This window comes from Streptomyces marokkonensis, assembly GCF_008312835.1.
GTDB lineage: Bacteria > Actinomycetota > Actinomycetes > Streptomycetales > Streptomycetaceae > Streptomyces > Streptomyces marokkonensis_A.
On sequence record NZ_VSKS01000012.1, the window covers coordinates 113,602 to 225,268 of the forward strand.

At 73.1% G+C, this 111,667-nt stretch carries 105 protein-coding genes and 2 pseudogenes (2 of these 107 running past the window's edge); 47 read left to right on the forward strand and 60 right to left on the reverse strand.

Annotated features, from left to right (window positions below; all coding sequences use genetic code 11):
• Positions 1–1,146: the 3' portion of a gluconate:H+ symporter gene (locus F1615_RS21555; protein WP_149550669.1), read on the forward strand. It extends 252 nt beyond the left edge of the window; 1,146 of the gene's 1,398 nt are visible here — the last part of the coding sequence; the start codon falls outside the window, past its left edge; it ends in the stop codon at positions 1,144–1,146.
• A gap of 70 nt (positions 1,147–1,216) precedes the next feature.
• On the opposite strand, the gene F1615_RS21560 is transcribed toward F1615_RS21555, so the two are convergent.
• From F1615_RS21560 to F1615_RS21575, 4 genes are all read right to left on the reverse strand, one after another.
• Entirely contained in the window at positions 1,217–1,840 is a 624-nt protein-coding gene (locus tag F1615_RS21560) for a cytochrome b/b6 domain-containing protein (RefSeq protein ID WP_149550670.1), read from the reverse strand.
• Positions 1,824–2,579 (reverse strand): molybdopterin-dependent oxidoreductase, encoded by a 756-nt coding sequence (locus F1615_RS21565; protein WP_149550671.1) that lies wholly within the window; start codon positions 2,577–2,579, stop codon positions 1,824–1,826. The genes F1615_RS21560 and F1615_RS21565 overlap by 17 nt, the downstream gene beginning before the upstream one ends.
• A 76-nt stretch (positions 2,580–2,655) precedes the next feature.
• Positions 2,656–4,197 (reverse strand): APC family permease, encoded by a 1,542-nt coding sequence (locus tag F1615_RS21570; protein WP_149550672.1) that lies wholly within the window; start codon positions 4,195–4,197, stop codon positions 2,656–2,658.
• A 54-nt stretch (positions 4,198–4,251) separates the two neighbouring features.
• Positions 4,252–5,202, reverse strand: coding sequence for a hypothetical protein (locus tag F1615_RS21575; RefSeq protein WP_149550673.1), 951 nt, complete (start codon positions 5,200–5,202; stop codon positions 4,252–4,254).
• A 254-nt stretch (positions 5,203–5,456) separates the two neighbouring features.
• Between F1615_RS21575 and F1615_RS21580 the strand changes: the two genes are divergently transcribed.
• From F1615_RS21580 to F1615_RS21590, 3 genes are read left to right on the forward strand one after another with little or no spacing between them, the layout of a single operon-like run.
• Positions 5,457–6,005, forward strand: coding sequence for an NUDIX domain-containing protein (locus F1615_RS21580; RefSeq protein WP_149550674.1), 549 nt, complete (start codon positions 5,457–5,459; stop codon positions 6,003–6,005).
• 10 nt (positions 6,006–6,015) lie between these two features.
• Positions 6,016–6,408, forward strand: coding sequence for a YidH family protein (locus tag F1615_RS21585; protein ID WP_149550675.1), 393 nt, complete (start codon positions 6,016–6,018; stop codon positions 6,406–6,408).
• Complete coding sequence (locus tag F1615_RS21590; protein ID WP_149550676.1) at positions 6,405–6,740, forward strand: DUF202 domain-containing protein; 336 nt, start codon at positions 6,405–6,407, stop codon at positions 6,738–6,740. The genes F1615_RS21585 and F1615_RS21590 overlap by 4 nt, the downstream gene beginning before the upstream one ends.
• A 158-nt stretch (positions 6,741–6,898) precedes the next feature.
• On the opposite strand, the gene F1615_RS21595 is transcribed toward F1615_RS21590, so the two are convergent.
• On the reverse strand, positions 6,899–7,828 hold the full coding sequence (locus tag F1615_RS21595; RefSeq protein WP_149550677.1) for an NADP-dependent oxidoreductase: 930 nt from the start codon (positions 7,826–7,828) through the stop codon (positions 6,899–6,901).
• Positions 7,829–8,025: 197 nt separating this feature from the next.
• Here F1615_RS21595 and F1615_RS21600 point away from each other — a divergent pair, with 197 nt between their 5' ends.
• The 3 genes from F1615_RS21600 (at position 8,026) to F1615_RS21610 (ending at position 11,218) form a co-directional block, all read left to right on the forward strand.
• Positions 8,026–9,048, forward strand: a complete 1,023-nt coding sequence (locus F1615_RS21600) for a phosphotransferase family protein (protein WP_149550678.1) — start codon at positions 8,026–8,028, stop codon at positions 9,046–9,048.
• A 6-nt stretch (positions 9,049–9,054) separates the two neighbouring features.
• On the forward strand, positions 9,055–10,269 hold the full coding sequence (locus F1615_RS21605; protein ID WP_149550679.1) for an acyl-CoA dehydrogenase family protein: 1,215 nt from the start codon (positions 9,055–9,057) through the stop codon (positions 10,267–10,269).
• 223 nt (positions 10,270–10,492) lie between these two features.
• Positions 10,493–11,218, forward strand: coding sequence for a LysR family transcriptional regulator (locus F1615_RS21610; RefSeq protein WP_244328810.1), 726 nt, complete (start codon positions 10,493–10,495; stop codon positions 11,216–11,218).
• Here F1615_RS21610 and F1615_RS21615 read toward each other — a convergent pair.
• Genes F1615_RS21615 through F1615_RS21625 form a run of 3 tightly spaced genes read right to left on the reverse strand, consistent with a single transcriptional unit; the run spans position 11,157 to position 12,713 of the window.
• Positions 11,157–11,750 (reverse strand): TetR/AcrR family transcriptional regulator, encoded by a 594-nt coding sequence (locus F1615_RS21615; protein WP_149550782.1) that lies wholly within the window; start codon positions 11,748–11,750, stop codon positions 11,157–11,159. The two genes, F1615_RS21610 and F1615_RS21615, sit on opposite strands and share 62 nt — an antisense overlap.
• Positions 11,751–11,778: 28 nt before the next feature.
• Positions 11,779–11,943, reverse strand: a complete 165-nt coding sequence (locus F1615_RS21620) for a long-chain fatty acid--CoA ligase (RefSeq protein ID WP_149550680.1) — start codon at positions 11,941–11,943, stop codon at positions 11,779–11,781.
• Positions 11,940–12,713 (reverse strand): SDR family oxidoreductase, encoded by a 774-nt coding sequence (locus tag F1615_RS21625; protein WP_149550681.1) that lies wholly within the window; start codon positions 12,711–12,713, stop codon positions 11,940–11,942. The genes F1615_RS21620 and F1615_RS21625 overlap by 4 nt, the downstream gene beginning before the upstream one ends.
• Before the next feature lie 169 nt (positions 12,714–12,882).
• Between F1615_RS21625 and F1615_RS21630 the strand changes: the two genes are divergently transcribed.
• The 3 genes from F1615_RS21630 (at position 12,883) to F1615_RS21640 (ending at position 16,420) form a co-directional block, all read left to right on the forward strand.
• Positions 12,883–14,139, forward strand: a complete 1,257-nt coding sequence (locus tag F1615_RS21630) for an exo-beta-N-acetylmuramidase NamZ family protein (protein WP_208818374.1) — start codon at positions 12,883–12,885, stop codon at positions 14,137–14,139.
• A 460-nt stretch (positions 14,140–14,599) separates the two neighbouring features.
• Complete coding sequence (locus F1615_RS21635; protein WP_149550683.1) at positions 14,600–15,202, forward strand: hypothetical protein; 603 nt, start codon at positions 14,600–14,602, stop codon at positions 15,200–15,202.
• Positions 15,203–15,352: 150 nt separating this feature from the next.
• Positions 15,353–16,420 carry an RNA ligase (ATP) gene (locus F1615_RS21640; RefSeq protein WP_149550684.1) on the forward strand — a complete coding sequence of 356 codons (1,068 nt, stop codon included), beginning with the start codon at positions 15,353–15,355 and terminating at the stop codon, positions 16,418–16,420.
• 119 nt (positions 16,421–16,539) lie between these two features.
• Here the strand turns inward: F1615_RS21640 and soxR are convergent, their stop codons facing one another.
• Positions 16,540–17,019, reverse strand: coding sequence for a redox-sensitive transcriptional activator SoxR (gene soxR, locus F1615_RS21645; RefSeq protein ID WP_149550685.1), 480 nt, complete (start codon positions 17,017–17,019; stop codon positions 16,540–16,542).
• A 131-nt stretch (positions 17,020–17,150) separates the two neighbouring features.
• On the opposite strand from soxR, the gene F1615_RS21650 reads away from it, so the two are divergent.
• A complete protein-coding gene (locus F1615_RS21650; RefSeq protein ID WP_149550686.1) occupies positions 17,151–17,612 on the forward strand; it encodes a MaoC family dehydratase in 462 nt (153 codons plus the stop codon).
• On the opposite strand, the gene F1615_RS21655 is transcribed toward F1615_RS21650, so the two are convergent.
• From F1615_RS21655 to F1615_RS21665, 3 genes are all read right to left on the reverse strand, one after another.
• A complete protein-coding gene (locus tag F1615_RS21655; protein WP_149550687.1) occupies positions 17,603–18,247 on the reverse strand; it encodes a TetR/AcrR family transcriptional regulator in 645 nt (214 codons plus the stop codon). The genes F1615_RS21650 and F1615_RS21655 overlap by 10 nt on opposite strands.
• 67 nt (positions 18,248–18,314) lie before the next feature.
• The gene (locus F1615_RS21660) at positions 18,315–18,602 is read right to left on the reverse strand and encodes a YiaA/YiaB family inner membrane protein (protein WP_149550688.1); all 288 of its coding nucleotides are present in this window, start codon (positions 18,600–18,602) and stop codon (positions 18,315–18,317) included.
• Positions 18,603–18,662: 60 nt separating this feature from the next.
• Positions 18,663–19,814, reverse strand: coding sequence for an acyl-CoA dehydrogenase family protein (locus F1615_RS21665; protein WP_149550689.1), 1,152 nt, complete (start codon positions 19,812–19,814; stop codon positions 18,663–18,665).
• Between the two features lie 88 nt (positions 19,815–19,902).
• Between F1615_RS21665 and F1615_RS21670 the strand changes: the two genes are divergently transcribed.
• The 3 genes from F1615_RS21670 to F1615_RS21680 all read left to right on the forward strand — a co-directional run bounded on the left by F1615_RS21670 (position 19,903) and on the right by F1615_RS21680 (position 22,358).
• Complete coding sequence (locus F1615_RS21670; protein ID WP_149550690.1) at positions 19,903–20,544, forward strand: TetR/AcrR family transcriptional regulator; 642 nt, start codon at positions 19,903–19,905, stop codon at positions 20,542–20,544.
• A gap of 58 nt (positions 20,545–20,602) precedes the next feature.
• Entirely contained in the window at positions 20,603–21,313 is a 711-nt protein-coding gene (locus tag F1615_RS21675) for an ArsR/SmtB family transcription factor (RefSeq protein ID WP_149550691.1), read from the forward strand.
• A gap of 64 nt (positions 21,314–21,377) precedes the next feature.
• Positions 21,378–22,358: a DMT family transporter gene (locus F1615_RS21680; protein WP_388238290.1), complete on the forward strand. Its 981-nt coding sequence runs from the start codon at positions 21,378–21,380 to the stop codon at positions 22,356–22,358.
• A gap of 210 nt (positions 22,359–22,568) precedes the next feature.
• On the opposite strand, the gene F1615_RS21685 is transcribed toward F1615_RS21680, so the two are convergent.
• The 9 genes from F1615_RS21685 to F1615_RS21725 all read right to left on the reverse strand — a co-directional run bounded on the left by F1615_RS21685 (position 22,569) and on the right by F1615_RS21725 (position 33,455).
• A complete protein-coding gene (locus F1615_RS21685; protein ID WP_149550692.1) occupies positions 22,569–23,654 on the reverse strand; it encodes a Zn-dependent alcohol dehydrogenase in 1,086 nt (361 codons plus the stop codon).
• 16 nt (positions 23,655–23,670) lie between these two features.
• Positions 23,671–25,059, reverse strand: a complete 1,389-nt coding sequence (locus F1615_RS21690; RefSeq protein ID WP_149550693.1) for an aldehyde dehydrogenase family protein — start codon at positions 25,057–25,059, stop codon at positions 23,671–23,673.
• Between the two features lie 105 nt (positions 25,060–25,164).
• The gene (locus F1615_RS21695) at positions 25,165–26,505 is read right to left on the reverse strand and encodes an ABC transporter ATP-binding protein (RefSeq protein ID WP_149550694.1); all 1,341 of its coding nucleotides are present in this window, start codon (positions 26,503–26,505) and stop codon (positions 25,165–25,167) included.
• 230 nt (positions 26,506–26,735) lie between these two features.
• A complete protein-coding gene (locus F1615_RS21700; RefSeq protein ID WP_149550695.1) occupies positions 26,736–26,927 on the reverse strand; it encodes a hypothetical protein in 192 nt (63 codons plus the stop codon).
• A gap of 102 nt (positions 26,928–27,029) precedes the next feature.
• Positions 27,030–28,259: an MFS transporter gene (locus tag F1615_RS21705; RefSeq protein ID WP_149550696.1), complete on the reverse strand. Its 1,230-nt coding sequence runs from the start codon at positions 28,257–28,259 to the stop codon at positions 27,030–27,032.
• A gap of 31 nt (positions 28,260–28,290) precedes the next feature.
• The gene (locus F1615_RS21710; RefSeq protein WP_149550697.1) at positions 28,291–29,724 is read right to left on the reverse strand and encodes a CitMHS family transporter; all 1,434 of its coding nucleotides are present in this window, start codon (positions 29,722–29,724) and stop codon (positions 28,291–28,293) included.
• 134 nt (positions 29,725–29,858) lie between these two features.
• Positions 29,859–32,123 (reverse strand): molybdopterin-dependent oxidoreductase, encoded by a 2,265-nt coding sequence (locus F1615_RS21715; protein ID WP_149550698.1) that lies wholly within the window; start codon positions 32,121–32,123, stop codon positions 29,859–29,861.
• Between the two features lie 91 nt (positions 32,124–32,214).
• The gene (locus F1615_RS21720; protein ID WP_149550783.1) at positions 32,215–32,832 is read right to left on the reverse strand and encodes a TetR/AcrR family transcriptional regulator; all 618 of its coding nucleotides are present in this window, start codon (positions 32,830–32,832) and stop codon (positions 32,215–32,217) included.
• On the reverse strand, positions 32,832–33,455 hold the full coding sequence (locus F1615_RS21725) for a hypothetical protein (RefSeq protein WP_149550699.1): 624 nt from the start codon (positions 33,453–33,455) through the stop codon (positions 32,832–32,834). The genes F1615_RS21720 and F1615_RS21725 overlap by 1 nt, the downstream gene beginning before the upstream one ends.
• A 168-nt stretch (positions 33,456–33,623) precedes the next feature.
• Between F1615_RS21725 and hmgA the strand changes: the two genes are divergently transcribed.
• The 3 genes from hmgA to F1615_RS21740 are packed head-to-tail and all read left to right on the forward strand — an operon-like array spanning position 33,624 to position 36,982.
• The gene (gene hmgA / locus F1615_RS21730; protein ID WP_149550700.1) at positions 33,624–34,976 is read left to right on the forward strand and encodes a homogentisate 1,2-dioxygenase; all 1,353 of its coding nucleotides are present in this window, start codon (positions 33,624–33,626) and stop codon (positions 34,974–34,976) included.
• Between the two features lie 27 nt (positions 34,977–35,003).
• On the forward strand, positions 35,004–35,753 hold the full coding sequence (locus tag F1615_RS21735; RefSeq protein ID WP_149550701.1) for a GntR family transcriptional regulator: 750 nt from the start codon (positions 35,004–35,006) through the stop codon (positions 35,751–35,753).
• Between the two features lie 26 nt (positions 35,754–35,779).
• Positions 35,780–36,982, forward strand: coding sequence for a type ISP restriction/modification enzyme (locus tag F1615_RS21740; protein ID WP_149550702.1), 1,203 nt, complete (start codon positions 35,780–35,782; stop codon positions 36,980–36,982).
• Between the two features lie 18 nt (positions 36,983–37,000).
• Here F1615_RS21740 and F1615_RS21745 read toward each other — a convergent pair whose 3' ends face one another.
• On the reverse strand, positions 37,001–37,714 hold the full coding sequence (locus F1615_RS21745) for a TetR/AcrR family transcriptional regulator (protein WP_149550703.1): 714 nt from the start codon (positions 37,712–37,714) through the stop codon (positions 37,001–37,003).
• Between the two features lie 62 nt (positions 37,715–37,776).
• Here F1615_RS21745 and F1615_RS21750 point away from each other — a divergent pair, with 62 nt between their 5' ends.
• Together F1615_RS21750 and F1615_RS21755 are read left to right on the forward strand one after the other, a co-directional pair.
• The gene (locus F1615_RS21750) at positions 37,777–38,754 is read left to right on the forward strand and encodes an ATP-binding cassette domain-containing protein (RefSeq protein ID WP_149550704.1); all 978 of its coding nucleotides are present in this window, start codon (positions 37,777–37,779) and stop codon (positions 38,752–38,754) included.
• Positions 38,751–39,533, forward strand: a complete 783-nt coding sequence (locus tag F1615_RS21755; protein WP_149550705.1) for an ABC transporter permease — start codon at positions 38,751–38,753, stop codon at positions 39,531–39,533. Before F1615_RS21750 ends, F1615_RS21755 begins: the two co-directional genes overlap by 4 nt.
• Before the next feature lie 169 nt (positions 39,534–39,702).
• Here the strand turns inward: F1615_RS21755 and F1615_RS21760 are convergent, their stop codons facing one another.
• From F1615_RS21760 to F1615_RS21770, 3 genes are all read right to left on the reverse strand, one after another.
• Entirely contained in the window at positions 39,703–39,978 is a 276-nt protein-coding gene (locus F1615_RS21760) for a hypothetical protein (protein ID WP_149550706.1), read from the reverse strand.
• 126 nt (positions 39,979–40,104) lie between these two features.
• Entirely contained in the window at positions 40,105–40,923 is an 819-nt protein-coding gene (locus tag F1615_RS21765; protein ID WP_149550707.1) for an anti-sigma factor, read from the reverse strand.
• Positions 40,920–41,462 carry a sigma-70 family RNA polymerase sigma factor gene (locus tag F1615_RS21770; RefSeq protein ID WP_149550708.1) on the reverse strand — a complete coding sequence of 181 codons (543 nt, stop codon included), beginning with the start codon at positions 41,460–41,462 and terminating at the stop codon, positions 40,920–40,922. The genes F1615_RS21765 and F1615_RS21770 overlap by 4 nt, the downstream gene beginning before the upstream one ends.
• A 207-nt stretch (positions 41,463–41,669) precedes the next feature.
• Here F1615_RS21770 and F1615_RS21775 point away from each other — a divergent pair, with 207 nt between their 5' ends.
• The 4 genes from F1615_RS21775 (at position 41,670) to F1615_RS21790 (ending at position 48,080) form a co-directional block, all read left to right on the forward strand.
• The gene (locus tag F1615_RS21775; protein WP_149550709.1) at positions 41,670–43,202 is read left to right on the forward strand and encodes a DUF4331 domain-containing protein; all 1,533 of its coding nucleotides are present in this window, start codon (positions 41,670–41,672) and stop codon (positions 43,200–43,202) included.
• A 115-nt stretch (positions 43,203–43,317) separates the two neighbouring features.
• The gene (locus F1615_RS21780; RefSeq protein ID WP_149550710.1) at positions 43,318–44,874 is read left to right on the forward strand and encodes a tetratricopeptide repeat protein; all 1,557 of its coding nucleotides are present in this window, start codon (positions 43,318–43,320) and stop codon (positions 44,872–44,874) included.
• Positions 44,871–46,373, forward strand: a complete 1,503-nt coding sequence (locus F1615_RS21785) for a nickel transporter (protein WP_149550711.1) — start codon at positions 44,871–44,873, stop codon at positions 46,371–46,373. The genes F1615_RS21780 and F1615_RS21785 overlap by 4 nt, the downstream gene beginning before the upstream one ends.
• A 78-nt stretch (positions 46,374–46,451) precedes the next feature.
• On the forward strand, positions 46,452–48,080 hold the full coding sequence (locus F1615_RS21790; protein WP_149550784.1) for a serine/threonine-protein kinase: 1,629 nt from the start codon (positions 46,452–46,454) through the stop codon (positions 48,078–48,080).
• Here the strand turns inward: F1615_RS21790 and F1615_RS21795 are convergent.
• The gene (locus F1615_RS21795) at positions 48,050–48,856 is read right to left on the reverse strand and encodes an SGNH/GDSL hydrolase family protein (protein ID WP_149550712.1); all 807 of its coding nucleotides are present in this window, start codon (positions 48,854–48,856) and stop codon (positions 48,050–48,052) included. The two genes, F1615_RS21790 and F1615_RS21795, sit on opposite strands and share 31 nt — an antisense overlap.
• 599 nt (positions 48,857–49,455) lie before the next feature.
• On the opposite strand from F1615_RS21795, the gene F1615_RS21800 reads away from it, so the two are divergent.
• The 5 genes from F1615_RS21800 to F1615_RS21820 all read left to right on the forward strand — a co-directional run bounded on the left by F1615_RS21800 (position 49,456) and on the right by F1615_RS21820 (position 54,041).
• Positions 49,456–50,277: a glycosyltransferase family 2 protein gene (locus F1615_RS21800; RefSeq protein ID WP_149550713.1), complete on the forward strand. Its 822-nt coding sequence runs from the start codon at positions 49,456–49,458 to the stop codon at positions 50,275–50,277.
• A complete protein-coding gene (locus F1615_RS21805; RefSeq protein ID WP_149550714.1) occupies positions 50,274–51,275 on the forward strand; it encodes a glycosyltransferase in 1,002 nt (333 codons plus the stop codon). The genes F1615_RS21800 and F1615_RS21805 overlap by 4 nt, the downstream gene beginning before the upstream one ends.
• Entirely contained in the window at positions 51,268–52,065 is a 798-nt protein-coding gene (locus tag F1615_RS21810; protein ID WP_208818375.1) for a polysaccharide deacetylase family protein, read from the forward strand. Before F1615_RS21805 ends, F1615_RS21810 begins: the two co-directional genes overlap by 8 nt.
• Before the next feature lie 85 nt (positions 52,066–52,150).
• Complete coding sequence (locus F1615_RS21815; RefSeq protein WP_149550715.1) at positions 52,151–53,245, forward strand: DUF5925 domain-containing protein; 1,095 nt, start codon at positions 52,151–52,153, stop codon at positions 53,243–53,245.
• A gap of 16 nt (positions 53,246–53,261) precedes the next feature.
• Positions 53,262–54,041 (forward strand): DUF72 domain-containing protein, encoded by a 780-nt coding sequence (locus F1615_RS21820; RefSeq protein ID WP_149550716.1) that lies wholly within the window; start codon positions 53,262–53,264, stop codon positions 54,039–54,041.
• A gap of 80 nt (positions 54,042–54,121) precedes the next feature.
• On the opposite strand, the gene F1615_RS21825 is transcribed toward F1615_RS21820, so the two are convergent.
• Positions 54,122–54,487, reverse strand: coding sequence for a GntR family transcriptional regulator (locus F1615_RS21825; RefSeq protein WP_167533815.1), 366 nt, complete (start codon positions 54,485–54,487; stop codon positions 54,122–54,124).
• 71 nt (positions 54,488–54,558) lie between these two features.
• Here F1615_RS21825 and F1615_RS21830 point away from each other — a divergent pair, with 71 nt between their 5' ends.
• Together F1615_RS21830 and F1615_RS21835 are read left to right on the forward strand one after the other, a co-directional pair.
• Positions 54,559–55,488 carry a GNAT family N-acetyltransferase gene (locus F1615_RS21830; protein ID WP_149550718.1) on the forward strand — a complete coding sequence of 310 codons (930 nt, stop codon included), beginning with the start codon at positions 54,559–54,561 and terminating at the stop codon, positions 55,486–55,488.
• Entirely contained in the window at positions 55,469–55,969 is a 501-nt protein-coding gene (locus F1615_RS21835; RefSeq protein WP_149550719.1) for a DUF402 domain-containing protein, read from the forward strand. The genes F1615_RS21830 and F1615_RS21835 overlap by 20 nt, the downstream gene beginning before the upstream one ends.
• 4 nt (positions 55,970–55,973) lie before the next feature.
• On the opposite strand, the gene F1615_RS21840 is transcribed toward F1615_RS21835, so the two are convergent.
• Positions 55,974–56,600 (reverse strand): class I SAM-dependent methyltransferase, encoded by a 627-nt coding sequence (locus tag F1615_RS21840; RefSeq protein WP_149550720.1) that lies wholly within the window; start codon positions 56,598–56,600, stop codon positions 55,974–55,976.
• Positions 56,601–56,737: 137 nt separating this feature from the next.
• On the opposite strand from F1615_RS21840, the gene F1615_RS36870 reads away from it, so the two are divergent.
• On the forward strand, positions 56,738–56,872 hold the full coding sequence (locus F1615_RS36870) for a hypothetical protein (RefSeq protein WP_149550721.1): 135 nt from the start codon (positions 56,738–56,740) through the stop codon (positions 56,870–56,872).
• Between the two features lie 20 nt (positions 56,873–56,892).
• Here F1615_RS36870 and F1615_RS21850 read toward each other — a convergent pair whose 3' ends face one another.
• Entirely contained in the window at positions 56,893–57,366 is a 474-nt protein-coding gene (locus tag F1615_RS21850) for a GNAT family N-acetyltransferase (protein WP_149550722.1), read from the reverse strand.
• Positions 57,367–57,547: 181 nt separating this feature from the next.
• On the opposite strand from F1615_RS21850, the gene F1615_RS21855 reads away from it, so the two are divergent.
• On the forward strand, positions 57,548–58,588 hold the full coding sequence (locus F1615_RS21855) for a lytic polysaccharide monooxygenase auxiliary activity family 9 protein (protein ID WP_149550723.1): 1,041 nt from the start codon (positions 57,548–57,550) through the stop codon (positions 58,586–58,588).
• 71 nt (positions 58,589–58,659) lie between these two features.
• On the opposite strand, the gene F1615_RS21860 is transcribed toward F1615_RS21855, so the two are convergent.
• Together F1615_RS21860 and F1615_RS21865 are read right to left on the reverse strand one after the other, a co-directional pair.
• Entirely contained in the window at positions 58,660–59,520 is an 861-nt protein-coding gene (locus tag F1615_RS21860) for an esterase/lipase family protein (RefSeq protein ID WP_149550724.1), read from the reverse strand.
• Between the two features lie 176 nt (positions 59,521–59,696).
• Positions 59,697–60,143 carry a MarR family winged helix-turn-helix transcriptional regulator gene (locus F1615_RS21865; protein WP_149550725.1) on the reverse strand — a complete coding sequence of 149 codons (447 nt, stop codon included), beginning with the start codon at positions 60,141–60,143 and terminating at the stop codon, positions 59,697–59,699.
• A gap of 82 nt (positions 60,144–60,225) precedes the next feature.
• On the opposite strand from F1615_RS21865, the gene F1615_RS21870 reads away from it, so the two are divergent.
• Complete coding sequence (locus tag F1615_RS21870; protein WP_149550726.1) at positions 60,226–60,600, forward strand: cupin domain-containing protein; 375 nt, start codon at positions 60,226–60,228, stop codon at positions 60,598–60,600.
• Positions 60,601–60,611: 11 nt separating this feature from the next.
• Here the strand turns inward: F1615_RS21870 and F1615_RS21875 are convergent.
• Together F1615_RS21875 and F1615_RS21880 are read right to left on the reverse strand one after the other, a co-directional pair.
• Positions 60,612–61,651, reverse strand: a pseudogene (locus tag F1615_RS21875) (DNA polymerase Y family protein).
• Positions 61,648–65,205 (reverse strand): DNA polymerase III subunit alpha, encoded by a 3,558-nt coding sequence (locus tag F1615_RS21880; RefSeq protein WP_149550727.1) that lies wholly within the window; start codon positions 65,203–65,205, stop codon positions 61,648–61,650. The pseudogene F1615_RS21875 and the gene F1615_RS21880 overlap by 4 nt, the downstream one beginning before the upstream one ends.
• 153 nt (positions 65,206–65,358) lie before the next feature.
• Between F1615_RS21880 and F1615_RS21885 the strand changes: the two genes are divergently transcribed.
• Positions 65,359–66,420, forward strand: a complete 1,062-nt coding sequence (locus F1615_RS21885) for a DUF3533 domain-containing protein (protein ID WP_149550728.1) — start codon at positions 65,359–65,361, stop codon at positions 66,418–66,420.
• Positions 66,421–66,478: 58 nt separating this feature from the next.
• Here F1615_RS21885 and F1615_RS21890 read toward each other — a convergent pair whose 3' ends face one another.
• The 3 genes from F1615_RS21890 to F1615_RS21900 form a co-directional block, all read right to left on the reverse strand.
• Positions 66,479–67,525 carry a S1 family peptidase gene (locus F1615_RS21890; RefSeq protein WP_167533816.1) on the reverse strand — a complete coding sequence of 349 codons (1,047 nt, stop codon included), beginning with the start codon at positions 67,523–67,525 and terminating at the stop codon, positions 66,479–66,481.
• A gap of 440 nt (positions 67,526–67,965) precedes the next feature.
• Positions 67,966–68,874: a S1 family peptidase gene (locus tag F1615_RS21895; protein WP_149550730.1), complete on the reverse strand. Its 909-nt coding sequence runs from the start codon at positions 68,872–68,874 to the stop codon at positions 67,966–67,968.
• 337 nt (positions 68,875–69,211) lie between these two features.
• The gene (locus F1615_RS21900; RefSeq protein WP_149550731.1) at positions 69,212–70,372 is read right to left on the reverse strand and encodes a DUF5685 family protein; all 1,161 of its coding nucleotides are present in this window, start codon (positions 70,370–70,372) and stop codon (positions 69,212–69,214) included.
• Positions 70,373–70,661: 289 nt separating this feature from the next.
• Here F1615_RS21900 and F1615_RS21905 point away from each other — a divergent pair, with 289 nt between their 5' ends.
• Positions 70,662–71,099: a cell division protein SepF gene (locus F1615_RS21905; protein WP_149550732.1), complete on the forward strand. Its 438-nt coding sequence runs from the start codon at positions 70,662–70,664 to the stop codon at positions 71,097–71,099.
• A 52-nt stretch (positions 71,100–71,151) separates the two neighbouring features.
• Here F1615_RS21905 and F1615_RS21910 read toward each other — a convergent pair whose 3' ends face one another.
• The gene (locus F1615_RS21910; RefSeq protein WP_149550733.1) at positions 71,152–72,342 is read right to left on the reverse strand and encodes an acyl-CoA dehydrogenase family protein; all 1,191 of its coding nucleotides are present in this window, start codon (positions 72,340–72,342) and stop codon (positions 71,152–71,154) included.
• 76 nt (positions 72,343–72,418) lie between these two features.
• Complete coding sequence (locus F1615_RS21915) at positions 72,419–74,074, reverse strand: MFS transporter (RefSeq protein ID WP_149550734.1); 1,656 nt, start codon at positions 74,072–74,074, stop codon at positions 72,419–72,421.
• A gap of 266 nt (positions 74,075–74,340) precedes the next feature.
• On the opposite strand from F1615_RS21915, the gene F1615_RS21920 reads away from it, so the two are divergent.
• Positions 74,341–75,636: a glycosyltransferase family 39 protein gene (locus F1615_RS21920; RefSeq protein WP_149550735.1), complete on the forward strand. Its 1,296-nt coding sequence runs from the start codon at positions 74,341–74,343 to the stop codon at positions 75,634–75,636.
• A 226-nt stretch (positions 75,637–75,862) separates the two neighbouring features.
• On the forward strand, positions 75,863–76,864 hold the full coding sequence (locus tag F1615_RS21925) for a phosphatase PAP2 family protein (RefSeq protein WP_149550736.1): 1,002 nt from the start codon (positions 75,863–75,865) through the stop codon (positions 76,862–76,864).
• 64 nt (positions 76,865–76,928) lie between these two features.
• Here F1615_RS21925 and F1615_RS21930 read toward each other — a convergent pair whose 3' ends face one another.
• On the reverse strand, positions 76,929–77,144 hold the full coding sequence (locus F1615_RS21930) for an I78 family peptidase inhibitor (protein ID WP_149550737.1): 216 nt from the start codon (positions 77,142–77,144) through the stop codon (positions 76,929–76,931).
• Between the two features lie 422 nt (positions 77,145–77,566).
• Here F1615_RS21930 and ctaD point away from each other — a divergent pair.
• Positions 77,567–79,252: pseudogene (gene ctaD, locus F1615_RS21935) on the forward strand (cytochrome c oxidase subunit I); the annotation flags it as partial.
• Here ctaD and F1615_RS21940 read toward each other — a convergent pair.
• Genes F1615_RS21940 through F1615_RS21950 form a run of 3 tightly spaced genes read right to left on the reverse strand, consistent with a single transcriptional unit; the run spans position 79,137 to position 82,068 of the window.
• Entirely contained in the window at positions 79,137–80,177 is a 1,041-nt protein-coding gene (locus tag F1615_RS21940; RefSeq protein ID WP_149550738.1) for a helix-turn-helix transcriptional regulator, read from the reverse strand. The pseudogene ctaD and the gene F1615_RS21940 sit on opposite strands and share 116 nt — an antisense overlap.
• A 48-nt stretch (positions 80,178–80,225) precedes the next feature.
• Positions 80,226–81,527, reverse strand: coding sequence for an ABC transporter substrate-binding protein (locus F1615_RS21945; protein ID WP_149550739.1), 1,302 nt, complete (start codon positions 81,525–81,527; stop codon positions 80,226–80,228).
• Positions 81,496–82,068: a hypothetical protein gene (locus F1615_RS21950; RefSeq protein ID WP_149550786.1), complete on the reverse strand. Its 573-nt coding sequence runs from the start codon at positions 82,066–82,068 to the stop codon at positions 81,496–81,498. Before F1615_RS21950 ends, F1615_RS21945 begins: the two co-directional genes overlap by 32 nt.
• A gap of 131 nt (positions 82,069–82,199) precedes the next feature.
• Here F1615_RS21950 and F1615_RS21955 point away from each other — a divergent pair, with 131 nt between their 5' ends.
• From F1615_RS21955 to F1615_RS21980, 5 genes are all read left to right on the forward strand, one after another.
• On the forward strand, positions 82,200–82,679 hold the full coding sequence (locus F1615_RS21955; protein ID WP_149550740.1) for a hypothetical protein: 480 nt from the start codon (positions 82,200–82,202) through the stop codon (positions 82,677–82,679).
• A 12-nt stretch (positions 82,680–82,691) separates the two neighbouring features.
• Positions 82,692–85,421 carry an ABC transporter permease subunit gene (locus tag F1615_RS21960; RefSeq protein WP_149550741.1) on the forward strand — a complete coding sequence of 910 codons (2,730 nt, stop codon included), beginning with the start codon at positions 82,692–82,694 and terminating at the stop codon, positions 85,419–85,421.
• On the forward strand, positions 85,418–86,071 hold the full coding sequence (locus tag F1615_RS21965) for an ABC transporter ATP-binding protein (protein WP_149550742.1): 654 nt from the start codon (positions 85,418–85,420) through the stop codon (positions 86,069–86,071). Before F1615_RS21960 ends, F1615_RS21965 begins: the two co-directional genes overlap by 4 nt.
• 553 nt (positions 86,072–86,624) lie before the next feature.
• Positions 86,625–87,407 (forward strand): hypothetical protein, encoded by a 783-nt coding sequence (locus tag F1615_RS21975; RefSeq protein ID WP_149550743.1) that lies wholly within the window; start codon positions 86,625–86,627, stop codon positions 87,405–87,407.
• Between the two features lie 108 nt (positions 87,408–87,515).
• Positions 87,516–87,935, forward strand: a complete 420-nt coding sequence (locus F1615_RS21980; RefSeq protein WP_149550744.1) for a hypothetical protein — start codon at positions 87,516–87,518, stop codon at positions 87,933–87,935.
• Positions 87,936–87,996: 61 nt separating this feature from the next.
• On the opposite strand, the gene der is transcribed toward F1615_RS21980, so the two are convergent.
• The 5 genes from der to aroH form a co-directional block, all read right to left on the reverse strand.
• Complete coding sequence (gene der / locus F1615_RS21985; protein ID WP_149550745.1) at positions 87,997–89,487, reverse strand: ribosome biogenesis GTPase Der; 1,491 nt, start codon at positions 89,485–89,487, stop codon at positions 87,997–87,999.
• Positions 89,488–89,549: 62 nt separating this feature from the next.
• A complete protein-coding gene (locus F1615_RS21990; protein ID WP_149550746.1) occupies positions 89,550–90,242 on the reverse strand; it encodes a lysophospholipid acyltransferase family protein in 693 nt (230 codons plus the stop codon).
• Positions 90,239–90,925, reverse strand: a complete 687-nt coding sequence (gene cmk, locus F1615_RS21995; protein WP_149550747.1) for a (d)CMP kinase — start codon at positions 90,923–90,925, stop codon at positions 90,239–90,241. The genes F1615_RS21990 and cmk overlap by 4 nt, the downstream gene beginning before the upstream one ends.
• 131 nt (positions 90,926–91,056) lie before the next feature.
• A complete protein-coding gene (locus F1615_RS22000; RefSeq protein ID WP_149550748.1) occupies positions 91,057–92,142 on the reverse strand; it encodes a prephenate dehydrogenase in 1,086 nt (361 codons plus the stop codon).
• Positions 92,139–92,501 carry a chorismate mutase gene (aroH, locus tag F1615_RS22005; RefSeq protein ID WP_149550749.1) on the reverse strand — a complete coding sequence of 121 codons (363 nt, stop codon included), beginning with the start codon at positions 92,499–92,501 and terminating at the stop codon, positions 92,139–92,141. Before aroH ends, F1615_RS22000 begins: the two co-directional genes overlap by 4 nt.
• 193 nt (positions 92,502–92,694) lie before the next feature.
• Here aroH and F1615_RS22010 point away from each other — a divergent pair, with 193 nt between their 5' ends.
• Both F1615_RS22010 and F1615_RS22015 read left to right on the forward strand, forming a co-directional pair.
• On the forward strand, positions 92,695–93,108 hold the full coding sequence (locus F1615_RS22010) for a Rieske (2Fe-2S) protein (RefSeq protein WP_149550750.1): 414 nt from the start codon (positions 92,695–92,697) through the stop codon (positions 93,106–93,108).
• A 22-nt stretch (positions 93,109–93,130) separates the two neighbouring features.
• A complete protein-coding gene (locus F1615_RS22015; RefSeq protein WP_149550751.1) occupies positions 93,131–93,874 on the forward strand; it encodes a nucleotidyltransferase domain-containing protein in 744 nt (247 codons plus the stop codon).
• Here the strand turns inward: F1615_RS22015 and F1615_RS22020 are convergent.
• The 12 genes from F1615_RS22020 to F1615_RS22075 form a co-directional block, all read right to left on the reverse strand.
• Positions 93,800–94,552, reverse strand: a complete 753-nt coding sequence (locus F1615_RS22020) for a nucleotidyltransferase domain-containing protein (RefSeq protein WP_149550752.1) — start codon at positions 94,550–94,552, stop codon at positions 93,800–93,802. The two genes, F1615_RS22015 and F1615_RS22020, sit on opposite strands and share 75 nt — an antisense overlap.
• 3 nt (positions 94,553–94,555) lie before the next feature.
• Positions 94,556–95,578 carry an ADP-ribosylglycohydrolase family protein gene (locus F1615_RS22025; protein WP_149550753.1) on the reverse strand — a complete coding sequence of 341 codons (1,023 nt, stop codon included), beginning with the start codon at positions 95,576–95,578 and terminating at the stop codon, positions 94,556–94,558.
• Complete coding sequence (locus tag F1615_RS22030; RefSeq protein WP_149550754.1) at positions 95,575–96,294, reverse strand: NUDIX hydrolase; 720 nt, start codon at positions 96,292–96,294, stop codon at positions 95,575–95,577. Before F1615_RS22030 ends, F1615_RS22025 begins: the two co-directional genes overlap by 4 nt.
• A 79-nt stretch (positions 96,295–96,373) precedes the next feature.
• A complete protein-coding gene (locus F1615_RS22035) occupies positions 96,374–97,414 on the reverse strand; it encodes a pseudouridine synthase (RefSeq protein ID WP_149550755.1) in 1,041 nt (346 codons plus the stop codon).
• Entirely contained in the window at positions 97,414–98,079 is a 666-nt protein-coding gene (scpB, locus tag F1615_RS22040; RefSeq protein ID WP_149550756.1) for an SMC-Scp complex subunit ScpB, read from the reverse strand. The genes F1615_RS22035 and scpB overlap by 1 nt, the downstream gene beginning before the upstream one ends.
• Positions 98,076–99,410 carry a segregation/condensation protein A gene (locus F1615_RS22045; protein WP_149550757.1) on the reverse strand — a complete coding sequence of 445 codons (1,335 nt, stop codon included), beginning with the start codon at positions 99,408–99,410 and terminating at the stop codon, positions 98,076–98,078. Before F1615_RS22045 ends, scpB begins: the two co-directional genes overlap by 4 nt.
• An 18-nt stretch (positions 99,411–99,428) precedes the next feature.
• Positions 99,429–99,980, reverse strand: coding sequence for a hypothetical protein (locus F1615_RS22050; RefSeq protein ID WP_244328812.1), 552 nt, complete (start codon positions 99,978–99,980; stop codon positions 99,429–99,431).
• Positions 99,965–101,101, reverse strand: a complete 1,137-nt coding sequence (locus F1615_RS22055; RefSeq protein WP_149550758.1) for a ParA family protein — start codon at positions 101,099–101,101, stop codon at positions 99,965–99,967. Before F1615_RS22055 ends, F1615_RS22050 begins: the two co-directional genes overlap by 16 nt.
• A gap of 412 nt (positions 101,102–101,513) precedes the next feature.
• A complete protein-coding gene (gene ald, locus F1615_RS22060; protein ID WP_149550759.1) occupies positions 101,514–102,638 on the reverse strand; it encodes an alanine dehydrogenase in 1,125 nt (374 codons plus the stop codon).
• A gap of 136 nt (positions 102,639–102,774) precedes the next feature.
• On the reverse strand, positions 102,775–104,832 hold the full coding sequence (locus F1615_RS22065; protein ID WP_149550760.1) for a tetratricopeptide repeat protein: 2,058 nt from the start codon (positions 104,830–104,832) through the stop codon (positions 102,775–102,777).
• A gap of 243 nt (positions 104,833–105,075) precedes the next feature.
• Complete coding sequence (locus tag F1615_RS22070) at positions 105,076–105,702, reverse strand: NUDIX domain-containing protein (RefSeq protein ID WP_149550761.1); 627 nt, start codon at positions 105,700–105,702, stop codon at positions 105,076–105,078.
• Positions 105,703–105,812: 110 nt separating this feature from the next.
• Complete coding sequence (locus F1615_RS22075; protein WP_149550762.1) at positions 105,813–107,462, reverse strand: CTP synthase; 1,650 nt, start codon at positions 107,460–107,462, stop codon at positions 105,813–105,815.
• A 461-nt stretch (positions 107,463–107,923) separates the two neighbouring features.
• On the opposite strand from F1615_RS22075, the gene F1615_RS22085 reads away from it, so the two are divergent.
• Together F1615_RS22085 and F1615_RS22090 are read left to right on the forward strand one after the other, a co-directional pair.
• Positions 107,924–109,726, forward strand: a complete 1,803-nt coding sequence (locus F1615_RS22085) for a glycoside hydrolase family 15 protein (protein ID WP_167533817.1) — start codon at positions 107,924–107,926, stop codon at positions 109,724–109,726.
• A gap of 260 nt (positions 109,727–109,986) precedes the next feature.
• Entirely contained in the window at positions 109,987–111,621 is a 1,635-nt protein-coding gene (locus F1615_RS22090) for a PucR family transcriptional regulator (protein WP_149550764.1), read from the forward strand.
• Positions 111,622–111,623: 2 nt separating this feature from the next.
• On the opposite strand, the gene F1615_RS22095 is transcribed toward F1615_RS22090, so the two are convergent.
• Positions 111,624–111,667, reverse strand: the 3' portion of a protein-coding gene (locus F1615_RS22095; protein ID WP_149550765.1) for a glycosyltransferase family 4 protein. Its footprint extends 1,078 nt past the window's final position; 44 of the gene's 1,122 nt are visible here — the last part of the coding sequence; its start codon lies off the right edge, out of view; the stop codon is at positions 111,624–111,626.

A 111,667-nucleotide genomic window follows, 5' to 3' on the forward strand; every position in this document is an offset into this window, starting at 1 on the left:
GGCGTCCTGATCGCCCTCGGCGCGATCCTCGGCAAGATGCTCGCCGACTCCGGCGGCGCGGATCAGATCGTCGACACCATCCTCGAGAGGGCGGGCGGCCGTTCCATGCCGTGGGCGATGGTGCTGATCGCCTCGGTGATCGGTCTGCCGCTGTTCTTCGAGGTCGGCGTGGTGCTGCTGATCCCCGTGGTGCTGATGGTCGCCAAACGCGGCAACTACTCCCTGATGCGCATCGGCATCCCCGCGCTCGCCGGCCTGTCCGTGATGCACGGTCTGGTCCCGCCGCACCCCGGCCCGCTGGTCGCGATCGACGCCGTCGGCGCCAACCTCGGTGTCACGCTGGCCCTGGGCGTGCTCGTCGCCATACCGACGGTGGTCATCGCCGGCCCGCTGTTCTCCAAGTACGCCGCCCGCTGGGTGGACGTCCCGGCGCCGGAGCGGATGATCCCGCAGCGGCCGTCCGAGGACCTTCAGAGGCGCCCCGGTTTCGGCGCGACGCTGGCCACGATCCTGCTGCCGGTCGTGCTGATGCTCGCCAAGGCGCTCGTCGACATCGTCATCGACGACCCGGAGAACGCCGTGCAGCGCGTCTTCGACGTGATCGGCTCCCCGCTGATCGCCCTGCTCGCGTCCGTGCTGGTCGGCATCTTCACCCTCGGTGTGCCCGCCGGGTTCAGCCGTGAGCGCATCTCGTCCCTGGTCGAGAAGGGGCTCGCGCCCATCGCGGGCATCCTGCTGATCGTCGGCGCGGGCGGTGGGTTCAAGCAGACGCTGATCGACACCGGCGTGGGCCGGATGATCCTGGACATCTCCGAGGACTGGTCGATCCCGGCACTGCTGCTGGCCTGGCTGATCGCGGTGGCGATCCGGCTGGCGACCGGGTCGGCGACGGTGGCGACCGTCTCGGCGGCCGGTCTGGTGGCGCCGCTCGCGGCCGACATGTCCACCACCCACGCCGCCCTGCTGGTGCTGGCGATCGGTGCCGGTTCGCTGTTCTTCAGCCATGTCAACGACGCCGGTTTCTGGCTGGTGAAGGAGTACTTCGGGCTGAACGTCGGTCAGACGATCAAGACGTGGTCGATCATGGAGACGATCATCTCCGTGGTCGCCGGCGCTTTCGTCCTGCTGCTGTCACTGATCATCTAGCCGGTCCGTCCCGGCGCACGGCACCCGAGGCCCGCCCGCTCCCCGTCCAGGGGCGGGCGGGCCCGTCGCGTCAGGGGCGCCACAGCGGGTGCTCCCGCTGCGCCCACTCCCGGCGGACCGAGCCCGTGCGCATGCCGCGGCGGGCCTCGGGGTCCGCCAGGGCCATGCCGATGTGCCCGGCGAGGACGATGCCGACGGTCAGCGCCAGCCAGTCGTGCACGAAGGTCGCGCTGGTGCGCCAGACCAGCGGGGTGAGAGCCGTGAACCACATCAGCAGGCCGGTGCCCAGCATCACCAGCGTGGCGCCCGCGATCCAGGCCGCGTAGATCTTCTGTCCCGCGTTGAACTTGCCGGCCGGCCGCGACGAGGGGCGCCTGTCGCGGCGCAGGGCGGCCCGCAGCCAGGTCCGGTCGTGCGGACCGAAGCGGTTCAGCCGGCCGAGGTCGGCGCGGAAGGCCCGGGAGGCCAGTCCGGCGAGGACGGGGACGGGCAGGGCCAGTCCGGACCACTCGTGGACGGTGACCACGAGGGCGCGGCGGCCCACGAGCTGGGCGAGCTGGGGGACGTAGAGGCAGGCGGCCGTGACCACGCAGAGACCCATCAGCGCGGCGGTGGTGCGGTGCACCCACCGCTGGGCGCGGCCGAAGCGCCGGACGGCCGTGGTGGTGGGCGGGGCGTCAGCTCGTGGGCTCATCGTCGCGTCCGTTCGAGCGGCCGACCCAGGCGTCGATGTCGTAGCCGCGCTCCTCCCAGTAGCCGGGTTCGACGTCCTCGGTGACGGTGATGCCGGAGAGCCACTTGGCGGACTTGTAGAAGTACATCGGGGCCACGTAGAGGCGGGCGGGGCCGCCGTGGGCGTGCGTGATGTCCTCGTCCCGCATCCGCAGGGCGACCAGGACGTCCGCGCGGCGGGCCTGGTCGAGGGTCAGGCTCTCGGAGTACGCGCCGTCGAAGCAGGTGAAGCGCACCGCCCCGGCCCCGGGGCGCACTCCCGCGGCGTCCAGGAGCCGGGACAGGCGCACACCCTCGAACGGCGTGTCCGGCACCCGCCAGCCGGTGACGCACTGGACGTCCCGGACCACGCGGGTCTGCGGCATGGCCCTCAGCCGGGCCAGGGTGTAGGTCGTGGGGCGGTCGACGAGACCGTCGACGGTGAGGCGGTAGGTTCCGGCGTTCCTGCGCGGTACGGACGAGGTGACGGAGTAGTAGCGGAAGCCGCCGCCGTTCGGGAGCAGTCCGGTCAGACCGGTGGGGTCCTTCTCGGAGGCTCCGGCGAGGAAGGATTCCAGGCCGCGCTGGAGGGTGGGCGCGGTCACCACGCCGAGGGCGCCCAGGCCGAGGGTGCCGAGGAGGACACGGCGGCCGACGGGCCTGCCCCGCGCGTCTGCCTCGTCCGGTGATTCCGGGCCTTGCGGCGGCTGTTCGGGATTCACCTCTCCATTCGAGCACCCGCGTCCCCGTGGGACCAGGGATCGCGGGTGCCCGTCAGAGTTCCGTAAGCACCGCCTGCTAGGAGGTGCGCTCGGCCTCCTTCTCGAGCTGGAACGCCTCGTTGCCGAGCCCGATGCGGGCGTGTGTCCGGGGGGCGCGGGAGCGCAGGACCGCTCCCTGGACCAGGCCCACGACGAGGGCCAGTGCGATGACGCCCGGCAGGATCCAGCTCAGGGAGGAGTCGGGGCCGGCCCCGACCAGCACGTCGAAGTCCTTGACCGTGTAGCCGGCGATCACCACCAGGGCGATGCCCGCCAGTGACGAGGTGACCAGCCGCCAGGCCTGCGCGCCCGCGGCGCCGCGCCGGACGAAGAAGACGACGACGGACAGGGACGCGATGGCCATCAGCACGATCACGCCGAGCGCGCCGATGTTGCCGCCCCAGGTGAACAGGCGCAGGACGGGCGCGGTCGGGTCACCGGCCGGCTTGTCGTCGGTGAGCGCGAAGGCGAGGACCAGCACCGCGGCGATGCCGGTCTGCAGCAGGGAGCCGGTGCCGGGGGCACCGCTGGTGCCGGTGGTGCGGCCGAAGGCGGCGGGCAGCAGGCCCTCGCGGCCCATGGCGAAGGCGTACCGGGCGACGACGTTGTGGAAGCTGAGCATCGCCGCGAACATGCCGGTCACGAAGAGGATGTGCAGGACGTCGGTGAAGGTGGAGCCGAGCCGTTCCTCCGTGAGGAAGAACAGCAGGCCGGCGCTCTGCTCCTGGGAGGTGGCGACGATCCCGGAGGGGCCGGTGGCGACGGTGAGCGCCCAGCTGCTGATGGCGAAGAAGACGGCGACGCCGGTGACCGCGAGGAACATCACGCGCGGCACGAGCACGTGCGGCCTGCTGGTCTCCTCGGCGTACACGGGGGCCTGCTCGAAGCCGAGGAAGGCCGCGATGCAGAAGCACAGGGCGGTGCCGACGCCGGCGCCGGTGAGCGTGTCCGGGTTGAAGGCGTGCAGCGACAGGCCCTCCTTGCCGGGGTCGGCGACGGCGGCGATGTCGAAGACGACGACCAGCAGCACCTCGACGACCAGCAGGACGCCGAGGACGCGCGCGTTGACGTCGATCTTCAGCCAGCCCAGCGCGCCGACGGCCAGCACGGCCACGAGCGAGGGGATCCACCAGGCGACCTCTAGGTCGGCGTAGGTGGCGAGGAGGCCGGAGACCTCGAAGCCGAAGATGCCGTAGATGCCGACCTGGAGGGAGTTGTAGGCGACGAGCGCGACCAGGGCGGCGCCCGCGCCGGCGGTGCCGCCGAGCCCGCGGGAGATGTACGCGTAGAAGGCGCCCGCGTTGTGGACGTGCCGGCTCATCTCGGCGTAGCCGAGGCTGAAGAGCACCAGCACGATGCCGAGGACGACGAAGAGCAGGGGCTGGCCGACGATGCCCATCACCGCGAATGTGGTGGGCATGACACCAGCGACCACCATGAGGGGCGCGGTCGCGGCGAGGACGGAGAGCAGCAGGCCCCCCGTGCCGAGGCGGTCGGCGCGCAGGGCGCGCTCCTGCCCCTTGAACGTACTGATGCCGTCGGCTGTTGCCCTGCTCGTGCTCGAACTGTCCGTCGTCATCTCGAGAATGTCCTTGGGTCGGTGGTGGGTGCGGGGGGGGCGCTGGGGCTGGGGTCAGACCGTGCCCAGGGCGGCTGCGCGGGCGGTGCGGAAGGCGGTCAGGGGGTCACGGTCCGGGTAGGACCAGGGGGCGGGTGTGGCGTGGTCTCCGATGCGGTGGAAGAGGGCGGCGGCCTCGGCGCCCCGGCCCTCGCAGACCTTGGCGTGGGCCAGGAAGTTGAGGTCGACCAGCCGGCGCGGATGGTCCTCGTGCTCCCACTCCAGCCACCAGTCGAAGGCGGCTTTCATCACCTGCCGGGCGCGGCGGCCGACCCAGTGGCCCGAGGCGACGGGGTCGGCGGGTTCGTGCCCGGCGGCGGCCAGGGTGCGGTAGCGCTCGGCGTGCGCGATGACCGGCAGGATCGCCAGCGGCGAGTCGGCGGGGGCCTGCTCGGCGGCCCAGTTGGCGAAGTCGTACACCTCGTGCAGCGGGTCCGGGCCCGCCTCCACCCGACGCTCCGCGAGCCAGGCGACCACCAGGTGGTGGGCGTGGTGGTGGTCCGCGTGCCGCGTGCGGACCTGCTCGAAGATGCGGACCACGTCGCCCTCAGCCCCCAGGGAGCGCTCGAGGAGGAGCAGGCCGAGCCAGGGGGTGGGGTCGGCGGGCCGGAGCTCCGCGGCCCGCCGGCAGGTCTCGCGGACGCGGGCCGCCTTCTCCTTGCCGCGCAGCGCGCGCCGCACCTGCGCCAGGGCGAGCAGCGCGGAGGCGTCGCCGGAGTCGGGCTCGGCGAGCAGCCACTCCCTGGCCCAGGCGGCGCAGGAGGACTCCCGGGCGAGCACCGTGATCCGGTGGCCCCGGCGGTCCCAGTCGTCCCCCGTCTGCACCAGCAGCGAGCGGGTGTTCTGCCATCGGCCCTGCGCCAGCGCGGCCCGCGCCGCGACGAGTTCGGCGTCGTCGAGAGCCTCGTCGAAGGCCTGTGCCGCACGTTTGCGGGCACGGCCGAGGGGAGGCGGGGGTGGGGGCACCGCGGAACTTCCTCACGCGCTCTGCTTGTGGTTCGGCTCACGGCGGGCGGTCGGTGCGGCAGTGGTCGGCTGCCGACTGCCATGAGCTGATCACGGACAGCAAACCGTCAGCCAACGGATCACGTCAAGGGCGCCCGGTGCGTTACACGCGTCAACTACGGTCACGAACAGGCAACTTGTCACACCGGCCGGTCGGTCGCCCGGTGGTGCGGCGGCGGGGGTCGCGGGGCGGGGCGCGCTGCTTGGATGGCCGTATGAGTGCTGACGAGATCATCGACATCGTCGACGGGAACGACCGGGTGGTCGGGCAGGCGCCCCGCGGTGAGGCCTACGCGCGGGGTCTGCGCCACCGGTGCGCCTTCGTCCTGGTCCGGGACGCCGGGGGGCGTGTCTTCGTCCACCGCCGGACGCCGGGCAAGCTCGTCTTCCCGTCCCTGTACGACATGTTCGTCGGCGGGGTCGTGGCGGCGGGTGAGGGATACGACGAGGCGGCCCTGCGGGAGGCCGAGGAGGAACTGGGCGTGAGCGGACTGCCGCGCCCCGGGCACCTGTTCACGTTCCTGTACGACGACGGCGCGGGCCGGACCTGGTGGTCGGCGGTGTACGAGGTGCGCTGCGAGCTGCCGGTGCGGCCACAGGCCGAGGAGGTGGCCTGGCACGCCTTCCTGCCGGAGGACGAGGTGGAGCGGCGGGTGGCCGAGGGCGGGTGGGAGTGGGTGCCGGACGGGCTGGAGGCGTACCGGCGGCTCGGGGAGTGGCGGTCGGAGCGGCCGGGGCGGTCCGGGCCGCCCGGGCGCCGGTAGGGTCGCCGACATGATCGACTTCGTGCGGAACGTCCGGTTGTGGTTCGCGCCCTCGGCTGTGCGGGAGGAGGGGCAGACGCCCGACTACCGGTTCTCGCTGGCGAACGAGCGGACGTTCCTCGCCTGGCTCCGTACAGCGCTCGCGCTGGTCGGCGGTGGGTTCGCCGTGGACCAGTTTTTGCCGGATCTGCGATGGGGATGGCGGGTGGGGCTCGCGCTGGCGCTGCTCGCCGCGGGGGTGTTGTGCGCGTTGCGGGCGGTCAACCACTGGATCCGGTGCGAGCTGGCCATGCGGCGGGGCGAGGATCTGCCGGTGTCCCGGTTCCCGGCGCTGCTGGGTCTGGTGGTGGCGGTGGTGGCGGTGGTGATGGTCGTGGTGGTGCTCGTGGGGTGGGAGGAGTGAGCGGGGCGGCCGCCCGGGAGGTGGAGCGGGATCCCGGGTTGCAGCCGGAGCGGACCCGGCTGGCGTGGCGGCGTACGACGCTGTCGAGCACGGTGGTGACCGTGCTGGCCGGGAAGGCCGCGCTGGCGGGCGGGGGGTCGGTGGCGGCGGGTGTGGCGGGCGCGGTGTGCTGCGCGTGCTGGGTCGGGATTCTGGCCGTCGCCCATCGGCGGATTCGTGCCCTGGCGGGCGGGGGTGTCCCTGATGCGCTCGTTCCGCCGTACGCGGCCGCGGCGGTGGTGTGCCTGGTGGTGACGGTGGTTTCCGGGGCCGTGCTCGTCCTGCTGGGGTGAGCCGGGTGGTGGCGGGGAGATTCTTCGCCCCCGCCGCCCCTTCCCGTTCCCTTTCCCGCCCTCAGGGGCTCCGCCCCTGGAACCCCGGTCGGCCCGAAGGGCCTCGTCCTCGAACGCCGGACGGGCTGGTCGGCCTCGTCCTCGACCGGCGGACGGGCTCAGTCGGGTACCGTCACCACGATCTTGCCGCGGGTCCGTCCCTCCTGGCTCAGGCGGTGGGCGTCCGCCGCCCGGTCCAGGGGGAAGGTCCGTGAGACGTGGACGGTCAGGACTCCCTGCTCCGCGAGATCGGACAGGCGGGCCAGGTCGTGCGGGTCGGGGCGGACGAACCAGTAGTGGCCGCCGTAGCCCACCACCTCCGGGTCGGTGATCGACGCGAGGCGGCCCTCCGGGGCGAGGAGGTTCGCGGAGACCTTCAGGGCGTCTCCGCCGACCGAGTCGAACACCGCGTCCACGCCCTCGGGGGCCAGCCCCCGCACCCGTTCCGCGAGGCCCTCCCCGTAGCTCACCGGCTCCCCGCCCAGTCCGCGGACGAAGTCGTGGTTGCGCTCGCTCGCCGTGCCGATGACCCGGGCGCCGAGGTGGGCGGCGAGCTGGACGGCGACGGATCCGACACCGCCGGCCGCGGCGTGCACCAGGACGGTCTCGCCCCGCTTGACCCCGAGGACCCGGTGGAGCACCTGGTACGCGGTGAGCCCCGTGAGGGGGAGGCCGGCCGCCTCCTCGAAGGAGAGGTTGCGCGGCTTGGGGGCGAGGGTGCGGACCGGGGCGGCCACGTACTCGGCGAACGTGCCCCGGGACAGGACGTCCTCGCGCACGTAGCCGATCACCTCGTCGCCGGCGGCGAACTCCGGGACCGCCGGGCCCGGCCGGACGACCACGCCCGACACGTCCCAGCCGGGGACGACCGGGAAGACGGCCGGGAGGACCGGGTCCAGATGGCCCTCCCGGCACTTCCAGTCGACCGGGTTGACGCCCGCCGCCCGCACCTTCACCAGCACCGAGTCGGGACCGACCTTGGGGTCGTCGACCTCTGAGAGTTCGAGCACCTCGGGGCCGCCGTACCGTGCGTAGCTGATCGCCTTCATGCGTCCGACCCTCCGGGGTCCGCCCGCGCCGCGCAAGCCGAATCGCCCGATGTACACCATTCGCGTCACGGCGGGACGGGCAGCGGCCGCGGCGAGCGCCTATCGTGGGCCCGATCACGTTTCGTCCTCGCTCTGGACGACATACCGACCGGTCGGCATCATAAGGCGGGTACTGTCATCTGCCCGTAGGAGCGACGATGAGCCCCGACCACCCGCCCGGCCTCGATCTCGACCGGCTTCGCGGCCTGCTCGAACGGGAGCGGCCCGGCCTGGTGACCGGACCGCTCTCCGGCCGGCTGATCGAGGGCGGCAGGTCGAACCTCACGTACGCGGTCTCCGACGGCGGCTCGCGGTGGGTCGTGCGGCGCCCCCCGCTCGGCCATGTCCTGGCCACCGCGCACGACATGAGGCGCGAGCACCGGGTGATCAGCGCGCTGCACCCGACCGCCGTGCCCGTGCCGCGCCCGGTGCTGCTGTGCGAGGACGAGGAGGTGCTCGGAGCCCCCTTCTACGTCATGGAGTTCGTGGCGGGCACCCCGTACCGCGCGGCGGGCCAGCTCGCCCCGCTCGGCCCCGGGCGCACCCGGGACGCCGTGCTGAACCTGGTGGACACGCTCGTCGAGCTGCACGCCGTCGATCCCGGCGAGGTGGGGCTCGCGGACTTCGGCCGGCCCGAGGGCTTCCTGGACCGGCAGTTGCGGCGCTGGGGCAAGCAGCTGGACGCCTCCCGCAACCGGGAGCTGGCCGGCATCGACGAGCTGCACGCCGCGCTCGGGCGGGAGCTGCCCTCCTCCCCCGCGCCCACGGTGGTGCACGGCGACTACCGGCTCGACAACGTGCTGATCGGCGAGGACGACGAGATCAAGGCCGTCCTCGACTGGGAGATGTCCACCCTCGGGGATCCGCTGACCGACCTCGGGCTGCTGGTGATGTACAGCATGCCGCTGAGCATGCCGGACTCCCCCGTCTCCACGACCGCCGAGGCCCCCGGGCATCCCGCGCCGGCCGAGCTGATCGAGCGCTACGCCGCGCGGTCGGGGCGCGATGTCTCCGCGGTCTCCTGGTACACGGCGTTCGCCTGGTTCAAGCTCGCCGTGATCCTCGAGGGCATCCACTACCGCTACACGCTGGGCCAGACGGTCGGGCGCGGCTTCGACCGCATCGGCGATCTGGTTCCGGTCTTCATCGGGCACGGTCTGACCACTCTTCAGGAAGGCTGACGGCACATGGACTTCGCGTTCGACGCGCGCACCGAGGAACTGCGCGCCAGGCTCCTCGCCTTCATGGACGAGTACGTCCACCCGGCCGAGCGGGTCGCGCACGAGCAGCGCGAGCGGCTGGCCTCGCCGTGGGAGACCGTTCCCGTGGTCGAGGAGCTGAAGGCCGAGGCTCGCAGGCAGGGGCTGTGGAACCTGTTCCTGCCCGACGACGGGTACGGCGCCGGCCTGACCAACCTCCAGTACGCTCCGCTCGCCGAGATCATGGGCCGCTCACCGCAGATCGCGCCGACCGTCACCAACTGCGCGGCGCCCGACACGGGGAACATGGAGGTGCTGGCGCAGTTCGGCGACGAGCGGCAGCGGAAGCAGTGGCTCGAGCCGCTGCTCGCGGGTGAGATCCGCTCGGCGTTCGCGATGACCGAGCCGGAGGTGGCCTCCTCGGACGCCACCAACATCACCACGCACATCGAGCGGGACGGCGACGAGTACGTCATCACCGGCCGCAAGTGGTACATCTCCGGGGCGATGCACCCGGACTGCAGCATCTTCATCGTGATGGGGAAGACCGACCCGGACGGGCCGGACATCCGCCGTCAGCAGTCCATGGTCCTCGTCCCGCGCGACACGCCGGGCGTCACCGTCGAGCGCGCCATGCAGGTGTTCGGCTACGAGGACCACTACCACGGCGGACACGCCGAGGTGGTCTTCGACCACGCGCGCGTGCCGGTGTCGAACCTGATCGGCGAGGAGGGCGGCGGTTTCGCCATCGCGCAGGCCCGGCTCGGCCCCGGCAGGATCCACCACTGCATGCGGCTGATCGGCATGGCCGAACGGGCCATCGAGCTGATGTGCCGGCGGGTGGTGTCCCGGGACGCCTTCGGCAAGCCGCTGGCGCAGCAGGGCGTGGTGCAGAACTGGATCGCCGACGCGCGCGTGGCCGTCGAGCAGCTGCGGCTGCTGGTGCTGAAGACGGCCTGGATGATGGACACCGTCGGCAACCGGGGTGCCCACACCGAGATCCAGGCGATCAAGATCGCCACGCCTCGTACGGTCGTCGGCATCCTCGACCGGGCGATCCAGCTCTACGGCGCGGGCGGGGTCAGCCAAGACTTCCCGCTGGCCGAGCTGTACGCCGGTGCCCGCACGCTGATGATCGCCGACGGGCCCGACGAGGTGCACCAGCGGTCGCTGGCGCGCCGGGAGCTGAAGAAGTATTTCTAGGTGCCTCCAGGTGTGTTGTCCCGGGACGTTGGTGACACGCGTGCTGGGTGCGTGAACGGGTGAGGGCCTTCTGGGTTCGGTGTGGATCGCGACATCTGCACCGAAGCTCAGGAGGCCCTCGTGTCCCACCGTAATGCCCCGCTGACCCCGACCAGAGGCTGCGTCATTTCATGGCGGTCGTCACTGAGGGGGTTTCGCCGCCGCCGCGCGTGCCGAGCTGATCGTGCAGTCGGCGCTCAGCACCTCGATCCGCAATCCGGAGCGGGAGCTGGGCGCCGATCTGTTCGGCCGCACCGGCCGGCGGGTGGTCCTCACGGAGGCCGGGTGGGAGCTGCTGCCGCAGGCGCGGGCACTGCCGGCCGGGGAGCGGTCCGCGCGGGAAGCGGTGGCGGCGGCGGACGGGCTGACCGAGGCCCTGCGGGCGGGCGAGCTGGATCTGGCGTATCTCGCCCCGGACGCGCGGGGAACTGCCGGAAGGGCTGTCGGTGCACGCGCCTGGCACGAGGAACTGGTGCTGATCACCGCGCCGGGACATCCGCTCGCCGGGGCGGGGAAGGCGCGGATCAGCGATCCCGCCGAGGAGCCGTTCGTCGACTTCCGCGCCGGCACGGGCCTGGAGACGGCCGCGCGCCGGCTGACCGCCCACTGCGGTCTCACACGCCGGACCACCTGTGACGTCACCCAGGCGGGTCCACTGGTGGATCCGGTGCGGGCCGGGACCGGGGTCGCCTTCGTGCCCCGGCCGATCGGTGAGCGGGCGGGACTGCCGTGCGCCACCGTCCGGCAGCCGGATCCGGGGCGCACGGTGGTGCCGGCCGGGCGCGGGTCACGGCCGCGCCACCCGGCGGCGGGCGCCCTGCTCGATCACCTCGTGGGCCGCGGCCGGCTCAGGGACGCAGGGCCCGCAGCAGCAGGTCCGCGAGATGATCGGCGACCTCCTGCGGGCTGAGCGGGCCGTCGGGGCGGTACCAGGTGGACAGGTGGTGCACGGAGCCGAAGTGGTAGTCGACGACGAGGTCGGCCGGGGTCGCCGTGGAGAAGACGCCCTCGCGCTGGCCCTCCTCGACCAGCGCGCGGAAGCGTTCGTGGTAGCGCCGGCGCTCGGCGCGCACCTGCTTGTTCTTCTCCGGACCGAGGTGGTGCATGGAGCGGAAGAAGATCGACGCGTCGTCGAGGTTCTCGATCGTGGTGACGACGACGTCGGCCGCCGCTCCGCGCAGCCGCTTCTCGATCGGCTCGTCGGCGTCCGCGAAGTGGTCCAGACGTTCCTGCTGGAGGCGCAGCACACGGGCGTACACCTCGTGCAGCAGGTCGTCCTTGGAGCCGAAGTAGTGGTACAGCGCCCCCTTGGTGACGCCGGCCGCCTCGACGATCTCCTGCACCGAGGTGCGGTCATAGCCCCGCTCGGCGAAGAGCCGGGTGGCGGCGGCCAGGAGCCGCTGCGGCACAGGAGTTCCGTCACCGTCCGTCGTCCTGGGCACTGCGGCCACCCGCCTTTCCGTGTCGCTGTCAGTCGTCGTGGGTCGGGGAACGCGGTTCCCGCCGGGAGATCTTCCCACCGACCGCGCCCGGCACGTCCGGCAGGACCTCCGCCCGGCGCGGATCCTCGCAGGCGGCCAGTCTGCCCCTGCCGTGCGCGGCGGGCACAGCCGGGTCCGCCCCGGCGCCGGTCACCGGGTCGTCTCCCAGTGCTGCTGGATGCGGTTCATGCCGGAGAGCCAGCGGTCGGGGTCGGAGGCGCGGGCCTGGTAGTACTCGGCGACCTCGGGGTGCGGGAGGATCAGGAAGCGGTCCTCCTCGATGCCGCGGAAGAGGGCGTCGGCCACGTCGTCCGGTTCGATCGCGGTCGGCCTGAGGACCAGGTCGCCCGCGCTGCCGCTGGCGTCGAGCATGTCGGTGCGCACGCCCTGCGGGCAGATCGCGTGGACCCTGACCCCGCGGTGGCGGTACGTCAGGGACAGCCACTCGGCGAAGGCGTAGGCACCGTGCTTGGTGACGCTGTAGGGGGCGGTGCCGATCATGGTGAGCAGTCCGGCCGCGGAGACGGTGGAGACGAAACGGCCGCTGCCGCGCTCCAGCCAGTCCGGGAGCAGTGCGTGCGCCGCGCGGACGTGCGCCATGACGTTGACGTCCCAGGAGAGGGCCCAGCCCCGCTCGTCGAGCGGCTCGCCGGGCTCGCCGCCGTCGCGGCCGACACCGGCGTTGGCGCAGTAGACGTCGACCGTCCCGCCGAGCGCCTCCCGGGCCTCGCCGACGATCGAGGAGGCGTCGCCCGGGACCGCGAGGCCGCCGATCTCCTCGGCGACGGCCTTGGCACGGTCGGCGTCCAGGTCGTTGACGACGACCCGCGCCCCCTGGGCGGCGAAGCGTCGGGCGAGCGCCGCTCCGATGCCGCCCCCGGCTCCCGTGACGACCACCTTCGCACCCTGCACGGCTTGCACCATCGGTCTCCTTCGACGCGGCTCCCAGCGACTTCCGGCCGTCAGACTAACCGGTCGGTATGCGCGGTGGAAGAGGTGTTCCCGGCGGGGTCGGTCCGGTTCGTTCCCCGGGGCGGTCACGCGCGCTAGCGTGCGTGGGCATGACACCCGCCGCGATCACGGAGGTCACCGAATGAAGCTGTCCAGACGGAGCCTGTTCGCCACCACCACGGCCGCGGTCGCGGCCGCCGCCGCGCCGGCGGCTGCCGCGACCGGCCCCGCGGCGGCGCACGGGGGTGGACGGGGGCCGCGCACCGGGTTCGAACGGCTCGCCGCGGACGGCTACGCGCCACTCGACGGGCAGCGCGTGGGCGTGGTCACCAACCCCACCGGCATCACCCGGGACGTGCGGCACATCGTCGACGTCATGCACGGCGACGACCGCGTCGACCTCATCGCCGTCTTCGGCCCCGAGCACGGCTTCCGGGGCACCGCGCAGGCGGGCGGCTCCGAGGGCCGCTACGACGACCCGGCGACCGGCCTGCCCGTCTACGACACGTACCTGAAGAGCGGTCAGGCACTCGCCGGCGTCTTCACCGCGTCCGGCGTGGACACGGTGGTCTTCGACATCCAGGACGTCGGCGCGCGGTTCTACACGTACATCTGGACACTGTTCGACTGCATGGAGGCGGCCGCGCTCGCGGGCAAGCGGTTCATGGTCCTGGACCGGCCGAACCCGGTGAGCGGGCGGGCGGCGCTGGGTCCGGTGCTGCACAAGGAGTTCGCGACCTTCGTCGGGCGGCAGCCGATCTCGCAGGCGCACGGGATGACCGTGGCGGAGCTGGCGCGGCTGTTCAACGGGGAGTTCCTGACGACGCCGGTGCCGCTGGAGACCGTACGGATGTCCGGCTGGAAGCGGTCGGACTTCTACGACGCCTCCGGGCTGCCGTGGGTGCCGCCGAGCCCGAACATGCCGACGCCCGAGACGGCGCTGGTGTACTCGGGGACGTGTCTGTTCGAGGGCACGAACCTGTCGGAGGGGCGCGGGACCACCCGGCCGTTCGAGCTGCTGGGCGCGGAGGGGATCGACGGGCGCTGGGCGGCCGCGGCGAACGGACTGGGGCTGGCGGGCGTGCGCTTCCGGGAGGCGTACTTCGCGCCGACGTTCTCCAAGTTCCAGGGGAAGACGGTCGGGGGCGTGCAGCTGCACGTGCACGACCGGGTGGCGTTCGATCCGGTGCGGACGGGGATCGGGCTGCTGGTCTCGGCGAAGCGGTCGTGGAGCGGCTTCGCCTGGCGCCCGGACAACTGGATCGACAAGCTCACCGGCTCGACGCTGGTGCGCACGATGATCGACGCGGGCGCGGACACGGACGAGGTGGTGGCCGGCTGGCAGGAGGAGCTGGCGGGGTTCCGGAGGATGCGGCGGGAGTACCTGCTCTACCGCTGAGCGGGGCGGCGGGGACGGCGGCGGGTCGCGTACGGCGGCCCGCCGCCGTTCTGCTTCCGCCCGCCCCGCCCCGGCCCCTGTGACCTGCGGTTCGGCGGGACCACCGGCCCCCGGCCGGGTCGTCGGCGCCAAAGAGCCCACGATCCGTGTGCGGACCGGTATGCATATCGGCGGGCCGTTCAGGAACCCGTGGAAGCCGCGGGGAGTTCTCAGGCTGACGAGGAGGGGTTCCTCCCCGCGGGGAGGGGCACGGAGCGCATGAGCGCAGGTGTCCCCGCAGACGACCACAACTGAAGCGCGCGCCAAGGGAGTTGGCACGCGGTCCCCGCGGCCGGCTGATGGGGGCCAGCGGAAAAAGGATGGAGCCGATTCGCGTGTCGACACGTCTATTCGGCGACGTCCGTTCGACGACGCCGAAGTGACCGGATTACAGGTGCAGGTGTGACGGAGGTGCAGGACGATGGCCGGTTTCCGGAGTCTGGCGAGACAGGTCCGAGATCCGCGGTGCGATCTGGCACTGCGGCGCTACTCGCTGCGCAAGTGCCTTGAGCGATTCGCTCCTTACGGGCACAGGGCGACCTGGGACCATTTGTGCTCGCGGGCCGGGTTCGATCCCGAGGACCGCTCAGTCGACCCGGTGCGGCTCGTGGCCGCGCTGGAGGAGCTGGAGGAGGCCCGGGCGGTCTGGCTGGCCTACGAGGTGGAGTTCGCCGAGCGCCGCAGGAAGGAGAAGCACGACGGGCTGCGCAGTCCGGGCAGTGTGGACGACTGGCACCGGCTGACCTGGGGCGGTTTCGGTGTGGCCTGGTGCGACGACCCACGGGTGCATCCGCGGGAGCCGCTGGCCGAGGTGCTGCGACGGCTGATCGCCGCGCTGGAGCGCGAGCCGGGTTCGGCCTGCCCCGTGTGCCGGGGGGAACGGCTCATGTGGCGCCACGACCTGGATCACGAGCCCTCGGCCGGCCCGGTCTGCACGGACTGCGGAATCCTGGTGCCGCGCCCCGTGCTCACCCCTGGTGCCCTGGCGGACGCCCGCCGGGCGAGGCTGCTGGTGTCGGCCTGAGCGACAGGGAGCAGCGGGGGTGCGCAGGGGATGCCGCGCCCCCGTCGGCTCCGGGGACCGTAGCAGGTGGTAATTCACTCGTTCCAGGGCTTTGTTCCACGGACAGTGGAGGGCGATGAAAGCCACCTGAGAGTCCTGGGAGCCGTACCGATGTCGACGCTGCGCGTCACCGCCGAAGTCCTGACCGTCCACGACCACCCGGGCGCCGACGCCCTGGAACTGGCCCAGGTGGGCCTGTACCGGGCGGTGGTCGCCAAGGGCGCGTACCGCACGGGTGACGCCGCGGTCTACATCCCCGAGCAGGCCGTACTGCCGGCCGCGCTCGTCGAGGAGCTGGGGCTGACCGGCCGGCTGGCGGGCGCGAACCACGACCGGGTCAAGGCGGTCCGGCTGCGCGGTGAGCTGTCGCAGGGCATCGTGTGCCGCCCGAAGGCCCTCGCGGACGTCGACCTGGTGCGGGCCGCCGCGGACGGGACCGACTTCGCGGAGCTGCTCGGCATCACCAAATGGGTACCGCCGGTCCCGCCGACCATGGACGGCGACGTGGAGTCCGCGCCCGGCCTGCTGCCCTGGGTCGACATCGAGAACATCCAGCGCCATCCGGGGATCTTCGCCCCCGGCGAGCCCGTGGTGGTCACCGAGAAGCTGCACGGCACGGCCTGCCTGCTCACGTACGCCGCGGGGGAGGACCGGGTGTACGTCTCCTCGAAGGGGTTCGGTGCCAGGTCGCTGGCGTTGAAGGAGGACCCGCGCAACCTGTACTGGCGGGCTGTGCGCGGTCACGGTGTCGCCGAGGTCGCGGCGGACCTCGCCGCCCGGCTGGGCGCCCGGCGGGTCGGCGTCTTCGGCGAGGTGTACGGCGCGGGGGTGCAGGACCTGACGTACGGCGCGGACGGGCGGCGCGACACGCTCGGGTACGCCGTGTTCGACGTGTCGGCGGAGATCGACGGTGAGGTGCGCTGGCTGGACGCGGCGGACCTGCTGGACGGCCGGCTGCCGTTGGTGCCACGGCTGTTCTCCGGCCCGTACGACAGTGAGCGGGTGCTGGAGGCCGCCGGCGGCCGGGAGACGGTGTCCGGGCGGGAGCTGCACCTGCGGGAGGGCGTGGTGATCCGGCCCGCGGTCGAACGCCACAGCCCGGTGACCGGTGGCCGCGCCATCGCCAAGGCCGTGAGCCCCGCCTATCTGACCCGGAAGGGCGGCACGGAGTACGAGTGAGCGCCGCGGGCGCCCGGCCGCGCCGCCCCGGGGCGCCTCACGGGACCGTGGGGCGCCGGGGGCGTCGCGGCTGCCCGCCGCGACGCGTCAGCCCGGCCCGGGCGGGAACGCCCGCGGGGTCAGCGGCCGGACTGCCGCCCGCCGCCGCTCTCGGACAGCAGCCGGGAGCCCGTCAGACGCTCACCGGAGACGTCGTCCGGGTTGGACAGGACGCACGTGTCCAGGGAGAGGCAGCCGCAGCCGATGCAGTCCGTGAGGTGGTCGCGGAGGCGGTTGAGCTGCCTGATGCGTTCGTCCAGTTCGGAGCGCCAGGCCTCGGAGAGGCGCGCCCAGTCGTCCCGGGTGGGGGTGCGCTCCTCGGGCAGTTCGGCGAGCGCCTCGCGGATCGTGGCGAGCGGGATGCCGACGCGCTGGGCGGCGCGGATGAAGGCGACCCGGCGCAGGGTGTCGCGGGTGTACCGGCGCTGGTTGCCCGGGGTGCGGCGGCTGCTGATCAGGCCCTTGGACTCGTAGAAGTGCAGGGCCGACACGGCGGCGCCGCTGCGGGCGGAGAGCTGGCCGACCGTGAGCTCGTGGATCTTCTCTGGAATCCGTTGCACTCCTCGAAGACTACCCACCCGTCCGGCGCCCGTGTCCGTTGACAGGGGCTGCCCGGCCGACCATGCTAAGCAGTTGCTTAGGCATGCGCACACGGATGCGCCTGCGACTACGTGACGCGAGAGGCCGGGACATGGCAGAGCCAAGGATCTTCACGTCCGTCGACGAACTGAAGGCGGCGGTGGGCGAGCAGCTGGGGTACACCGACTGGCTCGAGGTCGACCAGAAGCGGATCGACCTGTTCGCCGAGGCCACCGGGGACCACCAGTGGATCCACGTCGATCCGCAGAAGGCCGCGGCGGGACCGTTCGGCACGACCATCGCGCACGGCTATCTGACGCTGTCGCTGCTGCCGCTGTTCGGCCCGCAGCTGATCGCCGTCGAAGGCGTGACGATGGGCGTCAACTACGGCACCAACAAGGTGCGCTTCCCCGCCCCGGTGCCGGTCGGCTCGCGGGTGCGCGCCACCGCGACGATCACCGCGGTGGACGAGGTGAAGGGCGGCGTCCAGGTGGCCACGGCGTTCACCGTGGAGCGCGAAGGTGGCGACAAGCCGGTGTGCGTGGCCGAGTCGGTGGCCCGCTACTACCTCTGAGCGGCGCCGGCCGCCCGGGCCCCGACCATCCTGAGCACGAGGTCGGCGTAGAGCGCGCCGACCTCCTCGGGGGTGCGGGGCCCGTCGACGTTGAACCAGCGGGCCACGTCGATGCAGAGCGAGAGCACGGCGACGGTGGTGCCCTGCACGTCGACGACGTCGAAGTCGCCGGAGCGCACGCCCTCCTCGATGATCCCGCGCACCTCGGCGTCGACCTGGCGCCGCAGGGCGAGGATCTCCGCGCGGGCGTCGGGGCCGAGCGAGTCGAGCTCGTACTGCACGACCCTGGCGGTGGTCCGGCCGCCGGCGTGCCAGCGGACGAAGGAGCTGACCGCGTCGGCGAGCCGCTCGGCGGGGCCGCCCTCGGCGCGGGCCGCCGTGCGCAGGATCTCCACGGCCTTCTCGTGGCCGATCCGGCTGATGCGGTGGAGCAGTTCTTCCTTGGTCTTGTAGTGGATGTAGAGCGCGGCCGGGCTCATGCCGGCGCGGCCCGCGATGTCGCGGGTCGTCGTGGCGTGGTAGCCGCGCTCCGCGAAGGCCTCCACGGCAGCGAGCAGCAGCCGCCGGGCCGCGTCGGGCGTGACCTCACCCCACGGCTGCGCCTCACCGCCGGCCGTCTCCTCCGCCGTACTCATCACTCACCCCATTCGCTGGCAGGGCCACCACCATACCGGCAAGGGTGAGCGGGCGCTTAGTGCGCCCTCAGAGCTTCTGCAGCGGGTCGTGCTCGGCGAGGAGCTTCTCCAGGCGGGCCTGGTCCACCCGGTTCACGATCTGCCCGGCCTCCTGGCGGTCGCGGATGACCTTGGCCAGGGTGAAGGCGGAGGTGACGAGGTACAGGACCGCGACGGCCAGGAAGGCGCGGACCCAGGCGTCGGTCTCGAGGTTGAAGATACCGATCGCGGTGGCGCCGAGGGCGACCGCGAAGGAGGCGACGGCCTGCCCGTAGAAGGCGGCCGTACTGTGCTGCTTGACCGGTGTGTCGCTCATGGGGACAAGGATCGGCGGATGTGGCCTCGGCCACATCCGCTCACGTACTCAGGCGCGTACTCAGAAGGCGGAGACGCCGGTCAGGGCGCGGCCGATGACCAGCTTCTGGATCTGGCTGGTGCCCTCGTAGAGGGTCATCACGCGCGCGTCGCGCAGGAGTTTGCCCACCGGGTACTCGTCGATGTAGCCGTACCCGCCGAAGACCTGCAGGGCGTTGTTGGCGGCGCGGACGGCCGCCTCCGAGGCGAAGAGCTTCGCCTTGGAGGACTCGACGGCGAACGGCCGGCCCCGGTCGATCAGGTCGGCGACCCGCCACGTCAGCAGCCGGGCGGCGTCGACGTCCACGGCGATGTCGCTGATCAGCTCCTGGACGAGCTGGTGCCGGGCGATGGGCTTGCCGAACTGTTCCCGCTCGCCCGCGTAGCGCACGGCCGCGTCCAGGGCCGCCTGGGCGATGCCGACGCAGCCGGCCGCGACCGACATCCGGCCCTTGGCGAGGGCGGACATGGCGACGGAGAAGCCCTTGCCCTCCTCACCCAGCATCGCGGAGGCGGGTACGCGCACGCCCTCGAGGACCAGTTCGGCGGTGGCCTGACCGCGCAGGCCGAGCTTGCCGTGCACGGCGCGGCGGGACAGGCCGGGGGTGTCGGTGGGGACGAGGAAGGCGGAGACGCCCTTGTGGCCGGGGGCGCCGGTGGAGCGGGCGAAGAGCAGCACGACGTCGGCCCAGGTGCCGTTGGTGATGAACATCTTCGTGCCGTCGAGGACGTAGTCGCCGCCGTCCCGTACCGCGCGCGTGGTGAGGTTGCCGGCGTCGGAGCCGGTGCCCGGCTCGGTGAGGCCGAAGCAGCCGACGTACTCCCCGGAGGTGAGGCCCGGCAGCCAGGTGCGCCTCTGCTCCTCGCTGCCCCAGGCGGCGACGGTCTTGGCCACCAGGCCGAGGGAGACGGAGACGATGCCGCGCACGGAGGAGTCGCCGCGGCCCAGTTCCTCGGTGACCAGGCAGTACGCCAGGTGGTCGCCGCCGGAGCCGCCGTACTCCTCGTCGATCGTCAGCCCGAGGAAGCCGACCTCGCCGAGCTTCCTCACGATGCCGCGGTCCACCTCCTCCGCACGGTCCCAGGCGGCGGCGCGGGGCACGACCTCGCGCTCCACGAAGTCCCGGGCGAGCCGGCGGACGGCCTCCTGCTCGTCGCTCAGCTCCAGATTCATACCGAGTCACCCCACGTGAGATCAGCCAGGACCGTGCGACGTTAAATTAGCACTGCTAGTTTCCAGTCGCAGCCCTACTATGTGCGCCATGGCCCGACCGCGCAAGCCCTTGCTCAGCACCGCCCGGATCGTCGAGACGGCCCGGGCGCTCGTGGACGCGGAGGGCCTGGCCGCGGTCTCCACGCGCCGGCTCGCCGCGGAACTGGGGGTCAGCGGCCCCTCGCTCTACAACCACTTCCGCACCAAGGACGAGATCCTCGAGGCGGTGGCCGACTCGGTCAGCGCACTGGTCGACCTGTCGATGTTCGAGGACGGCCGGGACTGGCGGACCGCGCTGCACGACTGGGCGGTCTCCTACCGGTCCGCGCTGCGCGACCACCCGAACATCGTCCCGGTCCTGGCCCGTGGTCCGGGCCGCCGCCCCGCGGCGCTGCGGCTGGCCGACGCGGCCTACGGCGCGATGGTCGAGGCGGGCTGGCCGCCCGCGCAGGCCACCTCCATCGGCGCGCTGATGCGGTACTTCATCATGGGCTCCGCGCTCGGCTCGTTCGCGGGCGGCTTCGTGGACGACGCCAGCGCCTACGACCCCGCCGACTACCCGCACCTCGGGCAGGCCCATCTCCTCGCCGAGCAGCAGGAGAAGATCGACGAGCGGGCGTTCGAGACAGGGCTCACCGCCCTGCTCGACGGGCTGGCGCTCCAGTACGAGCAGGTGCGCGGCGGCGCCTAGACGGGCCCTCGGGGACACTTCGGTGAACGCCGAAGTGTCCGTACCGCATGCTGGGGGCATGAACAGGAAGGATCCCCGGGCGGCCGGGCTGGCCCGGCTCGCCGCGCTGATCGCCGACGAGACCCGGGCCGCGTGCCTGCTCGCCCTGCTGGACGGGCGGGCGTGGACGGCGGGCGAGCTGGCCCGGCACTGCGGGGTCGCGGCGTCCACGCTGAGCGAGCACCTCGGCAAGCTCGTCGCGGGCGGTCTGCTGGCCGAGGAACGGCAGGGGCGGCACCGGTACGTACGGCCGGCCGACGCGCGGGTCGCCCAGGTCGTGGAGGACCTGGCCTCGCAGATCGCCCCGGGTGCCGCCGAACCCCCGCGCACCCTGCGGCAGTCGGGCGCCGGTTCCGCCATGGCCCGCGGGCGCACCTGCTACGACCATCTCGCCGGGCGGCTCGGCATCGCCGTCACCGACGCGCTCACCGCTCGGGGGCTGCTGCGCCAGGACACCGGGTTCGCCCTCACCGACGCGGGGCTGCGCTGGTTCGGCACCGCCGGTATCCCCCTCGACCGCCGGGGCCGCCGCCCGCTGGCCCGCGCCTGCCTGGACTGGACCGAACGCCGTCCCCACCTCGCCGGAGTGGCGGGCGCGGCCCTGTGCAGTCACGCCCTGAGGGAGCAGTGGTGCGTACGCATCGGCTCCGAGCGGGCGGTCAAGGTCACGGACGCGGGCGAACGCGCGCTGTCCGCACTCCTGGGCCTCGACGCGGCGGCGCTGCGCTGACCGGCAGGCCCCCGTCCGGAAGCCGCGAGCGTCCCGCCCGCCGGCCCGCCCAGTCCCAGGGAGCATGATGAACGTCCCCTCACGTCCCACCACCCCTCGCGCGGAGGTGCTCGCGGCCGGTGCGGCCGGTGTCACCGTCGTGCTGTGGGCCTCCGCCTTCGTGTCCATCCGCAGTGCGGGGGCCGCGTACTCTCCGGGGGCGCTCGCGCTGGGGCGGCTGCTGGCCGGGGCGCTGACGCTGGGGGCGATCTGTCTGCTGCGGCGGGAAGGGCTCCCGCCCCGGTCGGCGTGGCGGGGGATCCTGATATCGGGGCTGCTGTGGTTCGGGTTCTACATGGTGGCCCTCAACTGGGGCGAGCAGGAGGTCGACGCCGGTACGGCCGCGCTGGTGGTGAACATCGGGCCGGTCCTCATCGCGCTGCTGGGCGCCCGGCTGCTCGGGGACGCGATGCCGCCCCGGCTGCTGGCGGGGATGGCCGTGTCGTTCGCGGGCGCGGTGACCGTGGGCCTGTCGATGTCCGGCGGGGGCGGCTCCTCGGTGCTCGGCGTGGTGCTCTGCCTGCTGGCGGCCGTGGCGTACGCGGCGGGGGTCGTCGCACAGAAGCCGGCGCTGGGCGCGGCGAGTCCGCTGCAGGTGACGGCGTACGGGTGCCTGGTGGGGGCGGTGGCCTGCCTGCCGTTCGCCGGACACCTGGTGCGGGAGGCCGCCGTGGCACCCCTCACCGCGACGCTCAACATGGTCTACCTGGGTGTCTTCCCGACCGCCCTGGCCTTCACGACCTGGGCCTACGCCCTGGCCCGGACGACCGCGAGCCGGATGGGTGCGACGACCTACGCGGTTCCGGCCCTGGTCGTACTGATGTCGTGGCTGGCGCTCGGCGAGGTACCGGGTCCGCTGACCCTGGTGGGCGGCGCGCTGTGTCTCGCGGGTGTGGCGGTGTCGCGGTCCCGGTCGGGGGCGGGGGCGGCCGCCCGGACGGCGGCACCCGCCTCCGGACGGGCGGCCGGAGAGCCGCGGGCCGACCGGACGTCCGGGCCGGCCTGAGGCGGCCGGCGGACACACCGGCACTGCCGCGGGCCTCTCCCCGTCCGGCTCCGCGCCAAGGGCTCACGGGCGCCTTGGTGGCGGACGCCGTCCGGGGACGTGGTCCACGGCTCCGCCGTCCACGGCCCACCGGCTTCCCCGGGTCCCTCGGTGGGCCGGGGAAGCCGGTGGGCCGGGGAAGCCGGTGGGCCGCGGGCGCGGAGGGGTGCGCTAGAAGATCACCAGCGCCCGTCCGCCCTTGCCCGCCAGCATGGCGTCGAAGGCGGCCGGGATGCCCTCGAGGGCGATGCGTTCGGTGACCAGCGCGCCGAGGTCGAGGCGGCCGGCGCGGATGTGTCCGGCGAGGACCGGGAGGTCCCGGGCCGGGTCGGAGTTGCCGTAGACGCAGCCGGAGAGGGTCCGGCCCCAGTGGAAGATCTCCAGGGCGTTGAAGGTGACCTGCTGGTCCTTGCCGCCGATGCCGACGACCGTGGTGCGTCCGCCGCGCCGGGTGGATTCCCAGGCCGTGCGGATCGTGGTCGCGCGGCCGACGCACTCCACCGCCACGTCCACGCCCTGTTTGCCGGTGAGGCCGCGGATCTGCCGGGCGGTGGTGTCGGAGGCGACGAGGTAGTCGGTGGCCCCGGCGGCCCGGGCGAGCTCCTCCTTCTCCGGGGAGACGTCGACCGCGACGATCGTCGACGCGCCCGCGATCCGGGCCGACTGGACCGCGGCGAGGCCCACTCCCCCGATGCCGAACACCGCGACGGTCTCGCCCTGCCGCACCCCGGCGGAGTGGTGGACGGCGCCGTATCCGGTGAGCACCGCGCAGCCCAGCAGGGCGGCGTCGGTGAGCGGGACGCCCTCCGGGGCGGGCAGGACACAGGAGGCGGGCACCACCGTCTCCTCGGCGAACGCCGCGACGTTCAGCCCGGGGTACAGGCCGGTGCCGTCGTCGGCGCGGTGGGCGTGCACCTCGGCGGCGCCGTCCAGGGCGCCCGCGCACAGCCAGACCTCGCCGCGCGCGCAGGCGGGGCAGGTGCCGCAGGACGGGGCCCAGTTGAGGACCACGCCGTCACCGGGCGAGACATGGGTGACGCCCTCGCCGACGGCGACGACGGTCCCGGCTCCCTCGTGGCCGAGGACGGCCGGGACCGGCAGGCGCATGGTGCCGTTGGACAGGGACAGGTCGGAGTGGCAGACGCCCGCGGCGGCGAGCCGGACGCGGACCCGTCCGGGGCCCGGCTCGGGCAGGTCGATCCCGGTGATCTCCAACGGGGCACCGACGGCGGGCAGAACGGCGGCACGTACGGCCATGGCGATGACGACTCCCCTAGAACTGGAGGGACTTGGTCTGAAGGTACTCGGTCAGGCCGTGGGCGCCGAGTTCGCGGCCCACGCCCGACTGCTTGTAGCCGCCGAAGGGCGCGAGCGGATTGAAGCGGCCGCCGTTGATGTCGACCTGGCCGGTGTCCATGCGGCGCGCGAAGGCCACCGCCTCCGCCTCGTCACCGGCCCAGACGGCACCGGCGAGGCCGTAGACGGTGCCGTTGGCGAGGCGCAGGGCGTCCTCCTCGTCGTCGTAGCGCAGGACGGACAGGACGGGACCGAAGATCTCCTCCTGCGCGATGGTCATCTCCGGGGTGACGTCGGCGAAGACGGTCGGGCTGACCCAGTAGCCCTTCTCCCGCGGGGCCCCGGGGCCGCCCGCGACCAGGCGGGCGCCCTCGGCGACGCCCTTCTCGATGTAGCCGCGCACCCGGTCCCGCTGCCGGGCGTTGACGACGGGGCCGATGCGGTCGCCGTACTTGGCGGCGGCCGCGGCGGCGAGTTCCACGGCCTCGTCGTACTGCTCGCGGTGGACGAGCATGCGGGTCCAGGCGCTGCACGTCTGGCCGGAGTTGGACATCACGTTGGCGACGCCGACGTTGACGGCACGGGCCAGGTCGGCGCTCGGCAGGATGACGTTGGCGGACTTGCCGCCGAGTTCGAGGGCGACCTTCTTCACCATGCCCGTGGCGATCGCGCCGATGCGGCGGCCGACGGCGGTGGAGCCGGTGAAGGAGACGAGGTCGACGTCCGGGTGCTCGGCGAGGGCCTGGCCGGCCACCGGGCCGAGGCCGGTGACGAGGTTGAACACACCGGCCGGGACGCCGGCCTCGTGCACGGCCTCCGCGAAGAGCCGGGCGACCAGCGGGGTGTCCTCGGCGGGCTTGACGACGAGGGTGCAGCCGGCCGCGAGGGCGGGGGCGGTCTTGGCGACGATCTGGTGGAGGGGGTAGTTCCAGGGGGTGATCGCGCCGACCACACCCACCGGTTCGTGGAGGACGGTCGAGTTGCCCACCCGCTCCTCGAAGGCGTACGTGGCCGCCAGCTCGGCGTACGAGCCCGCGACCGCGACCGGCATGCCGGCGTGGACGGTCTGCGAGAGCTTCAGGGGCGAGCCGAGTTCGGCGGTGACCGTCCCGGCGATCTCGTCCTGCCGGGCGGTCAGCACGTCCCGGAGGGCGGCGAGACGCGCGGCGCGCTCGGCGGGCGGGGTGGCCGCCCAGGCCGGGAGGGCGGCGCGCGCGGCGCGCACCGCGGCGTCGACGTCCTCCACGGTGCCCGCGGGGACGGTGGCGATCACCTGCTCGTCGGCCGGGTTCACCACCTCGATCACGTCCCGTCCGGCGGCGGGGCGCCAGGCGCCGTCGATGTACATGCCGTCGTATGCCTTCATCGCGCTTCCTCCGGGGCGGGCGTCGGGGTACGACTGCTCACGTCGTCCGGCCCCTAAACTAGCGATGATAGTTTTCCGGCGCCAGGGGGTGCACGCGCGCCGGTGTCACTCCTCCAGGCCGGGCAGCCGTTCCGGGTTCGGGCAGATCCGCTCGCCGTGCTGGTCGAAGACGAACAGGTGGGCGAGATCGACCAGGAGCGGTACCTGCATGCCGTGCCGCAGCCGGATGTCCGGTGTGGTGCGCACGATGAGGTCACCGGCGACACGCGGTTCGGCCGGGGCGGGTGCCGGGTCCGGCCGGCCGGGCCCGGCCGGCGTCACCACGGGCCCGGCGCGCAGCGCGCCCGCCCGTTCCCGCAGGCGCTCAAGGACCGTGCCCTCGCGCCGACGGCGCCGGGCCGGGCGGTCGGGTCCCGGCCGGGGAGCCTCCAGCTCGGGCACGACGGCGGGACGGGAGCCGGTGTTGAAGTGGACCAGCACCTCGTGGCCCTGGAACTCCAGATGCTCCACCAGGCCGGTGAGGGCCACCTCACCGGGCCGGGCGGCGGACGGCTTGGCGATCCGTACGGCCTCCGAGCGCAGACCCACGATGACCTCGCGGCCCTGCTGCACCCGCAGCAACTGGTGGTCCAGGGACAGCGGTTCGGGCAGCCGCAGGAACTGCTTGCCCAGGCTGATGGTCATGGCCCCGTCCAGCGGGGCGCGCACCAGACCGCGCAGCAGGTTGATGCGCGGGGTGCCGATGAACGCGGCGACGAAGACGTTGTTCGGCAGCGAGTACACCGTGCGCGGGGTCCCGACCTGCTGCAGGACACCCCCGCGCAGGACGGCCACCCGGTCCCCGAGCGACATCGCCTCGGACTGGTCGTGCGTGACGTAGACGGTGGTGACGCCCAGTTCGCGGGTGAGCTGGGAGATCTCGGCGCGCAGATGGTTGCGGAGTTTGGCGTCGAGGTTGGACAGCGGCTCGTCCATCAGGAAGGCGGAGGGGTGGCGGGCGATGGCCCGGCCCATGGCGACCCGCTGGCGTTCACCGCCGGAGAGCTGGGCGGGGAAGCGGTCGAGGAGGTCCTCGATGCCGAGCATGCGGGCGGTGGCGGCCACCCGGGGGGCGGGGTCGGTGCCGGGAGACTCGATGCGCAGCGGGAAACCGATGTTGTCGCGGCTGGTCATGCTCGGGTACAGGGCGAAGTTCTGGAACACCATCGCCATGTCCCGGTCGGACGGCGGCAGGTCGTTGCCGTACTCGCCGTCGAGGAACAGCAGGCCCTCGTCGATGTCCTCCAGTCCGGCGATCATCCTGAGCACGGTGGACTTGCCGCAGCCCGAGGGGCCGAGCAGGACGAGGAATTCCCCCGGCGCGATGTCCAGCGACAGCCGGTCCACCACGCGGGCGCCTCGGGTGTATGCCTTGCTCACGTCGTGCAGGGTGATGGCGCGTGTCATGAGGGGGCCCCCGGGGGCTCATCAGGGCGCTGGTGCTCCGCGGTCGGACGCCCCGTGCGGGTCGTACGGGGCGTGTGAGTCACGGAAGCTAACGGAATGTAGGCGGCCGGGGGAAGACGCCGGACGGGATCTCGGCGCTTCGTCCGATCCGTGAGAAAGCGGACGTCCGGAATCAGGAAGCGGACGTCCGGATTCGGTGCGCGGGACGGCCGGCCGCCACGTGTTCCGCGTCAGTCGTCCCCGCTGTCGGAGCCGTTCGCGGAGCCGCCGCGCGGACGGCCCGCCCGGAGCAGTTCACCCGCCGCCAGGGTGGCCCTCGCGGCACCGCGCGCCCAGCGCGGGCCGCCCCGCGCGGCCCAGACCACGCAGGCGCATCCCCCGACGACGACGACAAGAACAGCGGACAGGACAAGAAGAAGCATGAGGTCCCCCCTCGTGGGCGCAGGGCACCCGGTCCCCGGTGCGCTGCCCGGACCGGTGTGTGATCCCGCCATCCTGCCGTACGGGACCGCCCCCGGGACCGTTCAGCGGGTCGTACGGCACCGGGGGCGGCCCCGGGTCCCGTTCCGGCCGGGCGGCCGGTCCTCCGCGGGGCCGCAGGGAGTGCGCAGGGCGACGCCCGAGGACAGCAGGAGCAGCGCGCCCAGCGTCACGAACGGCGCCGCCGCGCCCGCGACCCCGGCGATCAGGCCCGCCGCAGCGGGCGCCGCGACCTGCCCCAGACGGTTGCCGGTCAGGCGCAGGGCGAGGGCCGTGGAGCGGGCCCCGCCGGGAGCGGCCCGGACGACCGTCGTCATGGAGAGCGGCTGGCCGACGCCCAGGCAGAAGCCCAGGGCCGCCAGGTCGAGCGCCAGCGCCCAGACCGGCACCGGCAGCGCGACGCCCGCGCACAGCAGCGCCGCCAGCAGACAGGTGAGCGTCAGCAGCGCCGTGCGGCCGAGCAGCCGCAGCAGGGGTGTGAGCACCAGCCGGCAGGCGATCGTGGCCGCCGCGCGCAGGCTCAGCAGCAGGCCGATGACGGCCGGGTCGATGCCCCGGTGCTCGCCGAGCACCGGGAGGTAGGCGGTGAGGACGTCGGTCGCGGACAGCACCGCCAGGCTGACGAGGATGCCCGCGGGGACGCCCCGGGCGCGCAGGATGCCGCGCACCGGTACCCGTTCGCCCGGCGCCGTACGGGACGCCGGGACCGCCGGGAGCTCCGTGCGCCACAGGGAGGTGAGGGCGAGCGCCCCGCCCGCTCCCGCCGCCAGCAGGGCGAGCGCACTGGTACGGGCCATGTCGGCGCCGATCAGCGCGCCCGCCGCGATGGGCCCGGCCAGCTGCCCGAGCGAGGCGCCGATCGTGAAGTGGCCGAAGTTGCGGTCCTGTTCGCCGGGTGCGGACTGGCGCGCGACGAGCGACTGCGCGCCGATGACGAAGCAGAGATGGCCGAGGCCCGTCACCCCGCTCCACAGGGCGATCGACCACAACGAGCCGGCGATGCCGCTCAGCGCGCAGCCGCCGGATATGAGCACCACGCCGGCCGGCAGCAGGGGCGCGCAGCGGCCGCGGTCGGTGCGCCGGCCGAGCGGTACGGCGGCGAACAGCGGGAGCAGCGCGTACACGCCCGCGATCACACCCACCGCCCGCTCGTCCGCGCCCAGTGCCAGCGCCCGGTAGGAGACGGCGGGCCGGGCCATCGACACCGCCCCCTGGGCGAAGCCGAAGGCGATGACGAGGCGGAGCAGCCAGCCGCGGTCCCCACCGGGCGCCATGACCGGGTCCTTCCCTTCAGGTGTGCGGGGCTCAGACGATGCCGAACAGGAAGCCGGCCCCGAGGATCAGCAGGCAGGTCAGGGCCGCCCACTTCACCACGAACCGCGTGTGGTCGCCGAACTCCACCTTGGCCATGCCCACCAGGACGTACACCGCGGGGACGAGCGGGCTGGACATGTGCAGCGGCTGGCCGACGAGGGAGGCACGGGCCATCTCCAGCGGGGAGACGCCGTGCGCCGCTCCGGCCTCGGCGAGCACGGGCAGGACACCGAAGTAGAAGCCGTCGTTGGACATGAAGTACGTCAGCGGCAGGCTCAGCACCCCGGTGACCAGGGCCATGTGCGGGCCCAAGCCGCCGGGGACGACGTCCACGAGCCACGTGGCCATGCTGTCGACCATCCCGGTGCCCTGGAGGACGCCGGTGAACACGGCGGCGGCGAAGACCATGCCGGAGACGTTGAGGACGTTGTCGGCGTGGGCCGCGATACGGGCCTTCTGGTCGGGGATGTGGGGGAAGTTGACGGAGAGCGCGAGCGCGGCGCCGAGCAGGAACAGCACCGGGATCGGCAGCCACTCCATGATCATGGCGGTGAGCAGGGAGACGGTGAGCAGCGCGTTGAACCAGTAGAGCTTCGGGCGCAGGGTGGGGCGGTTCGGGTCGAGGCCCTGGAAGTCGGCGTCGTCCTCCGCGTCGTCCTCCGCGTCGTCCTCCGCGCCGGCGTCCGGGCCGTCGCCGGAGCCGCCGGTGAGCCGGGCGCCCGTGCCGGCGCCGCCGGCGGAACCCGCGCCGACCAGCACGGTCTCCGTCTCCTCGGCCTCCTCCTTCACCGGCGTCCGGTCCAGCGTCAGCGCGCCGAGCCGCCTGCGCTCCCGCAGGCCCAGCACGTACGCCAGGACGAAGACGCCGAGCAGCCCGACCAGCAGGGCGGGGATCATGGGGACGAAGATGTCACTGGCGTCGAGCTTCAGCGCGGTCGCGGCACGGGCCGTCGGGCCGCCCCAGGGAAGGGTGTTCATCACGCCGTTGGCCATGGCGGCGACGCCGGTCATCACCACCAGGCTCATCTTCAGGCGCTTGTACAGCGGGTACATCGCGGACACGGTGATCATGAAGGTGGTGGATCCGTCGCCGTCCAGCGACACGATCGCGGCGAGCACCGCGGTGCCGACGACGATCCGCATCGGGTCCGCCTTGCAGAACCTGAGGATCCCGCGGACGATCGGGTCGAAGAGTCCGACGTCGATCATCACACCGAAGTAGACGATCGCGAACATGAGCATCGCCGCGGTGGGGGCGAGGCTGGACACGCCGTCGATGACGTAGTCACCGAGGTGCGCGCCCTTGCCGACGAACACGCAGAACAGCGCGGGGATCAGCACGAGCGCCGCGATCGGCGACATCTTCTTCATCATGATCAGGACCAGGAAGGTCGCGATCATGGCGAAGCCGAGGATGGTCAGCATGAGTGGATACCTAACGTTCGCCCTTGAACATCCCACCAGGGCCGGCGGTGCGACGACGTTAGGTGCGGCAAAGCCGCGTCAGCAAGACGTTGACCCGCGAGCAATAAGCGCAAAACCCCAGGTCACAGCTTTGCTCAGGTCAGAGCGTCGAACGTTTCGGTCACGACGGCGGCCACCGGGGCCACCTCGACGGGCACTCCGTTCAGCACGGCGTTGCCCGACAGCGGGTCCAGGAGGCTGCCGTCGAGGAGCTGGTTGACGTTGGCGCCGGGATCGGCCGCGGCGTGCCGGAGGCGGGTGCCGGGGCGGTCGTGCCCCCAGCCGTGCGGCAGGCTCACCACCCCGCGGCGTACGGCGTCGGTTACCTCCGCGGGGGCGGTCACCTCTCCCCCGGCGCCCTTGATGCGTACCGGCTGCCCGTCCCGCACGCCGAGGCGTTCGGCGTCGTCGGGGTGGAGGTGGAGGGTGCAGCGGTTGGAACCGCCGGTGAGGGCGGGCACGTTGTGCATCCAGCTGTTGTTGGAGCGCAGATGGCGGCGGCCGACGAGGACGAGCCCGTCGGGGCGTTCGTCCAGGGCGGCGCGCAGCCGGGGGAGGTCGGCGGCGATCGGCTCCGGCAGCAGCTCGACCTGTCCGCTGCGGGTCTTCAGCGGCTGGGGCAGCCGCGGGCGCAGGGGGCCGAGGTCGATGCCGTGCGGGTGGGCGAGCAGCCTGTCCAGGGTGAGTCCGTCCGGGTCGGCGCCGAAGCCGTCGCCGTAGGGGCCGAGACGCAGCATCATGTCGAGGCGCCGTTCGGGGCCGTTCTCGCCGGTGAGCAGGCCGGCGAGCTCCTGCGGGTCGCGGCCGTGCACCGGGGAGTGCGGGTCCCGGACCGCCTTGCCGAGGGTCTGGTCGATCACCATGGCGTCCACGGCGGCGGGGTCGGCGCCGTGCATGCCGGTGGCGGCCAGGACGAGCCGGGCCAGGATCTCGGTCTCGGCCATGCGGCCGGGCTCCAGGGGGACGGCGGGGCGGGTGTAGCGGACCTGGTTGCGCACGGCGAGGGTGTTGAAGGCGAAGTCGTGGTGCGGGCTCTGCGCGGGCGGGGGCGGCGGCAGGACGACGTCCGCGTGGCGTGAGGTCTCGTTGAGGTACGGGTCGACGCTCACCATGAAGTCCAGCGAGCCGAGCGCCTTGTCGAGCCGCTCGCCGTCCGGGGCGGAGAGCACCGGGTTGGCGGCGACGGCGATCAGGGCGCGGACCGGCTCTCCCTCGTCGGTGGGGGTGTCGATCTCCTCGGCGAGCGCGGACAGCGGCAGTTCGCCCTTGGCCTCGGGGTGCCGGCGCACCCGGGAGTGCCAGCGTCCGAGGGCGAAACCGCGGCCGGGTCCGGCGGGGCGGGGCGTCCTGTCGGTGGCGGCCTGCGGGAAGAGGGCGCCGCCGGGCCGGTCGAGGTTGCCGGTGAGGACGTTGAGGACGTCGACGAGCCAGCTCGCGAGGGTGCCGTGCGGGACGGTGCAGCTGCCGATGCGGCCGTAGACGGCGGCGGTGGGGGCGGCGGCGAGTTCGCGGGCCAGGGTGCGGATGCCGGCGGCGTCGATGTCGCAGGCGCCGGACACCGCTTCGGGCGTGAAGTCGGCCAGTGCCGCGGCGAGTTCGCGCTGGCCCCGGATGTGCGGCGCCCGCTCGCCGAGGTCGGCGAGGCCCTCGTCGAACAGGGTGTGCGCCATCGCGGCGAGGAGCAGCGCGTCGGTGCCGGGGCGGATGGCGAGGTGCCGGTCGGCGAGGCGGGCGGTGCGGGTGCGGCGGGGGTCGATGACGGTGAGGGTGCCGCCGCGGGCCCTGAGCGCCTTCAGCCGGCCGGGGAAGTCGGGGGCGGTGCACAGACTCCCGTTGGACTCCAGGGGGTTGGCGCCGATCAGCAGGAGGTGGTCGGTGCGGTCGAGGTCGGGCACGGGGATGAGGTTCGCGTCGCCGAAGAGCAGTCCGCTGGAGACGTGCTTGGGCATCTGGTCGACGGTGGAGGCGGTGAACAGGCTGCGGGTGCCGAGCCCGCCGATCAGCACGGGCGGGTAGAGGGCGCCGGCCACGGTGTGGACGTTGGGGTTGCCGAGGACGACGCCGACGGCGTGCGGTCCGTGCCGTTCGGCGACGGGCCGTATCCCCGCGGCCACGGCGTCGAACGCCTCCTCCCAGGTCGCCTCGCGCAGCTCGCCGTCGACGCGGACGAGCGGGGCGCGCAGCCGGTCGGGGTCGGAGTCCACGGCGCCGAAGGCGGCGCCCTTGGGGCAGATGAATCCCTTGCTGAACACGTCGTCGCGGTCGCCGCGGGCGCCGGTGACCCGGCCGTCCTCGATGGTGAGGGTCAGGCCGCAGGTGGCCTCGCACAGGGGGCAGACACGAAGGGCGGTGCGGGACACGGGTCCTCCCGGGTACGGCGGCGGTGACGCGCGGACGGGCCGAGCATACCGACCGGTACGCATGGAGGGGAGGGGGTGCCGCGGGCGGGTCTCAGTCCAGCACCTGGGCGAGATAGGCGCGCAGCATCCCGCGCAGTTCGCCGATGACCTTCTCGTCCCCCTCGGGCGCCATCCGGAACGCCAGGTGGATGAGGGCGTCGGCGGTCTCGACGGCGACGAGGAAGGTGCGGCGCAGGTCCTCGTCGGCCTCGCGGCCGAGATAGGCGGAGAGCAGGTCGGTGAGACGGTCGGCGACCCGGCGGTTGGGTTCGGCCCGGAGGGTGCCGACCGGTATCTGGTTGCCGAAGTCGACGAGGGAGAAGCCGGGGGCGGTGCGCTTCATGTCCAGGTACGCGTCGAGCACGACGTCCATGGCGTGCCGCCAGCCCTGGTCGCCCGCGGCCCCGAGGCGTTCGCCGACCCGTTCGGTGAAGCGCTCGAGATTGCGCTGGGCCAGGGCGTCGGCCATCTGGCGTTTGTTGCCGAAGAAGCGGTAGACGGAGCCGATGGGCACACCGGCGCGCTCCGCGACGGCCCGGGTGCTCAGGTCGTCGTATCCGGCCTCGTCGAGGAGTTCGGCGCAGGCGTCGAGGATTCTGGCCAGCCGTTCGGCGCTGCGCCGCTGCACGGGCGCTCTGCGGAGCGATGTCGCGTGAGGCACGGGCCTCATCATGCCCGCTCGGCACCGTCCGGTGAACCTCGCCCTCCGCTACGGTGGCGGCCGCCCGCCCCGTGTCCCGGTCCGCCGGGGACGGCCGCCCCGGCGAGGGGCTCCGCCCCGGGGTCCGCGCTCGGCTCCCGCTCCGACACCGTGATGTCGGCCGTGCTCTCGACGGGCTCGCCGTCCACGGCCCACGCCGAGCCGTCGTCGGCGTAGAGGCGCACGGTGATCTGGTGCGTGCCGCGCGGGACCATGCTGCCCGGGAGGTGGTACTCGGGGGTGCGCAGCAGGGCGACGCGGCGGCCGTTCACCTCGAGGTGGGCCAGTCCGCGGCCGGCCGCCGCCCGCTTGCCCGTGCCGTCCGGCGAGAAGCGGAAGTTGCGCACCCGCAGCCGTACGTCCCAGCCGCCGTCCGAGTCGGGCGCGACCTCGACGCCGACCTCGGGCGCGGTCCGCCCGTCCACCTCGCGCAGGGGGCGCCCGTCCTCGTCCCGCTCGTCGAGGAGCCGGCCGACGGGCGAGGACGGCACCTCGTCCCGCCCCCGGGCGGCACGTGAGTCACAGCCCGCGGACCCGGCCGCCAGGACGACACAGACCGCGAGCGCGGTGAGGGTGCTCCGCCTCCACGTCATGCCGGGGAGCGTAGAACAGGGGTGCGAGCCCGCGGATCCACCTGAAGTCGGGTTCCGTGTCCTCCGCCGAGAGGAGGAGCGCCACCGGGATCGCGCGGCCCCCTTGCGCCGGGGAAAACGCAATCCTACGGTGTCCCATAGGAATCGGATCGCAAGGGAGCAGCGAACATGACCGATGGGGGCACCGCCCGCGCGAGCGCGTCCGAGCGAGAGGGAGCGCGCAAGGCCGCGGAAGCACTGGAACACCTCACCGGCTTCGGCAACGAGCACAGCTCCGAGGCGATCCCGGGCGCCCTGCCCGAGGGCCGCAACTCGCCGCAGCGCGCCCCGCTCGGGCTGTACGCGGAGCAGCTGAGCGGTTCGGCGTTCACCGAGCCGCGGGCGGAGAACCGCCGCTCCTGGCTGTACCGGATCCGCCCGTCGGCCGCCCACCCGGCGTTCACCCGCACGGGCAACGGCGCCCTGCGCACCGCGCCCTTCACCCAGACGGTCCCCGATCCCAACCGGCTGCGCTGGAACCCGCTGCCCGGCCCGGCCGAGGGCACCGACTTCCTGGCCGGGCTGTGGACCCTGGGGGGCAACGGCGATGTCACCCAGCGCACCGGAATGGCCGTGCACCTGTACCACGCCACCGCCTCGATGGACCGCGTGTTCAGCGACGCCGACGGTGAGCTGCTGATCGTCCCCGAGCGCGGTGGTCTGCTGCTGCGCACGGAGTTCGGGTTGCTGCATGTCGAGCCGGGACACATCGCGCTGATTCCTCGTGGGGTCCGGTTCCGTGTGGATCTCCTGGACGAGTCCGCCCGCGGCTACGTGTGCGAGAACTACGGGGCGCCGTTCCGTCTCCCCGACCTCGGCCCGATCGGCGCCAACGGCCTGGCCAACGCCCGTGACTTCCGGGCGCCCGTCGCCGCCTTCGAGGACGTCGAGGGCCCGGTGGAGGTGGTGAACAAGTTCTGCGGCAACCTCTGGTCGGCGACCTATGACCACTCCCCGCTCGATGTCGTCGCCTGGCATGGCAACCATGTGCCGTACGCCTACGATCTGCGCCGCTTCAATGTGATGGGCACCATCTCCTACGACCACCCGGACCCGTCGATCTTCACGGTGCTGACGTCTCCGAGCGACACCCCCGGGCTGGCCGGGGTGGACTTCGTGGTCTTCGCCCCGCGCTGGCTGGTGGGCGAGGACACCTTCCGCCCGCCGTACTTCCACCGGAACGTGATGAGCGAGTACATGGGCCTGATCGAGGGCGCGTACGACGCGAAGGCGGAGGGCTTCGTACCGGGCGGGGGCTCGCTGCACAACATGATGTCGGCGCACGGCCCGGACCGGGAGACGTTCGAGAAGGCGAGCGCCGCGGAGCTGCGCCCGCAGAAGATCGACGACGGTCTGGCCTTCATGTTCGAGACCCGCTGGCCGGTGTCCCTGACCCCCCAGGCGGCCCGGGCCGAGCACCTGCAACAGGGCTACGACGACGTGTGGCAGGGGCTCGAGCGTCACTTCCGGCCGTTGCACTGAACGTTCTCGGACCGGTACGGATAGCCCGTGACCTCCTTCGCTCCGGATTCGATCGTCCTGAACCGCAAGTTGCCGCTCTGGTACCAGGTGTCGCAGTCGCTGCGCGCCTCGATCCTCGGCCGCTCGCCCCAGGACCCCCTGCGCCTGCCCACCGAGGAACAGCTGGCCGGCCACTACGGGGTGAGTGTGCTGACCATGCGGCAGGCGCTGAAGGAGCTGGAGGACGAGGGGCTGATCAGCCGCCACCGCCGGCGCGGCACCTTCATCGAGCCCGGTGCCCGGCGGGGCGCCCCGGTGCGGCTGCTGGGCTCGGTGGACGCCATCGTGGCCCAGCAGTCCGGGATGACGACCGAACTGCTGGAACACGGTCCGTCGCCGGTGCCCGCCGAGATCGCCGAGTACTTCCCGGACCTGTCCGAGGCGGCGGCGTACCACCGGCTGCGCAGCGACGAGAAGACGGGCGAGCCGACCAACCACGCACGCAACTGGGTCCGCCCCGAGCTCGCCGCCCGCATCGACCTGGACGACCTGGTGCGGTGGCCGATGACCAAGGTGCTGCGGGACGTGGTCGGGGCGGACATCAGCCGGATCACGGACACGGTCGAGGCGCGGCTCGCGGACCCGGAGACGGCCCGCCTGCTCCGGGTCCCGCTGCTCAGCCCGATCCTGCACTACACGGGGGTCACCTACGACACCGGCGGCCGTCCCCTGGACGTGGCCGTCATCAACTACCGGGGCGACCGCTTCTCCTTCACGGTGACCCTGGACGCCACCTGATCCGCCCGTCCCCCACAGGTCGTACGATGCCCAGCGTGACGCACGACGACGCTCCGCTGCTGGCGGACCTCATGCCGTGGTCCGTCGCACCGCCGCGGCTCGGCCGGGGCTGGCCGGCGGCCCCCGACGCGGCGTCCCTGAAGGCCCGTTGGGACGCCCTGGTGAAGGCCGGGGGGCCGGACCGCGAGGCCCTGTTCCAGCCGACCCGTTCCCGGACCCCGCACTCGGCCGTCGGGCAGCTGCCGGGGCGGAGCGGCGGCACCGGGAAGCTGGCCCGCGCCACCGGCCCGTGCCCGGAGCCGGTACGGGTGCTGTACGCCCCGTTCGACGAGCAGTGGCTGATCCCCGACCAGCGGCTGATCGACGCGGCCCGCCCGGAGTTGTGGCGGGTGGCGGACGAGCGGCAGGTCTTCGTCGTGGAGACGGGCACCGCGCGCGGAGGTCCCGCCGCCGACGGCTCCGCCGGCCCGCCCCTGCTCGCCACCTCCCTGCTGCCCGTGCTCCGCGCGGGGCGCGTCCGCCCGCTGTACCGCCGGCCGGGCGCCGCGGAGCCCAACCTGGCCCCGGGCCTGACGGACCACCTCGCCTTCCGGCTCGGCCGCGACACCTCCCCCGTGGACGTCCTCGCCTGGGCGACGGCCGTGGCACGGCCCACGCCCGGGGGCCTCGCGGTGCCGCTCACCGGCGACGCGGACGCGTGGGAGCGGGGCGTGGCCGTGGGCCGCCGGATGCTGTGGCTGATGCGGCGCGACGGGGAACGCCCGAAGCTGCCGGGCGGACGCCGCCCCTACGTCCGTGCCCCGCTGCCCTCCCGCCCGCCGGCCGTGCGCTACGACCGGGACGAGGAGGTCCTGCTGCTCGACGAGGGCCGCATCTCCCCCGTGCCGCCCGGGGCCTGGGACTTCGAGGCCGGCGGTGTCCGGGTGCTGGAACAGTGGTTCGCGGCCCGCACGGAGCCGGGCGAGCCGGGCACACTGGCAGCGATCCGGCCCGCCGTCTGGCCACAGGCCTGGACCTCGGAGCTCCTGGAGCTCATCACGGTCCTCGCCCTGCTGGCCGAACTGCGCCCGCGGTGGGAGGCGTTGACGGACCCGGCGGTCCCCGACCCGGTCACGCCGGCCGAGCTGCGCGAGGCCGGCGTGCTCCCGGTACCGTCCTCGGCGCGCCGCCCCGCATCCGTGCTGGACGCCCGCGAGGAGGGCCCGGAGGGCCAGCTCGCCCTCATCTGACGTCCGCCGGGAGCGGGTTCAGCGGCGGGGGCCGAAGCCGTCCAGCATCCTGCCGAGCGCCCGCTCGAACACCGCCTCCAGGTCGATCGGCCCCGCGTCCTCCGCGAAGGCCGCCGCCATCCTCGGGTACTCGCCGGTCGCGATCCGGCCGCCGAGGTAGGCGATCCGTATCGCGTTCTCCCGCTCCTGCGACCAGGGCAGCGAGCGGGTGCGCTCGTCGGTGGCCAGCTCGTTGGTGACGTACGTCGTCACGATGCCGTTGAGCATCGCGATCAGCTCCAGCTTCGTGCCGTAGGGCTCGGGGAGCGGGTCCAGGCAGGCCAGACAGTGCTCGAGATAGCGCAGGGCGTTGGGGCTGAAGCCGTAGACCGGCGACATCAGCCGCGGCAGCCACGGATGGCGGTGCATCAGCGCGCGGGTCTGGTGCGCCACCCTGAGCATGTCGGCACGCCAGTCGCCGCTGGGTTCCCACAGCTCGTGCTCGCCGCCGGCCGCGTCCACCATCAGCTCGTACAGGTCCTCCTTGCGGGGGACGTAGTTGTAGAGCGACATGGTGCCGCAGCCCAGTTCGGCGGCGACGCGGCGCATGGAGACCGCGTCCAGGCCCTCGGCGTCGGCGATCCGGACGGCCGCCGCCGCGATGTCGGCGCGGGTGTACGCCGGTCTCGGTCCACGGCCGGTGCGCTCGGGGCGCGCCCAGATCACTTCGGGTTCGGCCGCTCGGCCCGCCATCGGTCATCACCTCCCCACCATCGTAGTTACGTACACCGTACGTAGTGCGCTATGGTCGACCCATGACTACTACGTACGCTGTACTTAGTGAAGGTCTGGAGAAGCGCTTCGGGGCGGTCCGCGCCCTGCGCGGGCTGGATCTGGCGGTGGCCGAGGGAACCGTGTGCGGGATGCTCGGGCCCAACGGGGCGGGCAAGACGACAGCCGTCCGGCTGCTTACCACCCTGCTGCGACCCGACGCGGGCTCGGCGCGGATCGCGGGCCACGACCTCGTCCGGGAGGCCGCCGCCGTACGGCGCAGGATCGGCGTCACCGGGCAGGACACCTCGATCGACGGGGACCTCACCGGGCGCGAGAACCTGCGGTTGTTCGCCCGGCTGCACCGGGTGGGCGGTGCGGCCGGGCGGGCCGACGAGCTGCTCGACCGCTTCGGGCTGACGGAGGCCGCCGACCGGCCGGCGTCCGGCTGGTCGGGCGGCATGCGGCGCCGGCTGGACCTGGCGGCGAGCCTGATCCGGCGTCCGGAGGTGCTGTTCCTGGACGAGCCGACGACCGGTCTCGACCCGGCCAGCCGCACGCTGATCTGGGAGGCGGTGCGCGAACTGACCGGCGAGGGCACGAGCGTGCTGCTCACCACCCAGTACCTGGAGGAGGCCGACCGGCTGGCCGACGACATCGCCCTGGTGGACCGGGGACGGGTCGCGCACACCGGCTCCCCGGCCGAGCTCAAGGCGCTGGTCGGGACGCACGCGGAGGTGATCGTCGCGGACGCGGCCGCGCTGGTGGCGGCCGCCGGGGTGCTGGACCGCCTCACCGGTTCTCAGCCGTCCCTGGACCGCGCGCGGAACGCGGTCGGCGTGGTCACCAAGGACGCGACCGTCACTCTCCCGCACCTGGTGCGGACGCTGGACGCGGCGGGCGTGCCCCTGCTCGACGCGAGCCTGCGGCCCCCCACCCTCGACGATGTGTTCCTGCGGCTGACCGGGGGCTCCGTGGCCTTCGCCGGCCGCCCCGGCGACGACAAGGAGCGTGCCGCGTGAGCACGCTGGCGTACGACGGCACCGCGATGCTCGGCCGGCAGCTGCGGAGGATGCGCAACAACCCCGGGCTGCTGATCCTCACCCAGACCATGCCGGTCAGCATGCTGCTGTTCTTCGGCTACGTCTTCGGCAGCGCGCTCGCCGTGCCGGGTGCGGAGTACCGGTCCTTCCTGGTTCCGGGACTGCTGGTGGCGACGGCGGCGGGCGGGGTCATGACCGGCATGTTCCAGTCGGCCCAGGATGTCCACCGCGGGGTGACGGACCGGTTCCGCACGCTGCCGGTGAGCCGGGCCGCCGTGCCGGTGGGCCAGGCCGCGGCGGACGTGCTGGTGACGGCGGCCGGGACGGTGCCGTTCCTGCTGGTGGGGCTCGCGGTCGGCTGGCGGGTGGAAGCAGGCCCGGCGGCCGCGGCGGGCGCCCTCCTGCTGTTGCTGCTGTTCCGGTTCGCGTGCGTGTGGACCGGCATCTTCCTCGGGCTGCTCACCCGGAACGAGGAGGCGGCCGGTCAGCTGGGCGGGGCGACCTTCCTGCTGCCGCTGCTGTCCAGCGCGTACATCCCCACCGCGGGGCTGCCGGGGTGGCTGCGCACGGTGGCGGAGTGGAATCCGATCAGCGCGGTGGCGACGGCGCTGCGGGAGCTGTTCGGCAACGCGCCCGTGCCGGAGGGGGCGGCCTGGCCGGTGGCGCATCCCGTCGCGGGGTCACTGGCCTGGTGCGCGGTGCTGCTCGCGGTGTTCGTGCCGCTCGCGGTGCGGGAGTACGCGCACGCCGAGCGGTGACCTGCGGGGAGGAGGGGAGAGGCCGGCGGGCCCCCGGATCGCTGCCGGGTGGGACCGGGGGCGCCGGCAGGAGGACGTGCTGGGGTCTGATGCGCCGGGTGCCCGGTACCGCGGGGATGACGGACGGGCGGGCGCTGCGCCGGGACGGTGGGACCGACCGGCGCGGGCGCTACCGGCTGCCGAACAGGGAGCGGCGCAGTCGGCGCAGCGGGGCGAAGAGCGAGACGCGGCTCGTCCGGGCCCGCGCGCCCCTGGCACCCCGGCTGTGCGCGGTGTCACGCGCGGTCAGCTCGCGCATCAGCGAGGTCGCCTCCGCCGTCTCGCGCTGCGGGACGGCCGGTCCCCCGAGGACCGAGAGATGGCGGTCGAGGCGCGAACTGGTCGCGCTGCTCCCGCACGTGATCGCAGGGACCCTGGCCCTGCTGCGCACTGTTATCTGTTCCATGTCACTCCCCACCCGTACGAGTCCACCCGGCCCGGGCAGGGTAACCCTATCGCCCCGTCCCGGCACTCGTGTATCGAGGTCACAGGATTCACCTTCCCCATAAGGGTGTTGACGAACCTACGACGATTACTCTCCGAATCCGACCGTTTTCAGGGCGAGTTGGACGATGGGCTGGCCGGTGGGTTGCGGTGACCCGCCGTCGGGCTCGACGGTCACGGCGAGTGACGTCGCCGCGGTGTCGAGGCCGGATGCGACCAAGGGTGTGTCGCCGTCGAAAAGCCCCAGGGACCGGGGCCGCTCGCCCGGGCCCATGAGCCAGAGCTGGCGCACACGTCCGTTCGGAGGGTCGCCGTATCCGCCGAGAGTGACGACCGCGCTGCGGGAGGATGCGGAAGCGATCACTCCGATCGTGCGGCCCCGCGGGTCCCGGCCGCTGCTCGCGCGGGCGTCCGGCGCGGCCAGAACGTGGGCGATCTCACGTGCCCGGTCGCGCTCGGCGTCGAGCCGGTCCTGGGTCCGGTCCGCCTGCACGGCGAAGAGCGACGCGACGACGAGCGCCGCGGCGGCGGTGGCCGTCGCGAACGGCACGAACAGCGGCGACCGGCGCCGCTCCCGGGTGCGTGGGGGTGGTGCGGTGCCCCAGACGTGGGGCGGGAGTTGCGGCGCACGCGCGCGCGGGGGGCCCTGCGGCGCGGGCTCCTGCGCGGTGGTCCGTACGGCGGCCAGCACCCGGTCCCGCATCGCGGGCGGCGCGGGCGCGGCCGTGGACCAGGCGAGGCGGACGGCGTCCTCGGCGAGGTCGCGCACCTCGGCGGTGCAGCGGCCGCAGGACCTCAGATGCTTCTCGAAGCGGACCCGCTCGGCGGGCTCCAGGGCGTCGAGGGCGTAGGGGGCGGCCAGCGAGTGCAGGTCGCCGCGGGACGTCAGTCGGCCGAACAGGCTCATGCCGCGCCTCCCAGGCAGTCGCGCAGGCGGGTCAGGCCGTCCCGCATCCGGGTCTTGACCGTGCCGAGCGGCAGCGACAGCCGCTCGGCGACCTCGCGGTAGGTGTAGCCGTCGTAATAGGCGAGGGTGACCGACTGGCGCTGGAGCGCGGTGAGGCGGTCCAGGCAGCGGCGCACCCACTCGCGTTCCAGCCCGGCCTCGACCTCCTCGGCGACCTGGTCGAAGGCGGGGCCGTGGCCGCGCCTGGCCTCGCGCTGCTCGCGTTCGCCGGCCGCGCGGGCGCTGCGCACCCGGTCGACGGCTCGGCGGTGGGCGAGGGTGAGCACCCAGGACAGGGCGCTGCCCCGGCCGGGGTCGAACCGCGCGGCGGAGCGCCAGAGTTCCAGCAGCACCTCCTGGGCCACCTCCTCGGACTGGGCGGGATCGCGCACCACGCGCCGCACCAGCCCGTACACCGGCCCGGAGACCAGGCCGTACAGGTCCTCGAACGCCTTCTGGTCACCCGCGGCCACAAGCATCAGCAGCTCGTCCGCCTCCAACGCGCATCCCCTTCTTCCCGGCCCCGCGGGGCCGCCCGGTGGCATGAGGCACGCACAGAAGCGCGCCCCCGGAGGGGAAGTACGGATCACCGGGCCCGAAACGCGGGTCGGCGGCGAGAAACGATGTCGAGAAAACTCGACCAATCCGGCCCGCCGCGCGTTCCGAATCCCAGTGCGTCAGGCAAGTTGGCACTGAGGACGGACGGCATGACACCTAACTCCAGGACCGGTGCGGGACGCAGGAGTCTCGCGACCCTCATCTGTGGCGCGCTGGCCGCCGGAGGGCTCGCAGCCGCCGGCGTCACCGCGCTGGAACCCGAGGCGGCCTCCGCCTCCTCCCACCGGGAGGCCCCGCTGATCTCGGGCAGCCCGCAGTTCGACAACACGGACCTGTACGCGTTCGTCAGCCCCGACAAGCCGGACACGACGACGATCATCGCGAACTGGATCCCCTTCGAGGAGCCGGCGGGCGGGCCGAACTTCTTCACGTTCGCCGAGGACGCGCAGTACGACCTGCGCGTCGACCGGGACGGCGACGCGCAGGAGGACCTGATCTTCCGGTACACGTTCAGGACGCACACGAAGAACGACAAGACGTTCCTGTACAACACGGGTCCGGTCGAGAGCCTCGACGACCCCGACCTCAACATCACGCAGACGTACGACCTCGAACTGATCAAGCTGCGGCACCTGAAGGCGGTGTCGAGGACGAAGGTCGCCGACGACGCGCCGGTGGCGCCGTCGAACGTCGGCAAGGCGTCGATGCCGGACTACGACACCCTGCGCAAGCAGGCGATCCACGAGCTCGCCGGGGGCGGCCGGACGTTCGCCGGGCAGGCGGACGATCCGTTCTTCCTGGACCTGCGCGTCTTCGACCTGCTGTACGGCGGGAACCTCTCCGAGGTCGGCAACGACACCCTCAAGGGCTACAACGTCAACTCGATCGCCCTTCAGGTGCCCCACAGCCTCATCACCGAGTCGGACGAGCAGCCGGTCGTCGGCATCTGGTCGACGACGCAGCGCAAGAACGCCCAGGGTGACTTCGCGCAGGTCTCGCGCCTCGGCAACCCGCTGGTGAACGAGGTCGTCAACCCGCTGAAGGACAAGGACACGTTCAACGCGTCCGCGCCCCGGGACGACGCACAGTTCCTGGAGAACGTCACCAACCCGGAGCTGCCGGAACTCATCGAGGCCATCTACAAGATCCCGGCGCCGGACGAGCCCCGCGACGACCTGGTCGACGTGTTCCTGAAGGGCGTCGAGAACCTCAACCGGCCGCCGCACGTGACGCCGTCGGAGCAGCTGCGCCTCAACACCTCCGTCAAGCCCGCCGCGGAGCCCAAGCGGCTCGGTGTCCTCGACGGGGACACCGCCGGCTTCCCGAACGGCCGCCGCCTCACCGACGACGTGATCGACGCCGCCCTCCAGGTCGTCGAGGGTGAACTGGTCGGCGCGAAGAACGACCTGGGTGACGCGGTCGACGCCAACGACAAGGAGTTCGGCAAGGCCTTCCCGTATCTGGCGAATCCCACGGAGGGATCGCGCGGCCCGCTCGCCAAGGGCGTGGACGGCGGCAACGACGTGCGCAACCAGCTCGGTGACGCGCTGCGCCCGGCGGGCGCGGAGGGCACGGACAACACGGCCCTGATCGCCGCGTCCGCGGGCGCGGGTGCCGGTGGGCTGCTGCTGATCGGCGTGGCGCTGTTGTGGTGGCGCCGGATGCGCGGCCGGGCGTACTGACCCCGGCGTGTCCCCGGGCGGCCGGCACGACCCGCCCGTCCCACCTACTGGCGCGGCCCGTTCCCCACCCGTCCCCCACGGCACGGGCCGCGCCGCCGAACTCCGAGGAGAGGCCATGTCCCCGCGCACGCACGACAGCGCCGACGAGCACGAGCGGGCCACCGCGCCGCCCGCTCCCCCGGCATCCGGCCACGGGAACACACCGGACACCCCGCGACCACCCGCCGGGGGCGCGCAGCCGACGGAACGCCCGGCGCGGGTGGCCGGTTCCGGTGGGGGCGCCGTCCCGGGGCCGCGGGTGGCGGCGCTGCGGCGGTTCGCCGCCGCCGCGCGGCGTGGGCGGGGGCTGCATGTCGCCTCGTGCGCCGTCCTGCTGGCCGTCGCGATGACCGCCGGGAGCGTCGCGGTGAGCGGCGTCCGGGACGGTGGGCGGGCCGGGACCGACGCGGCACCGGCGGCGGGGGCGGTGGCCGCCGGTGTGCTCGCCGGGGGTGATCTCGACGCCGGGGTCCGTTCCCTGCGGGCCCATCTCCGTGCCCAGCCGCGCGACTTCGGCGGCTGGGCCACCCTGGGGCTCGCCCACGTCGAGCAGGCGCGCACCGAGGGTGATCCCGCGCGCTACCCGCAGGCCGCGCGCGCGTTCGAGCGGTCCCTCGCGCTCGAGCCGGACAACGAACCGGCCCTCGCCGGGCAGGCCGCCCTCGCCGCCGCCCGCCACGACTTCACCGGAGCCCTTCGGTATGCCGACCGGGCCCTGGCGCGGAACCCCTACAGCGAGCGCGCCCTGTGCTCCCGTATCGACGCCCTGGTCGAGCTGGGCCGGTACGACGAGGCGGGCGAGGCCGCCGCCACCGCCGACCGCAGGCGGCCGGGGATTCCCGTGTTCACGCGGTACGCCTACGTACGGGAGCTGCGCGGCGACGTGCGCACCGCGCGGACGGTGCTGCGGCGGGCGCTCGACAGCGCGGCCACGCCCGCGGACGTGGCGTACGTCGCGACCGCGCTGGGGCAGCTGGCCTGGAACCAGGGCGACCACGTCACGGCCCTCACGCACTACGCGCGGGCGCTCGCCGCCGACGAGGACCATCTGCCCGCCCTGGAGGGCCGGGCCCGCGCGCAGGCCGCGAGCGGGGACCGGGAGGGTGCCGTCGAGACGCTGGAGCAGGTCGTCGCCCGCTCCCCGCTGCCGGGTCCGCTGGTCGCCCTGGGCGAGCTGTACGAGGAACGCGGCGCCGACGGCGACCGCGCCAGGGCACGCGACCAGTACGCCCTCGTCGACGCCTGGACCGCGCTGGCCCGCGCGGGCGGGGTCGACGTCGGCCTCGACACCGCGCTCGCCGCCGCCGATCACGGGGACCCCGGCGAGGCGCTGCGCGCGGCCCGCGCGGAGTGGGACCGGCGGCACAGTGTGCACACCGCGGACGCCCTCGCCTGGGCCCTGCACGTCAACGGCCGCGACGAGGAGGCGCTCCGGTACGCCCGCCGTGCCACGGCCACCGGCTACCGCAACGCCGCCTTCCTCTACCACCGGGGCATGATCGAGAAGGCCGCCGGGCAGGACGGCGCCGCCCGTGACTCCCTCACCGCCGCGCTGGAGCTGAACCCCGCGTTCTCGCCGCTGGGCGCCCGCGCGGCCCGTGCGGCGCTCAGGGAGCTGGAGGCGGCACGTTGACGCTCCGCCGTTCCGTCACCGCCGGTGCCGCCGTCCTCACCGCCGCCTGTGCGCTCGCACTGGTCCCGGCCACGGCGGCGAGCGCGCATCCGCTGGGCAACTTCACCGTGAACCGCCACGACGGGCTGGTGGCCGCGCCCGGTGAACTCCGCGTCCGTCATGTCGAGGACCTGGCCGAGATCCCCGCCACGCAGGCCGGGCCGGACATCGACCGGCTGGGCCGGGACGCGTGGGCCCGGCAGCGGTGCGCCACGGCCGCGCGGGACAGCGGGGTGCGCGTCGACGGCCGCGCGGTCGCGCTGACCGTGCGCGACGCCCGCGCGCGCGTGCGGCCCGGTCAGGCGGGGCTCGACACGCTGCGCGTGGAGTGCGCGCTGACCGCGCCCCTCCCGGACGGCGAAACGGTCGACGTGCGCTTCCGGGCGGCCGGCGCGGCGTCCGGTCCGGGCTGGCGGGAGATCACCGCGCGGGGCGACCGTACGACGCTCACCGCCTCGGACGTGCCCACGGCCTCGCCGTCCCGCGAACTGACCCGGTATCCGCAGAAGCTGCTCTCGTCCCCGGCCGACACCAGGACCGCGACCCTGCGGGTCCGCCCCGGCGGACCCGCCCTGGCCGGGGCGGAGGCCGACGCGCCCGCCTCCGCCGTGCTGCCGCGCGGGGCCGACCGCTGGACGCGCGCCCTGGACGGCCTCGTCGCCCGGCGCGACCTCACCGCCGGTTTCGCCGCCCTCGCCCTGCTGATCGCCGTCGGGCTCGGCGCGATGCACGCGCTCGCCCCGGGGCACGGCAAGACCCTCATGGCCGCGACGGCGGCGGCACGCGGGGGCCGGGCCCGGCTCCGGGACGTCCTGCCCATGGCCGCCTCGGTCACGGTCACCCACACCCTCGGCGTGGTCGCCCTGGGCCTGCTGGTCACGGCCGGTTCGGCCGCCGCGCCCTCGGTGATCGCGTGGCTGGGCATCGCGAGCGGTGTCCTCGTGACCCTGGCCGGCGCGAGCCTCGTACGCCGCGCCCTGCGCAACCGGAAGCACACGCACCACCACGGGTCCGGGCACGAACACGGGCACGGGCACGGGCACGAACACGAACACGGGCACCCGCACGGACACACGCACACCCACGGCGGTCACACCCACACCCATGCCGCCGCCCCCACCCTGCGCGGGACGATCCTGCTCGGCTTCGCCGGCGGGCTGGTGCCCAGTCCGTCCGCCGTCGTGGTGCTGGTCGGTGCCGCCGCGCTCGGCCAGGCCTGGTTCGGGCTGCTGCTCGTCGTCGCGTACGGCGCGGGGCTGGCCCTCACCCTCACCGCCGCCGGGTACGCGGTCGTCAGGGCGGGCAGCGGCGTGACCCGGCTGCTGGCCGGGCGTCCCCGCTGGACGGCCGCCCCCTGGGCGGCGCTGGTGCGCCGCGCCGCGCCCCTCGGATCGGCGTTCGCCGTCGTGGCCCTGGGTGCCGGATTGGTGTTCAGGGGGGCGGCATCCGCACTCGGCTGAGCTACTTTCATCGGCAAAGGGAGAATTCGCCCGGATGCGAATGGGGGCGCCGTGTCCGAAGAATCCGGCAGTGAGCGGGTGATCGCGGGCCGCTACCGGCTGCTGTCGCCGCTGGGCGAGGGCGGTATGGGAACGGTGTGGCGGGCCCGCGACGAGCTGCTGCACCGCGAGGTCGCCGTCAAGGAGGTGCGCGCCCCGGCCGGGCTGCCGGCGTCCGACGTCGAGCGGATGTACGCCCGTCTGGAGCGGGAGGCGTGGGCGGCGGCCCGGATCGCCGACCGCACCGTGGTGACGGTGTACGACGTGGCGATGGAGGACGGGCGCCCGTGGATCGTCATGGAGCTGGTCCGCGGCCTCTCGCTCGCCGAGGTGCTGGAGGCGGAGGGTCCGCTGCCGCCGCCGCGTGCCGCGCGGATCGGCGCGGAGGTGCTCACCGCGCTGCGCGCCGCGCACGGGGCCGGGGTGCTGCACCGGGACGTGAAACCCGCGAACGTCCTGATCGCGAACGACGGACGGGTGGTGCTCACCGACTTCGGGATCGCCACGGTGGAGGGCAGTTCGGCGCTGACCATGACCGGGGAGGTCGTCGGTTCGCCCGAGTTCCTCGCCCCGGAACGGGCGCTGGGCCGCACCCCGGGGCCCGAGTCGGACCTGTGGTCGCTCGGCGTGCTGCTGTACGCGGCGGTCGAGGGGAGTTCGCCCTTCCGTCAGGACACCCCGCTGAGCACGCTGCGGGCGATCGTGGACGAGGAGTTGCCGCCACCGCGCCGGGCCGGTCCGCTCACCCCCGTCATCGAGGGGCTGTTGCGCAAGGACCCGGCCGAGCGGCTGCCGGCGGAACGGGCGCAGGAGGACCTGCGGGTGGTCGCGGCGGGGGGCGTGCCCGGCGCGGACACGGCGCGTGCGGCCGCGTACGCCCCGACGGTGGCCGCGCTCCCGGCGCGTCCCGAGACACCCTCGCCCACTCCCCCGTCGCCGGTCACCGGGGCAACGGCGGCGGCCGCCACGGTCACCCGGCCGGGGCGCGACCGGCGCACCGCCGTCGTCCTCGTCGTGGGGCTGGTCGTCCTGGCCCTGGCGCTGGCCGGGCTGACGTACGCGCTGCTGCAGCGCGGGGACGGCGGCCCGGAGGCCAAGGACCCGGGCGGTGAGGTCGGTTCGCCCGCGCGGACCGGCGACGACGGGAGTGAAGGCGGCCGGACGCCGCGGACGGAGGACCCGGATCCCTCCCCCGGCGCGAGCGAGGAGGAGGACAGGAGGAGCACTCCCCCGCCGCAGACCGTGTCGGTGACGGTGACCGGCGCGCACACGGAGTACTCCGGCGCGTGTCCGCCGCCGGGTGAGCGGGCGCCGGCGTTCACGGCGACGTTCACGGTGGGGCGGTTGCCGGCCGAGGTGTCCTACCGCTGGGTGGCGGAGGACGGCTCGGTGGCCGATCCGGGGTGGCGGAAGCTGTCGTTCCCCGAGGGGGGCGGGCGGGCGAAGCAGGACACGGTGGTCGTGACGACGTACGCGGAGGACGGGACGTACCGGAGCGAGATCGGCGTGGAGGTCCGGGAGCCGGTGCACACCACCTCGGAGACGGTGCCGTTCTCGGTGGCGTGCGAGACGGAGACCCCGTCGGACGGGGCCTCCGCTTCTCCCTCCGGTTCGGACGGCGACGAGGAGCCGCCGGATCAGGCCGCCGCGTTGAGCACCGGCAGGTAGCCGCCCGACTGGCCGGCCGCCTTCGGGTGGTACGAGTTGCCGATGTTGAACCAGTCCACGCTGTGCAGCCAGGAGTTGCCGGAGCAGATCTCGTGGCCGGTGAAGGTGGTGCGGACGTCGCCGAAGGTGAAGCCGTACGCCCGGGCGCGCTGGGCGATGGTGTTGTCGAGGAGGTCGGCGGCGTCGTTGATCGCCTTCCGCTTGGTCTCGGAGAGACCGATGCAGGACGTGCCGAGCTGGTAGAAGCGGGGGTAACCGAGCACCACGACCTCGGCGTTCGGCGCCCGGTCGCGGATCGCCGTGTAGACGCTGTCGAGCCGGCCGGGCAGCGTCGAGTCGACGTACGCCCGCGCGGTGGCGATGCGGGAGAGGCAGGAACTGTCGGACTGGAGCACACAGGTCGTCATGACGTCGGCGAAACCGGCGTCGTTGCCGCCGACGCTGATCGAGACCAGGCCGGTGGCGGTGGAGAGCGGGCCGAGCTGCCCGGAGAGAACATCACCCGTTCGGGCGCCCGAGCAGGCGGTGAAGGCGAAGGACGAGGGTGAGTTGGCGGCCGCCCAGAGGTAGGGGTAGGCATTCGTGCTGCGCTTGCAGTCGCCGCTGGAGGAGATGTAGCTGCCGGCTCCGACGCCGGAGGAGTAGGAGTCGCCGAGCGCCACATAGCCGCCGGCCGCGGCCTGTTGGGACGCCTGCGCCGTCGTCGCCCCGGTGAGGGCCGCGGTGACGGCGAGAAGGAGCGTGCCGAGGAAGAGGGCGAATCGGGAACGTCTCATGGAACCTCCCTTTAGCAGGATCTCTGCCACAACCGTCGTACCAGCTACGCGTGTTGACTGGAAGTGTCCATGCCAAAAATGTTACTGCTTCAATACTGGACGAAATCCGGCCGCAGGGACTTTCGGCCCTTGACGCCCCCTACGGGGTACGCCAGATTGAAGCCCGGCATCCGGCGCTTCGGGGGGCAAAGTCGGCCATGCGGACACGCCCATCCGGGCAGGAAACACCCGCAACGGCCAAACCGCCGGAAACGTGAGGTGCCGTTCCAGGTCTTGCCATTCGGGTTCAATCGTCAATACCGTCATACATCTCACTCGCGTCGGTCCGTCAGTACGCGGCTCCAGGGGAGGGCTCAGGACCGCGACGTACCGGCGCGGGGCGCGGTAGGGGGGTGCCGTGCTCGGTGACCGCAACGGTGGCCGGGCCGTGCCGCGCGGACGGCCGTCCTGGTGGCGGCCGGCCAGTTTCACCAGCTCACCCGGCGTGCGTCGGCTCCGTCCGTCGTGACGCGGGGTGAGAACAACCCCCCTTTCGAACCGGACGAACAGCCGGGCCGCCCGAGGGGCGGGCGGTCCGCCGGACGAGAGGGACCAGACTCATGAGCTCCGTACTGCAGCCGGCGGCCGCGGATCAGGATCCGCCGGCCGCCCGGACGTACCGGCCCGTCTCCTCGCACCTGGCCATCGCGCCACCGGTGAGCGTGGTGATACCGGCCATGAACGAGGCGGAGAACCTTCCGTACGTCTTCAAGACGCTTCCCGACTGGATCCACGAAGTGGTCCTGGTCGACGGCAACTCCACCGACGACACCGTCGAGGTGGCCCGCGCACTGTGGTCCGGCGTGAAGGTCGTCGGGCAGCGCGGCAAGGGCAAGGGGGACGCGCTGCGCGCCGGCTTCGAGGCCTGCACCGGCGACATCGTCGTGATGGTCGACGCGGACGGCTCGGCGGACGGCAGCGAGATCGTCAGCTACGTCTCCGCGCTGGTCTCGGGCGCGGACTTCGCCAAGGGGTCCCGCTTCGCCAACGGCGGCGGCACCGACGACATGACCTTCATCCGCAAGCTCGGCAACCGGGCGCTGTGCGCCGTGGTCAACCGCAAGTTCGGCGCGCGGTACACCGACCTCTGCTACGGCTACAACGCCTTCTGGCGGCACTGCCTGGACAAGATCGACCTCGACTGCACCGGCTTCGAGGTCGAGACGCTGATGAACATCCGGGTCGTCAAGGCCGGCCTGAAGGTGCAGGAGATCCCCAGCCACGAGTACCTGCGCATCCACGGCACCAGCAATTTGCGGGCCGTGCGCGACGGCTTCCGGGTGCTGAGAGTGATCCTCGGGGAACGCTCCAACCGGCGGGCGCTGCGCCGCCGCCCGCACCACTCGCCGCTGCTCGACACGGTCCGGGGGAAGGTGTCTTGAGCGCACCCGGAACCCCGGGCATCTCGGTCGTGATCTGCGCCTACACCGAGGACCGCTGGGAGGACGTCCTCGCGGCGGTCGCCTCGGTGCGGGCACAGTCACGGCCGGCCCTGGAGACCCTGCTGGTCGTCGACCACAACCAGGCTCTCCTGGACCGTCTGGGCAAGGAGTACAAGGAGGCCGGGGACGTGCGGGTGCTCGCCAACGCGGGCCCCCGCGGCCTGTCCGCCGGCCGCAACACCGGGATCGCCGCCTCGCGCGGCGACGTCGTCGCCTTCCTCGACGACGACGCCGTGGCCGAACGCGACTGGCTGGCGCGCCTCGCCGAGGGATACGCCGACCCGCGCGTGATGGCGGTCGGCGGACGCACCGAGCCGGTCTGGGCGTCGGGCCGGCGCCCCGACTGGTTCCCCGAGGAGTTCGACTGGGTGGTGGGCTGCACCTACCGGGGCCTGCCGCGCGGACGCGTGCCGGTGCGCAACGTGCTGGGCGGCAACGCCTCCTTCCGCCGCGAGGCCTTCGACGCGGCGGGCGGCTTCGCCACCGGCATCGGACGCGACGGCGACAAGCGCCCGCTGGGCGGGGAGGAGACGGAGCTGTGCATCCGCCTCAGCCGCGCCCGGCCCGACGCGATCCTGCTCATCGACGACCGCGCGGTGATCCACCACCGGGTGCCCGAGGCCCGCGAGCACTTCCGCTACTTCCGGACCCGGACCTACGCCGAGGGACTGTCCAAGGCGCTGGTGGCGCGCAGCGTCGGCACGGAGAAGGGCCTGGAGTCCGAACGCCGGTACACCACGCGCGTCCTGCCGGCCGGTGTGGTGCGGGGGCTGCGCGACGCCCTGCTGGCCCGCCCGGGCGGCGCCGGACGCGCGGGGGCGATCGTCGCCGGGGTGCTCACGGCGGCGGGCGGCTATCTGGTGGGGAGCGTGCGGGCCCGGCGGGGCGGCGTCACCTTCTCCGTGGTGACCGTGCAGGAGGGCGGTGGCCGTGACTGACGTACGCGTGCCGGTCCTGATGTACCACGCGGTCGCGGCCGAGCCCGGCGAGGCGACCCGCGCCCTGTCCGTGTCCCCGGAGGCGTTCGCCGAGCAGATGGCGGTGATCGCGGACCGGGGCATGACCCCCGTCACCACGGCCGAACTGGCCGCGCGCTGGCGCACCGGCCGCCCGCTGCCCGCGCGGCCGGTCCTGGTCACGTTCGACGACGGCTACGAGGGCGTGCACCGCCACGCCCTGCCCGTGCTGGCCGGGCACGGCTTCGCCGCCACCCTGTTCGTCTCCACCGGCTGGCTCCGGGGGCCGTACGACACCGGCGGCGGCCCGGACACCATGCTCGACTGGGGCCAGGTGCGCGAACTGGCCGACGTGGGCGTGGAGATCGGCGGGCACAGTCACAGCCATCCGCAGCTCGACCAGCTCGACGAGGGCCGGCTGCGTTCCGAGCTGATCCTGTGCAAGGAGATCGTGTCGGACCAGCTGGGTTCCGTCCCCGCCTCGTTCGCGTATCCCTACGGCTACTCCAGCCGCCGGGTCCGCGAGGCGGTGCGGGAGACCGGCTACGCCCAGGCACTCGCCGTCGGCAACGGCCTCGCCCGCCGCGCCCAGGGACCGTACGCGCTGCGGCGCGTGACGGTGCGCAGGTCCACGTCCGCAGCCGAGTTCGAGCGGCTGGTGGAGGGACGGGCCCTCGCCCGCGCCTTCGCCCGGGACCGCGCCCTGACCAAGGGGTACGCGATGGTGCGCCGCGCCCGGCGGGCGGGCCGGCTGCTCCGCCCGCCGCACTGAACACACCGGGCCGTACCGGGGCGGTCATCCGCGTGGACCTCGCAAACCGGGTGCACTCGGCGCCCCGGTGACCGATCATGGCCGCATGTCCGCGCACCCACACGACGCACTGCCGATCCGGCTCAACGTCGACGACAGCGACTCCCCGTCCGACGTCGTCGACGCGTTGTTCCTCGGCCGCTTCGCGACGGGCGAGCAGCCGTACTCGCACGCCGTCAACATCGACCGCGTACGCTCCGGCGCGACCCTGCTGCCGGCGAACGCGCGGGTCCTGCGCCTTGCCAGGGACGACGACCGCAGCGCCACCCTGGCCGAGGGCGACGGCTGGACGCTGCTGGTCTCCCGCTGGAACCGGGGCGCCGACGTCACGGTCACCGCGACCAGCGCCGACCTCGCCGCGAAGATCCTGGACGAGGCCACCGACGGCGCGGCGGACGAACCCGAACCACAGCCGGAGAACGTCGCCATGGGCTTCTGGTACGTCTCCCCGCGCCGCGGCCCGCACCGCACCACCCGGCAGATCTCGGCGGGCACCTGGGAGGAGATCCGGCCCAACTACACCGCGCCGGTGGCGAACGCCATGGACCGCCTGATGAAGACCACCCCTCAGGACATCTCGGGCCGGCTGCTCCTGCTGCACGGCCCGCCGGGCACCGGCAAGACCTCCGCGCTGCGCACGCTGGCCCGGTCCTGGCGGGACTGGTGCCAGGTGGACTGCGTACTGGACCCGGAGCGGCTCTTCTCCGACGTCGGCTATCTGATGGACATCGCGATCGGCGAGGAGGACGCGGCGGGCAAGGGCCGCTGGCGGCTGCTGCTCCTCGAGGACTGCGACGAGCTGATCCGCGGCGAGGCCAAGCACACCGCCGGCCAGGCGCTGTCCCGGCTGCTGAACCTGACGGACGGTCTGCTCGGCCAGGGCCGCAACGTCCTGGTCGGGGTCACCACCAACGAGGACCTGGAGCGTCTGCACCCGGCCGTGGTGCGCCCCGGCCGCTGTCTCGCCCGGATCGAGGTGGGGCAGCTGACCCGCGGGGAGGCGGTGAACTGGCTGGGCAGCGAGGAGGGCGTCGGCCGCGAGGGGGCGACCCTGGCCGAGCTGTACGCCCTGCGCCGGGGCACGTCCCCGACCGCCCTGCCGGAACCGCGGGGCGACGCCGACGCGGGCCTGTACCTGTAGGTGCTTTGATGGTCGTATGACCCTGTTCGTCGGGACGTCGGGGTGGCAGTACAAGGACTGGCGGGGGGTGCTGTACCCGGCCGGTCTTCCGGTGCGGCTCTGGCTGGAGGAGTACGCGGCGCACTTCGCCACCGTCGAGATCAACAACGCCTTCTACCGGCTGCCGTCCCGGGAGACCTTCGAGGCCTGGCGGGAGCGCACCCCGCCGGGCTTCGTCGTCGCGCTGAAGGCGAGCCGCTACCTGACCCACATCAAGCGGCTGCGCGATCCCGAGGAGCCGGTGGACCGCCTGATGAGCCGGGCCGCCGGACTGGGCGACCGGCTCGGCCCGGTCCTCCTCCAGCTCCCGCCCACGCTCCAGGCCGACCCCGCACTGCTGCACGCCTGCCTGCGCCGCTTCCCCGCGTCGACGAGGGTGGCGGTGGAGCCGCGCCACCCCTCCTGGTGGACGCCGGACGTGCGCGCCGTACTGGAGTCCCGGGGCGCCGCGCTGTGCTGGGCCGACGTACTGGCCCGGCCCGCCACTCCCCTGTGGCGCACCGCCGACTGGGGCTACGTCCGCTTCCACCAGGGCCGCGCGCAGCCCTGGCCGCACTACGGCCGCCGGTCCCTGCAGACCTGGGTCCACCGCATCGCGGCCACCTGGCCCGCGGGCGAGGACGTCCACGCGTACTTCAACAACGACCCGAACGCGGCGGCGGTGACCGACGCGCGCGCGTTCATGCGACTGGCGCACGCAGCAGGCAGAACACCACGGGCACCGCTCACGGACACCCTCTCAGGGGCGCGGGGCTGAGTCGATGTGCGGCTCCGCCGCGTGGGCGCGACCAGCCACAACGCACCCGCAGTGGGACGTGACCGCCGCCGCGACGGCGCTCACCCGTAAGCCGCCCGCAGGGCCTCCCGCACGGCGGCCAGCGCGTCGTCCTCGCCGAGTCCCAGCCGCCGGGCCCGTTCCGCGAACGCCTGCGCCGCCGCCGCGGCCTCACGTTCCGCCGCCGACCCCGCGGCGGCGATCACCGTCCCGTTGCGTCCCCGCGTCTCGATCACCCCGTCGGCCTCCAGCGCCCGGTAGGCCTTGGCCACCGTGTTCGCCGCGAGGCCGAGCGTCTCCGCCAGCCCCCGCACCGTCGGCAGCCGGTGTCCCACCGGCAGCGCTCCCGACCTGGCCTGCTCGGAGATCTGCGCGCGTACCTGCTCGTACGGGGGTGCGCCGTCGTCGATCCGGATCTTCAAGGTCACGGCCCGATTGTCCCCCACCCGCCGGAAAATGGGAGGCACCCCGGGCGCGTCCCCCCGTAGCGTGCGCCTCCATGACTGTGACCGTCCGCGATCTCCGCTCCGGCGCTCCCGCCGACCTCGAGGGCTTCGCCCGCGTCCGGCAGGCCGCGCTGCCGTTCCTCCTCGTCACCCCGGACTCCCTGGCCCACGACCTCGCCCACCTCCACCCCGACGCCCGCTACCGGCCCCTCGTGGCCGTGGCGGACGGCGAGGTGATCGGCACGGCGCAGGTGCACCTGGCCCACGACAGCGCCGCGCCGGGCCAGGGCAACCTCAACGTGTACGTCCACCCGGAGCACACGCGCCGGGGCGCCGGGACGCTGCTGGTGAGCGCCGCCGAGGAGCATCTGGCCGCGCACGGGGCGGCCAGGCTGCTGGCCTGGGTGCTGGACGAGCCGGGCAACCGCGCCTTCGCCGGGCGGCACGGCTACCGGGCGAGCCGCTCGGCCCACTTCCTCCGCCTGGACCTGGCGAACGGCGCCCTCCCCCCGCTCCAGGACCCTCCGCCGGGCGTGGAGCTGCGCCCGGCCTCGGCCTTCGCCGCCGATCCGCGCCCGCTGTTCGAGCTGGACGCGGAGACCACGGCGGACGAGCCGAGCGACGTGGACACCGAGTTCACCGACTACGAGGCCTGGCTGGCGGAGACCTGGCGGCACCCGCTGTTCGACGCCGGGCTGACCACGGTGGCGGTGGTCGACGGACGCCCCGCCGCCTTCTCCGCGGCCCGCACCGACGGCGGCACCCGGTACGCCACGGGCATGACCGGCACCGCCCGCGCCCACCGCGGCCGCGGTCTGGCCAAACTCGCCAAGAACGACTCCCTGCATCGCGCCCGCGCCGCCGGGTACACGGAGGCGTTCACGGGCAACGACACCGGGAACGAACCGATGATCGCGATCAACAAGTGGTTCGGCTACGAGATCTGCGGAACGGAGGTGCGGTATGTCCGCGAACTCGGCTGACGGGCCGGCGCGGGTGGAGGTCGTCCTCGTCAAGGCGGGGCGGATGAAGATCCGCTACCCGGCCGAACTGCTCGCCGACGACGGCACGCGCGTCAGCGTGCGCGCCCCCTGGGCGGGCGCCGGCGTGCGCGACTTCGGCTTCGTGCGCTTCGAGCCCGGTGACGTCTTCACGGAGCAGTACTGGCGCGACCGGTGGTACTCCGTGAAGGAGGTCCGTACCGCCGAGGGCACCCTCAAGGGCCATTACTGCGACATCACCCGCCCCGCGGAGCTCTCCGCCGGCCGGCTGGTGGTCGAGGACCTCGACCTGGACCTGTGGGTCTCCGCGGACGGCACGGACGTGCGGCGGCTCGACGAGGACGAGTTCGCGGCGAGCGGTCTTCTCACCACCGATCCCGAGGCGGCGGCCGCCGCGGTGGCCGCCCTCGACGAACTGGACGCGCGGGCCCGTGAGGGCGGGTTCGGCGCGCTGCTGGCATGAGCGTTCAGAAGCGGTCCGGGACCGCGACCACCGCGTAGCGCTCGTCGTCCACGTCCCGGCCCCACAGTGCCCTGTCGCCGGACAGGCGCTCCACGCGCACCTGCCCGGCCATCGGCGCGAGGAGGGCGGTGAGCGCGTCCGCCGGTATGCCGACCGGGCTCACCGTCCCCCACACGCCCTCGACCAGCACGAGCCGCCCTCCCGGCCGCAGCAGGTCCCGCCAGTGCCGCAGCGCCCGCCGCGGCTCGGGCAGCGTCCAGAGCACATGCCGGACGAGGACGGCGTCGTAGCGCTCCTCTCCGACCGGCGGTGCCGCCGCGTCACCGACGAGGAACGCCGCGTCGCGCCCGGCGAGCTTCTCCCGGGCGAGCGCGACCATCGCCGGGGACCGGTCGACGCCGGTGATCCGGTGTCCCTGCTCGGCCGCGAGGAGCGCCAGGCTGCCGGTGCCGCAGCCGAGGTCGAGCACGTCGCCGGCCCGCTGGGGCAGCCAGGCCCGCAGCCGCGCGGCCCAGGCCGCGCGCACCTCCGGGTCGCGCAGCCCGTGGTCCGGCTCCTCGTCGAAGGCGGCGGCCCGCGCGTCCCAGTCGACACCGTCCGTGCCCCTGCCGTCACCGTCATGCGTGGTCATGGCGCAAGAGTGACACCTGCCACTGACAATCGAATCGTGACTGCCGCCACAGACAGAAGGGGACCGATGAGGAACTCTCCCCCGAAAGGTCTACCTCCGTGAGAACACGGAACCCGGTGGACCCGAAGGAGGCAGCCATGCGCCGTGTCACCGTGCAGAAGCCCCCGAGGAAGACGGACACCCGCCAGGTCCGCGAGGAGGCCGACGAGCGCCCCGCGGGACGACCCGAGGTCCGCCGGGACATCGCCCGCACCTGGTGGCCCGACGGCTGAGCGCCCCCGCGGTACGGGGCTCAGCCCAGCCGCTTGCGGTAGTGGATCCGGTCGTACGGCCCGGTGACCCCGCGCCCCACGACCTCGTAGCCGAACTTCGGATAGATCCTCCGGTTCTCCCACATCATGGCGTTGGTGCAGAGCCTGATCTCGGGCAGTCCGAGCGCACGCGCGTGTGCGTCCACGAACTCCAGCAGCAGCCGCCCCACCCCGGTTCCGTGCGCGTCGGGGCGCACGGCGACGACGTCCAGCCAGAGGTGGTCCTCGCGCGGCTCGACCACGGCGAGGCCCGTCACCCGCGCGGTGCCCGCCGCGCTTCCCGGCGCCCGCGCCACGAACACCCTGCCCGCGGCCACGTTCGCCGCGTGGTCCGCCTCCATGGGCACCGGCACCACCCCGATGCGCGCGATGTACGGCCGGAAGGCCGCGTCGATCACGGCCTTCACCTCGGGCACGTCGGCTGCGACGGCCGGGCGGATCCGCTCGTCTGTCATGCCGCGCACGGTACCTACCTGATCCCAGCCTGAGCACTCCCTTAACGCGGCCATAAGGATCTCCCTCCAGGGCCCTCACCGGGCGATTCCGCGTGTCCCCGCGGCTAGCTTCTGAACCACCCCCACGGGATCCACCCCCCCACAGGATCCGGTGATCGCCGTTTCGAGGAGTTGCTGCCGCATGTCCGCACGCCGCAAGGCCGCTGTCGCCGCCGTCGGTCTCGTCCCGCTCGCCCTGACCGGGCTGTCCGCCACGCCGGCGTCCGCGCACGGTTCGATGGGCGACCCGGTCAGCCGGGTCGCGCAGTGCTACGCCGAGGGCCCGGAGAGCCCCGCCTCGGCGGCGTGCAGGGCCGCGGTCGCGGCCGGCGGCACCCAGGCGCTCTACGACTGGAACGGCATCCGCATCGGTGACGCGGGCGGACGCCATCAGGAGCTCATCCCCGACGGCAGGCTCTGCAGCGCCGGCAACGAGGCGTTCAAAGGGCTGGACCTGGCCCGCGCCGACTGGCCCGCGACGGCCGTGAAGAGCGGCTCGTACACCTTCAAGTACCGCGTGACGGCCCCGCACAAGGGGACCTTCAAGGTGTACATCACCAAGCCCGGCTACGACCCCTCGCAGCCGCTGGCCTGGGACGACCTGGACCTGGCGAACCCGGTGGCGACGTCCACCGACCCGGCCGCGTCGGGCGGCTTCTACACCTTCACCGGCACCCTCCCCGAGCGCTCGGGCTCGCAGCTGCTGTACGCGGTGTGGCAGCGGTCGGACAGCCCGGAGGCGTTCTACTCCTGCTCGGACGTCACCTTCGGTGGCGGCGGCGCCCCCGCGGGCGGGGGCGGAGCCGGCGGCGAGGCCTCCGGCCCGGGCGACACACCCCAGGGGGCGGCCGCCCCGGCGCCGGCGGCCTCGGCTCCGTCCGAGGAGCAGATCGAGGACGGTGCCGACAAGTCGACCGTCGAGAACCACGGGCACGGTGACGACGACGCCGGGACCTCGGCCGAGCCCGCCGCGGCGGACGGCGGCGCCGCACCGGATGCGGCGGACACCGGGACGGCGAACCGGCCCAAGGCGGCCGGGGCGCCGGAGAACCTCGCGGAGACCGGCGGCGACGCCACCACCCCGTACCTGATGGTCGGTGGCGCCGCGGCGCTGGCGCTCGGTTCGGCGGCGCTGTTCGCCTCCGCGCGGCGGCGCACGGCGACCGGGCGGCACGGCCGCTGACCCGGCTCGGGGCCCTGTCCGGCGGCTCAGGCCGGACAGGGCCCCGATGCGTTCACTATGACCTGGACATGTCATCCAAACACCGAGGCACAGGTGGTGGGCTCGGCCCGGGCCGGGTCGAGCGCGTTGGCCACCTCGTGGAAGGCGATCCGGTCGAAGAGCCCGATCGCCAGATGCTCGGACAGGTCGAGCGGACAGAGGTCCTGGAGCACCACGTTGCGCACGTTCGGCCCGGTCAGGAAACTGCTGCGGTACGGGGTGACCACCTCGTCGTACCGGGTGGCGATGACGGTGTAACGGACGCCGGGCACGGTGTCGCCGCCCGCGTTGAGCCGGGTGAGGAAGTCGGATCCGGCGACCTGGTCGGCGAGGGCGGGGGTGGCCTCGGTCAGCAGGTCCTCCGCGCCCGGGAAGTACGGCAGCAGCTTGGTGAGGCCGCCGAGGGTGGTGCCGTGATTGCTGGGCGCGATGCCGACGAGGGCGTTCACCTCGTCCGCGCCGCCCAGGAACTTGAGGTAGTGACGCGGCATCATGCCGCCCTGGGAGTGGCCGACGATGTCGGCCTCGGCGGCGCCCGTCGCGGCGAGCACCTTGTCGACGAAGGCGTCGAGCTCTTCGGCGGACTTCTCGACGGGGCCGAGGCCGTGGAAGAACGGGACGCCGGGGAGCCGGCCGTAGTCGAGGGAGAAGACGCAGTAGCCGCGGTGCTTCAGATAGGGCGCGAGGCCCAGCCAGTTGTCGACGGAGTTGCCGAAGGTGCCGTGGACCAGGACGACGGGGCGGGGGTGGGCGGCGGAGGGCTCGCAGTCGTAGTCGTTCCAGCCCGAGGTGGGCGCGTCGGCGGCCTGAGCACTCGCCGTGGTGGGGACGGTGACGGCGGCGGCCAGCAGGAGTGCGGCCAGCGGTCTGATCATTCGCTTCCAGGGCAGCATCGCGTGATCTCCTTGCGGTTCAAGGGGGGAAGGGTGGGGTCCTACGCCCTGTGATCCGGATCACGAGGATGCTGTTCACTCGTCAAGTTACGGGTGAGTAGTAAAAGGGGGAAGTTACGGGTCGGTAAAAACTCGCGGCATCGACCCGCGGCCGCACGCCGGACCCTGATAACGCGTCACCAAGCGGGACGAATCGGCCCGTCGGGCGTGATGCGCAGCAACGCCTCCCGCAGGGCCCGCACATCCGCCTCCCCCAGCACCCCGCCCCAGGTCCGCACGACCTCCGCCACCGCCTCCTCGGCCGCCCGGGTGCAGGCCCACCCCGACTCGGTCAGGACGACCAGCCGGGCCCGCGCGTCCCCGGGATGCGGGCGCCGCTCGGCGTACCCCTTGCGCACCAGCTCGTCGACGAGCTGGCTCGCGGCCTGCTTGGTCACGCCGAGGTGGGCCGCGAGGTCGGTGACCGTCGCGCCGTCCGGGGCGAGGCGGGTGAAGGCGAAGCCGTGCGCGGGCCGCACCCCTTCGAACCCGCGCGCGACCACACCGTCGTGGATACGCCGGGTGAGTTCCCCGGCGACGGCGAGCAGGGCGGCGGACAGGGCCATGGCCTCGGAGTTCTGCACGGAGGCATTCAAGCACCTTGACGAAATGGTCAAGCTGCTTGAATATATGGTCAACTTACTTGACCATTTTCGGAGGTCCGCCATGCCCGTCGTCCGCCCGTCCGAAGCCGTCGTCCACGAGATGCACGGCGCCCGCTTCGTCTCGTACGCCACCCCGTCGACCGGCAGCAGGGAGCTGTGCGCCTGGCGGGGCGAGATCCCCGCGGGCACCCGGGCGCCCGCGCACACCGTCAGCCGGGAGGAGATCTTCCATCTGCTCGACGGCGAACTGCTGATCACCCTCGACGGCACCGTCCACCGGGTCACCGCCGGCGACACGGTGATCATCAACCCCGGCGCGACCCTCGCCGTCGAGAACCCGACCACCGAGGTCGCCGTCTCCTGGGTCACCACGTCCCACGGCCTGGAGGCGACCCTGGCCGACGGCACCCGCATCGTGCCGCCGTGGGCCAACTGAGCCGGCGCCCCTCAGGCGGCCAGCGTGCCCGGCATCACCGCGCGGGGGCCGAACTTCGCCCGCGCGCGGTCCGCGACCTCCTCGATCCTGCGCACCTTCTCGTCCACCGGGTCGAAGGTGAGCTGGTGGGAGGCCTGCTCGGCGGGGTCGAGCCCCTCCGCGCGCAGCGCGATCGCGCGCACCCGGGCGCGCTGCAGACCGAGCGCCTCGTACAGGCCGTACGCCGCCCTGGTGAGCGCGGCCGAGTGGGCGGTCGGCTCGGGGAGGGTGCGGGTCCGGGTGGTGGCGGTGGGGGTCCCCCGCTCATGGGGGTCCCCCCGCTCGAGCGAAGTCGAGAGTGGGGGAGAAGCCGAGAGTGGGGGAGGTCGGCGTAGCGCACGGTGAGGGTGAGGCTCCGGCAGACCTTGCCGAGGGCACGCAGCCGGGCGCCCAGTTCCCCGGCCGCCGAGAGCAGGGCGCGGCGGTGCCGGCCGGGGTCCAGCTCGTCGCGGGTGAAGGGGCGTTCGGTGGCCAGGGACCTGGAGACGGCGTTCGGGACGACCCGTCCGCGGTCGACGCCGTTCGCCCTCTCGTGCAGTTCGCGCCCGGCCCTGGCGCCCACCAGCCGCTGGAGCGTGGGCAGGGGGGCGGCGGCGACCCGGCCCAGGGTGTCGAGGCCGTACTCGCACAGGGTGCGGGCGGTCCTGGTGCCGACGCCGGGCAGCGCGGCGACGGGCCGGCCGGCCAGGAAGCCCCGCACCTCGTCCCCGGCCACCGCGCGGGTCAGCCCCGGACGGGCGTCCCGCAGGGCCATGCGGGCCACCATCGGGCCCGGCCCGGCGCCGATCACGCAGTCGACGCCGTGCAGGGCGAGGGCGCGCACCCGGATCACCGCGGCCAGTTCGAGGGCGGTGCGCCCGAAGTACCGTTCGGCGCCGCGCAGATCGGCCAGCGCCCCGTCCGGCGGCAGGGCCTGGACGACGGGGGTGAACTCCTCCAGCAGGCCGAGGAGCCCCGGCAGGGCGGCCTCGTACATCGGAGGCAGCTGGAAACGTACGCAGAGAATGGTCATCCCGCACTCCCCGGACTCCGGTGCCACAACTTCCTTCCCACCGCGGGCCCTTCGCCCGCCGGGCGCAGATCGGCCCAGGGGTGCATCTCGTACCCCGTGGGCATGCGGATCGTCCTGTCCTCCATCGGGTCCCGGGCCGCGGAACCGGCCGGTGCGGGCCGTCCGTCCGAACCGGCGAGCCGCCTGCGGGCCGGGCCGTCGCCGTCCTCACCGGCGGCCCCGGAGCCGGCGGCCCCGGAGCCGGCGGGCTCGGCAAGCCGGGCGGCGACGCCCTCCAGGCCCTCCTCCCGGCGGATCTCCAGCAGGTCGGCGAGGTTCCAGGCGGCGGAGCCGACCACGCTGAGGCTGCGCGGGCCGCGGCGCTGCACCACCCCGCGCACCAGCAGCAGCCAGGAGTGGAAGACGGTGTGGGCGCAGGCGTCGTGGGAGTCGTCGAAGAAGGCGAGGTCCACCAGGCCCGTGCCGTCGTCCAGGGTGGAGAAGATGACCCGCTTGCCGGAGCGGATGGGCGGGGTCTGGGTGGCCGCCTTGGCGCCCGCGACCAGCACGGTGTCCCCGTGCCGGGCCTCGCGCAGCCGCCGTGCGGAGACCACGCCCAGCTCCTCGAGGAAGGCGCCGTGGTCGTCCATCAGATGGCGTGAGGCGTCCATGGACAGCACGCCCAGTTCGGCGCTGAGCCTCTCCGACGGGGTGAGGTCGGGCAGCCCGGCCGGGGCGGTCCTCCGGCCGCCGGACAGGGGGAGCTGGTCGCCGCGTCCGCCGCGGGCGCCCCGGTGCAGTTCGGTCAGGTGCAGTTGCAGGTCGCGCCGGTTGGCGCCGAACGCGTCCAGCGCGCCGACCTGGGCGAGGCGTCCGGCGAGCGGGCGGCTGGGGCGGGCCCGCTCCCAGAAGTCGAGCAGTGAGGCGTACGGCTGCCCCTCGGCGATCCGGGCGGCCTCGGCCTCGCTGATGCCGTGCACGTCGGAGAGCGCAAGTCGCAGGCCCCACGCCTCCGGCACCTCCGGCTCCTTCGATCCCTTTGATTCAGACACCAGTTCGATCCTGTGTGCGACCCCCGACTTGTTCACGTCCAGCGGCAGCACCGGCACCCCGCGCCGCCGCGCGTCCGCCAGCAGCAGCCGCTTCGGGTACATCCCGGGATCGTGGGTGAGCAACCCCGCGTAGAAGGCGGCCGGGTGGTGCGCCTTCAGCCACGCCGACTGGTACGTCGGTACGGCGAAGGCGACCGCGTGCGCCTTGCAGAAGCCGTAGGACCCGAAGGCCTCGACGATCTCCCAGGTGCGACGAATCGTTTCCGCGTCATAGCCGCGGGCCGCCGCGTGCTGCGCGAACCAGACCTTGATCCGCGCCTGCGACTCCGGGTCGGACAGCCCGCGCCGCACCCGGTCCGCCTCGCCGCGTCCGCAGCCGGTCAGGGTGGCCACGATGTCGATGACCTGCTCGTGGAAGACGACGACCCCGTACGTCCCCTTCAGCGGCTCCTCCAGGTCCGGGTGCGGATAGCGCACCGGCGCCCGTCCGTGCCGCGCCTCGATGAACGGCCGCACCATGTCGGCGGCGACCGGCCCGGGCCGGAAGAGGGAGATGTCGACGACCAGGTCGTGGAACGTGGCCGGCTGGAGCCGCCCCACCAGGTCCCGCTGGCCCGGCGACTCGATCTGGAAGCAGCCGAGCGTCTCGGTGGACCGGATGAGCCCGTACGTCGCCGGGTCGCCCTCCGGCACCGCGTCCAGGTCGATCCGCTCCCCCGTCGCCCGCTCCACCTCGGTGACCGCGTGCGCCATCGCCGACTGCATCCGCACGCCCAGCACATCGAGCTTGAGCAGCCCGAGGTCCTCGACGTCGTCCTTGTCGAACTGCGCCATGGGGAAGCCCTCGCCGCTGGTCGGCACGACCGGCGTACGGGTCAGCAGCGAGGCGTCGGACAGCAGTACGCCGCAGGGGTGCATGGCGATGCCGCGCGGGAGCGCGTCGAGGGCTTCCACCAGCTCCCACAGCCTGCCGTACTTCTCCTTCTCCCCCGCCAGTTCCCGCAGTTCGGGCAGTTCCTCGAGCGCCGCGCGGGCGTCGCGGGCGCGGATGTGCGGGAAGGACTTGGCGATCCGGTCGATCTCGGCCGGGTCCATGGACAGCGCCGCACCGACGTCACGGACGGCGTGGCGCACCCGGTACGTCTCCGGCATGGCGACCGTGGCGACCCGCTCGGTGCCGAACCGGTCGATGATCGCGCGGTAGACCTCCAGCCGCCGGGCGGACTCCACGTCGATGTCGATGTCGGGCAGCACGACGCGCTCCTTGGACAGGAAGCGTTCCATCAGCAGCCCGTGCGCCACCGGGTCGGCGTGCGCGATGCCGAGGAGGTGGTTGACCAGGGAGCCGGCGCCGGAGCCGCGCGCGGCGACCCGGATGCCCATGTCCCGCACGTCGTCGACGACCTGGGAGACGGTCAGGAAGTAGGAGGCGAAACCGTGGTGGGCGATGATGTCCAGCTCGTGGTGCATCCGCTCCCAGTACTCGAGGCGGCCGGCGTAGCCGCGCAGCACCATGCCCGCCGCCGCCCGGGAGGCCAGCGTCCGCTGGGCGGTGCGGCGGCCCGCGCCGACGAGGTGCGGCTCGGGGAAGTGGACGCTGCCCATGCCGAGGTCGTCCTCGGGGTCGACCCGGCACTCCGCGGCCGTGGCCCGCGTCTGTTCGAGGAGCCGGAGGGCGGCCTCGCGCCGGAAGCCCGCGGCCGCCACGATCCGCTCGGCCGCCTCCAGCATGGCGCCCCGGTCCTTGAGCCAGGCCTCTCCCGAGTCCAGCCCTCGGGCCGGGTCGACGGGGACCAGCCTGCGGGCGGCGTCCAGTACGTCGGCGACCGGGCCGAGACCGGGGTCGGCGTAGCGGACGGCGTTGCTGAGGACGGGCCGGACGTGCTGTTCGGCGGCGAAGCCGAGGGTGCGGGCGGCCAGCCGCAGGGAGCCGGGTCCCGTGCCCTCGCGTCCGTGCCAGACGGCCTCCAGGCGCAGGGCGTCGCCGTAGACCTCCCGCCAGGGGGCGAGCAGCCGGGCGGCGCGGTCGGGACGGCCCGCGGCGAGGGCGCGGCCGACGTCGGAGTCGGGGCCGAGGAGGACGGTCAGGCCGTCGGCGTGGTTGGCGTCCCAGGTCAGCAGCGGGAGCCCGTCATGGGTGTGGGCGGCGGAGACCAGGCGGCACAGGTCGGCCCAGCCGCGGGCGCCGTCCCGGGCGAGGAAGGTGACACGGGGTGCCGACTCGTCGATGAAGGCACCGCCGCGCACCGGGGTGCGGCGCCTGTCCCGCCGTACGGACCCGTCCCCGCCCGCCGGGGAGGTCGCGGGAGCCGCCACCGCGAGGTCCGCGCCGAACAGCGGGCGGACGCCGGCCCCGGCGCAGGCCTTGGCGAAGCGGACGGACCCGGCGAGGGTGTCGCGGTCGGTGAGGGCGAGGGCGTCCATGCCCCGCTCCGAGGCGCGCTCGGCCAGCCGTTCCGGGTGGGAGGCGCCGTAGCGCAGGGAGAACCCGGAGACGGTGTGCAGATGCGTGAAACCCGGCACACGCACCTCCCGCACTCGTGAGCCCCGACCGACTCTCGAACGATTGTTCCCAGCCACCTCACCCCACCATAGACCAATTTTCGAATGAGTGTGCGATCACCATTCGGCCCCCTCCCACCTGCGCAAACGGCCGCCCCCCTGGACCGTGGGGGCATGACGCAGAGCGCCGGCGCCGGTACTCGCCCCGGCTCGTTCCTCAACGAGGTGCGGGACGCCGTCACCCCACGGGCCACCCTGCTCGTACTCGGCGTGATCGCGCTCCAGCTGCTGTTCATCACCTCCTACGTGGGAGCCCTGCACCATCCGAGGCTGCGGGACGCGCCCTTCGGGGTCGTCGCGCCCCCGGCCGCGGCCGGGCAGGCGGTGACCCGGCTGGAGCGGCTGCCCGGCTCACCGCTGGACCCGCGGCCGGTGTCCGACGAGGCCGCCGCCCGCGAGCGGCTCGGGAACCGGGATCTCGACGGCGCCCTGGTCCTCGACCCCGCGGGAACCACCGACACGCTGCTGGTCGCCACCGGCGGCGGTACCACGCTGGCCGCCTCGCTGCGGGAGCTCGTCACCGGTCTGGAGAGCTCCGAGGGGCGCGCCCTGCGGGTCGTCGACGTCGCTCCGGCCTCCGCCCGGGACGCCAACGGCCTCTCGTCCTTCTACGTGGTGGTGGGGTGGTGCGTGGGCGGCTATCTGTGCGCGTCGATCCTGGCGATCAGCGCGGGCGCCCGGGCGTCCACCCCGCGCCGCGCGGTGATCCGGCTCGGCACCATGGCCGTGGTCGCGCTCGTCGGCGGACTCGGCGGCGCCCTCGTCGTCGGACCGGCCCTGGACGCGCTGCCGGGTGATTTCCTGGCCCTGTGGGGGCTGGGCGCGCTGATCACCTTCGCCGTGGGCGCCGCCACGCTCGCCCTGCAGGCCGTCTTCGGGGTCGTCGGCATCGGCGTGGCCATCCTGCTCGTGGTGATCCTCGGCAACCCGAGCGCGGGCGGGGCACTGCCGCCGCCGCTGCTCCCGCCGTTCTGGGCGGCCATCGGTCCGGCGCTGCCGCCGGGCGCGGGCACCTGGACGGCCCGCTCGATCGCGTACTTCGGGGGCAGCGCGGTGACCGCCCCGCTGCTGATCCTGTCGGCGTGGGCCGTGGCGGGGACCGCCGTCACCCTGCTGATGGCGGCACTGCGGCGGAAACGGGCGGGCACGGAAGCACGGCCCGCGCCCGGCTCGTGACCACGCGGACGTCCCGCCCCTCCGCGGCGGAGGGACGGGACGTCGTGGCGGAGCGCGCTCAGCCGATCTGCGTACCGGTGGCCGACAGGGCCTCCGTCACCGGCTGGAAGAAGGTCTCGCCGCCCGAGGTGCAGTCGCCGCTGCCGCCGGAGGTGAGGCCGACCGCCTTGTCGCCCGAGAAGAGCGAGCCGCCGCTGTCGCCGGGCTCGGCGCACACGTCGGTCTGGATCAGACCGTTGACGATGTCGCCGTTGCCGTAGTTCACGGTGGCGTCCAGGCCGGTGACCGCGCCGGAGTGCACCTGGGTGGTGGAACCGCTGCGGGTGACCTGCATGCCGACGGTGGCCTCGGCGGCGCCGGAGATCGCCTGCGTGGAGCCGTCGTAGAGGTTCACCTCGCTCGGGTGGGCCACGTCCGCGGTGTACTTGACCAGGCCGTAGTCGTCGCCCGGGAAGCTGGACGCCGCGTTCTCGCCGATCACGTTGCCCGAGGAGTCCGACCAGGTGGAGATGCCCTCGGTGCAGTGCCCGGCGGTCAGGAAGTGCGGCTCGCCGCCCTTGGTCACGTTGAAGCCGAGCGAGCAGCGCCCGCCGTCGCCGGTGATGGCGTCGCCGCCCGCGACGAAGGGCTTGTACTCCCCCTTGGTCCGCTGGAGTTCGGCCTTGGCGCCCAGCGAGTCGACGACCTTCGCCAGCTTGGCCCACTCGGCCTCGGAGACGGTGCGGTCCGCGGTGACGACGACCTTGTTGGTGGTCGGGTCGGTCACCCAGGAGGTGCCCGGGATGGTGGCGTCCTGCTTGAGGGTGGTGTGCGCGCTCTTCAGCTCGGCGAGGGAGTTCGCCACGACTCTCGCCTCGGCGCCGGCCGACTCGACGGCCTCGGCGGCGGCCTCGTCGAGCACGTTCACCACGAGGCTCTTGCTCTTCGCGTCGTAGTACGTTCCCGCCGCGTCGGCGCCCAGGTCCTGGGCGAGCGTCGAGGCGAGCTTTCCGGCCGCCTGGACCGAGAGGGTCCGGGGCGTCGCGTCCGCCGGAACCTCGCTGGCGTTCGCAGTCTGGAAGGTGACCGCGCCGGCGGCCAGTGCGGCGATGCCCGCACCCGCCATGACCGAACGTCGCCTGGGTATGCGTCGGTGCTTCAACTCACGTCCTCCTGTGGGGGGACGGCCCGGGAGGTTGTGGGGACCTCTCCGGACCGGAAGGCGTACGGCCACGGGGGCGGCGCACAACAAAAGCCACGCCCGTGCCGGTTGAACGGCGCCTACTCTTCCGAACCCCACAGGGAGCACACAAGGTCGACTTCAGGACGCGCGTACGGCAACAGCCGTGCGCCCCCTATGTCCTGACAGGTCATGGACACGCAGGACGGTTCACACTGCAAACGTTACGAGGCGGTAACCGGTGGTGCGGTTCACGGAATCCGCGCCTGGCTTGAAATAGGCCCTCTGGATCCGGGCACACGAAACGACGAACCCCCGCACGCGGTTGCGTGCGGGGGTTCGTCTGCAGGCGGAACCAGTGGGACCGGTGGTGCGCGGAGCCGGTCCTAGTAGACGCTGACCCCGTAGGCGCTCAGGGCCTCGGTCACCGGCTGGAAGAAGGTCGTGCCGCCGGAGGAGCAGTTGCCGCTGCCGCCGGAGGTCAGACCGTACGCGGTGCCGTTGCTGCCGTAGAGCGAACCGCCGGAGTCGCCGGGCTCGGCGCAGACCGTGGTCTGGATGAGGCCGTAGACGACGTCGCCGCCACCGTAGTTGACGGTCGCGTTGAGGGCGGTGACCCGGCCGCTGTGGGTGCCCGTGGTGGAGCCGTCACGGATGACGGTGGTGCCCACGCTCGGGGTGGCCGCGCGGGTGATGTCCACGCCGTTCGCGGTGCCGGGCTTGCTCACCGAGGAGTTGGTGTACCGGACGATGCCGTAGTCGTTGCCCGGGAAGCTGGAGCCGGCCGTCGAGCCGAGCACCGTGGTGCGGCTGGAGTTGGAGTACCAGGTGCCCGCGCCCTGGGTGCAGTGACCGGCGGTCAGGAAGTACTGGACGCCACTGCTGCTGCGGACGTTGAAGCCGAGGGAGCAGCGGCCGCTGTTCGAGTAGATGGCGTCGCCGCCCTGGATGAGCTTGGTGAACTTGCCCGGGGTGCGCTTGATGGTGATCGCCCCGGCGTCGTCCCCGGCCTGCCGCTTGATCTTGTTGATCTCGGCCTGGGAGACGGTGCTGTCGACGGTGACGAGCACCCGGTTGGTCTTGCTGTCGACGGCCCAGGCGGTGCCGGGAACGTCGGCCTTCAGCACCGAGCCGCTGACGCTCTTGAGCTCGGCGGAGCTGAAGGTGGTGGGGGTGTCGGCCGCGTTCGCGCTGGGGATCGCGATCGCGGCAGCGGCGACGAGGCCGGCGGATACGGCGGTCAGCCGAGTCCGTCTCGAGATGCCGCTACGGGGGGTGGTGCGCTTGATCCTCACTTCTCGTTCCTCCACAAAGGAAGTAGGGGGCCCTCGTGGGGTTGTGGGCCCGTGAGGCGCAGCCAGTGGACCGAGTGCCCGGATTCCGAACACGCCGTGCCCCTGACAAGCGCTGGTGGCGAGTATTCGGCCGACCGACCGTTCGGCGCAAGGGTGTCTTTTGGCCGTCAACCTTTGAACCATGTAGGAGATTTGATCCGCGCACGACAGCGCATTACCAGCGGTCACACCCGCCTGACGACCGGTCGAACAGCCGCACGGTGTCCGGAATTCGCCCCTCCGAATACCGTGCCGGCACCCCACCGCCGCCCCGCCGGCGCCCGCCCGCGGACGCGGCTCAGCAGTCGCAGCCGCAGTCGCAGCCGCCGTCCTCACCGCAGCAGCTGCAGCAGTTGCAGCACTCACAGCAGTTGCAGCAGTCGCCGCACCCACTGCAGTCGCAGTTGGTGCAGGGTCCCTGCTTGGGCTCACGGGTCCAGGGGTCCTCATAGGTGCCGCAGCACAGCTGGCAGCTGCAGGCGAGTCCCAGCCACACCGCGCAGCCGGCGAGCGCCCCGCGCCGGTCGCGGCGCGGCGGTTCGGGAGGCAGCGGGGCGCCGGGGCCACCGGGAGGGGCGTAGGGACCGCTTGCGTGGGCACAGGAGACCGTACCGAAGGCACGATGGACGGAGTTGGGGAGTTCATGGACGAGCAGCCGGTGCGCGAGGCCGCCGTCGGAGAACTCGACCTCGCGCAGCGCGAGCCGGATGCCGTGCACCGCGTCGTCGGCGAGCCGGCGGGCCTCCTGAAGCGGGGTGCCCGTGGCGGTGAGCGGGTTCCAGGCCCCCGAGGCGGCGTCGGACTCCCGGTCCTCCACGGCGTCCAGCAGGTGCGCGAGGCGCCCGAAGAGGGCTCCGGCCTCCGCGAGCGGTCCGGCGTTGCGCGGCCGCCCGGCGAGCACCGCGGTGTGCGCGAAGGCCGCCGCGGTCGCGGTCTCGGTCGGCTCGGTGACGGCGAGGATCGGAGTGCCGGGTCCGGCGAGCGTCTCGATGCCGGTCTGCCGGTCCACGGCGTCGAGGAGGACGGCCGTGTCGAACCCGATGTCCGATCCGGTCCGTGCCCCGGCCCGGTCCCAGCTCGCGGCGACCCGGCGCGCGGCGAGCGCCACCGGCCTGTGCGCCAGCAGTCCGTCCCCGTCGGCGACATGGTCGCGCACCTTCGCGGAGGCGAGCACGAGCGAGACGGCCGCCGCGAGCCGCGCGCCCTCACCGTGCGCGACGGACGCGGTGCGCATACCGCGCAGCGGACAGGGCCCCGCGGTGCGCCGTCCCGCTTCGGCGGACCCGGACTGAGCCTCCGTCAGAACGGATATGAGGAGCCCGTCGTAATTGGTGACGATGCGCGCGAGCTGTCCGTGGTCCCCCCGCAGGGCGAGGCACAGCCCGCACAAATGGGCCATCCACTGGGCGGTGAGCTTCTCTCCGAGCCGGTGCCGACACGGCCTGACCATTCCGAACACGACGTTCCCCCGTGCAGTTGTACGACGCTGAGCGGCCGCATCGTATCGGCCACGGCGTTCACCCGTACGTACCCCTCATCACCCGTACGCCGGGAAGAATCATATTTCACTCACAGTCAGCAGCCGTTTACATCAAGACCCTTGGGAAACACGGACTCTCGACGGATTCGCTGTGCACCAGTACCGTCACAAACCCCCCGCGCGGCGTCTATCCACTTGGCGCGCCATCCGCATCATGGACGACCATAGGGATGCGGAAAGCAAAAGACCGCTGTGAGAGGAGGCGTCCATGGGATCGGTACGCAAGGCGAGTGCCTGGCTTGGCCTCGTCGACGACAACGAAGACGAGCGTTACTACGACGACGACTACTCCGACGGGCCCGAGACCGGGGAGGCCTGGGTCACCGATCCGCGGGTCAAGGTGGCCGCGGACGTCGCCGAGGAGAAGGGCCGCCGCATCGGCACGGTCACCCCGGACAGCTTCCGGGACGCCCGCGCCATCGGCGAGCTGTTCCGCGAGGGTGTTCCCGTCATCATGAACCTCACGGCCATGGACGCCGGCGACGCCAAGCGCGTCGTCGACTTCGCCGCGGGCCTGATCTTCGGTCTGCGCGGTTCCATCGAGCGCGTGTCCAACCGGGTGTTCCTGCTCAGCCCGGCCGACACCGAGGTCGTCAGCGGTGAGCCGGCCGCGCACCGTTCGGACGGCTTCTTCAACCAGAGCTGAGGCAGGGCCGCTCGCCGGCCCTGCCTCCGCGTGGGTCCTTCCGCGGCCGGCTCTACCGGAACGCGTCGATTCCGGTGAGCGCCTTGCCCAGCACGAGCTGGTGCATCTCCACGGTGCCCTCATAGGTGAGCACCGATTCCAGGTTCGTCGCGTGCCGCATCACGGGGTATTCGAGCGAGATCCCGTTGGCCCCGAGGATCGTACGGGCCGTACGGCAGATGTCGATGGCCTCGCGCACGTTGTTGAGCTTGCCGAAGCTGACCTGCTCGGGACGCAGGCGGCCGGCGTCCATGCGCCGCCCCAGATGATGGGCGAGCAGAATCCCCTTGTGCAGTTCGACCGCCATGTCGGCGAGCTTGGCCTGGGTCAGCTGGAACCCGCCGATGGGCCGGCCGAACTGCTCCCGTGACGTCGCGTAGCCGAGGGCCGCCTCGAACGAGCTCCGCGCGGCGCCCATCGCGCCCCAGACGATTCCGTACCGGGCGTGCGAGAGACAGCTGAGCGGTCCCTTGAGCCCGGTCACCTCCGGCAGCACGGCGTCGGCGGGCAGCCGTACGTCGTCCATGACCAGCTCGCTGGTGACGGAGGCGCGCAGGGACCACTTGTGCTTGATCTCGGGCGCCGAGAACCCGGCGCTGTCGGTGGGCACGACGAAGCCGCGGATCCCCTCGTCGGTCTGCGCCCACACCACGGCGACACCGGCCACGGACCCGTTGGTGATCCACATCTTGCGCCCGCTGAGCACCCAGTCGCCGCCGTCGCGCTTGGCGTGGGTGCGCATCGAGCCGGGGTCGGAGCCGATGTCGGGTTCGGTGAGCCCGAAGCAGCCGATGACCTCGCCGGAGGCCATCCGCGGCAGCCACTGCCGCTTCTGCTCCTCGCTGCCGAAGCGGTGGATGGCGTACATGGCGAGCGAGCCCTGGACGGAGACCAGGGAACGGATCCCGGAGTCGGCCGCCTCCAGCTCAAGACAGGCGAGTCCGTACTGCACGGCGCTCGCCCCCGCGCAGCCGTGGCCCTCGAGGGACATGCCGAGCGCGCCGATCCCGCCGAGCTCCCGGGCCAGCTCCCGGATGCCGGGCAGTTCGCCCTTCTCGTACCAGTCCGCGACGTGCGGCAGCACGCGGTCCGCCGCCCAGCCGCGCACCGTGTCCCGGATCGCCAGGTCCTCCGGCTCCAGCAGGTCGTCGAGGCCGAGGGGGTCGGCGGGGTCGAAGGCGGGCAACTTCGCGGACGCGGACATGGGACACCCTCCGGGGGCTGATCCGGGACAACTCCGGGACATCAACTAGCACTGCTAGTCACGGCTCGGAGCGACGTTACGACGCGGTCTCCCGCACGTCCACCCCGGCCGGGCGGGCGTGGCTCACACCGTCGCCGTGGAGGACGCGGGGCTCCACGGCCTCCCGCGGCGCGGGCACCTCGACGGCCGCCGGCTCGCACTGCATGACCCGCGGCAGCCTGAGCGCCATCGCCGCCCCGAGCAGCAGCAGCCCCGCGCTCACCAGCAGGGTCACGTGCAGTCCGTGCACGAAGGACTGGCGCGCCGCGTGCCGCAGGGCGTCCCCGGCGGGCCCGCCGAGCTGCGCCGCCACCTCGTACGCCTCGCCCAGGGAGTGTCCCGCGGCGTCGGACGCCGTCGTGGGCACCCCGGGGACGCCGGTGAGGCCGGGCGCGTAGGCCGCGTTCATCACGCTGCCGAGGAGCGCTATCCCCATCCCGGCGCCCAGCTGGTAGGAGGTCTCACCGATCGCCGCCGCCCCGCCGGCCCGTTCCGGCGGCGCCTCGCTGAGCATCGACTCGTACGCGCCGAACAGCGTGGTCTCCAGGCCGAAGCCGAGCAGGACGAAACCGGTGAGCAGCAGCGGGGCGTTGTCCTGGTCGCCCATCGCGGTCAGGAGCACCACCGCCCCGGCGGTCAGGCAGAAGCCGCAGCCAACCATGCGGCGCGGGCCGAATCCGCGCAGCATGCGCGCGCCCGCCAGTCCCGCCGCCATCGCCGCGACCGTCAGCGGCAGCAGGCGCAGCCCGGTCTCCAGCGGGGAGAGCCCCAGGACGAGCTGGAGGTACTGCGCCGCGATCAGTTCCAGGCCCACCAGGGCCAGCATCGCCAGCACGATGCAGCCCACGGACGTGCTGAACGCCGGACGGGCGAACATCCGCAGGTCGACCAGCGGGTGCGCCCGGCGCCGCTGCCGGCGCACGAAGGCGGTGAGCAGTCCGGCGCCCAGGAGCAGCGGCAGCACGGTCCACACGCCGGTGACGGATTCCCCGCCGCCGAGCCGCTTCACACCGAGGACCAGCGCGAACAGTCCGGCGGCGGCCATCAGCGCGCCGGCCACGTCCCAGGGGCCGCCGGCGTCGCCCTTCGACTCCGGCAGCAGGATCCGTCCCACCGGCAGGCTGACCAGCATCAGCGGGATGTTGACGAGGAACACCGAGCCCCACCAGAAGTGCTCCAGCAGCAGGCCGCCGAGCAGGGGCCCGACCGCCGCTCCCACCGCGGCGACCGCGCTCCACAGGCCGATGGCGAGCGCCCGTTCGCGGCGGTCCGGGAAGACCTGGCGCAGGATCGACAGGGTCGCCGGCATGATCATGGCGCCGCCGACGCCGAGCAGCGCCCGCGCCAGGACCAGCATCGGGGCGTTGTCCGCGAGGGCCGCCAGGCCGGAGGCGACGCCGAACAGGGCGTAGCCGAGCAGGAGAACACGTCTGCGTCCGACCCGGTCGCCCAGGGTGCCGAACAGGATCAGCAGCGAGGCGCAGACCAAGGGGTAGGCGTCGACGATCCAGAGCAGTTCCACCGCGCCGGGCCTGAGGTCCTCGGTGACGGCGGGGACCGCCACGTGCAGCACGGTGGCGTCGACGGCGACCAGCAGCAGGCTGGTGCAGAGGACGACGAGCACCACCCAGCGGTTGGCACCTGCTCCGGCCGCCCTACGGCGCAGCGTGGCGGCCGTGGTCGTCCCGGACATGTACACGTACCTCCCAGATGTTCCCTCGCGATCGGCGGGCTCACGGAGGTGGGGACTCCCCCGTGACTCGGCCGGAGAGGAGCGGTGGTCTCCGGCCCGCGCAGCGAACGGCGAGTGACACGTCAGAGTACGCGAGTGGGAGCAGAGGTCGAGTGGCGGACCTCTCACTGCTCGGGCGGATCGGTGTGGCGTGCACCACGTGTCCCGTCCGGTGCACACCCCGTCGGGGGGCCGGCCGGTTCCGGGTCAGGTCGATAATCGGGCCCGTGAACGATCTCGAGACACGTGCCGTCCCGGCCCGCCCCGGAGCACTGCGCCGGGCCGCGCCGGCGCTCCTCGGGTACGCCGCGGTGCGTGCCCTGGGCCTGGCCGTGCTGTTCCTGTGGAGCGAGGCCCGCGGCAAGAGCGCGTACACCCTGCTGACCGCGCGCTGGGACGCGCTCTGGTACGCGCGCGTCGCGGAGCGGGGGTACGGCTACGAGGTGCGGCTGCCGGGCGGCGACGTGCACTCCGACCTGGCGTTCTTCCCGCTGCTCCCGTGGCTGGAGCGGCTGGTGGCGGCCGTCTCCCCGCTGTCGTACGCCGACGGGGGGTTCCTCGTCGCCGCGCTCGCCTCGCTCGCCGCGGCCTGGGGGGTCTTCGCCGTGGCGGACCACGTGTACGGGCCGCGGGCCGGGGTGTGCGCGGTGCTGCTGTGGGCGGTGCTGCCGGTCGGGATCGTGCAGTCGATGGCGTACAGCGAGTCCCTGTTCACCGCGCTCGCAGCGTGGTCGCTGTACGCCGTGCTGACGGGCCGCTGGGTGACGGCGGGCGTCCTGGCGGGGCTGGCGGGGCTGACCCGGCCGGTCGGGCTCGCGGTGGTCGCCGCGGTGTGGGCGGCGGGCGTCGCCGCCTTCGTGCGGGAACGCGCCGCCTCCCCCCGCGGGGGCACCCCCTTCGTGCGGTGTCGCAGCACGGTACCGGCGGACGGCGCGCGGACCGGCGAGGGCGCCGGTCCGCCCGCGACCGCCCCGCGCGTGCGCGCACCGGACGGCGCCCCGCACCTCCCGGGCGCCCCCGGCGACCGCCCGCGCCGGGTCCTCGGCATGCTCCTCGCGCCCCTCGGAGCCTCCGGTTACGTTCTGTGGGTGGGGCACCGGACGGGGAACGGCCCGCTGGGATATCTCGACGTGCAGGCCGGATGGCGGAACGGTTTCGACGGCGGCTACGCCTTCGCCCGCTTCGTCGCGGCCATGTTCACGTCGTTTCCGTCCGCCCTGGCGGGGCTCGCACTGGTGGCCGGCGTCGGCCTGGTGGTGTGGCTGTACGTGGTGTGCGTACGGCAGCTCCAGCCGCTCCCCCTGCTGGTGTACGCCGGGGTCGTCACCGCGCTCGCCCTGTGCGCGTCGAGCTACTTCGGTTCGAAGCCGCGGCTGCTGCTGCCCGCGTTCCCCCTGCTGCTGCCCCTCGCCCTGGCCCTGGCCCGGTGGCGCGCGCCCCGGCGGGCGCTGGTCGTGGGGGCGGCCGCGACGGCCTCGGCGCTGTACGGCGCCTTCTGGCTGAACGGCTCCGGCCCGCCCTGACCCGCCCGGACGGCCGATGAGCACCGGGGAAATTCCGCACCTAGCCCCGGTGAACGAATTCATAAGCGCGATAAAACCGCCGCCCTGAATGATCAAAAGAATTGAAGGCCGCAGCGCGGATACGCAGAAAATAAAGGTCCTCCTGAGAGGAATCCCACATCACATCGTCATCACAAAGACGCTGATTCGTCGGGGTTCCGCGCTCACTCGCTGTAACGTCGATTGGGTGCGTACCGATCGGAACCACACCCGTCTGGACCGGGTGTTCGCGAGGCTGGACCGTGAGCCGGAACGACCGGCTCTCGCCGGCATGCCGCGAATGAGCCGGCACCGGATGGTGCTCTTCGGCGCCACACTGGCCTTCTACGTGGCGATCGTGTGGGCCGTGCTGATCACCTCCTGGCTGGTCCGGCTGGACTGGCAGGTGATGTTCTTCCGCCCCTACCAGCAGTGGCCGGAGCTCCACGCCTTCGTCGACTACTACGTGGTGCTCGGCCAGCGCGGCCCGACCGCCGTGATGGTCGCGGCCTGGCTGGGCTGGCGCTCCTGGCGGCAGCATACGCTGCGCCCCCTGCTCGCCCTCGGCGTCTCCCTGCTGCTGCTCAACGTCACCGTGGGTGCCGCGAAGTACGGCATGGGGCGCCTCGGACCGCACTACGCGACCGAGATCGGCTCGAACGAGATGTGGCTCGGCGGCGATATATTTCCCAGCGGCCACACCGCCAACGCCGTGGTGACCTGGGGAATCCTGGCCTACCTGGCCTCCACCCCGAGAGCGCGCCGCTGGCTGTCCGCCCTGTCCGCGGTGACCTCGCTGGGCGTGGGGCTGTCCACCGTCTACATCGGCACCCACTGGCTGAGCGATGTGGTCCTGGGCTGGGCGGCGGGGCTGCTGATCCTGCTCGCGCTGCCCTGGTTCGAGCCGATGATCGCGCGCACCGAGGACCGCGTCTTCGACCTGCGCGACCGCTTGCGGGCCCGCCGGGGCCGTACGGCACCGGCGGCGGGACCGGTCGGCCGGCCCGTCATGCTCAAGCCGCTCACCGACCGCGCCGACCCGGCTCCCGAACCGGTTTCCCCGGGCCGCCCGGCCCGGCCGCCGGTCTATCTGGCGCCCGGCCCGCACACCACCCGGGCGGAGCGCTCCCCCGTCACCCCCGCGGGCAGCCGCCGCCCGCCGCACCCGGAGCGCCACCCGCGCGGTACGACGCCGGCGACCCGCCCCTGACGGACGGCGGGCACACACGGCGACGGCCCCGGTTCCCCGACGGAACCGGGGCCGTCGCCGTGTCTCAGCCCTTCCAGGCCCGCGCCACCCGGCCGTCCTTCACCTCGAAGTTCAGCCGGCCCACGCGGTACTCCATGGTGATGATCGTCCCCGGAGCCAGCGCCCGCACACTCGACCAGCCGCGTTCGCGCGCGAGGTGCTCGGCCCGCTCGGCGGCGAGGCCGACATAGGCGTCCGGACTGTCGTGGGGCTCCGCGGAGGGTGTCGGAATGGGTGCCATACGGTCACGCTATGCCCTGGCCCCCGAGCGGGGAAGTCCGCACCGGGATCGGCGGGCCCGGTCCCCCGGCGGTCACACTTGTGTCACAGGATCACGACAGACGTTCACGACGGTGACCGTCACCCGGATGGGCGGTTCGGTACGCCTTTCGCAGGCATTCGAACGCAATTCCCGCGTGTCACACCGCCGCCGCCATAAACCCCGGCGGAAAGTGCCCGGGGAAGCGCTCCCGGGACCCCGTTCCTTTTCACCGCCGCGCACGACCGCGGAAACCTGCGTGCACGAAAAATACTCGTTTTCCTCACATGACCCGTGCTCGCCCTCTGCCGGAGCGTGCACAGGGCGAGCATCATGGCGTGGGCCCGGGGTACAGGTGGCGCGGGCTCCGGCGGCCCGGCGCGCGACGAGCGAAGGGGCGAGCGATGGGGACGCAGACCGTGCGGGCCACGGAGCGGCCGACGCGCCGGCAGCGGCGCGGCCGGGTGGTGATCGACTGGCTGACCACCACCGACCACAAGAGGATCGGCCACCTCTACCTGATCACGTCGTTCGTGTTCTTCCTGATCGCCGGCGTCATGGCGCTGGTGATGCGCGCCGAGCTGGCCCGGCCCGGACTGCAGATCGTGGACAACCAGCAGTTCAACCAGATGTTCACGATGCACGGCACCATCATGCTCCTGCTGTTCGCGACGCCCAGCTTCGCGGGGTTCGCCAACGAACTGATGCCGCTGCAGATCGGCGCGCCCGACGTGGCCTTCCCGCGGCTGAACATGTTCTCGTACTGGCTGTTCCTCTTCGGCGGCCTGATCGTGCTCGGGTCGCTGCTGGTGACCGGGGGGCCGGCCGCCTTCGGCTGGTTCGCCTACGCACCGCTGAACAGCGTGCGGTACTCCCCCGGCCTCGGCCCGGATCTGTGGATCATGGGGCTCGCCCTGTCCGGCTTCGGCACGATCCTCGGCGCGGTCAACTTCATCACGACCATCATCGGGATGCGCGCCCCCGGGATGACGATGTTCCGGATGCCGCTGTTCACCTGGAACACGCTGTTCACGTCGATCCTGATCCTGCTGGCGTTCCCGGTGCTCGCCGCGGCGCTGCTGGTGCTCGAGGCGGACCGGCGGTTCGGCTCACAGGTCTTCGGGGCCGCCCACGGCGGGGCGCTCCTGTGGCAGCACCTGTTCTGGTTCTTCGGCCATCCCGAGGTCTACATCATCGCGCTGCCGTTCTTCGGCATCGTCACGGAGATCATCCCGGTCTTCAGCCGCAAGCCGCTGTTCGGCTATCTGACGCTGGTCGGCGCCACCATGGCCATCACCGGCCTGTCGGTCGTGGTGTGGGCGCACCACATGTTCGCCACCGGCGCCGTGCTGCTGCCGTTCTTCTCCCTCATGAGCTTCCTGATCGCTGTGCCGACGGGCGTGAAGTTCTTCAACTGGGCCGGGACCATGATCAAGGGCTCGCTGTCCTTCGAGACACCCATGCTGTGGGCGACCGGGTTCCTGGTGTCGTTCCTGTTCGGCGGGCTGACCGGGGTGCTGCTGGCGTCGCCCCCGCTGGACTTCCACGTGACGGACTCGTACTTCGTCGTGGCGCACTTCCACTACGTGGTCTTCGGCACCGTCGTCTTCGCCACCTTCGCCGGGTTCTTCTTCTGGTGGCCCAAGTTCACCGGGAAGATGCTCGACGAGCGGCTCGGCAAGATCCAGTTCTGGACGCTGTTCATCGGCTTCCACACCACGTTCCTGGTGCAGCACTGGCTGGGCGCCGAGGGCATGCCGCGCCGCTACGCCGACTATCTGTCGGCGGACGGCTTCACCGCGCTCAACACCGTCTCGACCATCGGCTCCTTCCTGCTCGGCCTGTCCACGCTGCCGTTCCTCCACAACGTCTGGAAGACGGCCAGGTACGGCGAGAAGGTCGAGGTCGACGACCCCTGGGGCTTCGGCCGCTCCCTGGAGTGGGCGACCTCGTGTCCGCCGCCCCGGCACAACTTCACGACGTTGCCGCGGATCCGCTCGGAGTCGCCGGCGTTCGACCTGAACCATCCCGAGTACGCGGCCGTGACGTCCCAGCCCGAGCCAAGGAGCGAGCAAGCCGGTCATGAGCCGCGCTGAGCGCGTCGATCAGCTCGACCGGCTCCAGCACCTCGAACTCGAAGCCCAGCAGCATCACATGGACCACCATGACGTCGAGGCTCGCCGCCCCGGTCCGCAGCAGGCAGGTGTCCGGGCCCTCCGCCTCGAGTGTTCCCGTGGAGGGTGAGATCCGCCCGGCGGCCTCCTCGAGGGGCGCCAGCAGGCGGATCACGGCGTGCGCGGCGTACACGCGCGTGGAGACGCCCCGCGAGACATAGGCGGCGAGGTCCCCGGCGGGCGGCTCGCGGGGGACGAAACGCGGCCCGTGCGGCGGCCTGGGCGTGATGCGGTCCGCGCGGAAGGTCCGCCAGTCCTCCCGGTCGAGGTCCCAGGCGACCAGGTACCAACGGCGCTCGGAGCACACCAGGCGGTGCGGTTCGACGGTGCGGCGGGTCGACGTGCCGTCGTGTCCCCGGTACTCGAAGCGCACACGCTCGGCGTCCCGGCAGAGGTTGGCGAGACCGGTCAGCACGGCGGGGTCGACGGCGTCGGCGCCGGGACCGCGCAGCATCGGCACGGTGAAGGCGTTCAGGGCGCCCACACGGCGGCGCAGCCGGCGGGGCAGCACCTGTTCCAGCTTGGCGAGGGCCCGTACGGAGGTCTCGCCGATGCCCTCGACGCCCTGTCCCGCGGCGGTGCGCAACCCCACGGCGACGGCCACGGCCTCCTCGTCGTCCAGCAGCAGCGGCGGCAGTTCGGCGCCGGCTCCCAGCTGGTAGCCGCCGCCGGTGCCCGGGCTGGCGTTGACCGGGTAGCCGAGCTCACGCAGCCGGTCCACGTCCCGGCGCAGCGTGCGGGCGCTGATCCCGAGCCGGCCGGCCAGATCGGCGCCGGACCACTCGCGGTGGGCCTGCAGCAGGGACAGCAGACGCAGCAGACGTGCCGAGGTCTCCAACATGGGGCCAGTCTGCCCGCCCTTGCGGACAGCTTCTGTCCTGGAGCGGGATCAGGGCTCGTAGGCGAGTTGCGGCACCCGGAAGCAGGTGCGGTTCATGTCGCCCTGGGTGACCCAGCCCTCGCCGTCGCGCCAACGGGCCACGGACAGGCAGGTCGTGCCGGTCTCCGGCGGCTCGGGGGACGGGGTGAACGAGACGGGGAGCAGCAGTCCGCCCGCGGTGTAGCCGTCGGCACGGTTCACGTGGGCGTCGACGCACGCGCGGGTGATGCCCGAGTCCGCGCAGGACGTCGCCGCTTCGGTGAACCAGCGCGCTGCGGCCCAGCCCTCGAGCTGCCACTGGGAGTGCGTCCTCAGGCCCTCGGTGGCGTCCCGGAAGGCGCGTACGGCCTCGTGGCCGGTGTCCTCGAAGTTCCGGCTGGAGCCGGTCACCCACAGGGCGTTGCGGCAGCGCGGCGCGTCCTCGTAGTCCTCGGCGACGGCCGACGTCCAGTTCTGCACGTTGGTGACCTTGGCGGTGACCCGGGCGCCGACGTCGTCCATGGCCTGGCACAGGCGGGCGTTGCCGTGGCCGTCGATGGCGTCGAACACCACGTCGGCGCCCTGTTCCTTCAGGTCGGCGGCCACCGCGCGGAAGTTGGGCAGCGCGAAGTCGACCTGTTCGGTGACCACCTTGTAGCCCTCGGCCTTCAGGCCCCGCTCGACGAGGCGGGCATATGCGGCGGACGCGGACTGGTTGTAGGAGACGACGGCGGCCGTGCGGGCGCCGTGCTCGCGCTTGAAGTAGCGGTAGACCTCGGTACCCCCGTACAGCTTGCCGTCCCAGCCCGGGGTGCCGTTCCTGGGGGCCTTGCTGCCGTAGATGCCGTAGAGGTGCGGATAGGTGTCGTAGGCGGTCCCGATGGGCTGGCCGCCGATGTCGGGCACGCCCGCGCGGGACACGCGGGAGGCGCCCGCGTAGTCCAGGGCGGTGGTGGCCACCAGGGCGACGACCTTCTCCTCGTCGATCAGCTCGTGCACGCACTCGTTGTTGCCGACGCCGCTGCCGCCGTCGTCGCACAGCCGCACCTCGACCCGCCGGCCGTCGATGCCGCCCCGCGCGTTGAGCCGGTCGAACCAGGCCCGGGCGCCGTCGCGCGGGCCGGTGAAGGCGCTGCCGCCGACCGGACTGGTGGCGCTGGTGACGATGCCGACGCGGATCGGCTCGCCCGCGCCCCGGCCGGAGGCGGGCGGGCGGCGGTCACCGCTGTCGAAGTCGCTCTCCGGCAGCCGGCTGCCGCAGGCCGCGGTCAGGGCGAGCAGCAGGACCGCGGCGAGTGCCCTAACAGCCCGGGACGGCCGGGGCCGAGCCATCGCCGCTCAGTTGCACCAGTGCGCACAGGGACCTGACGGACACCTTCCAGGTGCCGTCCTGCTCGACGGCGGTGCCGGAGGCGTCCGGGAGGGCGGTGGCGCCCTGGAGGGTCAGGACGAAGGTCACGTCCGCCTCGGTCGGCGAGGTGAACGCGATCCCGGTGACCTCCGCCCGGACCTGTCCGACGCGCTCGTCACCGCTGAACGCCTCGAGCACGGGGCCCATCATGTCGCCGTTCTCCAGGACGGTCTTCTTCTCGTCCAGGGAGGTGTCGGGGTTGAAGAACTTCTCCCAGTTCTGCCGGATCTCCTGCTCGGCCGCGGCCCGGTCCGCGGGCGCGCTGCCCGGTGCGCTCGTCGTCCGGTCCGCCGGCGTCGTGGGGGGCGGGCTGTCGGCGCCACCGCTGTCGTCGCCGCACGCCGCGAGGGCCGGCCCGAGGAACAGCAGCAGGGCGGTGGTGAGCGCCGTGCCCCGCCCCGCCGTCCGTGGGCCACGTCCCCTCGTCGCGTTCCCCCGCCTGAGGTCGCTGCCGAGAACCATCTGGCTCACCAATCGGGTGTCGGTCCGGGCCATGTCCGCCCGGTGCTTTCAGGGTCGGCTCACAGGGGGCATAGTGCAAGCCATCGGCCGGCACGGAGAGGCACACGGACTGACCCCGAGGGGTGGGAGCCATGACGCGGACAGCCCGGCTGCGAACCGCCCACCCCGTGCTGTGGGCGGGCTGGGCCGCACTCGCCGCCGGGGCGGTGCTGTGCGTCCTCGGCTGGTACGGGGTCTCGGGCGAGCGCTGGGCCGAACGGCAGCTGCCCTACCTGGCCTCCTGCACGATTCCCGGGGCCGCGCTGATCGTCGCCGGGGCGGTGCTGCTCGCCCATGCCCGGGGCGCGGTCGCCGCCTCTCGCGTGGAGGAGCTGTACGGCCTGCTGGTCGCCGCCGAGCCGGCGGGCCCCGACGCGTCCGGGCGGCCGGCCGGCGCGCCGGTCGCGGTCGGCGGGGAGATGCTGATGGTGCCGGGCGGCACCCTGTGGCACCGCGCGGACTGCCCGCTGGTGGCGGGGAAGGCGGAGGCGGTGCCGGTGGACACCGGGCTGATCGCGAGCGGTGAGCTGGGACCCTGTCCGATCTGCGAGCCGGCAGCAGAGACCGGCTGACGCGCGCCGCCGATGTCCTCGCTGACGTACGACCTCACGCTGGCCGGTCTGTCGGTGGGCGCCGCGGCGGCGCTCACCGGAATCGGCCTGATCGTGACGTACCGGGCGACCGGGGTGCTGAACTTCGCGCACGGGGCGATCGCCATGGTGTGCGCGTATGTCCTGCGCGACCTGGTGGTGGACCGGGGCTGGCCCCTGTGGGGGGCCGCCGCGCTGACGCTGCTGGTGGTGGCTCCGGGGATCGGCGTGGTGCTGGAACGGTTCGTGTTCCGTCCGCTGTCCGTGCCGGGCGGCGATCCGGCGCAGACGCTGGTGGCGTCCATCGGCGTGTTCGTGCTGCTGGTGGGCGGGGCGGCGCTGGTGTGGGGGCAGGGCGCGCGGGACGACGCCCCGGTGCTGGTGGCGGCGGAGCCATGGGGGCAGCTGGCGGTGGTGGCGGTGCTGGCCGCGGGGGTGGGGGCGGTGATCCGCCGGACGCGGTTCGGGAGGGAGCTGCGGGCCGTCGTGGACGACCGGCACCTGGCCGTGCTCGCCGGTGTGGACGCGGACCGGGTGGCGGCCGCGGGCTGGGCGTTCGGCTCGTTCACGGCCGGTCTGACCGGTGTGCTGCTGGCGCCGTACGTGCGGCTCGACCCGTACGGGCTGCCGCTGCTCGTCATGGAGGTGGTGGCGGTCGCGGTCGCCGCCCGGATGCGCGGCCTGACGGTGGCGGTGGTCGTCGCGCTGGGCATCGGGGTGGCGCAGAGTCAGCTGACCCGGCTGCACCCGACCGGGTGGGGCGAGCCGCTGCTCCAGGCGGTGGGCACCAACCTCTTCGTCGTGGCGCTGCTGTTCGCTGCGCTGGTGCTGCCCGGGGTCGCCGCGCGTGACACGCTCCCGCGCACGGCCGGCGCGCGGGTGCCCGCTCCGCCGGGCGCCTGGATCGTGGCCGGGGTGCTGTTCCTGCTGCCGCTGGGCTTCGCCGGGAGCGATCTGCACACGGCGGTGCAGGTACCGGCGCTGGGGGTGGTGCTGCTGTCGCTGGTGGTGGTCACCGGCCGCGGCGGGCAGATCTCGCTCGGGCAGGCGGCGTACGCGGGTCTGGGCGCCCTGTTCACCGCCCTGCTGGCGGCCGGGCGCTTCCCCGGGCTGCCCCGTGTGCCGGAGCTGGCCGCGCTGGCGGTGGCGGTCGTCCTGGTCGCCCCGCTGGGCGTGCTGACCGGCGGGCCGGCGATCGGCCGCCGGGGACTGGCCCTGGCCCTGGCGACGTTCGCGGTCGGGGTCGGGGTGAGCCGCTTCGTCTTCGACCAGCCGTACGCCACGGCGGGGCTCTCCCTGGGCCGGCCGGCGGGCTTCGACGGGGACCGCGCGTACTACGTCCTGGAGCTGGTGCTGCTGGCGTGTGCGCTGGCGGCGGTCGGGGCACTGCGCCGGGGCCGTACGGGCCGTGCCCTGGCTGCGATGCGGGACCACGAGGCCGGGGCGCGGGCGGCGGGCGTGCGCGTACCGTCGCTGAAGCTCCTGGCGTTCGTCTCCGGGGCCGCGCTGGCCGCGCTCGGCGGCGGCATGCTCGGCATGGGGCTGCGGGCGTTCGACCCCGCCGCCTACGACCCCGTACGGGGCCTGCTGTGGTTCGCCGCGGTGGTGGTCCTGGGCGCGGACAGCACGCTGGGCGCCCTCCTGGCGGCGGCGCTCCTGGTCGGCCTGGACGCGGGCACGCGCGGGGGCGTGGCAGCGGCGGTGATCGGCGTCCTGGCGGTCCTGGCGGGCCGCTTCCCCGGAGGTCCGCTCGAGGGCCTGCGCGGGCTGGCGGAGCGGCTGCGCCGGACCGGGCCACCGCACCGGCTGACACCCCTCGGCGCCCGGCTGCGACGCCGGCTGCGCGGCCCGGAACCCGCACCGGCACGTGCCTCGCTCCCGGGCGGGGCGACGGCGACGGCCGCGCGACCGGACGCGCCGGCCGGGGCGGCACCGGCCCCGCGGCCCGCCCCCGCCGGCGCGGCACCGGACCGCCCGCCCCGCCCGCCCCGCCCCCGGCCGTTCGTCCGGCCGGCGCCCGCCGGCGGCGAAGGGGTCCTCGAGGCCCGTGGACTGCATGTGCGCTACGGCGCGTTCACCGTGCTGGACGGAGTGGACATCGAGGTACCGGCAGGACGGGTGACCGCGGTCGTCGGGCCCAACGGGGCCGGGAAGAGCACGCTGTTCCACTGTCTGGCGGGGACCGTGCGGCCCGCGCGGGGGACGGTCCTGCTCGCGGGACGGGACATCACGCGGCTGCCCGCGCAGGCCCGCACGCGGCTCGGCGTCGCACGGACGTTCCAGCAGCTGGCCGTCTTCCCCACGCTGACCGTGGCCGAGAACGTGCGCGTGGGTGCCGAGCAGGGCCGTCCGGGCCGGCCCGGCGTGGTGGAGCGGATGCTGCGCCTCTTCGGTCTTGACGGGCCGGCCAGGGCGCGGCCGGCCGCCGGGCTGCCCACCGGGGCCCTGCGCCGGGTGGAACTCGCGCGGGCCCTCGCCACCGCCCCGCGCGTGCTCCTGCTCGACGAACCCGCCGCCGGTCTGGACACCGCCGAGGTCGCCGCGCTGACCCGGGTGCTGAGGGCGCTGGCCGCCGACGGAACGGCGCTCCTGGTCGTCGAGCACGACCTCGACCTGGTCGCCGGCCTCGCCGACGTCGTGCACGTGATGACGGCCGGCCGGATCGTCGCCTCCGGGCCTCCCGGCCGGGTCCTGGACGCCCTCGGGGAGGAGACCGGCCCATGACCACCGTTTCCCTGCGCCACGCCCGTGTGCGGTACGGCCCGCTGGAGGCCCTGCACGGCGTCAGCCTCACCGCCCCGGGTCCCGGCCTGACCGTGCTGCTGGGCCGCAACGGCTCCGGCCGTACGACCGTGCTGCGCGCGCTGGCCGGTGCCGTACCGCTGTCCGGCGGCACGGTGTGGTGGGACGGGCAGGACGTGACGGGCGTACCGGCGTACGAGCGGGCCCGGCGCGGGCTGTGCCTGGTGCCGGAGCGGCGGGCCGTGTTCGGCTCCCTGACCGTTCGGGAGAACCTCGCCCTCACCTCCCCCGACCCGACGCCCGCCCTCGACGCCTACCCGCCGCTCAGGTCCCTGCTGGGGCGCCGGGCCGGCACCCTCTCCGGCGGTGAGCAGCGCATGCTGGCACTGTCCCGGGTCTGGCTGGCACGCGCGCGCGTGGTGCTCGTCGACGAGCCCGCCCAGGGCATGTCGCCGGCGGTGGCGGCCCGCACGTACGCGCTCCTCGGGGCGCTCGACGCGTGCGTGGTCGTCGCCGAGCAACGGCTGCCGCCCGCGCTGCACGGCCGTCCCGCCTTCGTGTACGAACTGCGCCGGGGCTCGGTGGTGTTCGCAGGGGAGGCGGGCGAACTCGGCGAGCCGAACCCGCCGTAGCGGCGCCGTGGACATGGAAGTCCTTCCCGGAGGACTCGGGGTCCCCGAGGCGGAGCGCCGCTCACCACGCCATGGGGCGGGTGACCCGCGCCCGCCCCGTCCGCCTCCGGGTCGTGCGGTGGTGCTGTGCTGTGCGGTCGGCGGACGTACCCGAGCGGTGCTCGTTGCACACGGCGGAGGAATCCAAGGAGGCTTGACCGTCGGATCAACCAACGCCTCGTCGTGCCAGGCCAGTTGATTCTTACGCGGGGTATCGGCGATTTTCGGCCACCCACTTCATTCGCTGATTTCCGGATTTGTCGACCCGTGAGCCGGTTGATCTGTGAGTCACCTCACCCGTTCAACGGGCTTGCATGCGCCACCAGTTGACGTTGAGTGGCCGATTCCGCACCGGTCGTGACCGTGGGCGCTGGATGGTTCGATTCCGTTCGCCCTGGGGCGTGACTCCCGCCACAGATCGCCCGTTGTCTTCTTCATGAGCCGGGGAGCCACCCGGACCACGGGCCGGGAGCCACCCGGCCTCGCCACGCACCGCATCCCGAGGGAGCCACCCGTGCCGCGCATGCTCGACGTCAGCGACGAGGTACGCGCCGAGATCGGCGACGAAGAAGCAGCCCGCCTGCTCGCCGGAGAGTCCGCCCCGGGCAGTTACGACTGCACCTCCTGCCGTACCCCGGGCGACCCGCAACAGGAGCGCACCAGCACCGTGCTGTTCATCGGGGACGAGACCGCCGTACTCGCCTTCGCCCACGCCACCTGCCTGCCCTCACAGGTCGTCCAGGTCACCGAGGAGCAGCTCCAGGGTGCCGTGCGGGCCATCGGCGGCGGCGCACCGGAGCCGGAGTCCGCGAAGGTCACCCCCGAACAGGCCGTGCTCGGGGTGACCAGCGGACTGGTCCTGATCTCCGGGGAGCTGCACCCGGCCCTGGTCGTCGAGCCGACCGCGCCGGTCGCTCGGCCGGGTTCGCCCGGGGCCGGTGACGACTTCCTGCCGTTGCTCATCGAACAGGGTTTCATGCCCCTGACCGAGCTGGCGGCCGTGCCGCCGGTGCTGCACGGCTGGTCGGTGCTGCTCGCCGCGGGCCAGCTGCACGCCGTGCTCCAGCCGAACCCGGCCGGCGGCCACCCGGTGGCCTGGTGGCAGGCCCACCAGCCGCTCCAGGTCACCGACGGCTGGCGGGCGGCCGCCAACAAGCACCAGCAGGTCCTGATGTTCGCGGCCCCGGTCGGCTCGATCGGCCGCCAGCCGCGCGAGGACCTGCTGCGCGACGCGCTGGACAAGGCCGCGGCGAACGGCAAGCTGGTCGCCGCCGCGCTGCCGCTCGCCGGCATCTGACCGGCCCGCCGGGACACAACCGGGGGGCGTCCGGGGCACGGCCACGGGCAACCGGCGAAAGCCCCGAAAGGGCCGCATCCCTTGTGGGACGGGGTCGTTTGGACATACGTGCACGCATATGACGTTCCCCGCCGCCAGTCCCTCGCCTCGGTCCCCGCACCCGTGCGCCCGGCGCAGGACTCCCGGAGCGGCTCCTCGGCCACGCCGATCTACGACGCCCTCTACACCGAGTACGTCAAGTCCTTCCGTACGCTGCCGGGCGACCGCAGCGGCGAGGAGGACCTGGGCTTCACCGCCTTCGGGAACATCCCGCACAGTACGGGCTCGTACGGCGGCCACAGCCCCGGGTCGTTCGGCGCCTCCCTGGTGAGCGGTGCGTACGGCGCCTACGGCACGGGGGCGACCGACGCCCGTCAGGGCGAGGACCGGCCGCCGCAGTGGCAGCGGGTCGGCACGGTCGGCCGGAACGCCTCCGGGATGCACCATGTGCCGGCCGGCCTGCCGCCGTCCCCGCGCAGAGGCACCTGATCCGGACACGGTGAAGGGGCGGCTCCCGAGGGAGCCGCCCCTTCACCGTGTCCGTCGTGCGCTACTTCTTCCTGCCGCGCTTCTCGCGCACCCGCACGGAGATGTGGATCGGCGTCCCCTCGAAGCCGAATTCCTCGCGCAGCCGGCGCTCGATGAAGCGCCGGTAGCCCGCCTCGATGAAACCAGAGGCGAACAGCACGAACCGCGGCGGCTTGGTGCCCGCCTGCGTGCCGAACAGGATCCTCGGCTGCTTGCCGCCCCGCACCGGGTGCGGGTGGGCGGCGACCAGTTCGCCGAGGAAGGCGTTGAGCCTGCCCGTCGGGACCCGGGTCTCCCAGCCCTCCAGGGCCGTCTCGATGGCCGGGACCAGCTTCTCCATGTGCCGGCCGGTGCGCGCCGAGACGTTCACCCGCGGCGCCCACGCGACCTGGCCGAGCTCGGTCTCGATCTCCCGCTCCAGGTAGTAGCGGCGCTCCTCGTCGAGGGTGTCCCACTTGTTGTACGCGAGGACGAGCGCGCGGCCCGCCTCCACGGCCATGGTGACGATGCGCTGGTCCTGCACCGAGATCGAGTCGGCGGCGTCGATGAGGACGACGGCCACCTCGGCCTTCTCGACGGCGGCGGCGGTGCGCAGCGAGGCGTAGTAGTCGGCGCCCTGCTGGAGGTGGACGCGCTTGCGGATGCCCGCCGTGTCGACGAACTTCCAGGTCTTGCCGCCCAGTTCGATCATCTCGTCGACGGGGTCGCGGGTGGTGCCGGCGATCTCGTTGACGACGACCCGCTCCTCGCCCGCGACCTTGTTCAGCAGCGAGGACTTGCCGACGTTGGGCCGGCCGATCAGGGCGACGCGGCGGGGGCCGCCGACCGCGGTGCCGAAGCTCTGCGCCGGGGCCTCCGGGAGAGCCTCCAGGACCTGGTCCAGCATGTCGCCGGTGCCGCGGCCGTGCAGGGCGGAGACCGGGTGCGGCTCGCCCAGGCCCAGGGACCACAGGTAGGCCGCGTCGGCCTCGCCGCTCGGGCCGTCCACCTTGTTGGCGCACAGCACGACCGGCTTCCCGGCCTTGCGCAGCAGCCGGACGACGGCCTCGTCGGTGTCGGTGGCGCCGACCTTGGCGTCCACGACGAAGACGACCGCGTCGGCGGCTTCGATGGCGTACTCGGCCTGGGCGGCCACGGAGGCGTCGATGCCGAGGACGTCCTGCTCCCAGCCGCCGGTGTCGACGACCTTGAAGCGGCGGCCCGCCCACTCGGCCTCGTAGGTGACACGGTCGCGCGTGACGCCCGGCTTGTCCTCGACGACCGCCTCGCGGCGGCCGATGATGCGGTTCACCAGGGTCGACTTGCCGACGTTGGGCCGGCCGACGACGGCGAGCACCGGGAGCGGGCCGTGGCCCGCGGCCTCGATGGCGCCCTCGACGTCCTCGAGGTCGAAGCCCTCCTCCGCGGCGAGCTCCATGAACTCCGCGAACTCGGCATCGCCCAGCGCCCCGTGGTCGTGCTCGTGCGCACCCTCGTACGCGTCCGAGCCGTCGGGCTGGATGTGGTCGTTCATGAAGTCCGTACCTCGTCGTTCATCGTGGTGATCGGTGGACCTTCGCGGTGAGCGGTGATCCACTACTCAAGTGTCGCAGGGTCTGCCTCGGTGAACCGAGGCAGACCCTGGCGCCCGGTGAGGCGCCTGGCGTTTTCCAGGTGCGCGGTGAGCTGCTTCTGGATGCGCTCGGTCGCCTCGTCCAGCGCCTTGCGCGTACGTCTCCCGCTGCCGTCGCCCGCCTCGAAGGGGTCACCGAAGACCACGTCGACGCGGGAGCGCAGCGGGGGCAGTGCCTTGACCAACCGTCCCGGCCGGTCGGAACTTCCCAGGACGGCGACGGGCACGATGGGCGCGCCGCTGCGTACGGCGAAGTACGCGAGCCCCGCCCGGATCGAGGCGAAGTCGCCCTCGCCCCGTGTGCCCTCGGGGAAGATGCCGAGGACCCCGCCCTGTTCCAGCACGCCCAGCGCCCGGGATATCGCCGTGCGGTCGGTGCTGTGCCGGTCGACCTTGAGCTGGCCGATGCCGGTCAGGAACGGGTCGAGCGGACCGATGAACGCCTCCTTCTTGATCAGGAAGTGCGTCGGCCGGGGCGCCACGCCCATGACCATCGGGCCGTCGACGTTGTGGGAGTGGTTCACGGCGAAGATCACCGGACCGGCCGCGGGCACCCGCCAGGCGCCCAGCACACGCGGCTTGAACAGCCCGTACATCAGGCCGACGCCGATGCGCCGCCCGACCTCGGCGCCCCGCGCCGATGGGACGTCGGTCACTTCGCCGCCCGCTTCTCCTCGACGAGCGTGACGACACACTCGATGACCTGCTGCAGGGTCAGGTCGGTGGTGTCCACCTCCACGGCGTCGCCGGCCTTGGCCAGCGGGGAGGTCTTGCGGCCGGCGTCGGCCGCGTCCCGCTTGATCAGGGCCTCACGGGTGGTGTGCAGGTCGGCGCCCTTGAGTTCGCCGCTGCGGCGGGCGGCACGCGCCTCCGGGGAAGCGGTGAGGAAGATCTTGAGATCGGCGTCGGGCAGCACGGTGGTGCCGATGTCACGGCCCTCGACGACGATGCCTCCGCCGGCGGAGGAGGCGATCGTGCGCTGCAGCTCGGTGATCCGGGCGCGCACCTCGGGCACCGCGCTGACCGCGCTGACCTTGGAGGTGACGTCCTGCTCGCGGATCGGGACGGCCACGTCGACGCCGTCGACCGTGATGGTGGGACCCTTGGGGTCGGTGCCGGAGACGATCTCCGGCTTGCCGGCGACGGCGGCGACCGCGGAGGGGTCCTCTATGTCGATGCCGTTGTTCACCATCCACCAGGTGATCGCCCGGTACTGGGCGCCGGTGTCCAGGTAGCTCAGGCCGAGCTGCGCCGCCACGGCCTTCGACGTGCTCGACTTGCCCGTGCCGGAGGGGCCGTCGATGGCGACAATCACGGGCTGGGCGGCGCCGTTTTCCACGGGGGAACACCTTCCTGGTGCACTGGAGGGGGTGTGCGGGGCGCGGACACGCCCCGCACCAGATTACCGGCCCCCCGGAACCCCTCCGACAAGCGGACGATCCGGCCCTTCGGGGGAAGGGCAACGGGTCGTCACTGCCGGATCGACCAGCCCCGTTCGCGCAGCCCCGCGGTGAGGACCGGCGCCGCCTTGGGCTCCACCATGAGCTGCACCAGACCGGCCTGCTGTCCGGTGGCGTGCTCGATGCGGACGTCCTCGATGTTGACCCCGGCGCGGCCGGCGTCGGCGAAGATGCGGGCCAGCTGGCCGGGCTGGTCGTCGATGAGCACCGCCACGACCTCGTAGACGCGCGGCGCGGTGCCGTGCTTGCCGGGGACGCGGATCTGGCCGGCGTTGCCGCGGCGCAGCACGTCCTCGATGCCGGTGCCGCCCTCGCGGCGCTTGCCCTCGTCGGAGGACTGCAGGGCGCGCAGGGCCCGCACGGTCTCCTCCAGGTCACCGGCGACCTCCGTGAGCAGGTCGGCGACCGGCCCGGGGTTCGCGGACAGGATGTCGATCCACATCCGGGGGTCGGAGGCGGCGATCCGGGTCACGTCCCGGATGCCCTGCCCGCACAGCCGTACGGCGGCCTCCTCGGCGTGCTCCAGGCGCGCGGCGACCATGCTGGACACCAGGTGCGGCATGTGGGAGACGAGAGCGACGGCCCGGTCGTGGGCGTCGGCGTCCATGACGACGGGCACGGCCCTGCAGTGCGAGATCAGCTCCAGGGCGAGGTTCAGCACCTCGGTGTCGGTCTCCCGGGCGGGGGTGAGCACCCAGGGGCGGCCCTCGAAGAGGTCACCGCTGGCGGCCAGCGGACCGGACTTCTCCCGGCCGGACATGGGGTGGGTGCCGATGTACGACGCCAGGTCCAGCCCGCGTGCCTCCAGCTCGCGGCGGGGTCCGCCCTTGACGCTGGCCACGTCGATGTAGCCGCGTGCCGCACCGCGTCGCATCGCGTCGGCGAGCACGTCGGCCACGTGGGCGGGCGGGGCGGCGACGACCGCCAGGTCCACCGGGCCGTCGGGCGCCTCGGCCGTGCCGGCCCCGAGCGCGGCGGCGGTACGGGCCTGCTCCGGGTCGTGGTCGGCGAGGTGGACGGTGACGCCCCGCTGGGACAGGGCGAGGGCGGCCGAGGTGCCGATGAGCCCGGTACCGATGACGAGTGCGGTTCTCACTGGGCGATGTCCTTGCGCAGGGCGGCGGCGGCACCGAGGTACACGTGCGTGATGCCGGCGCGGGGCCTGTCGGACTCGATGTGCGCGAGGACCCGGACGACACGGGGCATGGCGCCCGTGACGTCGAGCTCCTGGGCGCAGATCAGGGGCACGTCGACGATGCCGAGCTTGCGGGCGGCGGCGGCCGGGAAGTCGCAGTGCAGGTCGGGTGTGGCCGTGAACCAGATGCTGATCAGGTCGTCCGCGTGCAGATCGTTGCGCTCCAGAACGGCGGTGAGCAGCGCGCCGACCTGCTCCTCCATGTGACCGGACTCGTCCCGTTCCAACTGGACGGCCCCCCGGACCGCGCGTACCGCCACGACGATGCTCCTTGCTGACGTGCGTGTGAGCTGTTCGGTCGTCCAGCGTAGTCAGGCCACGCGGGGGTGGCGCCGGGCGCTCGCCCGCTGAGACGGGCAAGGTGCACGTTTCATGCCGGTTCGCTGTGGTTTGCTTATCGTTCGACGCATTCGGTGCCAGGATGCGGGGACTGCGATCTCCGGGAGTGACGACATGACCCCTCGCGCGACGCGCCGCACGGTCCTGCTCGCGACGGGCGCGGCGGCGCTGGCCGCCGGCTGCGGCTCGGAGGACGGGGACGGCGCCTCGCCGGACACCACAGGACCGGACGCCTCCGGCGGTCAGGAGCTGGCCTCGGCCGCTGACGTTCCGGTGGGCGGGGGCACGGTCCTCAAGGACGACAGGATCGTCGTGACCCAGCCCGAGGAGGGGGACTTCAGGGCCTTCTCGGCGATCTGCACGCACCAGAACTGCGTCGTGGCCGACGTGTCGGACGGCAGCATCAACTGCACCTGTCACGGCAGCCGGTTCAGGATCACCGACGGCTCGGTGGAGCGGGGCCCGGCGACCAGGCCGCTGCCCGGGGAGCGGATCACGGTGGAGGGAAATTCGATCCGTCTGGCGTGATCCGCCGCGTACGCTCCCGGGCATGCGCCCCGAGACCCTGGTCGGCGACCACACGATCTACGCCTGCGTCATGGGCTCCCGTGCCTTCGGTCTGGCCACGGAGGGCAGCGACACCGACCGCCGGGGCGTCTTCCTCGCGCCGACTCCCCTGTTCTGGCGCTTCGAGAAGCCGCCGACGCACGTCGAGGGGCCGGCCGGGGAACAGTTCAGCTGGGAGCTGGAACGCTTCTGCGAGCTGGCCCTGCGCGCCAACCCCAACATCCTGGAGTGCCTGCACTCCCCGCTGGTGGAGTACGCCGACACCACCGGCCGCGAGCTGCTGTCCCTGCGCGGGGCGTTCCTCTCCCGCAAGGTCCACGAGACGTTCACCCGCTACGCCCACGGCCAGCGCCGCAAGCTGGACGCCGACGTCCGCGCCCACGGCGCCCCGCGCTGGAAGCACGCGATGCACCTGCTCCGCCTGCTGACCAGCGCCCGCGACCTGCTCCGCACCGGCACCCTCACGATCGACGTGGGCGACGGACGCGAGCCGCTGCTCGCGGTGAAGCGCGGCGAGGTTCCCTGGCCCGAGGTGGAGTCCCGGATGGCCCGGCTGGCGGAGGAGGGCGCGCAGGCCCTCCGGCGCAGTCCGCTGCCCGAGGAGCCCGACCGCCGCCGGGTCGAGGACTTCCTCGTGCGCACCCGCCGCGCCTCAGCCCTCCAGGCGGATCCGTACGACGAGGTCGTGCAGGGCGTCGTACGCGGTGGGGGCGTCGGGCAGGGCTGACGCCGCCTGCGCCTCGTCCAGCACACCGTGCAGCCGCTCCACCTCGGCACGCACGCGTGCGCGGTCGACGGCGGCGTCCCCGTGCTCGCGCTCCGCCTTGGCGGCGATCAGCTCCGGCAGACGGTCCGGGGCGGCGTCCACCTCCCCGGCGAGGGTGGGCAGATGGGGCTGCACCTCGCCGGAGCGCATGAGGTGGATGCCGGTGAGCAGCACCCGGAAGGTGTAGAGCAGCGGTTTGAGCCCGCCCGTCCTCTCGAACAGCCGCCACTGGGTCTGCGCGAACCCCCGGTAGTGGTGGGCGTGGTGACGGGTGAGGACGCCCGGGGCGAGCGCGACCAGTTCCCGGTGCGCGTCGGTGGTGTGCACGACCAGCGGGGACAGCAGCTGTTCCAGCACATAGCCGTTGCGGCGCAGCATCAGGCGGACGAACTTGCGCAGGTCGTGCGTGACCAGGTCCATCTCGACGCCGTCCCGGACCCACATCCTGGACCGGGTCTCGTCCGGCTCGCGCAGCCCGACGAGATCGGCGGCGGGCAGCAGGTGCACGCCCCGCAGGTCCACGTCGGAGTCGCGGGACGGGAAGCCGTACAGGTGCGCGCCGGAGACGGTGGCGAACAGCACCGGGCCGGGCTGTTCGGCGATCACCGGGCTCAGGTCGAGGTCCAGGGCGTCGGTCATCGGTCAAGCGTCCCAGAGCGTCCCCAGCGCCAGCAGCTCACCCCGGTACTCGATGCGGTCCGCCCACTCCGCCGGCCAGGCGTCCGCGCCCAGGTACGCGCCCGCGAAGGCGCCCGCGAGGCAGGCGATGGAGTCGGAGTCGCCCGCGGTGCAGGCGGCGCGGCGCAGGGCGGTGAGGGGTTCGTCGACGAAGAGGAGGAAGCAGAGCAGGCCGGTCGCCAGGGCCTCCTCGGCGATCCAGCCCTCGCCCGTGGCCAGGCACGGGTCGGTCTCCGGCGAGACGGTGCGCACGGCGTCCTGGAGGCGTCCCAGGATCTCCAGGCACTCGTCCCAGCCGCGGGCGATGAAGTGCTCGGGGGTGGGGTCCTGCGCGCGGGTCCACAGGTCGCCGAGCCAGAACTCGTGGTAGCGGGTGCGGTTCTCGTAGGCGTAGGAGCGCAGGAGGCCGATCAGGCCGGTCGGCTCGGCTCCCTGGGCGAGCAGCCTGACGGCGTGGGCGGTGAGGTCGGAGGCGGCGAGCGCGGTGGGGTGCCCGTGAGTGAGGGCCGACTGCAACTGGGCGGCTCCCGAACGCTGTTCGTCGGTCAGGCCGGGGACCAGGCCTATGGGGGCGACGCGCATGTTGGCGCCGCAGCCCTTGGAGCCGGTCTGGCTTGCGTCCTGCCAGGGCCGGTCCTCGCGGGACAGCAGGTGACAGGCCTTGAGGCAGGTGTTGCCCGGCGCCCGGTTGTTCTCGGGCGAGCGCCACCACTCCACGAACTCCTCGCGCACCGGCCGCTCCAGCCGCTTCGGGGTGAGCGGTCCCCGGTCCATGGCCGTGCGCAGCCCCCGCCCGAGCGCGAGGGTCATCTGGGTGTCGTCGGTGACGATCGCCGGTCTGGGCAGGTCCATCCCCCGCCAGGGGCCAAACTTGGCGAGGATCGACGGGACGTCGTTGAACTCGGTCGGGAACCCCAGCGCGTCCCCGAGGGCGAGTCCGGTCAGGGCACCTGTCGCGGCGCGCTTGGTGACGGTGGTCGTGGTCATGCGGGGCGTCCTTCAGGGGTCGGCCGGAGCAGCGGCGGGTGGAGGGCGGCGGCGGTGCCCGCGCGGTACAGCGCGGCGGGTTTGCCCCGGCCGCCGGTGAGGCGTGCGGCGCCGGGGACGGTTTCGACGAAGCCCGGCGTGGCGAGCACCTTGCGCCGGAAGTTGGGCCGGTCGAGGGCGGTGCCCCAGACGGCCTCGTAGACCTGTTGCAGCTCTCCGAGGGTGAACTCGGGCGGGCAGAAGGCGGTGGCGAGGCAGGTGTACTCGAGCTTGGCGCCGACGCGTTCCCGCGCGTCGGCCAGGATCCGGCCGTGGTCGAAGGCGAGGTCGCGCACGGAGCCGTACGGCGCCCAGCGGGCCTGTGCGGCGTCGCTGCCGCCGTGCGCCTCGGGCGCGTCGGGAAGCAGCGCGGCGAAGGCGACCGACACGACCCGCATCCGGGGGTCGCGGTCGGGTTCGCTGTACGTCCGCAGCTGCTCCAGATGCAGCCCGGACACGTCCGTCAGCCCGGTCTCCTCGCCCAGTTCGCGCCGCGCGGCGCTCTCGGCGGACTCGTCCGGCCGGACGAAGCCGCCGGGCAGTGCCCACTGTCCGGCGTACGGCTCCCGGCCGCGCTCGACGAGCAGCACGTGCAGCGCGCCCGCGCGGAGGGTGAACACGGCGAGGTCGACGGTGACGGCGAAGGGTTCGAAGGCGTACTTGTCGTAGCCGTCCATGACCCGCACCCCCTTTTATAGTCACTACGACTATAAAAGGGGGTGCGGGGTGGAGACAACCCTCTTCGGGGGCCGGACTCTAGAGGTCGACCTCCTGCATCAGCATCCCGACCTCGGTGTTGGACAGCCGCCGCAGCCAGCCCGACTTCTGGTCGCCCAGGGTGATCGGTCCGAAGGCGGTGCGCACCAGCTTGTCGACCGGGAACCCGGCCTCCGCGAGCATGCGGCGCACGATGTGCTTGCGGCCCTCGTGCAGGGTCACCTCGACGAGGTAGTTCTTGCCGGTCTGCTCCACGACCCGGAAGTGGTCCGCGCGCGCGTAGCCGTCCTCGAGCTGGATGCCGTCCTTGAGCTTCTTGCCCAGGTCACGCGGGATGGGGCCCACGATGTGCGCGAGATAGGTCTTCTTCACGCCGTACTTGGGGTGGGTCAGCCGGTGCGCCAGCTCGCCGTGGTTGGTGAGCAGGATGACGCCCTCGGTCTCGGTGTCGAGCCGCCCGACGTGGAAGAGCCGGGTCTCACGGTTGGTGACGTAGTCACCGAGGCACTGGCGCCCCTCCGGGTCCTCCATGGTCGACACGACACCGGCGGGCTTGTTCAGGGCGAAGAACTGGTACGACTGCGTGGCCACCGTCAGGCCGTCGACCTTGACCTCGTCCTTCTCCGGGTCGACCCGGCGGCCCTGCTCGAGGACGATCTCGCCGTTGACCTCGACCCGCGCCTGCTCGATCAGTTCCTCGCAGGCACGCCGGGAGCCGTAGCCCGCGCGCGCGAGCACCTTCTGCAGCCGCTCGCCCTCCTGCTCGGCGCCGGGGAAGGTCTTCGGGAGCTTCACGTCCTTCTTGCCCGCGTACCGGTCGCGGTTGCGCTCCTCCATCCGCGTCTCGTACTCGCGCGAACGCCCGGGGGCGGTACGGCCGCCACCGCTCCGGGACGACGGATTGGCACCGCCGCGCCCGGACTTCGGGCCCTCCTTGGTCCCCCCGGGGCCCACGTCGTAGCGGCGCTCCTCGGGGCGGGGCTTGCGGGGGCGGCCCTGCCCCTGCTTCTGGTCCCTGTTGTTGCCGGCACCGCGGTGGTTACCGCGTCCGCCGCTCTTACCGCTGCCGCTGCTTCGCATCAGAATTCCGTCGTCGTCGTGTTCGTCGGGGGACCGTCGTCCGGCTCCGGGGCGTCCGGATCGAACGACGGTACGGCTTCCTGTGTCTCGGCCTCGATCGCCTCCGCCTCCGGGAGGAAGGGCGCGAGCTCCGGGAGCTCGTCCAGACCGCGCAGGCCCATCCGCTCCAGGAAGTAGTTCGTCGTCGTGTACAGGATCGCACCTGTTTCGGGTTCCGTGCCCGCCTCCTCGATCAGACCGCGCTGGAGGAGGGTGCGCATCACACCGTCGCAGTTCACTCCGCGCACCGCGGAGACGCGGCTGCGGCTGACCGGCCGGCGGTAGGCGACGACCGCGAGGGTCTCCAGCGCGGCCTGCGTCAGCCGGGCCTGCTGGCCGTCCAGGACGAAGCGCTCGACGGCGGCGGCGTACTCGGGGCGGGTGTAGAAGCGCCAGCCACCCGCGACGAGGCGCAGCTCGAAGCCGCGGCCCTGGACGGTGTACTCGTCGGCCAGCTCGCGCAGCGCGTCCGCGACCTGGCGCTTCGGGCGTTCCAGGATCTTCGCCAGATGCTCCTCGGTCGCGGGCTCGTCCACGACCATGAGGACCGCCTCCAGGGCGGGCCTGAGGTCGAGGTCCGCAACGGTGCGCAGCCCGGCGGGGGTTCCGGTCGTCTCCTCGCTCACGGCTTCCTCTCCTCCTGTGGCTGCTCGGGGGGCCGGTCGAACTCGTCGGTGACCGTCGGCTCGGCGCCGCCGTCCCCGCCGGTCCAGCGCACGGTCAGCTCGCCGAGGGCGGTCTCCTGGTCCAGGGCGACGGCCTTCTCGCGGTACAGCTCCAGGAGGGCGAGGAACCGTGCCACGACGGTCAGCGTGTCGTCCGTGTCCTCGACGAGCGCGCGGAAGGTGGCCTCACCGAGCTCCCTGAGGCGCGCGACGACGATCCCGGCCTGCTCCTGCACGCTGACCAGCGGCGCGTGGATGTGGTCGACGTACACCTGCGGCTTGGGCCGGGGCTGCATCGCCTTGACGGCGAGCCTGGCGAAGCCCTCGGCGCCGATGCCGATGACGACCTCGGGCAGCAGCTCGGCGTGCTGCGGTTCGAGCCCCACCGTACGCGGATACCGCCGGGCCTCGTCCTGGAGGCGCCGGTCGAAGATCTCGGCGATCTGCTTGTACGCGCGGTACTGCAGCAGCCGCGCGAACAGCAGGTCGCGGGCCTCCAGCAGGGCGAGGTCGGCCTCGTCCTCCACCTCGGCGGCGGGCAGCAGCCGCGCGGCCTTGAGGTCGAGCAACGTGGCGGCCACGACGAGGAACTCGGTCGTCTCGTCCAGGTCCCAGTCCGGCCCCAGGGCGCGGATGTACGCCATGAACTCGTCGGTCACCCGGGACAGGGCGACCTCGGTGACGTCCAGCTTGTGCTTCGCGATCAGCTGGAGCAGCAGATCGAACGGACCTTCGAAGTTCGCCAGCCGAACCCTGAACCGCCCACTGTCGTCGTCGGCGCCGGTGCCCGGGGCCGACGCGTCCGGGACGGCTTCCCCGGCCGCCTCCGGTGCGCGCGGTGCGACGGCGTGCTCGGCCGCGGCCTCGTCCGGGAGGGCCGCGACCGCCCCTCCGGCTCGCGCGGCGTCCCCCGGTGTCACGACCGGGTCGACGGCCGGAGGGACGCCGGTCGACATCCCGCCGTCCCGCTCCTCCCCCGGCCCGGCCGCTCCGTCCTCCGGCGTCGCCGCCGGTGCGACCGGCGCGGGGAGCCCGGCGTCCGCCGCTTCCCCGGGCATCCCGCGCGCGGGGGCGGGCGCCGCCGGGACCGGCTCCCCGGGGCCGCCGGCGCCGGTCTCCGGCGGCGAAGGCTCCGGGGACGTCTGCGCGCCCGTGCCCTCCCCGGGCGTGCGCCCGGCGGCCGGGCCGTCCGGCGCGGGTGCCGACGGCCACGCGCCCGGGCCCCGGCCCAGGGTGCGGCGGCGGGGCGGCCGGTCGCCGGGGGCGGGGGCGGGGGCGTCGTTCGAGGTCATGGCCTCCGCAGGCTACCGCTACCGTCCGCGGAGGCGTCGTACGAGGATGCTGGCGTCTCCCCGGCTCTCCAGGTCGGCGAGGACCACGGCGACCGCCTCACGGACGATCCGGCCGCGGTCGACGGCGAGACCGTGCTCGCCGCGCAGGACGAGACGCGCGTGCTCGAGGTCCATCAGCTCCTCGGCGGACACGTACACGGTGATCTTCTCGTCGTGCCGCTCCCGGCCGCTGGGCCGTCGTGCCGCCGCCCGTCCCCGCTTGCGCGGGGCCGCGCCCTCCTGCGCCGCCTGACGCCGCCCGGAGCCCGTCGTGCCCCGGCTGCGGGACTCACCGGCCCCGTCCGGCTCCGCGTCCGCCGCGACATGCTCCGCGCCCTCGCCGTCGCCGCCCTGCGCGGGCACCGACTGCGGCGCGTCCTCCTGCGCGGCCGCCGCCGCGTCGCCCTCCCCGGCGGGAGCGGGAACGCGGGCGTCGCCGCCTGAGCGCCGGGGAGTGGACGCCTGGAGCGCCGTCCCCCCTGTCGTACGGAAGAGTTCGTCGGCCCCCGGCAGACTCACTCGGCGTGACACCGGGCGAGCACCTCCCTGGCGAGCTGGCGGTAGGCGGCGGCACCGACGGAGTTGGAGGCGTACGTGGTGATCGGCTCACCGGCGACCGTGGTCTCCGGGAAGCGGACCGTGCGCCCGATGACCGTGTGGTAGACGTGGTCGTCGAACGCCTCGACCACCCGCGCGAGCACCTCACGGCTGTGCACCGTGCGCGAGTCGTACATGGTGGCGAGGATGCCGTCGAGCTCCAGGTCGGGGTTGAGCCGCTCCTGGACCTTCTCGATGGTCTCGGTCAGCAGCGCCACACCGCGCAGCGCGAAGAACTCGCACTCCAGCGGCACGATCACCTTGTGCGCGGCGGTCAGCGCGTTCACCGTGAGCAGACCGAGCGAGGGCTGGCAGTCGATCACGATGTAGTCGTAGTCGTCCATCAGCGGCTTCAGCGCCCGCTGCAGCGTGGACTCGCGCGCGACCTCACTGACCAGCTGCACCTCGGCCGCCGACAGGTCGATGTTGCTGGGCAGCAGGTCCATGTTGGGGACCGCGGTCTTCAGCAGCACCTCGTCGGCCGCCATGCCCCGCTCCATGAGCAGGTTGTAGACGGTGAGGTCGAGTTCCATCGGGTTGACGCCGAGACCGACCGACAGCGCGCCCTGCGGGTCGAAGTCGACGAGCAGCACCCGGCGTCCGTACTCCGCGAGCGCGGCCCCCAGGTTGATGGTCGACGTGGTCTTGCCGACGCCGCCCTTCTGGTTGCACATCGCGATGATCTTCGCGGGGCCGTGGTCGGTCAGCGGGCCCGGGATCGGGAAGTAGGGCAGCGGGCGTCCGGTCGGGCCGATGCGCTCGCGGCGCTGGCGCGCCGCGTCGGGCGCGAGCGTGGCCGCGTACTCGGGATCCGGCTCGTACTCGGCGTCGGGGTCGTAGAAGTGCCCCTCGGGCAGTTCGTCGTAGTCGGCGAAATGGTTGTGGGGCGCGCCACTTCCGTCGCCGGCCATGGCGTTCACGTGATGGCCATCCATGCTCTGGTGTGCTGGGTGAGTCACCCCTGGAGTCCGGTGACTCCGGTGGGCTGCGAAGGTGCGCACAGCGACGGAGCCGACAGCAGCGAATCCCGCGGGCCCCTGGCCCGGCGCGGGCATTCCTGGTTGACCACCCCCGGGAGTAAATGTCGACTCATTCACAAGTCGTCTTACCTCCTTGGTGACCAGGAAACTTCTAGACAGGTCAGCGTGGCACCATGCCGACGATTGGCGACTCTATGGCGTGTCGGCCGTTCGCAGCAACACAATCCGCCGGACCCGGCCCGATGTGTCGGCAATGAAACATCCCTCTGTCAAGGGCGTACGGCCGTCGCACGGCAGGTTTCACGGGTGTGCTAATCGGTAGAAGGGTTACGTTCGAGGCGAGTTGTCCCGGAATCCGGAAGTGACCATACACACATCCGGCCGAACCTTGTCGTGCAAGGTCCGGCCGGGTACGCGACGTTGACGACCTGTGTTGACGTATCGCCTTTGCGGGTCGGCGACTTGGTCGACTTACCGTCCGGGCGGCTCAGCCGAGCAGCGAGGCGAGCTCGACGTGCTCCAGACCGTGCGCCTCGGCGACCTCCTTGTAAACGACCTTGCCGTCATGCGTGTTGAGGCCCTTGGCGAGCGCGGGGTCGCGGCGCAGCGCGTCCGCCCAGCCGCGGTTGGCGAGTTCCACGATGTACGGCAGCGTGGCGTTGGTCAGCGCGTAGGTGGAGGTGTTGGGCACCGCGCCGGGCATGTTGGCCACGCAGTAGAAGACCGACTCGTGGACCTTGAAGGTCGGTTCGGCGTGCGTGGTCGGGTGGGAGTCCTCGAAGCAGCCGCCCTGGTCGATCGCGATGTCGACAAGGACACTTCCGGCCTTCATCCGCGAGACGAGCTCGTTGGTGACCAGCTTCGGGGCCTTGGCGCCGGGGACCAGCACCGCGCCGATCACGAGGTCGGCCTCCAGGCAGGCCTTCTCCAGCTCGAAGGCGTTGGAGACCACGGTCTGGATCTTCGTGCCGAAGACCTTGTCGGCCTCCTTGAGCTTGTTGATGTCCTTGTCGAGCAGGGTCACGTGGAAGCCCATGCCGATGGCGATCTGGGCGGCGTTCCAGCCGGAGACGCCGCCGCCGATGACGACGGCCTTGCCGGCCAGCACGCCGGGGACGCCTCCGGGGAGCACGCCGCGGCCGCCGTGGGCGCGCATCAGGTGGTAGGCGCCGACCTGGGTGGACAGCCGGCCCGCGACCTCGGACATCGGGGCGAGCAGCGGCAGCGCGCGGCTCGGCAGCTCGACGGTCTCGTAGGCGATCGCGGTGGTGCCCGACTCCAGGAGGGCGTCCGTGCACTCCTTGGACGCGGCCAGGTGCAGGTAGGTGAAGAGGGTCTGGTCCTTGCGCAGGCGGTGGTACTCCTCCGCGATGGGCTCCTTGACCTTCAGCAGCAGGTCGGCGGCGGCCCAGACCTCGTCGGCGGTGTCCAGGATCTGCCCGCCCGCGGCGATGTACTCGCTGTCCGGGATCGAGGAGCCGACGCCGGCGCCGCGCTCGATGACGACCTGGTGGCCGTGGCGCACGAGTTCGTGCACACCGGCGGGGGTGATGGCCACCCGGAACTCGTTGTTCTTGACCTCGCGGGGGATGCCGACCTTCACGTCGATCACGGTCCTTGGCTCAGAGGGTATGGGGATATCACTACACATACCCGGGCACGCACGGGCACACCGGGAGAGACCGCAGAAGAAGGTGCGGCAGAGCCAGTTTAATGAAGGCGTTCCCGCTGTCTAGCCTTCCATTGCATCAATCTTCAGCGGATACGCTACGGATTTCGCAGGCGTTATCGCCGTGTTCCGCCTCGGAGTCGTCTTCCGGGGCCTCCTCGGCCAGCATCCGCTCGGCCGTGCCGCGGTGCAGTGCGGCCGACGCGGGGTCGCCGAGGTGCTCGAAGGAGTCGGCGAGCCGCAGGTGCAGCGCCGCCTGCAACCGGGTGTCCTCGGCCCGGCCGGCCCACTCCACGGCCTCCCGGCAGGTGCGCAGCGACTCGTCGAACCGGCCCGCGTACTCCTGCACCCGCGCCAGTTCGTTCAGGGCCCGCGCCTGGGCGGCCAGGTCCCCGCACCGGCGGTGCCCGGCGACGGCCGCGCGCCAGTTGCGCAGGGCCTCGCCGTAGCGGCCGGCGTAGGTGTGGGCGGCGCCGATCCGGCCGTAGAGCCGGGCCGCCTCCGGGCGCTCGCCGCGGGCGAGGCGCTCGGTGAGGGCCCGGCCGAACCAGTCCGCCGCCCGGTCGTAGTCCCCGAGCTCCAGGTACGCCCCGCCCACGGATTCCATCGCGCGGCCGGTCGCGTACGGGTCGTTCGCCTCGCGTCCGGCGTCCAGCGCGGCCCGGTAGCGCGCCAGGGCCTCGGCCGTGCGGCCGGTGTGGGCGTCGAGGTCGCCGAGGTTCAGCAGGGCCGCCGCCCGCTCCCGGGGCAGTCCGCGGCGCTCGGCGACGTCGAGGACCAGGCCGTGGATGTCGTACAGGTCGCTCGCGGCCGCCTGGGTGCCGAAGTGGGCGACGAGGGCGCGCACCAGCTGGGACATCAGCCGCCGGGCCAGGGTGTCCAGCTCCCCGTCGGCGACCGCGAGCCGGGCGGCGGCCAGCAGGGCGGGCCTGCGCAGCCGCAGCCAGTCGGCGGCCGCCCGGGGGCTGGGGAAGCGCAGGGCGCTCGGCATGCCGAGGAGCTTCTCGCGTGCCTGGGGGCTGTCGGTCTCGGTGATCGCCCTGCACGACTGGAGCAGCCGTACGGTCCGCTCCAGCATGCGGGCGCGTGCCAGTTGGAGCTCGGCGGGCCGCTCGTGGGTCCGGGCGAGGTCGTCCAGCAGGGGGTGCAGGCAGCAGGGCACCCGGTACTGCGGGTGGGAGGAGCGCACCGCGTGCAGCAGGCCGTGGGCGGCCAGGTCGTCCAGGGTGGCGCGGGCGGCCTCCACGGAGCAGCCGGCGAGCGCGGCGGCGGTGTGCGGGTCGGCCAGGCCTTCCGGGGCGAGGCTGAGCAGGCGCAGCGTCCGGGCGGCGGTCGCGGGCAGCGAGTCGTGCACCAGCCGGACGACACGGCCGACGGCGGCGCCCTGACCGGTGTCGGTGTGCAGCTGCTTGGCCAGGTCGGCGACGGCCGCCTTGGGCCGGGCGGCGAGCCAGCCCCCGGCGAGCACCAGCGCGGCGGGCTGGCCCTGGCACTGTTCGGCGAGCCGCTCGGCGGCCCGGGGGTCGACCGTGATGCGCACCGATCCGGTGAACCGGGACAGCAGCTCCACCCCGGACTTGGTGTCGAGGCCGCCGAGGGTGCAGGGGCGGACGTCGGCGATGCCGGTGAGCGGCCCCGAGGAGACGGTGACGGCCAGGCAGTCGGGGTTGTCCGGGAGCAGTGCGTCGACCTGCTCGGCGTCGGCCGCGTCGTCCAGCAGGAGCACCGTGCGGCGCTCGGCCAGGGCGGTGCGCAGCGCCTCGGTGAGCTCGTCCTCCGGGGCTCCTGCCGGGGCGGGCGTCTCCAGCGCGTCGAGCAGCTCGCGTGCGGCACGCCCGACCGGCACGCGCGTGCCGTCGGGTTCGCTGAGGCGGGTGCGCAGTACCCCGTCGGGGTAGCGGTCGGCGACCTGGCGCACGAGTTCCTCGGCGAGGGCCGACCGGCCGGAGCCGGGCCGGCCCGCGATGAGCAGTACGCGTGCGCGGGGCGCCTTGCGGCCGGAGAGGGTGTCCAGGCCCGCGCGCTCGATGTCGGCACGCAGCTCCTTCAACTCCCTGGTACGGCCCAGGAATCGACCTTCCGGGGCAGCGTCCCGAGGGAGCCGCACACCGTCCGGGTCCACCGCCTGATCCGTCACGGGCCACACTCCCGTCCCACCGCACGCGCAAGCCCGCCGGGTCTCCGGATCGGGCGTTTTCCAGAGCCTAGTTCACGCTCTGCGACGTTCCGTGAGGAGCGCGGCACCGGGAGCAAGACTCGCCCGATCGGATCAACAGATCGTAAGACTGACGGCTCGGCAGGGGCGGTGGAAGGGCCCGGGAAGCCGCGCGGCCCGGCCTCCGCGGAGGCCGGGCCGCGCGTCACGGCACCCCTGGGGGCGTCAGACCTCGAACGGCCGCGCCGGCCACGGTGCCTGCGCCGGGCGCAGCGCGTCCAGTCCGTCACCGGTCCGCGCGGCGACGAGTGAGAGGACGCCCACCACCAGGCAGTTGTTGTGCAGCTCACCGGCCAGCACCCCGCGCACCAGCTCCTCGACGGGGACCCTGGCCAGTTCCATGTCGGCCTCCTCGTGCTCGACCTCGAAGCGGTCGCCCTCGGCCTCCGACAGCCCACGCGCGAGGAAGATCCGTACGGCCTCGTCGCAGCCGCCGGGCGTGGTGTAGACGTCGGTCAGCACACGCCAGTCCTCCGCCTTGACGTGCGCCTCCTCGTACAGCTCGCGCTGCGCGGCGTGCAGCGGGTTCTCGCCGGCGACGTCGAGCAGGCCGGCCGGGATCTCCCACAGCTTCTGGCGCACCGGGTGCCGGTACTGGCGCAGCACCACGACCCGGTCGGCGTCGTCGAGGGCCAGGACGGCCACGGACCCGGGGTGGACCTGGTAGTCGCGGTGGACCACGGTGCCGTCGGGCATGACCACGTCGTCGGTGCGCACGGAGGTCTTGTTGCCCACGAACGGGGTCCCGGTCCCGCGGATCTCCCACTTTTCCGGGCTGTCCTTGATCGTCATGCCTGTCCTTCCCGACGTGAAGCGGTCGTGCGCGTGCCCTGCGTGAAAAAAGCGGCCGGGGTGCGCACCTTCCGAAGGTGCGCACCCCGGCCACCGTACAACTGGGCGTGTTACTTCGAGATCTTCCGCTCGACCGCGGCCCTCACCAGGCCCGCGAAGAGCGGGTGCGGACGCGTCGGACGCGAGCGCAGCTCCGGGTGCGCCTGGGTCGCGACCAGGTACGGGTGGACCTCGCGCGGGTACTCGACGTACTCGACGAGCTTGCCGTCCGGGGAGGTGCCGGAGAACACGATGCCCGCCTTCTTCTCCAGCTCCGCGCGGTAGGCGTTGTTCACCTCGTAGCGGTGCCGGTGGCGCTCCTCGACGTACTCCTTGCCGTCGTACACCTCGCGCACGATCGAGCCCTCGGCCAGCTTGGCCGGGTACATGCCGAGCCGCATGGTGCCGCCCATGTCGCCCTCACCGGCCACGATGTCGAGCTGCTCGGCCATGGTGGAGATGACCGGGTGGGAGGTGGCCGGGTCGAACTCGGTGGAGTTGGCGTCGGAGATGTCCGCGAGGCTGCGCGCGGCCTCGATCACGATGCACTGCAGACCGAGGCAGAGGCCCAGCAGCGGGATGCGGTTCTCGCGGGCGTACTTGATCGCGCCGACCTTGCCGAGCACGCCGCGGTCGCCGAAGCCGCCCGGGATGCAGACGGCGTCGACGTCACCGAGCTGCGCCTGGGCGCCGGCCGGGGTCTTGCAGTCGTCCGAGGTGACCCACTTGATCTTCACGCGGGCCTTGTTGGCGAAGCCGCCGGCGCGCAGCGCCTCGGTGACCGACAGATAGGCGTCGGGCAGGTCGATGTACTTCCCGACCAGGGCGAGGGTGATCTCGTGGTCGGGGTTGTGGACCCGGTCGAGCAGGTCGTCCCAGGTCGTCCAGTCCACGTCCCGGAAGGGCAGGTCCAGCTTGCGGACGACGTAGGCGTCGAGGCCCTCGCCGTGCACGGTCTTCGGGATGTCGTAGATCGAGCGGGCGTCGGGGCAGGCGACCACGGCGGCCTCGTCGACGTCGCACATCAGCGAGATCTTCCGCTTGATCGCGGTGGGCACCTCGCGGTCGCAGCGCAGCACGATCGCGTCCGGCTGGATACCGATGTTGCGCAGCGCCGCAACCGAGTGCTGGGTCGGCTTCGTCTTGAGCTCACCCGAGGGGCCGATGTAGGGCAGGAGAGAGATGTGGACCACGAACACGTTGTCGCGGCCGACCTCGTGCCGCACCTGGCGGACGGTCTCCAGGAACGGCAGCGACTCGATGTCGCCGACCGTGCCGCCGACCTCGGTGATCACCACGTCGACCTCGTCGGTCGCCATCCGGCGGATCCGGTGCTTGATCTCGTTGGTGATGTGCGGGATGACCTGCACGGTGTCGCCGAGGTACTCGCCGCGCCGCTCCTTGGCGATGACGGTCGAGTACACCTGGCCCGTAGTGACGTTCGCGGAGCCGTCCAAGTCGCGGTCGAGGAACCGCTCGTAGTGTCCGATGTCCAGGTCGGTCTCGGCACCGTCGTTGGTGACGAAGACCTCACCGTGCTGGAAGGGGTTCATCGTGCCCGGGTCGACATTGAGGTACGGGTCGAGCTTCTGCATCACGACGCGCAGACCCCGGGCCTTGAGCAGCATGCCCAGGCTGGAGGCGGTCAGCCCCTTGCCGAGCGAGGAGGCGACACCCCCGGTGACGAAGATGTGCTTGGTCGTCGAGGATTTGGGCGGCATGGCCAAGAGGGGGCTCCCGTGGTCGCGGTCTGTGGGTGCGGTTCCGGGGTTCTCGCCCACCGGTCCACGGGCTACCAGCGTATCAGCGCCGCGCGGCGATGGCTCACGGCCACGCTCCGCACACGCGCCGGCACGGTCCATGCACCGCACACCGGACCCTCACCCCTTGGTCACTCGTTCGGCGGAGCCGCGTTGCCCCGAGCGGCACACAGATCATCTACGTGCGTCGTATCCTGCTCGGACACTCGCTGCCGAGCCCGGCCGGCCGTACGGCACCACCCCCGCCCGTAAGTTCCGGAACAACGTGAGCTCGTCAGTTCGTTGAGCAACAATTGGCGCTTTGCATTCACGGCTGAGCGACTGCTTTGCTTCACAGCTCAACGACGCATTGCAAATACCCCTTGACCGCACTAGCGACAACCCCCTTGAGGGGTGACGTGGCCGTTCGACTGGAGATGCACGTGGCCGGGCGCATCGAAGACTACGCACTCATCGGAGACATGCAGACCGCCGCGCTGGTCTGCCGGGACGGCACGGTGGACTGGCTGTGCCTGCCCCGCTTCGACTCGCACGCCATCTTCGCCGGCCTGCTGGGCACCGAGGAACACGGCTTCTGGCGGCTGGGTCCCGCGCACGCCGCCGACGCCGAACCGCCCAGCGCCACCCGGCGCAGCTACCGCGGCGACTCCCTGATCCTGGAATCGGAGTGGGACACGCGGCGCGGCACGGTCCGGGTGACGGATTTCATGCCCCCGCGCGACGGCGCCCCGCAGCTGATCCGCATCGTGGAGGGCGTCTCGGGCCGCGTGCCCATGCGCTCGGCGCTCCGGATGCGTTTCTCCTACGGCAGGGTGGTCCCGTGGGTGCACCGGCACGAGGGGCGCACGGTCGCCGTCGCCGGACCGGACTCCGTGTGGTTCGACACCCCCGCGGAGACCTACGGCAAGTCGCTGACCACGTACTCGGACTTCACCGTCGGGCCGGGAGAGCGGATCGCGTTCACGATCTCGTGGGAGCCGTCGCACAAGCAGCCCCCGCCGCTGCCGGAGCCGGAGCAGTCGCTGGAGGCGACGGAGGACTTCTGGCGCGAGTGGGTCGAGCACTGTACGTACCACGGCCCCTACCGCGAGGCAGTGATCCGCTCCCTGATCACGCTGAAGGCCCTGACCTACGCCCCGACCGGCGGCATCGTCGCCGCGCCCACCACCTCCCTGCCCGAGGACATCGGCGGCGTCCGCAACTGGGACTACCGCTACACCTGGCTGCGGGACGCGGCGATCACCCTGTCCTCGCTGCTGCGCACCGGCTACCGCGAGGAGGCCCGCGCCTGGCGCGAGTGGCTGCTGCGCGCGGTCGCGGGCGACCCGGAGAACCTGCAGATCATGTACGGCATCGCCGGTGAGCGCGAGCTCGGGGAGGCGGAGCTGGACTGGCTGCCCGGCTACGAGAACTCCGCCCCGGTCCGGGTGGGCAACGGCGCCGCGCATCAGCTCCAGCTGGACGTGTACGGCGAGGTCACCGAGGCCCTGCACCTCGGCCACATGACGGGCCTGGCCCGCAACGACTACGCCTCGCTGCTCCAGCTGAAGCTGATCCGGTACCTGGAGAAGCACTGGCAGGAACCGGACGAGGGCATCTGGGAGGTGCGCGGCCCGCGCCGCCACTTCGTGCACTCCAAGGTGATGGCCTGGGTCGCCGTCGACCGGACCATCAAGCTCGTCGAGTCCGGCGACGCCGACGGCCCGCTGGACGAGTGGAAGCAGTTGCGCGACGACATCCACCGGGACGTGTGCGAGAAGGGTTACGACAAGGAACGCAACACCTTCACCCAGTCCTACGGCTCCAAGGAGCTGGACGCCTCCCTGCTGCTGATCCCGCAGGTGGGCTTCCTGCCACCGGACGACAAGCGCGTGATCGGCACGGTCGAGGCGATCCAGCGGGAGCTGTCCACCTCCGACGGCTTCATCCTGCGCTACCCGACCGAGGGGCAGCACGAGGGTGTCGACGGCCTGCCGGGCGACGAGGGCGCGTTCCTCGCCTGCTCGTTCTGGATGGCCGACGACCTGGCGATGATCGGCCGCGTGGACGAGGCCAGGAAGCTCTTCGAGAAGCTGCTCGCCCTGCGCAACGACCTCGGGCTGCTCGCGGAGGAGTGGGACCCGCGCCTGAAGCGCCAGGTCGGCAACTTCCCCCAGGCCTTCAGCCACGTCCCCCTCATCGACACGGCCCTGCGCCTGACGGCATCGGGAGCATACGGAGGCTGAAGCACGGGGCCCGCCCCAGCGGCGGGCGGACGCCCCCGCGGCTGCGGGCAAGTCGTGCCCCCCCAGTGCCTCAAAGGCCTGGGAGGTACCCCCAGGGCACTGGGGGTACCCCCTCCGGGGGAGGCACCCGGCCGGCGCAGGTCGCGAAACCCAGCCCCGGCCGGCCCCCGCGCCGGGCGACCTGTCATCGCCGGCGCCGTCGCGCCCCCCCGGCCGCCAGGAGATGTGCCCGGGACACACCCCCAGGTACCGTCCGCTGCATGAACACCCCCAGCGCAGCACCCCCGCCCACGGGCATCACCGTGCAGCGCGCCCTGGAACTCCCCGGCCTGCGCAGTGGCCTCCCGGAGGTCCTCGCCTGCGCCGACCGGCTGGGGCGCACGGTGCGCTGGGTGCACGCGGGCGAGGTGCCCAACATCGCCTCGCTCCTCAAGGGCGGCGAACTGCTGCTGACCACCGGGTACGGTCTCGGCACCCGCCCGGCCGACCAGCGGGCGTTCGTGCGGACGCTGGCCGAGCGGGGCATCGCGGCGCTCGTGGTGGAACTGGGCCCCCGCTTCACCCGGCTGCCCGCCGCCCTCGTCGACTCGGCCCGGACGGCGGGTCTGCCCCTGGTCCAGCTGCACCGCGAGGTGCCGTTCGTCACGGTCACCGAGGAGATCCACACCGAGATCGTCAACGGGCACTACGCGCTGCTGCAACGCGCGGAGGAGGTGCACCGCCGCTGCACCGAGGCGCTGCTGGGCGGTGGCGGCGTCCCCCAGGTCCTGGAGATCCTCGCCGGGTTCACCGGCAACCCGGTGTTCCTGGAGACGACCGACGGACAGCTGCTGTACGCGGCCGGCGAGGGTCCCGAGGGCGCGGACCCGCTCCAGGTGTGGGAGGGGCTGCGCGACCGGCACCGGGACGACCCGCCGGCCGGTTCGGCCCTGGTGGACGTGCCCGGCGGCGGCCCCGGCAGCGGCGGTGTGCGGGCGCGGCTGGTGCTGCTGCCGGTCCGCAGCACCCCGGAGCCGGTGCACCGGATGGCGGCGGAGCGGGCGGCGGGCATCCTCGCCGTGGTGCTGATGCAGGCCCGTCAGGAGGAGGAGCTGGCGGCGCGTGGCCGCGGGGACTTCCTCACCGACCTCGCCGAGGGCCGCGTCACCGCGCGGGACGCCCCCGCGCAGGCGCGCGTGCTGGGTTTCAAGCCCGGCACGGGGCCGCTGCTGCCGGTGGTGATGCGGCTCGGTGACGCGCTCACCCCGCAGGGCGGCGGCTGGGCGGTGCTGGCCCGCGCGGTCGGTGAGGAGCTGGCCTCCCTCGGGGTTCCCGTGCTGCTCGGCGTGCGGCCGGTCGAGGGGCGGGTGCCGCTGCTGGTCGGGCTGCGGGCGGAGGCCGAGCGGCCGACGGTCGCGGACCGGGTGGCGGCCGCGCTGCGGGCCGGGGTGGAGCGCGCGGGAATGCCGCGGCCGGCGGCCGGGCCGCCCGTCGTGGTGGTCGGGCCGGCCGGCGGCTGGGCGGCGGCGTCCACGGGTCTGCGGCACGCGGCGGAGACGGCGACCGCGGCACAGGGACTGCCCGACCGCCCCTGGTACGACTCCCGCCGGCTGGACATCGACCTGCTGTTGTGGCGGCTGCGCGACCACCCGGATCTGGCGGCCTTCGTGGACCGCGCGATCGGCCCGGTCCTGGACCACGACCGCCGCTCCAGGCCTCCCCTGCTGCCCACCCTGGAGACCTATCTGGCGCACGCCGGACGCAAGGCGGAAACGGCCCGCGAACTGCATCTGAACCGGCAGACGCTCTACAACCGGCTCGCCCGCATCGGGGAGTTGCTGGGCACCGACCTCGACGACCCGCAGACGGTCCTGACGCTGAGCCTCGCCCTGCGCGCCCGGCGCCACGTGCCCTGACGTCAGATCAGCGGCCGGGGCCGCGTCAACTCGTCGTACACGCTGA

Bases quoted from the DNA above. Each gene is read 5' to 3' on its own strand.
- F1615_RS22025 (WP_149550753.1), bottom strand. From the start codon at position 95,578: ATGACCACGACCACCGTCACCAAGCGCGCCGCGACAGGTGCCCTGACC.
- F1615_RS21700 (WP_149550695.1), bottom strand. From the start codon at position 26,927: ATGCTTCTTCTTGTCCTGTCCGCTGTTCTTGTCGTCGTCGTCGGGGGA.
- F1615_RS21910 (WP_149550733.1), bottom strand. From the start codon at position 72,342: ATGTCCGCGTCCGCGAAGTTGCCCGCCTTCGACCCCGCCGACCCCCTC.
- F1615_RS21820 (WP_149550716.1), top strand. From the start codon at position 53,262: ATGACCCTGTTCGTCGGGACGTCGGGGTGGCAGTACAAGGACTGGCGG.
- F1615_RS21605 (WP_149550679.1), top strand. From the start codon at position 9,055: ATGGACTTCGCGTTCGACGCGCGCACCGAGGAACTGCGCGCCAGGCTC.
- F1615_RS21840 (WP_149550720.1), bottom strand. From the start codon at position 56,600: ATGACCACGCATGACGGTGACGGCAGGGGCACGGACGGTGTCGACTGG.
- F1615_RS21560 (WP_149550670.1), bottom strand. From the start codon at position 1,840: ATGAGCCCACGAGCTGACGCCCCGCCCACCACCACGGCCGTCCGGCGC.
- F1615_RS22055 (WP_149550758.1), bottom strand. From the start codon at position 101,101: ATGCCCGCGCCGGGCCAGGGGCCCGCGGGATTCGCTGCTGTCGGCTCC.
- F1615_RS21940 (WP_149550738.1), bottom strand. From the start codon at position 80,177: ATGTTGGAGACCTCGGCACGTCTGCTGCGTCTGCTGTCCCTGCTGCAG.
- F1615_RS21660 (WP_149550688.1), bottom strand. From the start codon at position 18,602: ATGAGCGACACACCGGTCAAGCAGCACAGTACGGCCGCCTTCTACGGG.
- F1615_RS22075 (WP_149550762.1), bottom strand. From the start codon at position 107,462: ATGCCGCCCAAATCCTCGACGACCAAGCACATCTTCGTCACCGGGGGT.
- F1615_RS21835 (WP_149550719.1), top strand. From the start codon at position 55,469: ATGTCCGCGAACTCGGCTGACGGGCCGGCGCGGGTGGAGGTCGTCCTC.
- F1615_RS21960 (WP_149550741.1), top strand. From the start codon at position 82,692: ATGTCCTCGCTGACGTACGACCTCACGCTGGCCGGTCTGTCGGTGGGC.
- F1615_RS21760 (WP_149550706.1), bottom strand. From the start codon at position 39,978: ATGGAACAGATAACAGTGCGCAGCAGGGCCAGGGTCCCTGCGATCACG.
- F1615_RS21705 (WP_149550696.1), bottom strand. From the start codon at position 28,259: ATGGCGCCCGGTGGGGACCGCGGCTGGCTGCTCCGCCTCGTCATCGCC.
- F1615_RS21740 (WP_149550702.1), top strand. From the start codon at position 35,780: ATGCCCAGCGTGACGCACGACGACGCTCCGCTGCTGGCGGACCTCATG.
- F1615_RS22090 (WP_149550764.1), top strand. From the start codon at position 109,987: ATGAACACCCCCAGCGCAGCACCCCCGCCCACGGGCATCACCGTGCAG.
- F1615_RS21905 (WP_149550732.1), top strand. From the start codon at position 70,662: ATGGGATCGGTACGCAAGGCGAGTGCCTGGCTTGGCCTCGTCGACGAC.
- F1615_RS21780 (WP_149550710.1), top strand. From the start codon at position 43,318: ATGTCCCCGCGCACGCACGACAGCGCCGACGAGCACGAGCGGGCCACC.
- F1615_RS21680 (WP_388238290.1), top strand. From the start codon at position 21,378: ATGATGAACGTCCCCTCACGTCCCACCACCCCTCGCGCGGAGGTGCTC.
- F1615_RS21860 (WP_149550724.1), bottom strand. From the start codon at position 59,520: ATGCTGCCCTGGAAGCGAATGATCAGACCGCTGGCCGCACTCCTGCTG.
- F1615_RS21600 (WP_149550678.1), top strand. From the start codon at position 8,026: ATGAGCCCCGACCACCCGCCCGGCCTCGATCTCGACCGGCTTCGCGGC.
- F1615_RS21630 (WP_208818374.1), top strand. From the start codon at position 12,883: ATGAAGCTGTCCAGACGGAGCCTGTTCGCCACCACCACGGCCGCGGTC.
- F1615_RS21690 (WP_149550693.1), bottom strand. From the start codon at position 25,059: ATGAAGGCATACGACGGCATGTACATCGACGGCGCCTGGCGCCCCGCC.
- F1615_RS21855 (WP_149550723.1), top strand. From the start codon at position 57,548: ATGTCCGCACGCCGCAAGGCCGCTGTCGCCGCCGTCGGTCTCGTCCCG.
- F1615_RS21725 (WP_149550699.1), bottom strand. From the start codon at position 33,455: ATGACGTGGAGGCGGAGCACCCTCACCGCGCTCGCGGTCTGTGTCGTC.
- F1615_RS22030 (WP_149550754.1), bottom strand. From the start codon at position 96,294: ATGGACGGCTACGACAAGTACGCCTTCGAACCCTTCGCCGTCACCGTC.
- F1615_RS21570 (WP_149550672.1), bottom strand. From the start codon at position 4,197: ATGACGACGGACAGTTCGAGCACGAGCAGGGCAACAGCCGACGGCATC.
- F1615_RS21750 (WP_149550704.1), top strand. From the start codon at position 37,777: ATGACTACTACGTACGCTGTACTTAGTGAAGGTCTGGAGAAGCGCTTC.
- F1615_RS21710 (WP_149550697.1), bottom strand. From the start codon at position 29,724: ATGCTGACCATCCTCGGCTTCGCCATGATCGCGACCTTCCTGGTCCTG.
- F1615_RS21950 (WP_149550786.1), bottom strand. From the start codon at position 82,068: ATGGTTCTCGGCAGCGACCTCAGGCGGGGGAACGCGACGAGGGGACGT.
- F1615_RS21685 (WP_149550692.1), bottom strand. From the start codon at position 23,654: ATGGCCGTACGTGCCGCCGTTCTGCCCGCCGTCGGTGCCCCGTTGGAG.
- F1615_RS21625 (WP_149550681.1), bottom strand. From the start codon at position 12,713: ATGGTGCAAGCCGTGCAGGGTGCGAAGGTGGTCGTCACGGGAGCCGGG.
- F1615_RS21870 (WP_149550726.1), top strand. From the start codon at position 60,226: ATGCCCGTCGTCCGCCCGTCCGAAGCCGTCGTCCACGAGATGCACGGC.
- F1615_RS21955 (WP_149550740.1), top strand. From the start codon at position 82,200: ATGACGCGGACAGCCCGGCTGCGAACCGCCCACCCCGTGCTGTGGGCG.
- F1615_RS21585 (WP_149550675.1), top strand. From the start codon at position 6,016: ATGATCGACTTCGTGCGGAACGTCCGGTTGTGGTTCGCGCCCTCGGCT.
- F1615_RS22010 (WP_149550750.1), top strand. From the start codon at position 92,695: ATGACCCCTCGCGCGACGCGCCGCACGGTCCTGCTCGCGACGGGCGCG.
- F1615_RS22015 (WP_149550751.1), top strand. From the start codon at position 93,131: ATGCGCCCCGAGACCCTGGTCGGCGACCACACGATCTACGCCTGCGTC.
- F1615_RS21640 (WP_149550684.1), top strand. From the start codon at position 15,353: ATGTCGACGCTGCGCGTCACCGCCGAAGTCCTGACCGTCCACGACCAC.
- F1615_RS21665 (WP_149550689.1), bottom strand. From the start codon at position 19,814: ATGAATCTGGAGCTGAGCGACGAGCAGGAGGCCGTCCGCCGGCTCGCC.
- F1615_RS21850 (WP_149550722.1), bottom strand. From the start codon at position 57,366: ATGACAGACGAGCGGATCCGCCCGGCCGTCGCAGCCGACGTGCCCGAG.
- F1615_RS21655 (WP_149550687.1), bottom strand. From the start codon at position 18,247: ATGAGTACGGCGGAGGAGACGGCCGGCGGTGAGGCGCAGCCGTGGGGT.
- hmgA (WP_149550700.1), top strand. From the start codon at position 33,624: ATGACCGATGGGGGCACCGCCCGCGCGAGCGCGTCCGAGCGAGAGGGA.
- F1615_RS21885 (WP_149550728.1), top strand. From the start codon at position 65,359: ATGACGCAGAGCGCCGGCGCCGGTACTCGCCCCGGCTCGTTCCTCAAC.
- F1615_RS21945 (WP_149550739.1), bottom strand. From the start codon at position 81,527: ATGGCTCGGCCCCGGCCGTCCCGGGCTGTTAGGGCACTCGCCGCGGTC.
- F1615_RS22070 (WP_149550761.1), bottom strand. From the start codon at position 105,702: ATGACGATCAAGGACAGCCCGGAAAAGTGGGAGATCCGCGGGACCGGG.
- F1615_RS21775 (WP_149550709.1), top strand. From the start codon at position 41,670: ATGACACCTAACTCCAGGACCGGTGCGGGACGCAGGAGTCTCGCGACC.
- F1615_RS21800 (WP_149550713.1), top strand. From the start codon at position 49,456: ATGAGCTCCGTACTGCAGCCGGCGGCCGCGGATCAGGATCCGCCGGCC.
- F1615_RS21915 (WP_149550734.1), bottom strand. From the start codon at position 74,074: ATGTCCGGGACGACCACGGCCGCCACGCTGCGCCGTAGGGCGGCCGGA.
- F1615_RS21675 (WP_149550691.1), top strand. From the start codon at position 20,603: ATGAACAGGAAGGATCCCCGGGCGGCCGGGCTGGCCCGGCTCGCCGCG.
- F1615_RS21890 (WP_167533816.1), bottom strand. From the start codon at position 67,525: ATGGCGGGTGCGGGCATCGCCGCACTGGCCGCCGGCGCGGTCACCTTC.
- der (WP_149550745.1), bottom strand. From the start codon at position 89,487: ATGAACGACCACATCCAGCCCGACGGCTCGGACGCGTACGAGGGTGCG.
- F1615_RS21695 (WP_149550694.1), bottom strand. From the start codon at position 26,505: ATGACACGCGCCATCACCCTGCACGACGTGAGCAAGGCATACACCCGA.
- F1615_RS21595 (WP_149550677.1), bottom strand. From the start codon at position 7,828: ATGAAGGCGATCAGCTACGCACGGTACGGCGGCCCCGAGGTGCTCGAA.
- F1615_RS21965 (WP_149550742.1), top strand. From the start codon at position 85,418: ATGACCACCGTTTCCCTGCGCCACGCCCGTGTGCGGTACGGCCCGCTG.
- F1615_RS21580 (WP_149550674.1), top strand. From the start codon at position 5,457: ATGAGTGCTGACGAGATCATCGACATCGTCGACGGGAACGACCGGGTG.
- F1615_RS22045 (WP_149550757.1), bottom strand. From the start codon at position 99,410: ATGACCTCGAACGACGCCCCCGCCCCCGCCCCCGGCGACCGGCCGCCC.
- F1615_RS21635 (WP_149550683.1), top strand. From the start codon at position 14,600: ATGGCCGGTTTCCGGAGTCTGGCGAGACAGGTCCGAGATCCGCGGTGC.
- F1615_RS21720 (WP_149550783.1), bottom strand. From the start codon at position 32,832: ATGAGGCCCGTGCCTCACGCGACATCGCTCCGCAGAGCGCCCGTGCAG.
- F1615_RS21670 (WP_149550690.1), top strand. From the start codon at position 19,903: ATGGCCCGACCGCGCAAGCCCTTGCTCAGCACCGCCCGGATCGTCGAG.
- F1615_RS21795 (WP_149550712.1), bottom strand. From the start codon at position 48,856: ATGAGACGTTCCCGATTCGCCCTCTTCCTCGGCACGCTCCTTCTCGCC.
- F1615_RS21815 (WP_149550715.1), top strand. From the start codon at position 52,151: ATGTCCGCGCACCCACACGACGCACTGCCGATCCGGCTCAACGTCGAC.
- F1615_RS21650 (WP_149550686.1), top strand. From the start codon at position 17,151: ATGGCAGAGCCAAGGATCTTCACGTCCGTCGACGAACTGAAGGCGGCG.
- F1615_RS21830 (WP_149550718.1), top strand. From the start codon at position 54,559: ATGACTGTGACCGTCCGCGATCTCCGCTCCGGCGCTCCCGCCGACCTC.
- F1615_RS36870 (WP_149550721.1), top strand. From the start codon at position 56,738: ATGCGCCGTGTCACCGTGCAGAAGCCCCCGAGGAAGACGGACACCCGC.
- F1615_RS21765 (WP_149550707.1), bottom strand. From the start codon at position 40,923: ATGAGCCTGTTCGGCCGACTGACGTCCCGCGGCGACCTGCACTCGCTG.
- F1615_RS22020 (WP_149550752.1), bottom strand. From the start codon at position 94,552: ATGACCGACGCCCTGGACCTCGACCTGAGCCCGGTGATCGCCGAACAG.
- F1615_RS21745 (WP_149550703.1), bottom strand. From the start codon at position 37,714: ATGGCGGGCCGAGCGGCCGAACCCGAAGTGATCTGGGCGCGCCCCGAG.
- F1615_RS22035 (WP_149550755.1), bottom strand. From the start codon at position 97,414: ATGCGAAGCAGCGGCAGCGGTAAGAGCGGCGGACGCGGTAACCACCGC.
- F1615_RS21930 (WP_149550737.1), bottom strand. From the start codon at position 77,144: ATGGCACCCATTCCGACACCCTCCGCGGAGCCCCACGACAGTCCGGAC.